Origin of the sequence: Staphylococcus sp. Marseille-Q1834 (assembly GCF_916858875.1) — a bacterium.
Lineage (GTDB): Bacteria > Bacillota > Bacilli > Staphylococcales > Staphylococcaceae > Staphylococcus > Staphylococcus pragensis.
In genome coordinates this window covers 346029-461371 of record NZ_CAKASN010000001.1, presented here as the reverse complement: position 1 = coordinate 461371, position 115343 = coordinate 346029, and the positions used below count along the sequence as shown (strand labels likewise).

The following is a 115343-nucleotide window of genomic DNA, read 5'->3' as shown; positions in this document are numbered from 1 at the left end:
TTTGTATGTAGTAGTAGCCAAAACACAAGTTTCACGCGCGAAACGTATAATTAGAGAATTAGATGAAAATGCATTCCTTGTAGTACATGATGTGCGTGATGTATATGGAAATGGTTTCCTAGTAGATGAATAAATAAAATTTCTAAAGAGAGGCTGAGACAAATTAAAATGTCTCAGCCTTTGCTAATATATTGGCAGTAGCTGACTGGTTTGAAAATGTGTTTAAAACTAATCTTTCTCAAATTGAGTCATCATTACAGAGGCGGGGAACGAAGTTATTTCAACTTCTACCCCCGCTTCTTTTTCATTTTGAAATAGTCATCATACTATGAAAATGTTATAATAATGCCATTGACTATGATAATTATTATCAATTATGAATTGACATATATGTAGAAAATAGTATTTAACAGCGTAGTAATAGATTTATTTTCAAGAAAGTAGGGGAATTATGAATCGTTTAAAAGCACAAGAAGTTGAGATTGGGTACGGAGATCATTCAATTATCAATAACTTAAATGTTGAAATTCCAGATGGTAAAGTGACTTCTATTATTGGACCAAATGGTTGTGGGAAATCAACGCTATTAAAGGCTTTATCACGTTTGCTATCTATTAAAAATGGTGAAATTAAATTAGATGGGGAGAATATTCATACACAATCAACGAAAGAAATTGCTAAAAAAATTGCTATATTACCTCAAACACCAGAAGTAGCAGATGGTTTAACAGTTGGAGAACTTGTATCTTACGGACGCTTCCCACATCAAAAGGGCTTTGGACGTTTATCTGCAGAAGATAAAAAAGAAATTGATTGGGCATTGAGCGTAACAGGTACGTCTGAATTCCGTCATCGTTCTATTAATGATTTAAGTGGTGGACAACGTCAACGCGTTTGGATTGCGATGGCATTAGCTCAAAAGACAGATATTATTTTCTTAGATGAACCAACAACTTATTTAGACATTTCACACCAATTAGAAATCTTAGAATTAGTCCAACAACTTAATAAAGAGCAAGGTTGTACGATTGTCATGGTATTGCATGATATCAACCAAGCTATCCGCTTCTCAGACCACTTAATTGCGATGAAAAATGGTGAAATCTTAGCTAGTGGTTCGACAGAAGAAGTATTAACGAAAGATGTTTTAGAACGCGTATTTAATATTGATGTAGTCCTAAGCGAAGATCCAAGAACGGGCAAACCTTTACTTGTGACTTATGATTTATTTGAACGTACTTATTCGTAATATGAATGAAAATAAAGGAAAGAGAAATAACTATGACAATGAAAGAGAATAAAGGGACGTTTGGATTTATAGGCTATATGATTCTAGTGTTTGTCCTATTAATGATTGCGTTGTTAATTTCAATTTTAATAGGGGAAGCTAAAGTTAATTTCTCAACTATTATAGATGCGATTTTTCATTATAATTCAAAGAATCAACAGCATAATATTATTAGTGAAATACGAATTCCTCGTGATTTAGGCGCTATGCTTGTAGGCATGGCACTATCAGTAGCAGGGGCAGTTATTCAAGGTGTAACAAAAAATGGCTTAGCGGATCCAAGTTTAATTGGATTAAACGCAGGTGCCTCATTTGCATTAGCACTCACATTTGCATTTTTCCCTCAAGCACCATTTCTTATGATTATGTTTGCTTGTTTCATTGGAGCAATGTTAGGTGGTTTCATTGTATTAATGATTGGTCGTTCAAGACGTGATGGTTTTAATCCTATGAGAATTATCTTAGCAGGTGCAGCGGTCAGTGCTTTACTTACTGCGCTCAGCCAAGGTATAGCCTTAGTATTTAAATTAAATCAATCACTGACATATTGGACAGCAGGTGGTGTTTCTGGTACGACTTGGCCACAGTTATTATGGAGCGGCCCAATCATTATTATCGCAATTATTATTATTGTTGCGATAAGTAAACAATTAACCATCTTAAATTTAGGTGAATCACTAGCTAAAGGGTTAGGACAAAATATTACTCTAGTACGAGGTGTTAGTTTATTACTTACAATGGTTTTAGCCGGTGTTGCTGTAGCTATGGTCGGTCAAATTGCCTTTGTAGGTTTGATGGTTCCTCATATTGTTAGATTTTTAGTCGGTACTGATTATGCAAAAGTCATCCCTTTAACAGCCCTATCAGGCGCTTTATTAATGCTAGTTGCCGACACTATAGCGCGAATGTTGGGCGATGCTCCAGTAGGTGCTATCATTTCATTCATTGGTGTGCCTTACTTCTTATACTTAGTTAAAAGAGGAGGACGCACAATATGATACATCCTAAACTAAGACGTAAACAAATCATTACGCTAATTACCTTTGCTATCCTATTGTTTGTCGCGTGCACATGGAGCATTTCTTCAGGAGAATATAAAATACCAGTTGGACGCTTCTTTAAGACATTAATGGGTCAAGGTGAATACTATGATCAGCTTATCTTAATGCAATTTAGATTCCCGCGAATGTTAATTACAATTTTGGCAGGCGCAGCGTTAAGCTTAAGTGGTGCCATCATTCAAAGTGTAACCAAGAATCCAATTGCTGAACCAGGAATTTTAGGGATTAACTCAGGCGGTGGATTTGCAATTGCATTATTCCTAACAATTGGACAAATTCATCCAGATAATTTTATATACATGTTACCTATGATTAGTGTCATCGGTGGTATTGCTACAGCAATTATCATTTTCTTGTTCAGTATTAACAAGAAAGACGGTATCACTCCTGCTAGTATGGTATTAATAGGTGTAGGAATGAATACAGCTTTATATGGCGGTTCCATTACGTTAATGTCGAAATTTGATGAGGATCAATCAGAATTTATTGCTACATGGTTTGCAGGAAATATTTGGGGCGATGATTGGACATTTGTGATTGCTACGCTTCCATGGTTAGTTATTCTTATTCCATATTTAATTTATAAATCTAATACACTTAACTTGATCAATACGCATGAACATATTGCGAAAGGTTTAGGTGTCCGATTAGAAAGAGAACGCGTTATTTTATTCTTCGTCGCCGTCATTCTATCATCAGTCGCTGTTGCCGTTGCAGGTTCAATTGCATTTATTGGATTAATGGGCCCACATATTGCTAAATCCATTGTCGGTCCACGCCATCAATTATTCTTACCAATCGCTATCTTAGTAGGCGCATTCTTACTTGTCTTCGCAGATACGCTCGGTAAAGTGATTCTTGAACCAACCGGTGTTCCAGCAGGCATCGTCGTAGCAATTATCGGTGCACCGTACTTTATTTATCTAATGTATAAATCTAAACACATTTAACTTATAGCAAGGAATATTTTCTTTTTTATAAAGATATTCCTTGCTTTTTTTATTTTTGAAAATGCAGGACCAACCACGCCAAGCATTGAATGGATACTTAGAATATTGATTAAATTTATTGCATATTTGAAAAATGATAGCGTATACAAAATAGGTGCATTATAATGTAGGCAAAAGCTATAGCAAAAGATAACTAGAGGTGGATAATAATGGCAATAATCGTCATTGTGAGTCATAGTGAAGACATCGCAAATGGGACTAAAGCCTTACTGAATAATATGGCAAAAGGTGTTAAAATAATTACATATGGTGGCGTAGACCATGGCCTAAGTACGTCGTTAGATGAAGTTCAAAAGATATTGAATGATTTAGACGATGATGCTTTATGTTTTTATGATTTAGGTTCTGCAGAAATGAATATTGATTTAGCGATTGAAACGTACAATGGTCCTTATAATATTAAAAAAATTAATGCGCCAATTGTAGAAGGTAGCTTTACAGCAGCTGTTAAATTATCAGTAGGTGGAAGTGTGAATGACGCAATTGAAGAAATTGAGAAAGCTTCATTTAAGTCAGCTTCTTTTAAATAGAACAGCGGTTGGATATTAATACTTATTAGAGTAAACAAATTGAATGTTGATTAATTTATTTATAAAATAGAAAATGAAATTAATTGTGGTAAAATAATAGTATTGTAAAAACTAATATGGGAGGGCAATACCATGCAAGAGCGCATCAAGAATTATGTACTGAATGGTGAATTTGAACAAGTTAGACAACTTATGACTCAAGCTGACTTCTTAGATTTCGAAGAGGCTTATATTTCTTGCGCCCATGAACATGAAAGTATGATGTTTTATACATGTATCTTAGATATGATTAAATTTGAAGAAAGCGCTGAATTGCATGACTTGGCATTCCTATTATTAGTTTACCCATTAAGTGAAGTAGAAGGCGCGCTTGATTCAGCGTATTATCACGCACAATCTTCTATTCAGTTAACAAATGGTCAAGAAATTAAAAGTTTACTACAAATGTTATTACTACATGCTATTCCTGAACCTGTTATTTCAGATTCTGAAGCATTTAAAGTAGCTAAACAAATTTTAAAATTAGATCCAAGTAACCATGTTGCTAGAAACGCATTAAAAGAAACAGCAAAACACATGGATAACGTCGTGGTGGACATTAATGAATTACAACAATATGGTCGTTCTAATTAAATAAATTTAACGAAACCGGTATGAAGGGTAAGTATATTCTTTATACTGGTTTTTATTTATATATTTTTAAAAAGTGTATTTTTCCTCTATTACTAGTTACTCATTTATGAAAAAAACGTCGAACATTTACATTTTTAAGAAATAATTTAATTTCTTCTAATCGTTATCAGAATAGGTATGATAGCCCAAATCGTTGTCATTTAACGAATATACACTGTTGCATATTCTTATCAATACGTTATAATTCACAACGTGTCAAATATAAGGAGGTTATTATAACGCATGGGGTTAAATAAAGAAGCTATAAAAATTGGTTTCGCTTATGTGGGTATTGTGGTCGGTGCTGGATTCTCAACTGGCCAAGAAGTTATGCAATTCTTTACACCATATGGTCTATGGTCATATATTGGTGTATTACTTTCAGGTTTAATTCTTGGTTTCATCGGTCGTCAAGTTGCGAAGATTGGTACCGCTTTTGAGGCCACAAACCATGAATCAACATTACAGTATTTATTTGGGGAAAAATTTAGTAAGATTTTCGACTATATTCTTGTTTTCTTCTTATTCGGTATCGCTGTTACGATGATAGCCGGTGCAGGGTCAACCTTCCAAGAAAGTTTCGGAATTCCGACTTGGTTAGGCGCTCTGATTATGACAGTTATCATCTATTTAACATTATTACTCGACTTCAATAAGATTGTTAGCGCACTGGGAGTAGTTACACCATTCTTAATTATTATGGTAATTCTTATTGCCGTTTATTATTTATTTGCAGGTAGCGTTTCAATCAGTGAAGTGAATCAAACAGTAGACAAAACAAGTGTCTTCTGGGGTATTGTAAGAGGATTAATGTATGGCGGTTTAGCCTTTGCAGTAGGCTTTAGTACCATCGTTGCTATCGGTGGTGACGCAACAAAACGTAAAATATCAGGTGCTGGTGCAATGTTTGGTGGCTTCATTTATACTATCCTATTAGCATTAATCAATTTCGCCTTACAAGCAGAATATCCTCATATTAAAAATGTTGAAATTCCAACATTAACATTAGCTAATGATATTAATCCTTGGATTGGACTTGTACTTACTATTATTATGTTAGCGGTAATGTACAATACTATCTTAGGTCTATGCTATTCATTTGCTGCTCGTTTTACAGAGCCTTATAGCAAAAAATATCATATCTTCATTATCGTAATGATGATTGCTGCGTTTATCCTAAGTTTCGTTGGATTCGCAGATTTAATCAATTTCTTATATAACATTATGGGTGTTGTTGGTCTATTCATCGTTGTAGCTGTATTAATTAAATACTACCTACGTAAGAAAGACGATAAAGACCATATTGCATAAACCCAGACTTTACAATTTAGATTGAATGTTTTACCCTTAAAAGCAATTCGTGAACTTGATACGGATTGCTTTTTCTTTTTTTGAAAAGGCAGAACCAAATCACCAATCATCAGTTGAAAGGACTGCAAGGGATGACGAACCAACGTAAATGGCTAACCATCACAAGTATAGTTGTGTTAATTGTGGGAGGATTGGTAGCGTGGAATTTATATTCACATTATCAACACACAAAAAAACAACAAATTGCCCGTGAAAAGGTAAAAGTCGATAATCCGAACGTTAAACTTTTTCAAAATATAACTTACAATTCACATATACCAGGCAGTCAATTAGATATCATGACGCCTACTGACGTGGATAAAGATAATAAATTGCCTGTTATTTTTTGGATGCATGGTGGTGGTTATGTAGCAGGAGATAAGCAGTATAAGAATCCATTACTTTCGCAAATCGTAGAACAGGGCTATGTAGTCGTTAATGTCAACTATGCTTTAGCGCCAAACTTTAAGTATCCTACACCTTTGATCCAAATGGACGAAGCAGTACAATTTATCAAGAATAATAAAGAACATTTTCCAATAGATTGGAATCAAGTTGTGATAGGTGGAGATTCGGCTGGTGCACAATTAACAAGTCAATTCGTCGCAATGCAAACTAATCCCCAATTAAGACAAGAAATGAATTTTAAACAACAATTTACGCTAAAACAATTGAAAGGTGCTATCTTTTTTGGTGGGTTCTATGACATGAAGACAGTTAGAGCGACGGAATTCCCTAGAATTCAAATGTTTATGCGCAGTTATACTGGTAAAAGCCATTGGGAAACAGAGTTTAAGAATATTTCTCAAATGTCTACCATTAATCAAGTCACTAAAGATTATCCAGCTACTTATTTATCAGTAGGTGATGCCGATCCATTCTATAGTCAAAACATTGAGTTTTACCATAAGTTGAAAGAAGAAAATGTACCTGTCAGTACATTATTTTATGATGGTTCACATCATTTACATCATCAGTATCAATTTCATTTGGATAAACCAGAATCTAAAGAAAATATGAAGCGGGTTCTTGAATTTTTAAGTCGTAATACGTCATCTTCAGGTGTTGAACAACAGCAACAAGCACCACTAGATGGTTCGACGAATTCAGATAGCCATTTTTCATTATCACCTTATTAAAATTAACAAAAAACGTCCTGAGAATTGAAAGCAATTCCTATCAGGACGTTTTTATTATATTAGATGAATTAAATGTATGATTAAAATGAATCATTATGACTATGATTAGCGTATAATATATACTGTAATTATTCAGATGAGTAACTTGGCCATGACATATTTATTATAGTATTTGCCATCGATGTATAATTTGTCTTTAAGTTCGCCTTCAATGTTGAAACCAGCACCTTTGAAAAGTTCAACAGCACGGTCATTTTCAGGAACAATTGAAGCTTCGAGACGTTTAATGTCGTGATTAATTGCCCAAGCCTCTACAGCATTGATGAGTGCTAATCCTACACCATGTTTTTGATATAATTGACTGACACCAACTGTAAGCACGGCTTCATGTTTTGTACGCTCTAACTCTTCAGTGGTAACTAGTGCAGATCCTACTAATTGGTCATCTTGTTCGGCAACATAAATCGTATTACGTGGAGAGGTAATGATGCGTTCTAGATAGTCACTAATACTCGAAACACTTGGTGTGAACTCGCCAGGATTATAAAGTGTATAGTCAGATTCATCATAGATTTTACTAAGAAGTTTTATAAAAGCTTCAACGTCTTTGATACTGATTTCGCGAATGATATGAGCCATTTGGCTTCCTCCCAATGTAATGCATTTAAAAGGGATAGACTTTTAAATCTTTATAATTAAATAGATTTAGGTCTTCCTCTTATCTCAAAAGTTATTATACCAATAATTTTTGTATATACATATAATAAAAAAATTTCGAAAATTAAAGGAGTAATTCTGATTATGAAACCGAATGTATTATTAGCTGGCGGTAGCGGTTATATTGGTAAATATATTAGTAATGCAATAGAAAATGATGTTAACTTATATGCATTGTCTAAATATCCAAATACTAAAAAAGAACATAATAATCGCATTCAGTGGTTGCAAAGGGATATTTATAATTATGAAGATGTTGTAGCAGCTATGGAAGGAATGGACATTGCCGTTTATTATTTAGATCCGAATAAAAACTCTGCTAAATTAACTCAAGCAACGGCACGTGATTTAAATTTAATTGCTGCAGATAATTTTGCTCGAGCTGCAGCTAAACAAGGGGTTCATAAAATAGTGTACGTGAGCGGTAGTCGTTTCGACAGTGAAACGGTACAACGTTTGGAACGTTACGGGGTGCCTGTAGAAACAACCAATACGCAAATTAAACGGCCTCATATTAATGTAGAACTACAAGTATCTAAATATGATGATGTACGTACAGCGTTAAGAATTATCTTGCCTAGAAAGTGGACATTAACGCACATCGTTGATTATTTCTTTACATGGCTTAATGAGACACGAGGAACATTTGTACATACGCATAAAAAAGATGATAATTATGTTATTTATTCACGTAACAAGGATAAGCCGTTATTAATTTTAAAGAAGATGGAAAATGATGTTGGACTAGTTACATTACATCTTGTAGGCGGTTCATTGGTTAAACCTAATTTTAAAAAACAAGGGAAGTTAGAATTTCGCCAAATTAAGGGTACACGTCTCGTTATAGTCCATTTATACGACTACATTCCTAGATTATTCTGGCCAGTGTATTATTTTGTTCAAGCGCCAATACAAGGCTTAATTATGAGAGGATTTGAAATTGATTGTCGTATTAAACATTTCAATGGACGCGTCCAATCTGGAGAAAAAATGAAATATACAAAATGATAAGGTGATAAAATCATGCAAGTATTATTAGTAGAAGATGATCAAACATTATTCCAAGAACTGAAGAAAGAATTAGAACATTGGGATTTTTTCGTAACAGGTATTAACGATTTTAGTGCGGTAATAGAGACTTTTGAAGAAGCCAAGCCAGAAATTGTTATTATGGACGTACAATTACCTAAATACGATGGATTTTACTGGTGCCGTAAAATTAGACAAGTTTCTAATGTACCTATTCTATTTTTATCTTCTCGTGATAATCCAATGGACCAAGTGATGAGTATGGAACTTGGCGCTGACGATTATATGCAAAAACCTTTCCATACCAATGTATTAATTGCGAAGTTACAAGCCATTTATCGACGTGTATATGAATTTGGTGCGGAAGAAAAGCGTACACTGAATTGGCAAGATACAATAGTCGATTTATCTAAAGATAGCATTCAAAAAGGTGATAAGGTCATTTATTTATCTAAAACAGAAATGATTATTTTAGAAATGCTTATTCAAAAACAAAATCAAATTGTTACGCGCGATACCTTAATTACGGCATTATGGGATGATGAAGCTTTTGTCAGCGATAATACTTTAACTGTAAATGTTAACCGTTTAAGAAAGAAACTAGCTGATATTGAAATGGATACGCAAATTGAAACTAAAGTAGGTAAAGGTTACATGGCACATGAGTAATATAAAGTGGTTTTGGTTGTTTCTAAAAACACGAAGTAATTGGATATTTTGGATAGTTTTTTTACATCTCATTTTACTAGGTATTGCTTATATTGATTACGATATTGCCATTCGTAGCGTGGCTTATATTGTTTCGTTAAATCTTGGTTTAACGTGTGTATTTCTTGTTTTTACTTTTCTAAAAGAAGTAAAAATATATCAACATTTGCATAACAATAAAGAAATTGAAGAAATTAAGCATAAAGAGTTAGCGGAAAATCCATTTCAACATGAAATGGTGGATTATTTGTACCGCAAATTAACAAATCAAAAAGAAAAAGTAGTAGAACAACAATTGCATATACAAAATACAGAACAGTCATTAACTGAGTTTGTGCATGATATCAAAACGCCTGTTACAGCGATGAAGCTATTAATTGATCAAGAAGAAGATGTGGAACATAAAAAAGCACTATTGTACGAATGGGCGCGTATTAATGAGTTATTAGATAAACAACTTTATTTAACTCGTTTAGAATCGAAAAATAAAGATATGTACTTTGAATTAGTTCCTTTGAAGCGGTTGGTCATTGATGAAATTCAATTAACACGCCACATTAGTCAAGCTAAAGGGATAGGTTTTGATTTGAATTTTGATATTACACCTGAAGTGTATACAGATGTGAAATGGTGTCGCATGATGATACGTCAAATCTTATCGAATTCATTGAAATATTCTCAAAATCAAGATATTGTCATTCGCACTTTTAATCGTGATGATTATGTAGCATTGGAAATTAAAGATTTCGGAAGAGGCATTAGTAACAAAGATTTACCACGTATATTTGAACGTGGATTTACTTCTACAGCAAATCGTAATGAAACCACGTCTTCTGGTATAGGTTTGTATTTAGTTGATAGTGTGAAACAACAGTTAGGAATAGATGTGAAAGTAACATCTACTGTCGGCGAGGGAACTACTTTTGTATTAACTTTTCCGAAGCAAAATGAAATCACAAAACGTATGGGTCAAGTGACAACACTGTCATACTAAATACGTGATTTGTTATTTCATCTTCATTTCTATTATCACGTTAGAGGATATAATAAAACTGACTAAATTAGTGCGAAATTCTTAGCAATATTGAATATAAAGGAGAATGAGGTGAACTATCCAGTTGACAATATTAGAGGCAAAACAAGTAACAAAGACTTATGGCACGAAACAAACCGCGCAAGAAGTATTAAAGGGAATTGATTTAGCCATTGATGAAGGTGAATTCGTGTCTATTATGGGGCCATCTGGTTCAGGAAAAACGACTCTATTAAATGTATTAAGTTCAATTGACTATTTGACGCACGGCTCAGTGATTTTAGGAGAGCAACAATTAGAAAAATTATCGAATAAGGCGTTATCTGAAATTAGAAAGAAAGAGATAGGATTTATCTTTCAAGAATACAATTTATTACATACCTTAACAGTTAAAGAAAACATTATGTTGCCTTTGTCAGTTCAGAAATTGAGTAAACAAGAAATGAATGAACGGTACGAACGTATTACAAAAAGGCTTAACATTTTTGATATTAGTAATAAATACCCTTCGGAAATATCTGGTGGTCAACGACAACGTACGTCAGCGGCGCGTGCGTTTATTACACATCCAAAGATTATCTTTGCTGATGAGCCAACTGGAGCATTAGATTCAAAGAATACGCGAGATTTATTACAACGATTTCAAATGATTAATGAATTATATAATGCAACGATTGTAATGGTGACGCACGATCCTTTAGCGGCCAGTTTCTCTAATCGTGTAGTTATGTTGAAAGATGGACAGGTGTTCACGCAATTGTATCAAGGTGAAGATGATAGTCAAACATTCCATAAAGAGATATTACGTGCTCAAAGTATTTTAGGTGGGATGGTTTATGAGTTTTAGTCATATTATTTGGAAGAATTTTAAGCAAAACGTGACGCATTATGCTATTTATCTCTTCTCACTCATTCTTAGTATCGTATTATTTTTCAGTTTTATTACTATTAAGTATGTCCATCATTTACATATACATCAATCATTATCAATGGTGCGAGAAGGCTCTCAGATTGGGGGTTATTTTCTATTTATTATTATTATCGTTTTTATTATCTATACCAACATGTTGTTTATAAAGCGACGAAGTTATGAATTTGGGCTTTTACAGACAATAGGTTTAGATAAAAAGCGTATTATTTATATGTTAATGCTAGAACAAATATTTATTTTATTACTTACTGCTATTTTAGATATTGGGATTGGTATTTTAGGATCTAAAATTTTATTAATGATTGTATTAAAAATTTTAGGAATACATACCTCAGTCTCCATTGTCTTTAGTTTTCAAGCCATTGGACAGACCTTGCTAATTTTAGTGATGGCTTATTTTTTAATTATCATACAAGCCTGGATATATTTAAGTAAGCATTCCATTCAGAATTTGATGAAAGCTCACGAAAATAAAGATGAAAACCAAGTGACGCTCACTATTGGTGAAATTATTTTAGGTGTATTTGGCATCGTTTTAATTCTTGTAGGCTATTATTTATCAACGCGTTTCTTTGATCTGATAGATAATATATTTATACCTTTTATTATTTTATTTCTTACAGTTATCGGGGCTTACTTCTTTTTCGGAAGCACTGTGTCTCTCATATTAAAGATGGTGAAGCGTTTTAAAGGTGGCAACGTAAGTGTAAATGATGTTATTTTTACCTCGTCACTTATGTTTCGTATTCGAAAGAATGCATTCTCACTAACAGTGATGGCAGTTATTTCTGCAATTACAGTTTCTGTATTATGCTTTGCAGCACTCAGCCGAAGTTCATTAAACAATGAAGTGCTTCTAGAGTCACCCCATGAAGTAACATTGAAAAATGCAAATACAGCAAATGAACTTGGAATTGAATTAGCGCATCATCACATCCATTATAATTATGACTTTAAAGAAGTAGTTTACTCTCAATTATATAAAGATCATTTGTTTGATGTGAGTCCAGGTAGGCCATATGGTGTAACGATTACAAGTGACAAATACTTTTCTAATATTTCTTTAGGAAAAGGGCAAGCCACGCTACTTATACCTAAAGGTGTAGCACACGGATTAATGCAATATAGAGAACATGGCACAGCAATCATAGGCACTAAGAAACACAACGTCAAAATTAAACTAAATAATGTAGTAAAGAAAATTTATTTTGAAGAAGATGTGGATTTAGGTGGACCTACATTAGTGCTTAATCATGAAGAATATAATTACCTTAAAGCACATTCAAAAAGTAAAAATATTGTATCGCAATATGGTTTTGATTTAAAACATAATAAAGATCTTCCTAAACTAGAACGAATAGTGAGTAATTTAAATAAAGATGTTCAAACAAGAAGTCAAGTTGTAAGTGAAATATCTAGTTTAACTGGTATTTTATTATTTGTTTCATCATTCTTAGGCGTCGCGTTCTTAATAGCCACAGGATGTATTATTTACATTAAGCAAATTGATGAAACTGAAGATGATTTAGAAAACTACTCAGTATTACGTAAATTAGGATTTACTCAAAAAGATATGGCCCAAGGCTTAAAATTAAAAGTAGCGTTTAACTTCGGTTTACCATTAATTATTGCATTGCTACATGCCTATTTTGCAGCCTTAGTATTCATGAAGTTAATTGGGTTTGGTAATCAAAGGCCTATTTTTGTAGTTATGGTCATTTATACAATAATCTATAGTATTTTTGCGATTATAGCTTACAACCATTCAAAGCGAACAATTAATCACTCAATTTAGAAAAATTGAGCTAATGTTTTCTGTTTGTAAAGAATTTGTAAATGTAATTGTGGATATGTAAATTTTGTGATATTTTCAAATAGGGACAAATTCAGTATTAGAGTCTTACATTTAAAAAAAGTAAAACATTATATTTACATAAAATTTACAAATTGTCAGAAATAGGCATTTGAAAGTTCTTATCGTAAATGTATTCTGTATATTTAATTGTCTTACAACGAATAAAAATTAACAATGTGGTTGGTAACAATCGCTAAATTGGAGGCTTTATAATGTTTACTAAGAAAAAGGATAAGTTCATGGTTCAATTAGAAGAAATGGTATTTAACTTGGATCGTGCAGCAGTTGAATTCGGGAAAATGGATTTCAATACGCATTTAGATTTAAAAGCTTATTCTGACAACATCAAAACATACGAGTCACATGGTGACGAACTTATGCATCAAGTTATTACAGATTTAAATCAAACATTCATTACACCAATCGAACGTGAAGATATTTTATCTTTATGTAACGCTATCGATGATGTACTTGATGCTATGGAAGTAACAGCTGGTATGTTTGAAATGTATTCAATTGAATACACGGATGAATATATGGCTGAATTCGTAGAAAACATCCAAAAAGCAGTAGCAGAAATGAAATTAGCTGTAGGATTATTAGTTGATAAAAAATTATCTCACATGCGTATTCATTCTATTAACATTAAAGAATTTGAAACAAACTGTGACGGTATCTTAAGACAATCAATTAAACATATTTTCAATAGTGAAACAGATCCAATCACATTAATTAAAATAAAAGATATTTATGAAAGCATGGAAAAAATAGCAGATAAATGTCAAGTTGTAGCAAATAACTTTGAAACGATTATTATGAAAAATAGCTAAGGGAGTTTTAATTTATGGATTATGTACTAATTGTCACTATAGCTATCGTTGTATTTTCTTTAATCTTTGACTTTATCAATGGTTTCCATGATACAGCCAATGCGATTGCTACAGCAGTATCTACACGTGCATTAACGCCAAGAACTGCGATTTTATTAGCAGCGATTATGAACTTCGTCGGTGCGTTAACATTTACTGGCGTAGCTGGTACTATTACTAAAGATATTGTAGATCCGTTCAAATTGCATCACGGTTTAGTGGTAGTATTAGCAGCAATTGTAGCAGCGATTATTTGGAACTTAGTGACTTGGCTTTATGGTATTCCTAGTTCTTCTTCACATGCATTAATCGGTTCAATAGCAGGGGCCGCTATTGCTGCTCAAGGATTTGGAGTACTTCATTATCAAGGTTTTACTAAAATTATTATCGTATTAATTGTTTCACCAATTATCGCGTTCTGTGTTGGTTTCATTATGTATACATTAGTTAAAATCATCTTCAAGAATGCGAACTTAACGAGAGCAAATCGTAATTTCCGTTTCTTCCAAGTATTTACTGCAGCATTACAATCATTCTCTCATGGTACAAATGATGCACAAAAATCAATGGGTATTATTACGTTAGCCTTAATCGTCGCAGGTGTTCAAGATGGTGCAAATGTTGAACCTGCACTTTGGGTTAAAATAGCCTGTGCGACTGCGATGGGTCTAGGTACTGCCATTGGTGGTTGGAAGATTATTAAAACAGTTGGTGGAAACATCATGAAAATCCGTCCAGCTAATGGTGCAGCTGCTGACTTATCATCAGCATTAACAATTTTTGTTGCTTCATCATTACACTTCCCATTATCAACAACACACGTTGTATCTTCATCAATCCTTGGTGTAGGGGCTTCTAACCGAGCAAAAGGTGTTAAATGGAGCACAGCACAACGTATGATTATCACTTGGATTATTACATTACCAATCTCTGCTCTTTTAGCAGCAGTTATCTTCTGGATAATGAGTATATTCTTATAGAAATCGATTCGAAGTAGCTACAGTAAAAAATTCCTAGTAGACTAACAACATCTGTTTAGATGATTTAGTGTACTAGGATTTTTGTTTATCTATAAATACCTGTTTACTGAGAGGGAAAATTTGAGTATGTACGAACTGATCTTGAGATTTTAATCTAAGCAAGTATGGTAACATTAATCATCTAAGCATTTCTTTAAAGCCTCCAGACTGAGTTGGACCTCTTAATTTATTGAAGTGAGAAAAAGTTATTTATATAAAGTTATCCCCTCCATAACGTTTAATTATGGAGGGGATTTCTATGGTTTTAGACTTTAATCATTATTTTAAAATAAATTAATAAATTAATGAATGTAATTATAACTTGAAACTACTGATGCAGGAATAATACGTGTGTTTGTGTTGTAAGGTCCATTTAAATAGTTCATTTCAGAGACTACAATACTTCCATCTGCATTCACGCGTTCTACGTATGCTACATGTCCATAAAAACCAGCAGTAGTTTGCATAATTGAACCCACTGTAGCTACATGGTTAACTAAATAACCATCTTGTGCAGCATTTCCTGCCCAATATTTTGCATCAGACCAATATGTACTAATTGGTAAGCCAGCTTGTGCACGACGATTGAAGACATACCAAGTACATTGTCCAGCTGTATATAAATTTTGATGACTGTATGTAGGAGAAGTATAACTATTACTTTTGTTAGTTGTATTAGCCTTAGGAGCAGTAGCTGTAGAAGTAGTGCTATTGCCACTAGGAATTTTTAATTGTTGATTTGGCGTAATTAAATATCCAGATAAATTATTGGCTTTCATGATGGCATCTACTGAAACACCATATTTATTAGCAATAAGATAAAGAGAATCGCCTGATTTCACTGTATAGACTGATGATGAAGTAGAAGCGGTATTTGTACTTGAAGTAGAAGCACTAGAATTACTTGAACCGCCAACTGTAAGTACTTGCCCAGGGAAAATAAAATTATTGGAAAGGTTATTATTCTGTTTAATACTATCTACTGATGTATTGTATTTCTGGGCGATACTCCATAAAGATTCGCCAGCTTGGACAGTGTGTTGTGTCGACGCTTCAGCGTTATGATGAGAAAATAATGCGACGGCCCCAGATGTAACTGAAACTGCGAATGCTAACTTTTTCAAACTTGATATCCTCCTCGAGTCCTAATAATTATTATAAATTAGTTTTTTTACTTAAATACTTATCATTTCATTCATATATCACGTAAATATGTTATCAAAATTTTTAACTAGTTTGGGCATTGTTATTATCTTGTAATATTATTAACATTTGACTTGTTTTTTGTAAAAGAGTTTCTCCCGTTGATACACGTGAGTTTGAAGGCTTTGTAATAATATATATTTTTTATAAAAGAAGAAAATTGTAACATTTCATATTCATGTAACTTCTAAAATTTACAATTAAAATAGGTGAAAATGATTATAGTAATGCTAAAACATTGCTAAATTAAAAAAAGAAAAGGTAAGAAAGAGATTGGAACTTTTAAAATTCAAGGATCATAAGTTACAATCAAAATGACAGAGAAAATAAAATTTATTAAAGAGAGGTTAGAAACATGGCAGATTCTTCAAATGCTTCTCAGCAGACTACTTCTAGAAATAAGCAAAAACATAAATCACACGATAGTCAAAGTGCTCATGCTTATTCTAAAGTTTGGCTCTTCTTCACATATTATTGGATAATCTTTGGAATAGGTTGCTATTTTGGCCAATATTTACCAATGGAATGGAGAAGACCGTTATCAATTGCTTTATTTGTGCTTATTTTAGCTACATTATTTATTCAACGTGCACGTAAATATGGATTAATTATTTCGCATATCTATGCTATTATCATAGGTTTATTATCATATGCCACTTTCACGACATATATTCAGAATTTAGGTGCAGAAGTATTTTATAAAAACATTTTATTAGCGATAGGTGCCTTTATTGTATTTGGTATTTTAGGCTATTTTATTATTAGCGACGCTTCAAGTTTAGGAAAGTATTTATTTGTAGCATTCATTGCACTTATTATTGGTGGTTTAATTGGAATGTTTGTACATAATCCAATTTATCATACTGCCATTACAATTATTGGTCTTATTCTATTTTTACTATATACCTTATATGATTTTAATAGAATGAAGAGAGGTAATTTTACGCCTAGAGAAATGGGGTTCAACCTCTTTATCAATTTATTAAATATTATTAAAGATGTGTTAAGATTAGCAAATCGCTTTAAAAACTAAAATTTAGAATATATAATATCTTATTATATATCAGAGATGTTGACGGATTGTTTTCAATCTTTTCAATTTTGTAGAGTAATTATTTATTATGACAAGTTACTTTATATTTGTAAGAATTGATGGCAATTAACGTGACATCTTTTTTTAGCTTTTTTGAATATTAATTTAATAAAAAAATAAACTTAATTTATATATAGGTGTATTTTTGATTTAGTTTTAATATTGTGGTAGATTTACATTTAAACACTAAATCAATATGTTTAGGAAAAAATAAATCGGTCAAAAGAGTAAAGCTAGCATGAAAAGAAAGAGGTGAATGTATGTCCAGTGCCTATTTTCATTTATTAACCAAACATGAATATAGTATGAAACGCTGTCAAGATGGAATAATACTTCTTTTTCCAATAGAAGGTCAGTTGAAAGTAAAACACTTCACAAAACTGGTTACTGTAGATGATGAGATTTATATTATTAATAATTCAGATATCTTTTCTATCAGAGAAAATACTAAGACTATTATGCTATATATATCTAGTGATTGGTTTAGAGAACAAGGTTATAAATTTTTCGATTACAAGTATTCAATGAATTTAGTCAATTCGGTGAATGCGATAAAACGATCTTTATTGCAAATAGCAGATAATTATTTAAAAAATACTGCCACAACAGAAGATGAACAACCTATTGAAGATATCGTTAATATTATCGGCAAACAAGGTAGTATTGAAAAAAATATAGCGAATAATCAGTATAATTTCTCATACTATGGTGAGCTAAGTGAAGTATTGAAATATATTAATGACAATATAACTGAAAAGTTAACTTTAAAAGATATATCCTCTAAATTATTCACATCTAAATCCAATCTGTCAGCGCAATTTAATCAATTATTAAATATAGGCTTTAAAACATATATAGATACTCTTAAAATAGCTAACTCTTTTGAATTATTATTAACCACTAATGATACTATTAGTTTAATTAGCGAAAAAGTTGGATTTAGTAATGCTTCGAGTTACTCCAAAACGTTTAAAAGTTATGTAGGGATTACTCCAAATGATTATCGTTCCTGTAATAAGTATGAAAAAACGATATTTATGGATTATGAAAGTCATATAGATGATGACTTACATAAAATTGAAAATCTCATTAACTTAAAACAACAATATTATCAACAAAAAATTGAACATAAAATTTATGTTGATTCTAAAATAGATGGTACAGTACATCCCTATTACTTAGTTGTACAAGTTAATACGGTTGAAGAAATTCGATTATTATTTTTAGAAGAATTTGCTCGTGTACTTTATCACGAAAATTCTACACTGAAATTTTATTTAAAAGTCGATATGAAAGATCTTAAAGAACAACTTACTGAGGATGAATGGCAGCAACTCTTTAAATATATTATTGAGAATAAGTTAAATGTTAGTTTTAGATTAGAAGACTTAGAATTAATAAATTTTTTAGAATTAAATTATGAAAATGTATTAGACTACTTCACTAAAAATAACATCCAAGTTCAAGAAGAACATGTATTAGGCTTAGTGTTTGATTTAGAGAAAATTAACTTAAAATCGATATATAGAGTTATTTTAAAAATTCAACATAAGACAACCCGATTTTCATTCGGTTTGGAAATAAGCAAATTGCTCAATGATCCTGTTCTATTTAAAACATTAGAATCTCAAATAAAAAGAGTGAATTTTGAATTTTTATACATCGATAATGCTAAATTGAAAATGCCATACCTTGTAGAAGAAAATAACCGTTTGTTAGTGAAAAATATTTTACGCTATCAAAATATAAGGGACATTTTAAAACAAATAGATTTAGAAGAGCAAAAGTTTATATTTTTAAACTTTGAAAATCATCATTTCTTAAATAGTGACCACAACGTTTTAACTAATAGTGCGCCTTTATTAATGGAAACATTTACTAAAACAGCATGTTATTTTAATGGAATCGGTTTTAATTTTAAGCACTATTCTAATCTGTTTAATGCGTTACACTTATTTGATGAAAATGGCTTTAAGACTATACTAGGAACAATTATTAATCAACTTATTATAATGAGCAATTATCCTAAATATATTAAAGATAATTATATCGTTATTAACAATGGGACTCACTACACAATTTTTGTATATGATTGGCGTGTATCTGAAAGTGAGTCATTAAATGCTGACTATGATCAAACGGATATTTATTTAGACTTTAAAAATGAGGAATACAAACGGAATTACTTAGTTAAAATTCAAAAAGTCGACGATTTCCATGGTAATATTGAGCATGTAATTGCAAAAGACATTATAGACAAATATGACTGGTCATACAATTTCTTAAGAAAAATGAATCATTCAATTCATCCAGCATATAAAATTATTGAACATCAATTTAAAAATGAACCGTTAAAAATACAACTAAACTACAATGGTCTCATTATTATTAAATTATATAAAGATAAAATGATATAAATAAATAGTTTTACACAACAATATTTAAGTTTGTTAGTAAATTCGACAAATATTTCTAAACAAATGCAAACGACAGGGTTCCAAATATGAAGGATAATAGATATTAAGTTGTCTGCTTATATTTGGAGGTGCAAGTAGCATTGAATGATGACAAATTGAATAAATTACTCGAATTCTACAAACAATATAAAGCATTGTCAGAATATATCGATAAACAATATAAGTTGACATTAAATGATTTAGCTTTATTAAAACTGGCTCACGAACATGCTGCGAAAGAACAAATTTTAATGCAGTCTTTTTTAAAGATAGCAATCGAAGAGCTGGATTTAAGTAGAACTAAATTATTAGTTTCAATACGCAGACTTATAGAAAAAGAAAGATTAAGTAAAGTTCGTTCAACTGAAGATGAGCGAAAAATTTTTATCTATATGGATAAAAAGAATATTGAAAAATTTGATGCTTTATTTAATGATGTGGAAAAATTTTTAAACATTTAAAAAAATTGGGAGAGTACTGACAAAGATTATGCTTTGTCAGTCTTTTTTTGTGCTTTAATAAAAAAGAAAGTAATAAATAGGTAGCCATTATGTGACACACCTACTTTAGACAACACTAGAGTAATACTATATAATAAGGATTATTGAGTATGAAAGTGAGATGACATTATGGGACGTAAATGGAACAACATTAAAGAGAAAAAAGCCCAAAAAGATAAAAATACAAGTAGAATATATGCTAAATTTGGTAAAGAAATTTATGTGGCTGCAAAATCAGGTGAGCCTAATCCAGAATCTAACCAAGCATTAAGATTAGTGCTTGAAAGAGCTAAAACTTATTCTGTACCAAATCACATTATCGATAGAGCAATCGATAAAGCAAAAGGCGCTGGAGATGAAAACTACGATCACCTACGTTATGAAGGTTTCGGTCCAAGTGGCTCAATGTTAATCGTTGATGCTTTAACGAACAACGTAAACCGTACTGCCTCAGACGTAAGAGCAGCTTTCGGTAAGAATGGCGGAAATATGGGTGTATCTGGCTCAGTAGCCTACATGTTCGACCATACTGCTACATTTGGTATTGAAGGCAAATCAGCTGACGATGTCCTTGAAGCATTAATGGAACAAGACGTAGATGTAAGAGACGTTGTAGAAGACGGCGATTTAACCATCGTTTACGCTGAACCAGATCAATTTGCACAAGTGCAAGATGCTTTACGTCAAACAGGTGTTGAAGATTTCAAGATTGCAGAATTTGAAATGTTACCACAAACAGATATCGAATTATCTGAAGAAGACCAAGCTACATTTGAAAAATTAATCGACGCACTTGAAGATTTAGAAGACGTTCAAAACGTATTCCATAACGTGGACTTAAAATAATGAATGTTAACGCAGAATATTGGATAAAGCATCTTAATCTTACGCCCCATCCAGAAGGTGGCTACTTTAAAGAAACGATGCGAGAACATATGAGTAACTCAGAAAGAGCGCCATTCAGTAGCATTTATTTCCTACTGAACACAGGCGATATCTCGCACTTCCATCGCATCGATGCCGATGAAGTATGGTACTATCATGCCGGCGCACCTTTAACAATTCATATGATTACACCAGACGGCGATTATCAAACTGCACAATTAGGTCCTTTTTTGGAAAAGGGGAATGTATTACAACACCTCGTGCCAAAAGGTACCATCTTCGCCTCAAGTCTAACTGATACAGAAGGTTATAGCTTGGTAGGGTGTATGTGCCAGCCAGCATTTGAATTTAACCATTTCGAGTTATTCACCCAAGACGAGTTACATCATATGTATCCCGAACATAAAGAAATCATCCAGCGCTACGCTTTACCACACAAGTAAGCTACACCGAGCACCCATCACTCGCCCCCAAAAGGCGAGTGGTGCGTGTCTCCGTGTAGCTTTCTTACATTAACAAGCCTATCATTCAGCACTACCTAGCAATTCATTCGCCAATTCTACAACATATGCTAACTTCGCCCATTGCTCTTCCTCAGTAAGGCGGTTACCTTCTTCAGTAGAGGCGAATCCACATTGAGGACTAATACAAATATGGTCTAAATCGACATATTGTTGTGCTTCTTTGACACGTTGCTTAATTAATTCCTTATCTTCAAGTTCCGGCGTTTTCGATGTAATTAAACCAAGCACGGCATACGCCTGTTTATTAAAATAACGTAAAGGCTCGAAATCGCCAGAACGATCATCATCGTATTCTAGGAAGAAACCATGCAAGTGTTCTTTAAACAAATACGGCGCAATGGCTTCGTAACCACCAGAAATCGCCCACGTAGATTGATAATTACCACGACAAATATGTGTCGTTAATACCAAATCATCGGGTAAACCGTCTACTGCTTCATTAATCACTTTATAAGCAAGTTCTCTAGCTTGTACTTTTTCTTCATCAGTACGTTGACGTCCACGTACTTTTTGAGTACCTTCAGTTAATCCTGCCCAATACACATCATCGATTTGGATATAACGTGCACCTAAATCATAAAATTTTTGTAAGGATTGGTGATATACTTTAGCGATATCATGCGCAAAGTCTTCAATATTAGGATAAACATCTTCATTTAATATATTAGGGTGGAATAATTGGTTAGGACTAGGAATAGACACTTTAGCTGTAGCGCGTCAATCTACTTTGTCATATAAAAATTTAAAATGCTCAAAGTGGGGGTGTTGAGGATTATAGCTGACTTTATCCACGACTTTCACATTATGTGCACGTGTTTCTACACCTTCAAATTCTAAACCGTGTTCAGGTGTATAACCTTCTACGCCATTAATATTTTCTAAGAAATCAAAGTGCCACCAACTACGACGGAATTCACCATCAGTAATACTATGTAAGCCAATCTCAATTTGTTTTTCAATAATACGTTCAATTTCTTCATTTTCAATTTGTGTTAAATCTTCTTGAGAAATTTCATTATTGCTAAATTTAGCGCGTGCCTCTTTTAAGCGTTGAGGACGTAAAAGACTTCCAACGTGATCAGCTCGAAATGGTCTAATTGACATAAGCAAAACTCCTTTACACTCTATTTAGAATTTTCTGACAATGTAAAATAAAGTTATCAAATACGAGTATTTTTGTCAATTTTCCCTAAAAGATTAATAGATGTAGTAAAATAAATATGAAAACTTTAATGACTATATGTGCGAATTACAAATATATACGACTTAAGATGACATCACTAGGTCAGTTTAATATAATAATGACAAGGAGTTGGTGGCTTTATGAAAATAAAATACATAGATAAACGTCACTGGCGTCGCCTTATTGAACGTGATTACATAGAGGTTAAGGTAAATAATAATAGATTTAAGGGTATTATTGGCTTGGTCACGATGAAGAAGGTTCGCGAACCTTTAGAGGTGACGGTAGTAGGCCAGAATATAGTTGTTGCTAAAGATAACTATCAATGGTTACAAATCTTGCCGGAAAAGAAACGTTATAGTATTACAGCAATGTTTGATGATAAAGGTCAGCCGTTGGAATACTATTTTGATATTAATATTAAAAATATTACGCAAAAAGGGAATGCGAGAACATTAGACTTATTTTTAGATGTTTTAGTCTTACCCTCCACAGGCGAATATGAACTCGTAGATGAAGATGATTTAGCTTTGGCTTTGGAAAATGGACAAATCACTAGAAAACAATATCATGAAGCCTATATGATTGCGCATCAATTAATGATTGAAATCAGTGAGAACTTTTCGGAAGTCAATCAGCGTATTATGTATTGTTACAACAAAATGGTGAGCAAATTGGATAAACCAAACAAACCCAATCATTCAAATAAACCAAGTGAAATCACTCATCATAAAACGTATAAGCATCATATGAAACAAAATAAATCACATCTTAAATAGTGCACATTGCACTTCGCACATCGCACGTATATGTATCCTATGTGCAATGAATGTGACATCTTAAGCGTTGTTTACTACATCATTAGTTTAATTATTATAAATGACCTTCACTATCATTTATCTTAACAGTCATAGCCATATTCGTGGATAAACAGAAGTAGGGGGAAGCTATGAAAATAGAGGATTACCGTTTATTAATTACATTAGATGAAACAAGAACGTTGCGCAAAGCTGCTGAAATTCTATATATTTCACAACCTGCAGTAACACAACGTTTAAAAGCCATTGAGCATTCATTTGGTGTAGACATATTTATTCGTACAAAGAAACAACTTATCACAACTACAGAAGGTGCAATGATTATTGAGCATGCACGTGATATGTTAAAACGTGAGCGATTATTTTTTGATAAAATGCAAGCCCATATTGGCGAAGTCAATGGGACAATATCGATAGGCTGTTCATCGTTAATAGGACAAACCTTGTTACCAGAAGTGCTTAGCTTATATAATTCACAATTTCCAAATGTAGAAATCCAAGTTCAAGTAGGATCAACTGAACAGATTAAAGCGAATCATAGAGATTATCACGTCATGATTACACGCGGAAATAAAGTGATGAATTTGACGAATAGTCATCTCTTTGATGATGATCATTACTTTATTTATCCGAAAGAACGTCGTGAAGAAGTATCTAAACTACCATTTATTGAATTTCAAGCTGATCCAATTTATATTAATCAGATTAAAGAGTGGTATAATGAGAATCTTGGTCAAGACTATCACGCGACGATTACGGTTGACCAAGTTGCGACATGCAAGGAGATGTTAATCAGTGGTGTTGGGGTAACGATATTACCGGAAATTATGATGAAGAATATCGATAAGAATTTATTTGAATTTGAGAAGGTTAATATCGATTCACAACCACTTATCCGTTCAACTTACATGAGTTATGACAGTAGTATGTTACAACTTCCACAAGTTGAATCATTTGTTACGCTTATGCTTAACTATATTCGATAATAGTTTCTAAATAGTGCAATTGATTCGAAGAACTGAGGTGTATTCTATGTTTACAGCATTATTGCATATTAAAAACTATAAGTTATTTGTTGTAAATATGATGTTATTAGGAATGGGGATCGCCATTACGGTGCCTTATTTTGTTTTATTTGCAACGAAGGAATTGGGGATGTCTACTAACCAATTCGGACTACTGCTAGCTTTAGCGGCAGTCAGTCAATTTACGGTGAATTCTATCGTAGCGCGCTTTTCTGATACACATCAAGTGAATCGGAAAGTATTAATTATAAGCGCATTGTTGATGGGAGCCATCAGTTTTTCAATTTATTTTTATATACATAATCAATGGTTATTTATTATTGTGTATGCTATTTTTCAAGGGTTATTTGCACCGGCTATGCCTCAACTTTATGCATCTGCAAGAGAGTCTATTAATGCGTCCTCGTCCAGAAATAATGCCAAGTTTGCTAATACCGTATTGCGTTCTATGTTCTCATTTGGATTTTTATTCGGTCCTTTAATTGGCGCATACTTAATTCAATATTCAGGCTACGCAGGCCTCTTCGGCGGTACGGTTATTATTCTTTTATTTACATTAGTACTTCAAATTTTCTTTTATAAGGACTTGAACTTAAATCCACAAGATCAAGTAGGTGGCACAGCAAATATTGAGAAAACAGCCCCGAATATGTTGAAGGATAAAACACTTTTTATTCCATTTATTGCCTTTATCTTATTACATATTGGTCAGTGGATGTATACAATGAACATGCCTTTATTTGTCACTGATTATTTAAAAGAACAAGAAGGATATGTAGGCACATTGGCAAGTTTATGCGCCGGCTTAGAAGTACCATTCATGGTGATTTTAGGTATACTATCAGCGAAATTTGCCACGCGCACGCTATTGATTATTGGCGCGATTAGCGGTGGTGCTTTTTACTTTAGTATTGGTGTATTTGAGAACATTTATATGATGATGGTTGGCCAAATTTTCTTAGCATTATTTTTAGCGATTCTATTAGGACTAGGAATTAGCTACTTCCAAGATATTTTACCTGATTTCCCAGGTTATGCATCGACGCTATTTGCGAATGCGATGGTAATTGGTCAATTGTTAGGAAATTTATTAGGTGGAGCTATGAGTCATTGGGTTGGTTTGGAGAATGTGTTCTTCGTTTCAGCGACATCTATTTTCTTAGGCATGATTTTAATCTTGTTTACTAAAGATCAAAAATTTACAGAAGCGGATGTGAGAGTGGAATAATGGATATCATACTATGGATTTTAATTATATTAGCATTTATCATTGCTTTTATTGGATTAATTAAACCAATTATTCCATCTGTACTTATATTATGGATTGGTTTTTTAATTTATCAATTCGGTTTTCACGATAAAGGATTATCATGGATATTCTATGTAGCGATGATTATATTTACCGTCTTCATTTTATTATCAGACTTCATAATGAATAAATATTTCGTAAATCGATTTGGTGGCTCTAAATTAGGTGAATACGTCGCATTAATTGGCGTTATTGTAGGATGCTTTGTTTTACCACCATTTGGTATTATTATCGTGCCATTTGTAGCAGTATTAGTCGTTGAATTAATACAAGATTTTGATTTTGGAAAAGCTCTAAAAGCAAGTTTTGGCTCAGTAATGGCCTTCTTGGCAAGTACAGTAGCACAAGCCATCATCATGGTGATCATGGTCATTTGGTTCTTCATTGATGTGTGGTTTGTAGGATAGTTAAAATTTAAAATATATAATCACACGAAAAGCCCATAAATGCTAAGACGCATTTATGGGCTCGTTTTATATCAAAAGTATATATTTTGAAAAGATAGGAAAAATGATTAATTTATAAGACAGTATTTGAATCTTGGTTGCCAAAATGATGTTCGATATAAAACGCAATCGGTGTAATTATGAGCGACATAATAATAAAAGCCCAATTACTAATACGGATATAAGGACCAAAATTTAAAAATGATTGTGGAATAAAAATAACGTAAAATAACGCAATAATTAATAAAATAATGAGTCCATAATTAAATAACCATATCCAATGAGAATTATTAAAACTTTGTAATTGAACCGTTTTAAATATGACAAGAATGAATAAAAATATAATAAAAATACTAACAATTACAGTAAGAGGAAATGAATATAAATAAACATCATTGTTATCTCCACCAATAAAGAACCCAATAAATCCTTTGAAAAAACAAAATATACCGATTAAGAACATAAAATTTCTAAAAATATATTTAAAGATATTTTGAAATGTTTCATTAGGTAATGATTTAATTTCTTTCTTCGCATGCGCCTCTGGATCATGATTGAAAAATTCTAAAGCCAATGTGCCTTCTTGTTCAGCAGCAAGTAGTTGCTTTAAGATACGATTAAGCATGAGCTCACTATCGTGTGGGTTAACACGTAAATCAGCACGAACGTACGTCATATAGTTTTCAAAAATTTCTCTATCTGTATTATTTAAGCGTAATGATTTAACATTATTTTCACGTGCTAACTTGGCAGTGGATTTCATTTATGATTTAATCTCCCTTAATGTCTAAACTTTTTTAGTTTTAAAAAAATAGATTAATATATGTTAAATATGGATAATCATATCATAGTTAAGTATAGAATATAATCTGAAAATAAAGGAAAAAGTTTATGCAAAAGTTAAAGATTGAAGATACAAAATGGATTGAAACAATTGCGAGACTCCATGAATATTATTTAGAACAGCGTGAAGTAGATTATAATGCTACGCGTATGTCGATTGCATTAAGACAAGAAATGATTGTTCGAAGACTTCAGTATAGTGAAGATGTAATATTTATAAAACTTGATAGCCAAAAAGCACAATTAATTGCTTTTGTTTGGGGACATTATGAACGAAGCTTCGATACAGTAATAACGGAAATGTTGTATACGGGTCCTCATTTTCGAGGAAAAGGTTATGCTACACAATTAAAACGAATGTTAGAACAATGGGCGGTTAATCAAGGTGCTTCAGCGATAGAAGGAACAGTAGATGCTAACAATGAGAAAATGATTCATATTAACAAAGCGAGAGGGTATGAAGTTAGTCATCTCAAGATGCGTAAAGACTTAAGGTAATCCAATGAACAGATTTTTAATTCGTGTTAAAATAAGGTGTATTGACTTGTAATTAAAGGAGAGAAACATGAAGAAATGGTTAGTACTTTTGCTATCTGCAATGCTCATGTTATCTGCATGTGGTAAGAGTGACGAAAGAGCATCATTAGAACATGATATTAAGCAATTGAAAAAAGAAAATGATGAGTTGAAAAATCAAAAGAAAGATTTGGAAAAACAAAAAGAAAAATTGAATGAGCAACGCGAAAAATTAGAAAAAGACGTTGACCATTCGGTAGCGACTGAATCAGCTAAAAAAGAAGAAGAGCGTGATAATGAGAAGGATTCTTCAGATAGTTCAAGTGAAGCGTCTAGCAATGAGTCGGAATCAAAGGCTTCTCAAGATACTCAAAGCAATGAGTCATCTGAAACATCATCAAATGAGGATGCAAGCGCTGAAAATTCTAATAATAGCGGAGAACAGTCTAATTCCAATAGTAGTAATGAGTCGAGTGATTCCACTCAAAATTCAAATGTTGATGATAATTCATCTGAAGAGAATAGTTCATCTAGTAATTAAAAAAACACTTTAGATTCCACAACTCAAGACAATCAAGCATTGTCTAATTAATATTTCCATTTTAGATTGATGGCGATATAAGCACAGTATGTAAAAAGTTTGATTATAATTGAGGTAGGGTAAACGTAAGACAAATACTTACATTATCAACAATTAGCTCATACATATTCAACAACGTAGAATAAAAGATGAGTATATGTAGTTATGAATGATTCATAATTATAAAATTTTAAGAATTAGATTAGTTACAAATTTAAATAAAAACAATATTGGAGAGATGACTTATGCATGAACAAGATTTTCACATTTTAGAAGGTCGCGACATCACATTACCGGAATTAGGTCGTGAAATTGAGAATATTACTGGACGCACAATTGTAGACTCTACTGGTGAAATTAAACGTGTAGTAGCACATTTACCAAACTTTGAATCAGACACAGATACATTTGTTGCGACATTTAAATTAAATCATCGTAATGATTTTGTAGATGCTACATTTATTGCACCGAAAGATCAACGTGACCGATTAAAAGAAATTCCAGTCCACATTAAACTTATTAGCTATATTTCAAAAGCTTAATCTAGAAAGTTTAATAGAACGAAGTATAAATAAAGTGTGCTATGGATCTTCGACCATATCGCACTTTTTTAATAATTGTATTTTCTCTGTATTGAGGTGGTCGTAATGGTAGTTTATATTGAGACAGAAAGATTAAAATTACGCGATTGGGAACAAGCAGATTTATTACCTTTTCAAAAAATGAATGCCAATCCACAAGTGAGACGTTATTTCCCAAGTTTATTGAGCTATCGTCGTTCTGAATTAGACATGAAAAAGATGGATGACATACTTAAAGAAAAGGGCATCGGTTTATTTGCAGTCGAACTTAAAGAAACGGGAGAATGGTTGGGATATATCGGCGTGAATTACTTACCTAAAGATAGCAAATATCCATTCGAAGAATTACCGCTATACGAAATTGGCTGGCGTCTTATTCCAGAAGTATGGGGCAATGGAATTGCTACAGAAGGTGCTGAAGCCGTACTTGAATTTGCAAAAGAAAAAGGCATTGAAGAGATATATAGCTTCACAGCTGAAGAGAATTTACCTTCCAGAAAAGTAATGGAAAAAATTGGTATGACCTTTTACGACAACTTTGAATTACCAGAATTAAGTAAATACCATATGTTAAAGCGACAAATACGTTATTATAAAAAATTAACTTAATGAAAAAAGCGACATTTGAACGGATATGGTATCCATTCTTAATGTCGCTTAATTATTGCCAAATTAGTCGTATGTACGAACACCTAAAGGTTTATAATTTAATAAACCCTCTATTAATTCCTCTTTTGTATCGTAAAGAGGGGCTAAATCTTTATACTTTTTATCAATAAACCCTTCTCCAATCATATGAGCGATTAACTGTTGAAGCGGTTCAAAGAAGCCATTTAGATTGAAAACGCCAATAGGTTTTTGATGAATGCCGATTTGAGCCCAACTATACATTTCAAAGAATTCTTCAAGTGATCCTGCACCACCAGGAGCCATTACAAAGGCATCTGCTAATTCCGTCATTTTTTCTTTACGTTGATGCATTGAATCCACTAGAATCAATTCGCTTACTTTTTGACTCGTAATTTCACGTTCATCTAACATTTTAGGCATCACACCAATGGCACGACCACCATGATCTAATACACCATCTTGAATGGCGCCCATAATCCCAACTGAACCAGCACCGAACACTAACTCGTAACCTTGCTCGGCCATATACTTACCAAATTTGTAAGCTTCTTCAACGTAAATTGGATCATTTCCTTTACTTGCACCGCAATATACCGCAATACGTTTCATATTGTATCCTCCTTCAATTGCTGAATAACTTGTTTAAATGCTATTCTAAATTGTTGTTTATCTTCTTTTGAAAATGGGGGAGGCCCTTTATGTCGACCACCTTGATGTCTAATAAGTGCGTTATTATAACGTTGTTGTAATAACATATCTATATTTTGATTATTAAAAATATGCCCTTTATGATGCATCACCAGTTGAACTTTAGATAACAGTAAGCTAGCTAAACCATAGTCTTGTGTAATCACAATATCATCCGAGGTTGCTAGTTGAATAATTTTATAATCTACGGCATCAGGGCCATCATCTATATACAACGTCTTCACATGTTCAGGATAAACCTTATTTGAAAAGTGACTAAAACTACGTAAAATTGTAACAAAAATGCCTGTCCCAGAAGTTAATTCAATAACTGAATCGACTACTGGACAAGCATCGCCATCAATAAATACTGTTGTCATAAAAATTATGCCTTAGTATAATCTTCTTGTTTATTTTGAGTTACTACACTATTAGCATCATAATCTTTAAACTTTTTCATTTCTTTGATGCGTGCTTTTTCTTGTTGCTTTTGAAGTTTCTTCTCTTCTTTATGACGCTTATCAATACTCTTTTGAAGTTTTTTATCTAATTTATTAACTTCTTTTTTATTTTCTTTTTCTAGCTTTTCGCCTTTTTTCTCAGTTTCATCATCAAGTTTACCAGGTGTTAAACCTACTTTTTCTTGATACTTTTGAGTTTTTTTCAATTCTTTAATACGTTGTTTTTCATTTTTCTCACGTGCTTTTTCTTCTTCTTTGTGGCGTTGTTCAATATTTTTTTGAAGCTTTTTATCCATTTTGTCAGCTTCTTTACGATTTTTCTTCGCTAATTTTTCGCCTTTTTTCTGAATGTATTTTGGATCATTTTCTTTCGCAATTTTTTTCAATTCGCGTTTATTATCAAATTCTTGTTTTTTATCACCAAAATAATCTTTAACATCTGAAGCTTTGCCAGCAATCGCATGTGACGCATTTGATGTAGCGTGTGAAGCTTTTTGAACGTCAGGATGAGACTTAATACGTTTACGTTCCACAATTAGTGGCACAAGAAAAATTGGTAATACATTAATCGTTGTTTTAATGATCGTCTTTTTGTCCATACTCGTTGCCTCCATTAATTTTACTATATCCCTTCAATACCCTATGATACATGAAAGTAAACGAGGGCACTAGCGGAAACACTTACTGTTGTGAACGCTTTTAAAATAAAAAAAGAAGGTTGAGACATAAAGAATTTGTGCTCTGGGAAACCGATTAACGGCGTCCCAAAAGCAGGATTTTCGCCAGAATCTCTCACAACTCGACAAAATTTGAGAAACAATTTTGCTCATTGTTCGGTTCTGCTCAAATCCTAAACGCTTTTGTCCCAACCTCTTGTATATTAAATATGTTGACCAATTCCGAAACCGAAATAAAGAATTGCGATAAAGATTACTAATACGATTCGATAAATAGCGAACGGAATTAATTTAACTTTATTAATTAAGTGTAGGAATGTTTTGATTGCGATTAAACCAACAATAAATGAAGCTAAGAAACCGATTAAATAAAACGGAATATGTGCAAGTTCGATATATTGTAAGTTTTTAACTAATGATAAAGCACTAGCTGCTAACATAATTGGTACAGCCATAATAAATGTGAAATCTGAAGCCGATTTATGGTCTAATTTCATAAGTACACCAGTTGAAATTGTAGAACCAGAACGACTGAAACCAGGCCACATTGCTATCGCTTGTGAAATACCAATTACAAAAGCTTGAAGATAAGTAATTTGGTCCACAGTTTGTGGGTTTTTGACTTTAGTGCTAAATCTATCTGCTATAATCATGTAAATTGCACCAAGGAATAAACCAATCATAACAGTTGGCACACTAAATAAATGTTCTTCAATAAAATCATCAAATAATACGCCTAAAATACCAGCTGGAATCATCCCAACTAATATATGTAATAAGTTTAAACGACGTGGTTTAGAACGAAATTCTTCATTTATAGAAGAGTTTCTATGTTTTCCAATATGTAACATTTCGAAATAACGTTCACGGAAGACCCAAGCTGCCGCAAAAACAGATCCTAATTGGATGACAACTTTAAAAGTAAAAGCTGAATGAGAACCTAGAAAATTCGTTGATTTTAACCACATGTCGTCAACAAGAATCATATGTCCTGTTGAGGATACTGGCGCAAACTCAGTCAAACCTTCAACGATACCTAGGATTAAAGCTTTGATAAACTCGATAATAATCATAAGTAACCTCTTTCTTTTATTAAAAAATTAAAATTTTGTAGTCTTAAAATATATTGTTGTCAAAATTCACTTTATTATAATATCATATTAAATTAAAGCTTTGCTAATGATATTAAAGTAGAACACTATAAACATCAAAAAATAGAAAGAGAAAATAAATTTTATAATGAAAGTGCTACATATAAATAGTTGTTATGTTACAAAATATTTTAAATACCCACTTAATAATTTATATTTAATGACCTATTCAATACAACGGACTAAAGTATGAAATCTGCATACACTCAAAATATAAAAGCACCTCATCTTATATTACTAGCAATCCACCTTGTCACTAATTTTTCAAATTTAATTAAATGATAAATAGGTTATAAGTTCTTATAATAGTAAATTAGGTGAAGTTAAAATGAAAAAACTAATGAATTTAGTCTTTAAATATAAAATATTCCCATTTTTTATGGGAATCATCAGTTTGTTACTCGCCATTAGCGTAGTGATACAAAATATGAGTATTGCCGAATTCTTAAATCGCATGCTTTATCACCAACATACCTCTATTTATCCATTATTATTACTGATTTTAATCGTACTTATTTTAAGAGCCACATTAAATACGATTAATTTGCGCTTAGGTGATCGATTAGCAACAAAAATAAAACATCAGCTCAGAGAACAAGTATTATTTAAACAGTCATCCGTCGCCATTGGTACACAAATTAACATTTTGACAGAAACGATTGATGGCTTAGCACCATTTTTCAAAAGCTATTTACCCCAAGTCTTTAAATCAATGATGATACCATTCATTATTATCTTAGCCATGTGTTTTATTCATTTAAATACAGCACTTATCATGATAGTCACAGCGCCCTTTATTCCGCTGTTTTACATTATATTTGGCCTGAAGACACGAGACGAATCCAAAGACCAAATGACACATCTTAACCAATTTAGCCAAAGATTTTTAAACGTAACACAGGGTCTCATCACATTAAAGCTATTTAAACGTACTGAACACACAGAATCCCAAATCTATAAAGATAGCACACAATTCAGAGATCTCACGATGCGAATTCTACGTAGCGCTTTCCTCTCAGGCCTTATGCTCGAATTTATTAGCATGCTTGGCATTGGATTAGTAGCATTAGAAGCAGCATTGAGCCTCGTCGTCTTTCATAACATTAACTTTAGAACAGCCGCAATCGCGATTATCCTAGCGCCTGAATTTTACAATGCTATCAAAGATTTAGGCCAAGCTTTCCATACCGGCAAGCAAAGTGAAGGTGCAAGCGATATCGTATTTGAATTTTTAGCTTCTGAAAATGCAGAACCAAACAGTAAACCAGAAATTGTACCTACACAAACGTCCCAAATTAAGATGGCAAATGTTCATTATCAATATCCTAACACCACTACATTTGTCATCAAAGACGTATCATTAAAGATTAATCAAGGTGAGAAAATTGCCATTGTAGGCCCAAGTGGAGCAGGTAAAACAACACTGGCGCGCTTACTTACACAGTCGCTCAAACCGACACATGGAAATGTGACATTTAGCAGTGACGTGTCTAATATAGGCATGCTTAGTCAACATCCATACCTATTTTCAGCAACAATAAAAGAAAATATTGCGATGTTTAAGGACGTCAAAGATGAAGTTGTTCTTGAAGTATTAGAAAGGGTAGGACTTCAAGATAAAGTCCAAAGCTTAGCTCAAGGCATCCATACGCCTATCGGGGAAGGTGGCGAAATGTTATCTGGAGGACAAATGCGTCGTCTTGAATTATCACGCGTGCTATTAACAAATCCAGATATCGTCATTTTTGATGAGCCGACGACAGGTTTAGATTTAGACACCGAAAGAGTGATTCAACAAGCCATTGCGCAATATTTCGAGCATACAACAATGATTATCATTGCGCATCGTACATCTACTATTCGACAAGCAACGCGTCGCTTATTTATTGAACACGGACAACTTATTAAAGATGATGATGATATTTCCGTGAGTTACACAAAAGGTGGTGAACAACGATGAAACCACGTATTCAATTTCGACCTGATAAAGATTTGATATTAGCGATATTAACAGGCATAGCAGGAGGTTTAGTGGCATTAGCTATGTTCTTTCTAAGCGGGTATATGGTTACTCAAAGTGCCCTAGGTGCCCCCTTATATGCGTTAATGGTACTCGTTGTATCTGTAAAATTATTTGGTTTCCTACGTGCTTTTGCACGCTATGGAGAACGCTTATTGTCCCATCGCACGACATTTACAATGCTTCGTGATGTAAGGGTGCAATTCTTGAAACACTTAATTCCACGTGTACCGAATATTTATCGTAAATATAAATCAAGTGACCTTATTTCTAAAATGATAAGTAAAGTAGAAGCACTTCAAAACATCTATTTACGTGTGTACTACCCACCAATCGTTATTGGCTTTACAGCAATGATTGCAGCTGTAACGTTGATTTATTTTAGCGTGGCACATGCAATTATTATTGTGATTAGTATGCTATGTTCGTTATGGATAGTACCGTGGCTTAGTGCTAAGCGTGCACGTACATTAAAACAACAAGTGGCATTACAGCAACAAGATACTTTAGCGAAATTTTATGATTATAAAGAAGGTTATGAAGAATTAAATTGTTTTAATCAAACTGAAGCATATCGTCAAGCTGTGCTCACATCAATGCATCAGTATGATACATTGCAAGCGAAAGAGACACGTTTCTTAACGTTGTATGATTATATGCTAAATATACTTGCAATGTTAGCTCTATTTGCGAGTCTTGCTCTCGGTGCAATACAAGTGGGCAATGGTCAGCTTAATGTTATCTATTTAACAAGTATTGTATTAATGATGTTGACGCTATTTGAACAAGCCGTTCCAATGAGTAACTTTGCATATTATAAAGCCGATACAGATGAAGCGTTGGAAGATTTAAATGGTGTTTTGTCGTATCCTACTACTACTTCAACCTCTGACATTACTTCTAGAGATGGAAACGTATTTGAAGTTAAAGATCTAACGTTTAATTATCTCTATCAAGAGACGCCGGTGTTAAATAAAATTAATTTAACTGTCAATAAGGGAGAGAAAGTGGCAATTATCGGTCCGTCTGGTTCTGGTAAAAGTACGTTACTTCAAATTTTAAGTGGTTTATATGAGATACCACATGGTGACGTTAGACTTTATAGTCAGACAGTGACAGATATCACAGAGGATGCACGTTATAGTGAACTTAACGTGTTATTGCAAGCGCAACAGTTATTTGACGGTACCATTCGCGAGAATTTATTTTCAGAAGAAAAGGATGAAACATTACTGCAAGTGTTAGAACAAGTTAATTTAGGACATTTAAAATTAGATCAACAGCTTACACTTGATGGGCATACGTTATCGGGAGGAGAGATTCAACGATTGGCGTTTGCGCGCTTGCTCTTGAAAAAGGCGGATGTATGGATATTAGATGAACCAACGACAGCATTGGATGAAGCGAATACTCAAAATGTGATGCGTTTGGTGGAACAATATTCGGAAACAATGGTAGTTGCTACGCATGATATAGAGTTACTATCGCGATTTGATAAAATTGTTGTGATGATTGATGGTCAAGTGATTGAACAAGGGAGTTATGAAGCTCTAGTTGAAAAGGATAGTTATTTCAGTCGTTTGATGAAAGAAAATGCTTAGATGAACATTTACTCATTTTTGTTGCGACGCTTTCTTGCGGGAAAGGCTCAAGCCTGTAGTCATGTAAAGGCGTTCTTAGATAGATATTCACTCGTTTAAGTTGTTGCGCTTTCCAGGGGTGCTGTCTCAGCCTGTAGTCTTCGACTAGCACTGCTCCCCTAGGAGTCTTCACAACTACACTTCGTTATCTATCTTAGAACTACTTACGTAAGTGTGTGAATACTTACGTTCATTAATAACTCTAACTCCCTCAGGCGTCACTCAACAACAATCGTAGTTTATTTTTAGAATTTCTTACATAAGTGCATAGCACTTACGTGTATCAATACTTTTAACTATGTACCAATATTTGCAGTTCATTTCTAAAACCATTTGTATAAATATTAATTGAAACGAAAAACCTGAGATATCTATTGCATTTAGATACCTCAGGTTTTTCGTTATTGATAAATATATAAAATTGATTCAAACCGTATAACTTTAATTAGCGTTGTATTAGCATGTCATTTTATTTGTTTTCAGTAAAGGCGTCGATGACTTTGCCTAATAGACGATTGAGTTCTTTCACTTCATCAGTACTTAATGAAGAAGCGGTAGCAACTTTTGTAGATGCATCGCTTAATTCAGGTTTGATTTTTTCACTTTTCTCAGTAAGATGAATGAATACTTCACGTTGGTCAACTTCAGAACGTTCACGTTTGATTAAATCAACATGTTCCATTCTTTTTAATAAAGGTGATACCGTACCAGTATCTAAGGCGAGTTCAGTTACTACCTTTTTAACATTTACAGGAGATTCATCCCATAAAATACTTAACACTAAAAATTGTGGGTAAGTCAGGTTGTACTTTTTAAAGACTTTATTTGAATAGTAGCGATTTACTTGTCTTTGTGCATTGTACAAACTAAAGCATAGTTGCTCTTTCAAATTATGTTGTTCAGACATTAAAGTTCTCCTCCAGACATTCTATCCGTCTCTCTATATTTCGGATTAAATTTCGTCTATGTTGTGTAAAATGTAACTTGCAACACACTTCGTTTCAATGCCATGCTAAAATTAAAGTATGCTTAAATTTTAGAAGATAATTCTATTTTAATCAAGTATAATCTAAAACATATACTTATATTATCAAATTCAAATATTTTTTGATTAGAAAAGAGTTTTAAAAATGATAAATAATAAAAATGAAAAAATATCTATTACAATTGTTAGTGGCTTCTTAGGAAGTGGCAAAACTACATTCTTAAAATATTATATAGACCAATTATTAAAAAAAGATGAGAAAGTTACTATTATTATGAATGAATTTGGACAATTTGATGTCGACAGCTTGTTAGTGGGCGAAGATGTGTCGGTTAAATCTTTAATTAATGGTTGTGTCTGTTGTGATTTAAATAATGATTTAGTCAATCAATTGAATATATTAGTTCAACAAGAAGAAACGCAACATATTGTCATTGAAGCAACAGGTATTGCTCATCCATTAGAAATTTTTACTGCATGCCAAGATCCTACTATTATTAAAGAGGTGCAAACGCCACAAATTATTGGTCTCGTAGATGCGCAACGATTTTCAAAAAAAGATGACTACACTGAGTCGACTATGCGTTTAATGGAAGAGCAAATTGCATATAGTGACGTGATTATTCTTAACAAAACTGATTTAGTAGAGGAAGAAGTATTGCGAGATATTGAAGCCGAATTAAAACGTCTTAACTCTCAAGCGACGCTAATTAGTACGACGTATAGCCAAGTGGATGATGAACAGTTAGAGGGGAGTAATCATCATCCATTAACATCACATCGTCATGCTCATCATCATGGCATTCAATCTATGCAATATACGTTTACCTCTGCCATAGATCGCCAACTCTTCTATCAATTTATTTTAAGATTGCCTGATAATGTCTTACGTTTAAAGGGTTTTGTAAAATTCAGAGATTTGCCTGAAGCGACATATGAATTCCAATATTCTATGGGCTTACCCGATTATGGAGTAATCGATAAAAATGTCCCTTTAACGATTGTAATTATTGGAGAAGGTATAGATATAAATCGTCTGCGTAACCAGTTAGAGATGATTCAATTTACTTAAAAGAGACTCATGTGAATGTTAAGACTTTGTCACATGTAATATATAGGAGAAAGTTAGGTTATATCTTATAATGTAAAAAGGAGGGTTTGTGCATGAATAATGAAGATAAACGTACAAAGCAAATCAGCTTTGAATTTAAATGGATTACAATGCCATATGTTATTTTTGCGATTATCGTTTTATTACTAAACATTTTTTATACTAATATCAAAGTAACGATGGCATTATTCGGCCTTTTCTTTGCTTATAATTTAGGTATGTTATTTATCGCATTTATTAATAAATTTAAGCGAACGCTAATTTTAACATTGATTTTAACGATTTTAAGTGCCGCAGTATTCTTTATATTACTATATGTATTTGGATTAAATCGTGAAATTTTTGGATAAACCAACTGTATTAAAAAGAACTTTGTGATGTATTAATAGCATTTCAAAGTTCTTTTATTTTTTATCTAAAAATTATTAAAAATTAAGGACATTATTTTGTGTATTATTTAAATAAAGCGCTTTCTTGATATACTAGTAGTGTATCCATCTTAAAGGAGGGTAATAAAAATGTCAGACAAAACGTTATCAAAAACGGAAAATTTAAGCGCAAATCATCAGAAAGAAAATGAAAAGAAAAGCAAAGGATATAAGCCATTTTGGATTATAGCAAGTTTTGTTGTTTTATTTATTATTTTATTATTACCTACACCAGCAGGCTTACCTATTATGGCTAAGGGCGCCTTAGCGATTTTAGCTTTTGCAGTGATTATGTGGGTAACTGAAGCGGTTACTTATCCAGTATCTTCTACAATGATTTTAGGTTTAATTATTTTAATTCTCGGTTTTAGTCCAGTTCAAAATCTTACTGAAAAGCTTGGTAATCCGAAAGCTGGCGATAAAATATTATCTGGTAATGATTTATTAGGGACAGGGAATGCACTGAGTCACGCTTTTAGTGGGTTCTCAACCTCTGCAGTTGCACTTGTAGCAGCCGCTTTATTTTTAGCTGCAGCTATGCAAGAAACAAATTTACATAAACGCTTAGCTTTACTTGTGTTATCTATAGTAGGAAATAAAACACGTAATATAGTTATTGGTGCTATTTTAGTATCTATTATTTTAGCCTTCTTTGTACCTTCAGCTACTGCTAGAGCTGGCGCAGTAGTTCCGATTTTACTTGGAATGATTGCTGCATTTAAAGTATCGAAAGATAGTAAACTGGCTTCATTATTAATTATTACAGCTGTACAAGCTGTATCCATCTGGAATATAGGTATTAAAACGGCTGCTGCTCAGAATATTGTAGCGGTAAATTTTATTAATCAAAACTTAGGGCATGATGTTTCATGGGGAGAATGGTTTTTATATGCTGCACCATGGTCTATACTAATGTCTATCGCTTTATATTTTATAATGATGAAAGTTATGCCTCCAGAACGTGAATCAATTGAAGGTGGGAAGAAGTTAATTAAAGCAGAGCTTGATAAATTAGGTCCTGTTTCTCCTCAAGAATGGCGTTTAATTGTTATTTCAATTTTATTACTTATTTTTTGGTCAACAGAAAAAATATTACATCCCATAGACTCAGCTTCTATAACGATTATTGCTTTAGCTATCATGCTTACGCCGAAAGTAGGAGTAATGTCATGGAAAGGCGTTGAAAAGAAAATCCCATGGGGCACAATTATTGTATTTGGTGTCGGTATATCTTTAGGCAATGTATTGTTAAAAACGGGTGCAGCGCAATGGCTAAGCGATAAAACATTTGGCTTAATGGGTCTTGATCATCTACCAATTATCGCTACCATCGCATTAATTACATTATTTAACATTATCATACATCTTGGTTTCGCAAGTGCTACAAGTTTAGCATCAGCACTGATTCCGGTATTTATTTCATTAACATCGACCCTACATCTTGGTGATCAATCTATAGGATTTGTATTAATACAGCAGTTTGTTATTAGTTTCGGATTTTTACTACCAGTTAGCGCCCCTCAAAACATGCTTGCGTATGGTACAAATACCTTTACGGTTAAAGACTTCTTAAAGACAGGCATTCCTTTAACAATTGTTGGCTATATACTTGTCATCATATTGAGTTTAACGTATTGGCATTGGCTTGGTTTAGTATAGTTATTTTAAATATGAGATGACATAGTTGTACTTCACGTTTTTTATTCTCTTGAAAAAGGGTAAAGAAAATGAACGCGAAGTGAGGAGTGAAATGATGAATATAGGTGTCATATTGAATAGAGTTTTTCGAACACAAAATAATCCATTATTTGAATATATAAGCCAACAACAAAATGATATTGATCAATGTTATTTAATTATTCCTCAGGAAATATTTGAGGAAGAAGGCACTGAAATGAAACGTAACTATTATTACGGTGTGTTGGACAACTTTTTAAAAGAATTAAAAAAACACGATATTGAACCATTTTTAATTGAATATAGCGAGTTAGGGGACTTTTGCAAGGACAAGCATATTGAAGAGGTGGTCGTGGCAGGCGATATTATGAGCTATCATCAAGAAAGTTATGACATTCGCCACTTGAAAAAAGCATTTAATAACTATGATATTTCGGTAGTTACGTTAAGAGCGAATCATTACTTTAAACCAAGTACCACAATGAATAAACAAGGTACGCCATATAAAGTGTTCACAAGTTTTTACAAAGCACATCGTTCTAGCTTACGACAACACTCAGCTTATGATTATAATCTCAAAGATATTGCAAAATTATGTGCTAAATCTCAACAAACATTAGATAAAGATGATTCAAATGATGGTTTATCTGAAGAACAGGCCTTAGATCAGTGGCACGACTTTTTAGAAAATGATATTCAAAATTACGATTCAAATAGAGAGTATTTACCTGAAGTATTAACAAGTCAATTAAGTATCGTATTAGCTTACGGACTTATTGATATTAAACAGATTATCACTGAGTTACTGGAAAGTTACGAAGAAGATGAAAGTAATTTTGAAAAGTTTATCCGAGAATTAATGTTCCGTGAATTTTATTATGTTTTAATGACGCAATATCCTAATACGGCACATGAAGCTTTTAATGAAAAATATCGTCATATCAAATGGTCGTATGATAAAAAAGATTTCAAATGTTGGTATGAAGGGAAAACAGGCTTCCCAATAGTAGATGCAGCTATGGCTGAATTAAATGAAACTGGCTATATGCATAATCGTATGCGCATGGTAGTATCACAATTCTTAACTAAAGATTTATTTATCGATTGGACATGGGGAGAAGATTACTTCAGAAAGAAACTTATAGATTTCGATTCAGCTTCAAATGTTCACGGTTGGCAATGGTCGGCTTCTACGGGAACAGATGCTGTACCATACTTTAGAATGTTTAGTCCAATAAGACAAAGTGAGCGTTTCGATAAAGACGCACTATATATTAAAAAATTTGTTTCGGAACTTGAGGATATGCCAGCTAAATGGCTACATGAACCGTTAAAACATCAATCACAACTTGAGAAAGAGGGGCTTAAATTAGGTAAAGACTATCCAGAACCTATCGTCGATCATAAAAGCGCTCGAGAATATGTAATGTCTACTTTTAAAAATCTTTAAATTAAAGAGTCAAGGATATAATTCCTAATAAAATAACCAGTAAATGAATGTTATAAACTCATTTACTGGCTTCTTTATTTATTCAATTTTACAGTCAGTTTCTATCATACATATATTATTTTAAAACAAATAAACATAGATAAACGCCTACATATTCTAAGAAAGTGATTAAATACATATATTTTAATCTAAGTTTTACGTGAAACGGTACTTCCCATCTAGGGTAGTGACGTTCATAATAAAAAACTTGTACAAGAAATAAACCGATACCTAGTGGTAATAGCATAAGTAATAAACTATGTTCCATGCTGAAACCAATACGATTAAAGAAATGACCTATAGCAAGTTGCAAAGCTACTATTATAATAAGGAGTAAAAAAATATTCATCATTTCGCTACACGCACTCCTTTTACAAATAAAATAATAACAGCTTGAAGTAATACCATTAATAGTACGAAAATAATAGTATGAAGATTTAACTCATTAAGTACTTGATGAATAATTGTGAATGGTCTTGTAATGAGATGTACGGTATGGAATCTTAAAAAACGTCCCATATAAATGCCTAAACCATTCAAGAACATTAATACGATAATTAATGAACGATTAAGCCATTGATTTGAAGTGATATGAGATAAATTAATGAAAATTAATACCATACAATAAATTGCTAAAAAGACACCTAAAAGTAAGTATGTGAAATAAATCCATTCCATTAAATTTAAACGTACATAAAAATCAAAAGTGAATTGGTTAAGATGTATTAAATCTGTCAGCATATAAAAAGTGTTAGGCACTAATAATATAAAAATAAGTGCAAACACAATAAATAGTGGCCATTCAAATAGTTTTCTAGGTTTAAATAGTCTTAAAAGCAAACATAGCTCAAAAGGTATGTAAGCTAAGAAAAGATTTAAACTCATAAAATTAAAAACCTGCGATTCAAATAATGACACAGTAAAAAGAATAATAAAATATAGCCTTGCAATATAACGCGCTGTCATATCATACACTACTTTCTTTGATATTAATAAAACGCTAAATTTGTTTAGTCAATTTTTAATATTAAACTTTCATAAATAGGTAATCAACTAATTTACCTGTATATTGCATATTAATTGATATAGCACTGAAATACAAAACAATTAGCTATTTATCAATTTTTAATAAATAGCCGATATACGAAGAAATTATGGACGCAATAAATTTAAACCTGTTTCACTATCGTGTGTACGGTTAATATCCATATTTGTCATTGTAATTACAATTTCAGCTGTAGCTGACACTCTAGCTTTAGTTAAATGCCCACTTAATGTTTGGAAATCGCGAGTGCCAAATGTTCCATGTAAATGTGCAAAGGGTTGTTCATCAATATGCGAAATATTGCCTAATAAACTTGTTAATTCTAAAGCTTCATTTACTTCTCTTGCTTCGTATTCTTGCGTTTCTAAATTATAAAAATTCAATGTTACATTATCGCAAGCACCAATACCACTCACTGTACCAAATTTCATCTCTTGTTCTTCAGCAAATTGCGTTACTTGTTCTACTATATCTTCACCTTTATCTAATACTAAAAGAAATGTTTGACCATCTTTTTGATATTTCATTATTTTCACCTCAAATAAATAGTAGTTAACTACATTATACGTTGAGATAGGTTATAAGTTGAATTATTTAGAATTTACATTTTCCTATTGTAATATAGAAAGAGAATAGTATACAATGTTTCAATATTATGTAATTTTTAACTAAAAATATTAATAAAATTTTGTGAAGATACATTCTTTGAAAAGAGGTGACAGCATGAAAAAACAATTATTTACATTATATTTCAATATTTTCTTAATCTTCGTAGGTATAGGATTAGTGATCCCCGTTCTACCGGTGTACTTAAAAGATTTAGGATTAAAAGGGAGTGATCTAGGTGTATTAGTTGCAGCCTTTGCGCTCTCTCAAATGATTATTTCACCTTTTGGAGGCACCTTAGCAGATAAATTAGGTAAAAAGTTAATTATTTGTATCGGTCTTATTTTATTCGCTATTTCAGAATATTTATTTGCAGTCGGTCATCATTTTTCAACATTAATCATTTCCAGAATATTAGGAGGATTTAGCGCAGGTATGGTCATGCCAGGTGTAACCGGTATGATTGCTGACATTTCACCAGCTAAAGATAAAGCTAAAAACTTTGGTTACATGTCTGCCATTATTAATTCGGGATTCATTCTTGGACCTGGAGTAGGGGGCTTTCTTGCTGAATTCTCCCATCGCGCGCCATTTTATTTTGCAGGTACGCTTGGTATTCTAGCATTTATTTTGTCTTTAATATTAATTCATAGTCCACGTCATGAATCGAATGAAACTTTCCATAACTTTGAACCAGAAACACTCACTAAAATTAACTGGAAAGTCTTTATTACTCCAATTATTTTGACACTTGTCTTAGCTTTTGGTTTATCCGCTTTTGAAACGTTATTCTCATTATATACAGCTGAGAAAGCAGATTATACACCAAGAGATATCTCAATTGCTATCGTAGGTGGAGGCATTGCAGGTGCCGTCTTCCAAGTCTTCTTTTTCGATAAATTCATGAAATATATGACGGAATTAACATTTATTGTGTGGTCGTTATTATATTCAGCTATCGTTCTTGGTTTACTTATATTATCCAATAACTACTGGACAATTATGATTATTAGCTTCATTGTCTTTATTGGCTTTGATTTAATTCGCCCGGCACTGACAAATTATTACTCAAATATTGCAGGCAATCGTCAAGGATTTGCTGGAGGTTTGAACTCTACATTTACTAGCATGGGTAACTTTATAGGCCCGCTCGTAGCAGGTGCACTATTTGATGTTAATTTAGAATTTCCATTATATATGTCTATCATCGTTATGTTACTTGGTATTCTTATTATTTTTATTGAAAAGGCATTGCGAACGAAACAACGTGGTCGCAATACATCTAAATAAACCTATATTAGACCTCTCCAGTTAGCATGTAAATATTAACTGGGGAGGTTATTGTTTTTTACATTTAAGTTGTTAATATGTAACAATATTAAGTCGTTCGGTAATATAACTGTTACAAAGATTACAGTTATTTTAAATTGCAGTCTACATAATTATTTTTGCCCATTTGTATGTTAAGATAAGAAAAAATTTAGAGAGAAATGTGGGTAAGGAGATGAACTTTAAAAACATACTATTAGGTATGGTAGCTATTATTTTATCAATTTGCTTAGCTTTTTTACTGTTTATCGTAACAAATCAAGATGCCTTAGCTAAAGTACATCACACGATTTCTTCATTTTCAAAAATGGGAAAAGTATCAGAAGCCAAAGATATATTAAATATTAGTAGCAACCATACGGCAAAAGCATCAGAAAAGAATGCAGAAGAACAAAAAGCGGAAATTCGTTATAATCAACTACAAGAAAATAAAACTGAGCCAACACATATGTATTCAGCTGAAGAATGTAAAATTATTGCTGAGAACTATTCAAAGCAACATTATGGGAAAACAACGCAACTGAATCAAACAGATGAAACGAATCAAGATGTGACGTTTGCGCTTCAATCTAATGACAGTAAGCAACCAAACGACATCGCCATTAACAAGATGGGTAAAATTGAACCAATAACAGCAACTAATCACAAATAGCGCCTTTTCTTTAAGTAGAAAAGAGCGCTTTTTTTATATTTGGCCAAAATAGTAGTAGAATAAATAACAGTATTAACGAGGTGATAAAATGAAGCATAAGAAAACAAATGCAATGCGAATGTTAGATAGAGCAAAAATTGACTATGAAGTAAGAACTTACGAAGTGGGCGATGGTCATATGGATGGCAAAGCGATTGCCCATATAGTAGGAGCGAATGTTGATGATGTATATAAGACATTAGTGTTAGAAAATGCAAACCATGATCATTTTGTCTTTGTGATACCCGTAAATGAAACATTAGATTTAAAGGAAGCTGCGCATGTAGTGAATGAGAAGAAATTGACTTTAATGCCAATGGAGAATTTAAAACAAGTGACAGGTTACATTCGTGGTGGATGTTCACCCGTCGGTATGAAACATTTGTTTAAAACTACTATTGATCAGTCGGCATTGAATAGAGAGAAAATACATGTAAGTGGTGGTCAACGTGGCATTCAAATCGTGGTAAATGTTAATGATTTAATTGACATAACCCATGCTCAAACGGCCAATATCCTTCAAAAATAACGAACTATTTCAACAGATATTGCTACAGAACAAATTAAGAAAGCAATATCTGTCATTTTTATGGCTATTTTGAATGTTTTTGAGTGCTTTTGACAACTTTTGATTGAAAAATGTAAGCGTACACATTATAATTTGGGGTGAAGAGGGGTGAGCTAATGATTTCAGAAAAACGACATGACATTATACTACAAGAACTGAAAAAAACTGATTTTTTAACCCTTCAAGAATTGATTGAACGCACGGGTTGTAGTGCTTCAACAGTAAGAAGAGATTTATCAAAGTTGCAACAATTAGGCCGTCTCCAACGTGTTCATGGTGGAGCGATGCTTAATACCAAGAGAAATAGTGAGCCAGTACTTTCTGAAAAATTATCGTTGAACTTAAAAGAAAAACGAGAAATTGGAAAAGTAGCTGCGCAATTAATTCAAGATAATGATTGTATATTTATGGATGCTGGTTCTTCTACAATTGAAATGATTCCTTTTATAAAAGCGAAAAATATTGTTGTAGTAACGAATGGTCTCACACATGTAGAGAAACTTTTGAGTCAAGGCATTAAAACATTAATGATAGGTGGAGAAGTCAAAGCCACTACACTTGCAACAGTAGGAGCAAGTGCCTTACATACTTTAGGTCGTTATTGTTTCGATAAAGCATTTTTAGGAATGAATGGCATTGATTTAAAATATGGTTTTACTACGCCAGATGAAAAAGAAGCGTTGATTAAAGAAAAAGCAATTGAACAAGCAACGCAATCGTATATTTTACTGGATCAATCAAAATTAGATGAAATATATTTCGCGCATGTTCCAATAGACAATCATCAAGTGGAATTAATTGTTTCTAAACAAGTAAAAATGCACAAGCACTACGCTAAATATAGAGATAAATATCAATTTTTAGGAGGAGAGTCATGATTTATACAGTAACGTTTAATCCATCCATCGATTACATTATGTTTACGGATGGCTTTGAACTTAAAGGTTTAAATAGAGCCAAAGCAACATATAAATTTGCTGGGGGCAAAGGCATCAATGTCTCACGTGTGTTAAAAACACTAGGTGTTCAATCGACTGCTTTAGGCTTTGCTGGAGGCTTTCCAGGAGATTTCATTGCCAATACTTTACAACAAAGTGATATTAAAACAGATTTCATAAAAGTAGATGATGATACACGTATTAACGTTAAATTGAAATCTGGCGATGAAACAGAAATCAATGCGCCAGGTCCTAATGTGACAGCTGAACAATTTCAGTCATTGTTAACTCAAATTAAGCAAACCACTTCAGAAGATACAGTTATCGTAGCTGGTAGCGTTCCGAAAAGCATTCCGAGTGATGCTTACGCACAAATCGCTAGCATTACGCAACAAACAGGCGCTAAATTAGTAGTCGATGCTGAAAAAGATTTAGTTAACACAGTATTGAAATATCAACCATTATTTATTAAACCAAATAAAGATGAGTTGGAAGAAATGTTTAATATGACAGTCACTAGTGACGAAGATGTTGTGAAATATGGCAGAGAAATTTTAAAAGAGGGTGCTCAATCTGTCATTATTTCTCTAGGTGGCGATGGTGCTATTTATATTGATGATAAACGCAGTATTAAAGCACAAAACCCTAAAGGACAAGTTGTTAACACTGTAGGTTCTGGAGATAGTACAGTTGCTGGAATGGTAGCTGGTCTAGAATCTGGTTTATCACTTGAAGATGCTTTTCAACAAGCCGTAGCCTCTGGAACAGCTACAGCGTTCACAGAAGATTTAGCTAATATTGAAGATATAGAAAATATTAAATCACAAGTTACTATTACAGTACTTGATGGGGAGTGAAATAGATGAGAATTACAGAATTACTGACAAAATCAACGATTGCAATGGATTTATCAGCTACAGATAAAAATGGTGTCATTGACGAATTAGTTAATCAATTAGATAAAGCTGGTAAATTGAGTGATATTACTCAATTTAAAGAAGCTATCCACAATCGTGAATCACAAAGTACAACTGGTATTGGTGAAGGTATTGCCATTCCACACGCTAAAGTGGCTGCCGTAAAATCTCCGGCAATCGCTTTTGGTAAATCTAAAGCTGGTGTTGATTATCAAAGTTTAGATGGACAACCTGCACACTTATTCTTTATGATTGCTGCTCCAGAAGGTGGCGCATAAACACATTTAGATGCATTAGCTAAGTTATCTGGTATTTTAATGGATGACAAAGTAAGAGAAAACTTATTACATGCTAATTCTCCTGAAGAAGTACTTCAAATTATTGACAACGCAGATGATGAAGCAACTAAAGAAGAAGAAAAAGAGGCGCAAGAACAAGAAGCTGCTACAGCTGGCGCGGCAACTGCTGGCACTGCAACTCAAAATTCAAATGAACCATATGTGCTTGCAGTTACTGCTTGCCCTACAGGTATCGCTCATACTTATATGGCGCGTGATGCTTTGAAAAAACAAGCTGATAAAATGGGCGTTAAATTTAAAGTCGAAACAAATGGATCTGGCGGTATTAAAAACCATTTAACACAACAAGATATTGAAAGAGCGACAGGTGTTATTGTTGCAGCTGACGTACATGTTGAAACAGATCGTTTCGATGGTAAAAATGTGGTTGAAGTACCAGTTGCTGATGGTATTAAACGACCAGAAGAGTTAATTAATACTGCACTTGATACAAGTCGTAAACCATTCGTAGCTCGTGGCGGTAGTTCTAAAGCTCAAAGCAGTGAAAGTAATGAAAAACAAAGTTTTGGTAAAGCATTCTACAAACACTTAATGAATGGTGTTTCAAATATGTTACCACTTGTTATCGCTGGTGGTATCTTAATGGCGATTGTATTCTTATTCGGTCCTAACTCATTTGATCCTAAGAGTGCGGAACATAATGCATTTGCTGAACAATTATGGAACATTGGTAATAAGAGTGCTTTCGCTTTAATCATTCCAATTTTAGCTGGTTTCATTGCGCGTAGTATTGCAGACAAACCAGGTTTCGCAGCTGGTTTAGTCGGTGGTATGTTAGCTATTTCAGGTGGTTCTGGATTTATTGGTGGTATTATTGCAGGTTTCTTAGCAGGTTACTTAACTCAAGGTATTAAATATATTACTCGTGGTTTACCACAAGCTGTAGAAGGTTTAAAACCAACATTAATTTATCCATTATTAAGTGTAACAATCACTGGTTTATTAATGATTTATGTATTTAATCCACCAGCAGCATGGTTAAATAACTTATTATTAAATGGTTTAAACAGTTTATCAGGTTCAAATATTATCTTACTTGGTTTAGTTATCGGTGCTATGATGGCTATCGATATGGGTGGTCCATTCAACAAAGCGGCATACGTATTCGCTACAGCTGCTTTAACTGAAGGTAACGCAGCACCAATTACAGCAGCTATGGTAGGTGGTATGATTCCACCATTAGCAATTGCAACAGCAATGCTCATTTTCAAACGTAAATTTACTAAAGAACAACGCGGTTCAATCGTACCAAACTATGTAATGGGACTTTCATTCATCACAGAAGGTGCAATTCCATTCGCAGCAGCTGACCCATTACGTGTGATTCCATCAATGATGGTAGGTTCAGGTGTTGGTGGTGCGATCGCATTAGCACTTGGCTCAAGAATTAATGCGCCACACGGTGGTATCATCGTTATCGCAGCTACAGACTTTAGCCATATTTTACAAACATTAATCGCTTTAGTCGTAGGTACTTTAGTTTCAGCATTTATGTACGGTATCTTAAAACCTAAATTAACACGTGACGAAATTAAAGCATCTGAATCTATGGATGAATAATATAATAGATTAATCAATCTCTTGCTCTTGAGAAATAGGGCAAGAGATTTTTATTTAAAATTAATGTTAAAACATGCAAAAATGGGTAGACATATGAGAGTATAGAATAGAAAGATGCTAAATGAGTAAGAGTCTGTAGACGTCCTTGACTATTATGCAATCATAGTTTTAAATGATAAGTTGTAACTTTTCATTTAAAAGCGTTACATTCAACTATTTATAATTAATATATGATAAAATAAAAGTAATACATTTTTTCGGGGGTGTCGCAATGGGAAGGTCTTAACATGTGAACATATTGTTATAAAGAAAAACGCAATAAATCCGTGTTACCCATATGGGACACATAATATTTGGAGGTGAATCCCTAGAAATAGGGAATTAATTGGATACAGTGACCATAATAAACTTAGTAATATTCTTTTTATTAATTGCTTTAACTACAGTATTCGTAGGTTCAGAATTCGCGTTAGTAAAAGTTCGTTCTACAAGAATTGAACAATTGGCTGATGAAGGAAACGGTAGTGCTAAGATTGTTAAGAAAATGATTGCAAACTTAGATTATTACTTATCAGCTTGTCAGTTAGGTATTACGGTAACTTCTTTAGGATTAGGTTGGTTAGGTGAACCAACATTTGAAAAGTTGTTACATCCTATCTTTGATTTACTTCATTTACCTGATGCCTTAACAACAACAATTTCATTCATTATTTCATTCATTGCTGTAACATATTTACATGTAGTTCTAGGTGAATTAGCACCTAAATCTATAGCAATTCAACATACAGAGAAATTAGCATTAACATATGCTAGACCACTATACTATTTCGGAAATATCATGAAACCATTAATCTGGTTAATGAATGGTTCTGCGCGTGTCATTATTAGAATGATTGGTGTAGATCCAGATGCTCAAACTGATGCGATGTCAGAAGAAGAGATTAAGATTATTATCAACAATAGTTATAATGGTGGAGAAATTAACCAAACTGAGCTTAACTATATGCAAAATATCTTTTCATTCGATGAAAGACATGCGAAAGATATCATGGTGCCACGTACTCAAATGGTTACATTAAACGAACCTTTCAATGTGGATGAATTACTCGAAACAATCAAAGAACATCAATTTACACGTTATCCAATCACTGAAGATGGTGACAAAGACCACATTAAAGGATTTATTAACGTCAAGGAATTCTTAACTGAATACGCATCAGGTAAGCCAATTAAAATTGCTAATTATATTCATGACTTACCAATGATATCTGAAACAACGCGTATCAGTGATGCTTTAGTGAGAATGCAACGTGAGCATGTTCATATTAGTTTAATTATTGATGAATATGGTGGTACTGCTGGTATTTTAACGATGGAAGATATTCTAGAAGAAATTGTTGGTGAAATCAGAGATGAGTTTGACGATGATGAAGTGAACGATATCGTTAAACTTGAAGATGATACGTATCAAATTAATGGACGTGTTCTTTTAGATGATTTAAACGAACAATTTGGTATTGAATTCGAAGATTCAGAAGATATCGATACGATTGGTGGTTGGCTACAAGCTCATAACACTAATTTACAAGTAAATGATCATATTGATACTAACTACGATCGTTGGATTATCTCTGAAATGGATAATCATCAATTAGTTTGGGTTATTTTAAAATATCAATTTCTTGAAACTAGACCAACGATTGATGATGAAGACGATGAAGATAACCAAGACCATAAACATAAGCATAAACAAGATGCTGATGAATAAAATAACTGACACTTGGGTACTGAAACCTAAGTGTCTTTATTTTTATACATATTCAACGTAAAGTTATAATAATTTTAATAATGATATAAAGGAGAGTAAATCATGGTTAACGATACTCAAATATTAGATAATGGCTATCCTATGCCCAAAGTAGGCTTAGGTGTTTATAAAGTTACAGAAGAAGAAATGGAAACAGCAATTCAAGCTGCGATAGAAGATGGTTACCGTGCATTTGATACAGCTTATTTCTATGGAAATGAACAAGCGTTAGGGAAAGCACTTAAGAATAGTGGCGTGCCACGTGAGGATTTATTTATTACATCTAAATTATGGAATGATTATCAAGGTTATGAAAGTACATTAGACTATTTTAATAAGTCATTAGAGAACTTAGGTGTTGATTATTTAGACTTGTATTTAATTCATTGGCCATGTGAAGAAGATGATTTATATATTGAATCTTACAAAGCCTTAGAAAAGTTATATGAAGAAGGCAAGGTAAAAGCAATTGGCGTTTGTAATTTTAAAGAACATCACTTGAAAAAATTAATGGCTGCGACTAGTATTGTGCCTCATATTAATCAAATCGAAGTACATCCTTATTTTAATCAACAAGACCTTCAAGATTACTGTGATAAACATGACATTGTAGTTACAGCTTGGATGCCATTAATGCGTAATCGAGGTTTGTTTGATAATCCAGTTATTACTAAGTTAGCAGAACAATATGATAAAACGCCTGCACAAATTATATTGAGATGGCATTTAGCGCATAATCGTATCGTGATTCCAAAATCTAAGACACCTTCACGCATTCGTGAAAATCATGATATCTTTGATTTTAATTTAGAATTGACTGAAATTGCAGAAATAGATAGTTTAAATAAAAATGCACGCCAAGGTAAAGACCCTGATGATGTCAATATTGGGGATTTGAAATAATATTTTCCATTCAAACCTATTAGTTAGAAATACATTTTTGTTGATTTAATACAATTTTTATTTTTTCTTTGTTAATTACATAGTTTTAGGTAGAATATTTATTAATTTTATTGATAAAATAATATTAAGAATGTAGAAAAGGATGTAATTGGATGAAAATCAGAGTCATTGTGCCTTGCTTTAATGAAGGTGAAGTTGTAGCGAAGACCTACGACAAATTGACTGAAATTTTGATGGAAGATAGTGTGGTCAAAGATTATAGCTATGACCTATTATTTATTGATGATGGAAGTAAAGATGATACCATTGATCACATCCAAAACTTAGCAGCTGTAGATAATCATGTTAAGTATATTTCTTTCAGTCGAAATTTTGGGAAAGAATCAGCAATGATTGCTGGTTTTCAGCATAGTGTAGATTTTGATGCTGTAGTAATGATAGATGGAGATTTACAACATCCTCCAGAATTTATCCCTAAAATGATTGATGGCTATTTAGAAGGATATGACCAAGTGATAGCACAACGTGACCGTACGGGTGAGAATTTTGCGAGAAAATCAATGACAAAACTATACTATAAATTGATTAATAGCTTTGTAGAGGATATTAAATTTATTGATGGTGTCGGTGACTTTAGATTATTAAGTCAACGAGCTGTAAAATCAATGGCTTCTTTAAAAGAGTATAATCGCTTTTCAAAGGGACTATTTGAATGGATAGGCTATAATACTAAAATCTTTACTTATAAAAACGTCGAACGTGAAGTAGGCCAATCGAAATGGACATTTACCAAATTATTAAATTACGGTATCGATGGCTTAATTTCTTTCAATAACAAACCTTTAAGAGCAATGATTTATCTTGGGATGTTTGTATTTGGTTTAAGTATTGTATATATTCTTTATTTATTAATAGGTATTATGGTGAATGGAATTAATAATCCAGGATACTTTACAACAATTGCTGCAGTGTTATTGCTAGGCGGTATTCAATTGATTTCAATAGGCGTCGTAGGCGAATACATTGGCCGTATTTACTATGAAGTGAAGGAACGACCTAAATATATCGTTCAAGCTTCTAATTTGAAACAAACGCTTGAAAATGATGGCGTCTCACAACAGCAAGAGCACGAAAAAGAAAATGTTTATTAATATTTAATATAAAAATGCTTGAAGAACATATTGAGTTGTCTTCAAGCATTTTTACATTTGTTTAGATATATTGTGTTGAGGTTGTATTGATTTCAACTGCCATAGAATATATATAGCAAATAACACGTAAATAATTACAAATACGTACCAAAAAGGTGTTAAAAGTGTAAGTAATACAATTGAAATAATAATAATAACGTGACCTATCATAAATGGATATTTAATTTTTCTCAGTAATTTAGTACGTTGAAGCTCACTTGCATTAAAAGTAGCAGAGAAAATGATTACAGCCCCTATAATAAAAATTGTTGGTGCAAGATAGGGAACTGACATGTATAGAGAATGATCACTTGTTCCAAATGTTATAAATAAGGAACAACTAATAATAATTGCAAATATAAGTGCAATAGTTTTATATTCTTTAATGATAAAAGTAAAGCCTTTCATTTTTAAATAGTATTGGAGTCCTATCCAACATAAGAAAAACACAATTGAACATAATGTTATAAAATTAAACTTTTCAATGACAATAATATTAATAAAAGCGTTAATAGTAATAGCAATTAAAACGGAGCTAAACTTAAGTTGTTTAAAACGATGTCGATATAAGTCGAAACCGAAAATGCCAAGCACAATGGCAATATTAATTAATACATAAATAATCATGTTGTACTCCTATCACACATAGTTCATTAGAATATTATAGCAATTTAAACAAACTTAATCATTTCAAAACACTCAATAAATAATTACTTACTATAATACTATATTAAACGCCTTTTTTATTACTCCATAGTAACGTGTGTAGTTGTGGTAAAACATATACATGGTTCATATCATTGCTTTGCATGACCGTATCAACTAATGATTCATAACGTTCTAACAATTTTTCAGTATGATTTGCGACATTATCATCTAAGTATGGGTTACCTACTTGTAAATAGAATGGAATCGTAGGGTAGCGGTGATGAATCATTTTCGCAAAGTCGTAATCTTTATCATCGAAAATGACAACTTTTAAATTTAACGATTCATGGACACATTGTTCAATCACGCTATCTAGAATATCTAGATTAGGCGTCATATTAGAACTAGGTGGCTTTGGACTGATCGTTAAATCATCAATTTGAGTCATCCATGGCTGGAACTTACTGCCTTGTGTTTCTAAAGCAGTATAAATATTTTTCTCTTCAAATAAATCAACTAAATCTTGAATACCTTTAATGAGTGCTGGGTTACCACCTGAAATAGTGACATGATCAAAGTGGTCGCCCCCAACTTCACGTAATTGATGATAAATTTCTTCAGCAGTCATCAATTGGATATCTTCTTTAGCGCTGCCATCCCATGTGAAAGCTGAATCACACCAACTACAACGATAATCACATCCTGCCGTGCGCACGAACATTGTTTTGCGTCCAATTACACGCCCCTCACCTTGAATAGTAGGACCAAAAATTTCTAATACTGGAATTTTAGCTGCCATTATTTAAACTCCTTAGGACGATAGACAACGTAACTAGATGGCGTTTCGTGTAAATATACTTGAACGCAATGTGGTTGATTATCGTAAGTTTGTAAATGTGTCTCAATAATTTCATAAATCGTTTGTGCTACGATTTCAGTTGAAGGACTTTTACCTTTAAATTGAGGTAAATCATTTAATAAATAATGATCGAATTGGTCATGAATCAGTTTTTTTAAATCACTAAAATTAATTAAAAAACCGTTATGATCTAGTGTATCGCCAGCAATTGTTAAATTAACGAAGTATGTATGGCCATGGGTTCTCATACATTTGCCAGCATCTTCGCTTGGAATGTAATGCGCAGCTGAAAAATTAAAGTCTTTGTTTAATTCAAAACTGTAAGGATGATTTACTGTTGGATAAATTTGTTGAAACATGTTAATTCACTCCTTTAGTTTCTAAATATTGTTCAAGACCACGTTGACGTAGTTTGCAAGCTGGGCATTCCCCACAACCATCGCCAACAATGCCGTTATAACAAGTTATTGTGTTATAACGAATATAATCTAGCACGCCTAATTCATCGCTAAGTTCCCACGTTTGTGCTTTATCTAACCACATTAACGGTGTATGAATGACGAAATTTTTATCCATTGAAAGACTTAACGTTACATTCATAGATTTAATGAAGCTATCACGACAGTCAGGGTAACCAGAGAAATCCGTTTCACATACGCCCGTGATAATATGTTTAGCATTTAGTTGATAGGCAAGCGCGCCAGCAAATGATAGGAATAACAAATTACGCGCAGGCACGAAAGTATTTGGAATGCCATCTTCGCCAGTTTCAATGTCCATATCATGCTGTGTTAAAGCGTTGGGAGTTAATTGAGACAATAATGACATATCAAGAATGTGATGTTTTAAGCCTTGTTCCTGTGCGATTTGTTTTGCGACTTCTATCTCCGTATCGTGACGTTGCCCGTAATTAAATGTCACTAATTCTACATCTTTAAAATGCTTTTTAGCGTAAAATAAACAAGTTGTGCTATCTTGGCCTCCGCTAAATACTACAATTGCTTTATCTTTATTTAAGGTTTGTTGCGTCATAATTATTCTCCTTTTGAAAAGATGATTAATATTGGATTGCCGATAAATAACCTAGCCATCTTTTTAAGGCAAAGAAAAAAGCCTATCTCTATAAAAAAGATAGACTTTTGAAATATTAAAAATAAGTTAGTGTATCTACTTATTATGTTTAAAAGGAAATATTTCTTTAAGTGTCTAGTTTTTTATAGAGGGTTTCAGCTAGGAACCTCTGTCGATTCATTTTTAGTACGCTAGTTAGATTAATATAATCAATCAGTAAAATCAAGTAATATTTCTAAATGTGGATAAGGTAAGCCCTTACATTTTCGTGATAAGAGAATTTATAATAAAATTGAAGAATATATTTGTTGGAAAGTTGGAGTAATCTCAATGATAGTAGTAATAGATAATAAAGATTCATTTACATATAATTTAATTGATTACATTAAAACTGAAACGACGCTGTCACTTCAAGTTTACGAAGTAGATGATGTGTCGATGGATAAGTTGTCCCAATTACATATTGATGCCATAGTAATCTCACCAGGTCCAGGTAAACCGAGTGATTATCCTATTTTAAAAGAAATCATGCAACATTATGAAGGTGAAATTCCTATTTTAGGAGTATGTTTAGGCTTTCAATTTATATTTGAATACTATGGGGGCCGTATTATTCATGGCATGAAACCAATCCATGGTCACACGACGCGTTTGGGTCATTCAGGAACTGGTATATTTAAAGACTTACCGCAACATTTTGAAGTGATGCGTTATCATTCGTTAATGGCTGATAAAGCAACATTGCCTTCTCAGTTACAGATAACGGCACATAATGAAGAAGGCATTCCGATGGCAATAGAGCATATTTCATTGCCTATTTTTGCAGTACAATATCATCCAGAATCTATTTTAAGCGAGTATGGACATGAACAATTGCGTCATTTTTTATCGAAAGTAGGGTTAGTTAATGAATATCACATTTAATTATCGTTATTATATCAATCCAGATGACTATGAAACGCATCAATTAACCTTTAAAACTTATAAGAATAAATTATTAGCTACTTCTTTAAATGAAGTAGGAGATGTAGTTCGATTCGCGGAAAAGGAACAAAAAAATGGACGCTATGTAGCTGTTTATTTAACTTATGAAGCGGCAACTTATTTTAATAGTAAAATGGTCACGTATCCTATCGAGCATAACGGTTTAAATGCGGTAGCTTATAGTTTCGATGTTAACGATGCGCAAACGTCTTCAATAGAAAGTGCGTATAACTATGTACCAAAACACAATTTTACTTTTCAAGAAAGTGATGAACAAATGCGTTCGAAAATACAACAAGTGCAAGCAGCCATTGTAGAAGGGGAGACCTATCAAGTTAATTACACGACGCGTTTAACGAGCGATATCCATTATCCAATTTCTGAATTATATACTTATTTAACTCAAACAAATAATGGGGGTTATACAGCTTTATTAGATACGGAAGATGTTCAAGTCGCTTCTATTTCTCCAGAGCTCTTTTTCCAAAAAGGAGAATTCAATAGAGAAAATGATGTTATTGTGAGTAAGCCGATGAAAGGAACAATGCCACGAAGTGTGGATGAAGAAGAGGATGCGCTAAATTATAAAACGCTACAACATTCACTTAAGGACCGTGCAGAAAACGTGATGATTGTAGATTTATTGCGCAATGATATTTCAAGAATCTCTGAAACTGGCACGATTAAAGTTTATAAGCCATTTTTCATTGAAACCTATAAAACCGTATATCAAATGACAAGTATGGTTACAGGCCATTTAGTTAATGACACATCTTTACACGATATTTTAAAGGCACTATTTCCTTGTGGTTCTATCACTGGTGCGCCGAAACTCAATACTATGTCTTATATCAATTCGTTAGAAATTGGTCCGCGCTCTATTTATTGTGGGTCAATTGGATTGATGATACCCAATGATAAAATGATATTTAACATTCCTATTCGAACATTAGAATATCGACAAGACAAAGTCATTTATGGCGTAGGCGCAGGTATTACCATCGACTCTGTTCCGGAAAATGAAGTACAAGAGTTTCGTGATAAAACGAAGATATTGGAGATGTTATAAATGAAATTATTTGAAACCATGCGCCTTGATAATGGCGAAATTCGAAGATTTCAATATCATACTGCCCGATTAAAACAAGCCTGTGCGCGTTTAGGTTTTTCATTTTCAGAGTGGGAATGGGAACAATATACGGAAAAAATAAGATTAAGAAATGCAAAAGGACTATTTCGATTAAAAATAGAAATAGATAAAGAAGGCCAGTTATCACATATTATCAAGCCATTAATGACCAAAAATAAATTTACAGCTGAATTTAAAGAAAGTAATGCTACTTGTGCCAAAGCATATGTGATCAATAAAACAACCATGCGTCAACATCTCGAACATAGTCATCGAACGGACTTAGTCTTACTATATAGTGAAACAGGTAAAATCTTAGAATTTGATATCGGGAATATTATGATTGAAGAAGATGGTCATTATTATACACCAAGCTATGAGGAAGACTTTCTCTTAGGTTGCATGCGACAAAGCTTAATTGATGAGCATAAATTGTTCATTAAAAATTATAATAAAGATGAATTAATTGAAAAACTACGGGCAAATAAGGTTCGAATCTATTTGCTAAACAGTTTGCGAGAGGTTGCCGAGGTTTCTATTTATATATAAAATGTGAATGGAAGATGGTCAAAAAGAAATCATAAAAATTCAAATAAAGTAATGGAGCGACTTATGGTAATAGTATGGCTTGTAATCATCATTGTGTTAAATAGCTTGGGAAAATGGCAAGCAAATCGTTATTTACAACGAAATGCTGTAATTAAAGCACGTCTTATAGCAACTATAGTAGTGGTATTACAGTGCCTATGTGTCTACTTTTTTATGAAATCACTTATTCCATATATCATTGAATTTTTAAATAGTTTTTATCATCAGTAAAATAGGACGGAAATAATAAAATATAGTAAGTATGAGGTGGAGTTATGAAAATTTATAGTCAAGGAGATCAAGCAATTGTTATTGCGATAGAAAAAGATGTCTCGCAAAATGTTACAAGAGATTTAATAGCTGTGCGTCATCATTTATTAGAGAAAAATCTCCCATTTATTACTGAAATTGTTCCAACTGAATCAGATATGATGATTTGCTATGATGCTAGGGATATGATTAAACATCATCATATTACTTCACCTTTTCAATATATGAAAGATCTTGTTCATTCAATTCATAAAGAAATAGAAGTACTTAATTTAAATGAAGTGGATAGTACCTCTCATAATATTCCAATTATTTACGGAGAAGAATTCGGCCCAGATTTAAAGGGATTGTTAAATTATTATAATATAACAGAAGAAGAATTTATTAAGTTACATTCTGGAAATCAGTATTTTGTATCGATGATGGGATATTTACCTGGATTTCCATATTTAACAGGGATGAATGAAGCATTATATGTCAATCACACGAGTGAAGAGAAAAAGTTAGTTAGAGCTGGATCGGTTATTTTAGAAGGTAAAAAGTGTGGCATTGTAACGACAGATACATATAATGACTGGCTAGTTATAGGCTACACACCGACACATTTATTTAATCCTAATCAAGAAGATTTCAATTTATTGAAATTGGGAGATAATGTCACTTTTCAGCCTAAAAAACGTAAAGAAATAGAATTAGGAGATTTTAAACCATGTCAATCATAATAGAAAGAGCAGGATTGTTTAGCAGCTTTCAAGATTTTGGACGTTATGGATATGAGCATGCAGGTGTCATTCCATGTGGCGCTCTAGATACGCTAGGTCATGAAATAGCGAATCGTCTTGTCGCGAATGATAAGAATGAAGCAACCCTCGAAATGACACACGTTATGGCGAGAATTCGCTTTACTGAACCTACTTTAATTGCACTAACAGGCAATAATTTTGAGGCGTACACTCAAAAGATGAAGGTTAAGCCTTATAAATTATATCTAGTTGAAAAAGATGACGTTTTATCTTTTAAAGAAACGAATAAAACGTCACGTGTTTATCTTGCGGTTGGGGGCGGCTTCAAATTAGATTCATGGTTAGGTTCAACATCTACTGATTTGAAAGTCAATATTGGCGGTTATCAAGGTCGTACGCTTGAAAATGGCGATGAAATTGAAATGAAACGTCAATATACTGAACGTCACCATAAGCTTTTTGAAAATTTAGCTGAAAAACATACGACAGATTGGGGCATCGATGGTTACGCTTTATCATTTAATTACATTTCGGATGTCTTCCATGTCGTAGCTAATAAGGGAACAGAAGATTTTGATGAGGAAACAAAATCAAATTTTATTCACGGAGATTACAAAGTGACAAACAAATCTAATCGTGTGGGAATGTTACTTGACGGTAAAAAAATTAAGGCGTATTACGACGATATGCCAGCACATCAACCTGTAAAAAAAGGCACGATACAAGTAAAGCGTGATGGCACGCCAATTATTCTATTAAATGATCATTACACAATTGGTAGTTATCCTCAAATTGGCACAATTGCTAGCTATCATTTAACTAAATTAGCTCAAAAACCACAAGGTGCGCGTTTGAAATTTCAATTTATAGATATTGAGACAGCTGAAAAGAATGTTGTGAAATTTAGTAACTGGATGAATCAATTATTCCATGGTATCGAGTTTCGTATGCAAATGGAAATGATGAAGTAATATAAATTTATAGTTTAATGAAAAAATAACGATTTTATAAGTGCAGAATTATACTTTGTAGGTCCATGGTCTGATTAAATAATTATGGCAAGAAGTTATAATATATAAATCAGTTTAGGAAAAAAAGTAAGTTAATTGTTCAAAGGGACAATGTGTTTTTTCTTGATAAATGAGTAAAAATACTATATATTTATATATTGAACTATGACGCTTTGTTACAGTAATATTACAAACTTCATCGTTCCTTAATAAATAATTAACAATTAATAGAATAGTGCCAAATATGTTTTAAAAGTAAAAATGTTTATTTACGCTTAATTAACTAAAGGAAGTATCCCTTTAATTAAAAACTAATATGACGCACATTCTTACAATAGAAATTAAAATGAATTTAAAAGCGAAACGAATTATAAGTACTTGCATTACGGACATATTTGAGTGAGTGTTTAAGTCTTTTAATAGTCTTTAACATTTCTTCAAAGTTGAATAACTACAAACGGAGGAAACATTCATGAGTTTACACAAAAAGAAAATAAGTCTTTTTGCGTTTTTCTTATTAACTGTTTTTACAGTTACTTTAAAGACGTATTTTTCATACTATGTTGATTTTTCTTTGGGTGTTAAAGGACTAGTACAAAATTTAATACTACTGATGAATCCATATAGTCTGATTGCGCTTATTTTAAGTGTGTTCTTATTCTTTAAAGGCAAAAAGGCATATTGGTTCATCTTTATTGGCGGTTTTTTATTAACGTTCTTACTTTACGCGAACGTCGTGTATTTTAGATTCTTCTCAGACTTTTTAACATTTAGTACGCTCAACCAAGCAAGTAACGTTGAATCAATGGGAGGAGCAGTAGGTGCGTCATTTAAATGGTATGACTTTGTTTACTTCTTAGACACTATTGTTTATCTTTTCATCCTTATATTTAAAGGCAGTTGGTTAGATAAACGCGTGTTTAGTAAAAAGTTTGTGCCAGTTGTAATGGCAGCTTCTGTAGCATTATTTTTCTTAAATCTTGCATTTGCTGAAACAGATCGCCCTGAATTATTAACACGTACGTTTGACCATAAATACTTAGTTAAATATTTAGGACCATATAACTTCACTGTATATGATGGCGTTAAAACAATTCAGAACAACCAACAAAAAGCGTTAGCATCTGAAGACGATTTAACTAAAGTATTAAATTATACGAAGCAAAAAAATACAGAGCCTAACCCAGAATATTTCGGTGTGGCTAAAAAGAAAAATATCATTAAAATTCACTTAGAAAGTTTCCAAACTTTCCTTATTAATAAAAAAGTAAATGGTAAAGAAGTTACACCATTCTTAAATAAATTATCATCTGGTAATGATGATTTCAGATATTATCCAAACTTCTTCCATCAAACTGGACAAGGTAAAACATCAGATGCCGAATTTACAATGGATAACAGTCTTTACGGATTACCACAAGGTTCTGCTTATTCATTAAAAGGCGATAATACGTATCAATCTTTACCAGCTATTTTAGATCAAAAAGAAGGTTATACTTCTAATGTAATGCATGGTGACTATAAAACATTCTGGAATCGTGACCAAATTTACAAACACTTTGGTATCGATAAATTTTATGATGCAACTTACTACGATATGTCAGATGAAAATATCGTTAACCTAGGTTTAAAAGATAAACCATTCTTTAAAGCATCAGCCGATTACCAAGCTAAAATGAAACAACCGTTTTATTCACACTTAATTACATTAACAAACCATTATCCATTTACATTAGAGTCTCAAGATGCAGATATTGATAAACCAAATACAGGTGACTCAACTGTTGATGGTTATATTCAAACAGCACATTATCTTGACCAAGCTTTAGAAGAGTACATCACAGACCTTAAGAAGAAAGGTCTATATGATGACTCAGTTATTATGATTTACGGTGACCACTATGGTATTTCTGAGAACCATAATAACGCAATGGAAAAATTATTAGGTGAGAAAATCACACCAGCTAAATTTACTGACTTGAACCGTACTGGTTTCTGGTTGAAAATCCCTGGCAAATCAGGTGGCGTAGATGAAACATATGCTGGTCAAATGGACGTAATGCCAACTATCTTACACTTAGTAGGTATTGATAGTAAAAACTACTTAATGTTTGGTACAGATATGTTATCTAAAGATCATAATGATGTTATCCCATTCCGTAACGGTGACTTTATTACTAAAGATTATAAGTATGTTAACGGTAAGGCTTTCTCTAATAAAGATAACGAATTATTAACGACACCACCTAAAGATTTAGAGAAGAATAAGAAACAGGTTGAAAAAGATTTAGAAATGAGTGACGACGTATTAAATGGTGACTTATTCAGATTCTATAAAAACCCTGATTTCAAAAAGGTAGATCCATCTAAATATGATTACAAAACTGGTCCAAACGGTAACCAGAAATAACATAGAAAAAGCAGATTGAACTAATTAACGTTCAATCTGCTTTTTTATATTTTATATGATAAATGATTAACCTAACGCCACATCTAATATCATCATAATTGTAAAACCAACCATTAAACTCAATGTAGCTAAATCGGTATTATCACCCGACTGAGAGTCTGGTATAAGTTCTTCTACGACTACAAATATCATGGCACCTGCAGCAAAAGCCAACGCATAAGGGAGTACTGGAGTAATAAATATAATAGTTGCTGCACCTATCGTCGCAAAGATAGGCTCCACAATAGCGGAAGCTTGTCCATAATTAAAGGCTTACCAGCGAGAAGCACCAGCTGCTCTAATAGGCATGGATAAGGCTGCACCTTCTGGAATATTTTGAATACCTATACCTATTGCTAAACCTAAAGCACCGAAAAAGGTTGCTTTGCCATTACCAGTAGCAATCCCTCCAAATGCTACCCCGATAGATAAGCCTTCAGGGATATTATGTAAGGTAATCGCTAAAACTAATAACGCATTTTTACTTAATGATGTTTTAACGCCTTCTCTATATTGACTATTGTCTCCGACTTTTTGATGAATGTGAGGAATGACATAATCTAGTCCACGTATAAATATACCGCCTAAAAGGAATCCAACGGCAGCTGGTAACCATGCAGGTAAGGAACTATCTTTACCGTATTCTATAGAGGGTTGCAATAAAGACCAAAAACTTGCTGCAATCATAATACCGGCTGCGAAACCTTGCATAGACGTTAAAACTCTATGATTTACTGATTTAAATATAAACACCATAGCTGCCCCTAAAGCAGTTAATAACCAAGTAATAATACCAGCTATTAATGCTTGTAAATAGGGCGGTAAACTTTCAAAAAAGTCTATCATATCTCTTGTCTCCTTGTATCATTTACACTTAAAAAGGTGTATAATATATAGAACTGAATTAAGCTTATCAAAATTATTTTGAAATTTCGATATTTCGATACAAAAGGAAGTAGAAGCATGGAAGCGTATAAAATAGAGCATTTAAATAAGTCATATGCAGACAAAGTGATATTTGATGACTTGAATCTATCTATTTCTGAACATGAACGAATTGGATTAGTAGGGATTAACGGTACTGGGAAAAGTACGTTACTTAAAGTAATAGGCGGTTTAGATGAAGATTTTACTGCCGATATTACACATCCTAATCAATATCGTATTCGTTATTCTTCACAGAAGCACGATTTAGATGAAGATTTAACAGTTTTTCAAGCTGTATTAAGCTCAGATACAACCACATTACGTATTATTAAAACGTATGAAGAAGCTGTAAATGCATATACGCAACAACAAGATGAGCGTCATTTTCAAAAAATGATGGAAGCACAAGAAGCAATGGATCGACATAGCGCTTGGGATTATAATGCTGAGATTAAGACGATTCTTTCTAAATTAGGAATTAACGATACATCTAAAAAAGTAAAAGAACTTTCTGGTGGGCAGCAAAAGCGTGTTGTTTTAGCTAAAACACTTATTGAACAACCAGATTTATTATTATTAGATGAACCGACGAACCATCTAGATTTTGAATCTATCAATTGGTTAATCAATTATGTGAAGCAGTATCCACATACTGTTTTGTTTGTAACGCATGATCGTTACTTTTTAAATGAAATTGCTTCAAGAATTGTGGAACTAGATAGAGGGAAATTAAAATCATATCCTGGTAATTATGAAGATTACATTGCAATGAGAGCGGAAAATGAACTTATTGAACAAAAGCAACAAGAAAAACAAAAATCATTGTATAAACAAGAATTAGCCTGGATGAGAGCAGGAGCTAAAGCAAGAACAACAAAACAACAAGCCCGCATCAATCGTTTTAATGATTTAGAGTCAGAAGTACAAGCTCATCATACTCAAGATAAAGGACAATTAAATCTTGCTTATTCGAGATTAGGTAAGCAAGTTTATGAACTTGAACATTTAACGAAGCAAATTAATGATAAAACATTATTTAAAGATATTACTGAAATCATTCAAAGTGGGCAACGAATCGGAATTGTAGGACCTAATGGTGCTGGTAAAACGACATTATTGAATATTTTAAGTGGAGAAGATGTCGACTATACAGGCACTTTGAAAATAGGTCAAACAGTTAAAGTTGCTTATTTTAAACAAACTGAAGAAACATTGGATAGAGATATCAGAATGATTGATTATTTAAGAGAAGAAAGTGAAGTTGCTAAGGAGAAGGATGGCACTTCTATTTCTGTAACGCAATTATTAGAACGATTTCTATTCCCTAGTTCAACACATGGTAAAAAGATTTATAAGCTATCTGGTGGAGAACAAAAGCGTTTATATTTATTAAGATTATTAGTACATCAACCTAACGTTTTATTACTTGATGAGCCTACGAATGATTTAGATACAGAGACTTTAACTATTCTCGAAGACTACATTAGTACCTTTGGCGGTTCAGTGATTACAGTAAGTCACGATCGTTATTTCCTTAATAAAGTGGCGCAAGAATATTGGTATATTCATGACGGGAAAATGGAACGCATTATTGGGAACTTTGAAGATTATGAAGCGTATAAAAAAGAACAAGATAAGTTACAGGCACTTGAGAAACAAGCGCAACAGCCTAAGCCTAAAACGAATGTAAGAAAGAAAACAGGATTGTCTTATAAAGAAAAACGAGAATACGAAATGTTGATGGAACGTATTGAGCAGACAGAAGTGCGCTTAGAACAAATCGACGAAGAAATGATAGAAGCAAGTGCAGATTACGCTAAAATTAAAGAATTAAATGAAGAAAAAGAACAGCTGGAACAAACTTATGATATAGACATCACGAGATGGAGTGAACTTGAAGAAATAAAAGAGCAATAAGGGGAAAATTCGTATGGAAGCAACGTTATCGCATTATTTTGGGTACGAAACATTTAGACCGGGACAAAAAGAAATCATTACTAAAATAATGGATCATCATAATGTTTTGGGCGTACTGCCTACAGGTGGCGGTAAATCTATTTGTTATCAAGTACCTGGTCTAATGCTTGGGGGAACGACTATTGTTATTAGCCCATTAATTTCTTTGATGAAAGACCAAGTAGACCAATTAAAGGCGATGGGGATTAACGCAGCCTATTTAAATAGTAGTTTAAGTAAGAAACAACAAAAAGAGATTGAAACTGAATTAATGGCAGGTGACATTCAATTTTTATATGTTGCACCTGAACGTTTCGACAATGGCTATTTTTTAAACTTACTAAGCAAACTTAATATTCAATTAATTGCTTTTGATGAAGCACACTGTATTTCTAAATGGGGGCATGATTTCCGTCCTAGTTATCAAAGTGTCATCCAGAAAGTGTTTACGCTTCCTCAAAATTTCACTATCGTGGCCTTAACAGCAACAGCTACTGCAGAAGTACAACAAGATATTATGGAGAAACTTAATATTGGTAAATATGACGAAGTGAAGACAAGCACGAAACGTCGTAATCTTATCTTCAAAGTTAATCCTACCTATCAACGCCAGAAATTTGTGATTGATTATGTACAAAAACACAAAGACCAAGCAGGTATTATTTATTGTTCAACACGTAAACAAGTGGAAGAATTACAAGAAGCTCTAGATTCTGTAAAAGTGACGTCAGCGATTTATCATGCAGGACTAACGAATAAAGAACGTGAAGAAGCACAAAATGATTTTGTGTTTGATCGTGTAAAAGTAGTTATCGCAACTAACGCATTTGGTATGGGTATTGATAAATCTAATGTCAGATATGTTATTCATTATAATATGCCTGGTGACATTGAATCTTACTATCAAGAAGCGGGTCGTGCAGGAAGAGATGGTTTAGAAAGTGAATGTATTTTATTGTTTAGTGAACGTGATAAAGGTTTACATGAGTATTTTATTACGGTTTCTCAAGCTGATGATGATTATAAAGATAAAATGGGCGAAAAACTCACTAAAATGATTCAGTACACTAAAACGAAGAAATGCTTAGAAGCTACAATCGTGCATTATTTTGAACCTAATGAGAAATTAGAAGAATGCGGTCAATGTAGTAGTTGTATTCAACAAAATAAAACTTATGATATGACGCAAGAAGCTAAAATGATTATTAGTTGTGTCGCGCGTATGCGTCAACAAGAAAGTTATAGTGTGATCATCCAAGTACTGCGTGGAGAAATTACGGACTATATCAAATATAATGACTACGATAAATTAACTACACACGGCTTAATGAAAGATTATAGAACATCTGAGTTAAGTCACTTAATTGACGAACTACGTTTTAAAGGGTTCTTAAATGAATACGATGAAATTTTAACTTGTGACGAAAGTGTTAAACAATTGCTTAACAATGATAAGAAGGTTTATACAACACCATTTAAGCAAAAATCAAAAGAAAAAGTATTTATTAATACAGTTGAAGGTGTAGACCGAGCGTTATATGGAGAATTAGTTGAAGTACGTCGTCAACTAAGCGAAAAATTAGATATTGCACCAGTAAGTATCTTTTCAGATTATACGCTAGAAGAATTTGCAAAGCGTAAGCCAGAATCTAAACAAGAAATGATTGCCATTGACGGCGTAGGTAGTTATAAATTAAAACATTATTGTCCTAAGTTTTTAGAAACAATTCAATCTTACAAAACAAGTATATAAGTATGAAATAAGGTTTGAGCATTGATAAAGTGCTAAACCTTATTTTTTTGAATATAAAATTATTGTTAAAATTAATAAATCAATTAAATATGAATTTAGCATTAAACATGTTTTAATAGGGAATAAGTAATGCAAAAAGTCTGTCTAGGCAGTATAAATGAAGGTGACGAAATGATTGAATTTAAAGACGTAACTAAACGTTACGGAAGAAATATTGCTGTAGATAATGTGAGCTTTAAAATAAATGAGGGAGAATTTTTTGTACTGATTGGGCCTTCAGGTTGTGGTAAAACAACGACATTAAAAATGATCAATCGACTCATACCATTAAGCGAAGGTTATATTTATTTTAAAGATAAACCTATTAGTGATTATCCTGTATATGAAATGCGTTGGGATATAGGGTATGTGTTACAACAAATTGCCTTATTCCCGCATATGACAATAAAAGAGAATATTGCGCAAGTACCGCAAATGAAAAAATGGAAAGAAAATGATATTAACCAACGGGTTGATGAATTATTAAACATGGTGGGGTTAGAACCAGAGAAATATCGTGACCGTAAACCAGATGAACTTTCAGGTGGTCAACGCCAAAGGGTTGGTGTCGTACGCGCATTAGCAGCAGATCCGCCTGTTATTTTAATGGATGAACCATTTAGTGCGTTAGATCCTATTAGTCGCGAGAAATTGCAAGATGACTTAATCAAATTACAAACACAAATTAAGAAAACGATTGTCTTTGTTACCCATGATATTGAAGAAGCGATGAAATTAGGCGACCGAATTTGCTTGCTAAATAATGGTCATGTTGAACAAATCGATACACCAGAAGGTTTCCGCGCACATCCTAAAAATCAATTTGTTGAAGAATTCATGGGTCATCACTTACATCAAGATAAAGAGGAATTAATATTAAAAGATTTAAATATAACTGCGCCATTAACTGAAAACGGCGTACAACACGACTATCCAATCGTTCATAGCAACGTAAAACTACGTGATATTTATTCAACGTTAGCTCAACATGAAGCGGTCATTGTTGAAGATGCCGATACCTCAACTCAGTCATTGTTAAAACGTGAAGATATCTTTAAGTATTTATCTGAAACGGACAAGGAGGTTAAAGCATGAATGAATTATTCACGACACTAAGCGATCGCAAAGGTGAGTTGCTTAGGACGATTATTGAACATATTCAAATTTCATTTATTGCGCTATTTATAGCTATCCTTATTGCTGTGCCACTTGGCATTGCTTTAACGAAGACGAAGCGATTATCAGAAATTGTCATGAATATCGCTGCAGTATTACAGACGATTCCATCATTAGCATTATTAGGTTTAATGATACCTATCTTTGGTATTGGTAGAGTACCTGCGATTATTGCATTAGTTGTCTACGCATTATTGCCTATTTTAAGAAATACATATACTGGTATTCAAGAAGTAGATCCGTCACTTATAGAAGCAGCTAAAGGGATTGGCATGAAACCAATGCGTCGTCTAACGAAAGTGGAATTACCTATCGCTATGCCAGTCATCATGGCCGGAATTCGCACAGCGATGGTACTAATTATCGGTACTGCAACACTTGCTGCGCTAATTGGTGCTGGTGGTTTAGGGGATTTAATTTTATTAGGTATCGACCGAAATAATACATCTCTTATTTTAATAGGTGCCATTCCTGCAGCTTTACTTGCGATTATCTTTGATTTAGTACTTCGCTTTATGGAGAAGTTATCATATAAGAAATTGCTTATTACGATTGGTATTATCGTATTAATTATCTTGCTAGCTATTGTCGTACCACTTTTCGGGAAAAAGGGCGATAATATTACGTTGGCGGGTAAATTAGGTTCTGAACCGTCGATTATTACAAATATGTATAAAATACTGATTGAAGATGAAACTGACGATACTGTCGATGTTAAAGATGGCATGGGTAAAACGTCGTTCCTATTCAATGCGTTGAAATCAGATGATATTGACGGTTATTTAGAATTTACTGGAACTGTATTAGGTGAATTAACTAAAGAGGACCTTAAATCGAAAAAAGAAAATGCGGTTTACAATCAAGCAAAACAAAGTCTTGAGAAAAAATATGATATGACGATGTTGAAACCAATGAAATATAACAATACGTATGCTTTAGCAGTGAAGAAAGACTTTGCTAAAGAACATCATATTAAAACAATTGGTGATTTACAGAAAGTTGAAGATCAATTGAAACCAGGCTTTACGATGGAATTTAATGATCGTCCTGATGGTTACAAAGCCGTGGCGAAAGCGTATGACTTAAACTTATCTAATATTAAGAAGATGGAGCCTAAATTGCGATACACAGCCGTTGAGAAAGGTGATATTAACTTAATTGACGCGTATTCAACAGATGCTGAGTTAAAACAATATAATATGGTTGTGTTAGAAGATGATAAACATGTCTTCCCACCATATCAAGGCGCACCATTATTTAAAGAGAAATTCTTGAAAGAACATCCAGAAATTAAAAAACCGCTAAATAAATTGGCAGGTAAAATTTCAGATGAAGAAATGCAAGAAATGAATTATAAGGTAACTGTGAAGAATGAAGACCCTTATAAAGTAGCGAAACAATACCTACAAAAAGAAGGCTTAGTGAAATAATTATTTGTTGAGGAATGAAACAACAATCGGTTTTTGACGACTGATTGCACTGTTTCATTCCTTTTTTATATTCAGTAAATGATAACTTGAATTGTAATCTTGACTTAACTTCTTTACACTAGAGTTTAATACAAAAATATATAGATGTATTTATAAGGGGTGGGGGAAATTGAATACGAAAAACTATTCAAGACAAGAAATTGTTAATAGTGTGCCTCAAAAAGGATTTTTTGGGCATCCAAAAGGACTTAGTACGCTGTTCTTTACAGAGTTTTGGGAGCGCTTTAGTTATTATGGTATGAAAGCCATTTTAGCTTATTACTTATATTATTCTGTAAGTAAAGGTGGCTTTGGCTTACCACAAGGTACAGCCTTACAAATTGTGTCTTTATACGGGGCGTTGATTTATATGTCAGGCACAATCGGTGGATGGATAGCCGATAGAATAATTGGCACAAGACATGCGCTATTTTATGGCGGTATCTTAATCATGTTTGGTCATATTTTATTAACGATACCGGGTAATCTAACGGTCGTTATGATTGCATTATTACTATTAATTATCGGTACTGGATTGCTAAAGCCAAACATTTCTACAACAGTAGGAGAGTTGTATGATCATAATGATAAACGTCTAGATGCGGCTTTCACGATATTTTATATGGGGATTAACCTAGGTAGCTTTTTATCACCATTTGCGACAGGATACTTACAAACTCGATTTGGCTTCCATTTCGGTTTTGCGATAGCCGCAATCGGAATGTTTATAGGCCTAGTTATTTATTTAATCACTAATAAAAAGAATTTAGGTCTTGCAGGGGTAAGTGTACCTAATCCATTGCGTAAAGAAGAAATCAAAAGACTATCTATGATTACAGCAATTGCAGTTGTAGTATTCGCTATAGTATTGCTTATTTTACAATTAGTAGGTCACTTAAGTTTATCAAGCTTCAGTGTAATCGTGACGCTAATCGGTGTGTTATTGCCAATTGGTATTTTTGTTTATATGTTATCAAGTAATAAAACGCGTAAGGAAGAACGTACAAGAATTTATAGTTACATACCATTATTTATTACTTCTGTCGCTTTTTGGATGATTCAAGAGCAAGGTTCAACGATTTTAGCTAACTTTGCTGACCAAAAAACAGAATTAAGTTTAAATAAATTAACGCATGGTTTAATTGATTTCCATATTCCAGCAGCATGGTTTCAGTCTATTAATCCTATTTTTATTATCTTTTTAGCACCTGTATTTGCGAATGTATGGACGAAGCTAGGTAAACGCAATCCAAGTACAGTTTATAAATTTGCAGCTGGCGCTATCTTTGCAGGTATTTCATATTTAGTAATGATTATTCCGTTAAGTAGTCATGCACATTTAATACATCCAATTTGGCTTGTGTTAAGTTTCTTCTTGATTTCGATTGGAGAGCTTTGTATTTCACCGGTAGGTTTATCTGTGACATCGAAATTAGCACCTGCGAAATTTTCAGCTCAAATGATGGCATTGTGGATGTTAAGTAATGCGACAGCCCAAAGTCTTAACAGTCAAATTGTGGTGTTATTTAAGATGATTAGTGAGAAAGAATTCTTCTTATATTCTGGATTATTTACGTTAATTATTGGCGTTGTTTTAATTGTGATTTCACCAATGGTTAAGAAAGCGATGGGCGACGTGCAATAATATAGTTTTATTACTTTATTTTTTGAAAAGGATAATAAAGTGTTGGGCCTCCATTTTCAAAAAAGAAGAATAAATAGTGTATAATTTAAATAAATGTTTATATTTAAGACAAAGGAGTGGTTGTACATGAAACAACAATTGAATCAACTATCAGCATATCAACCGGGCTTGTCACCGCAAGCGCTTAAAGAAAAACATGGGGTTGAAGGCGAACTTTATAAGTTGGCTTCTAACGAGAATTTGTATGGGCCATCGCCTAAAGTGAAAGAGGCCATTCAAGCACAGTTAGATGAATTATACTATTATCCAGAAACAGGCTCACCTGCATTACGTCAAGCGATTAGTGCGCATTTAAATGTAGATGCTTCAAGAATTCTATTTGGCGCTGGGCTAGATGAAGTGATATTAATGATTTCACGTGCAGTTCTATCACCAGGGGATAAAATCGTGACGAGTGAAGGGACGTTTGGACAATACTATCATAATGCGATTGTCGAATCGGCGGAAGTCGTGCAAGTGCCATTAAAGAATGGTGGCTTTGATTTAGAAGGGATTCTAAAAGAAGTGGATGACGATACGGCGTTAGTATGGGTATGTAACCCTAATAATCCTACGGGCACGTATTTCAGTCATGAGGAATTAGAACATTTCTTAGAACGAGTGCCTAGTCATGTACCTGTACTGATTGATGAAGCATATTTTGAATTTGTAACGGCGGAAGATTATCCTGACACATTGAAGTTACAAGAACGTTTTGATAATGCGTTTTTACTTAGAACATTTTCAAAGGCTTATGGATTAGCAGGATTACGTATTGGCTATGTCGTTGCGACCAATGAGGCCATTGAAAAGTGGAACATCATTCGTCCACCATTTAATGTGACACGACTTTCAGAATATGCGGCTATTGCAGCATTAGAGGATCAAGCGTATTTGAAAGAAGTGACAGCTAAAAATGCGGTAGAACGTCAAAAATTCTATGGCATTCCACAAAGTGAACATTTCTTACCAAGTCAAACTAACTTTGTCTTTGTTGTAACGGATAAACCTCAAGCATTGTATGAGGCATTGTTACAAGTCGGATGTATTACGCGTCCATTCCCAACTGGCGTGCGTATTACAATTGGCTTCCCTGAACAAAATGACAAAATGATTGAAGTATTGAAACACTTTGACTATTAAGAATTTGGATAATCTGTATCGAGTGCACCGTCAAGTAAGTGTTCAAATTTTGAATTCTGTTCTGACCTTAAAATTTTTGCTATACTTTAACGGTATATAGGTAATGATTAAGGGAGAGATTAGATGTCTAGAAAATCTATAGCAATTGATATGGATGAAGTATTGGCTGATACATTAGGTGCGATTATTGAAGCAGTTAATGTTAAAACAGAATTAGGCATTACTGTGGAATCATTAAATGGACAGAAATTGAAGCATGTTATTCCTGAACATGATGGTTTAGTGCGTGACATTTTACGTGCACCAGGTTTCTTTAGAAATTTACAAGTGATGCCACACGCACAAGAAGTTGTTGAGAAACTGACGGAGAAGTATGATGTCTATATCGCGACTGCTGCGATGGATGTGCCAACTTCATTTCATGACAAGTATGAGTGGTTACTTGAATTCTTCCCATTCTTAGATCCACAACAGTTTGTATTCTGTGGCCGTAAGAATGTAGTGAAAACAGATTATTTAATAGATGATAATCCTCGTCAGCTCCAAATATTCGAGGGTGAACCAATTATCTTTACTGCTTCTCATAATACTAACGAAGACCGTTTTAAACGTGTGAATGGCTGGAAAGATGTGGAAGCATTTTTCCTAGGAGAAGAATAAAAACAGCGATTAAGGTATGCAACAATGCAAGACATTGTAGGCTACCTTAATCGCTGTTTATTTTTAATCAGTTATTTGTTATTTTCATCGTCAGAGCAAGTAAGAATTTGAAGTGCTTGAGGCAATACATCGATTTCAATAGGAGTTTCTAAATTAATTTCTCCATCGATATCAACTTTCATTGTAGGTTCCGTTGATAAAGTGATATGAGAGCCTGGAATATGATCGATACCTTGCGTAATTTCATTCCAAGTCATACTATCTCTTTTCTTAAAGACATCATTTAGGATGCTAAAGCTTTGTTTATCGAATATGAAGCTATTTACTTTCCCATCTTGAGGAGAAAGGTCTGTCAGTGGAATACGTCCGCCTCCAATATTAGGTCCATTGGCAATAACAAGCATAGAAGTATTACCAGTATGTTCTTCTCCATCCACCGTTAACTTAAAGTCAAAATGTTCGGGATTCATTAGTGTTTTAACTGTTGAACCAATATAGCTTAATTTGCCAAAGATATCTTTACGGCCTTCTTGAACATTTTCGGCATTTTGCACGATTAAGCCTAATCCAACAAAGTTTAGTACGTACGTGCCATTCACTTTCATGACATCATATGTTTCAAGATGAGCATCAACTAATTGTTCACTCGCTTTTTCATAATCAGCATCTAGATTTAATGTTTTAGTGAAGTCATTAAATGTGCCTCCAGGGATGATACCCATTGGAATATTAAGGTCATTAGCCATCACACCATTGACCAGTTCATTCACCGTGCCATCTCCACCTAATATAAATACAATATCTACATCATCGCTATAAGCATGTGTTTTAATTTGTTCGCAATATTTAATAATATCGCCTTCGTTTTCACTTAATTGAATAGATAAGTGTTTACAAAGTTTAGTTAGAGATTTCGTTACTGCTCCTAAACCTTCGTATATATCTTTTAGGCCACTATGTTCATGGTAGAATAGTACGCCATGATTAAATTTTTGAGTCATATAAATGCCTACTTTCGTCTTAAAACTTCAATTATATACTAATACCCTAATTATATATATGCTAATTACATCTTTTGAAAATGAAGAAAAGTAATTCATATATAAAAGAAGGTTGAAACACATCTCTTGTTTCAACCTCACGAATAACTAATTTAATTTTACTGCAATAAATTGAATTAATGAATACCTTTCATCGCTTTAGAAATCTTAGGTGTGAAGGCTAGAATAATAATTGTAATCACAATAGCTACAGTACCTAAGAAAATAAAGTAGTTTGTTTGACCTAAAGGTTTAATTAATTTAACTAATGTACCGTTAAGTGCTTGTGCTGATGCATTTGTTAATAACCAAATACTCATCATTTGAGCGTTAAACGCTTTAGGCGCTAATTTAACGGCAGCACTATTACCAGTAGGTGATAAGCATAGTTCGCCGACTACACATACAACATATGATAGAATAACCCAGTTTACTGAGAAGTGAGTATTACCATAGCTCATACCAATAACACCCATTAAGATGTATGAAGCACCGGCTAATAATGTACCAATACCAAATTTAACTGGTAGACTAGGTTGGCGTTTACCCATTTTCAACCAAATTGTTGAAATAACTGGTGCAAATAATAAGATGAAGAGTGGGTTAATTGATTGGAACCAAGCTTCACCGAATTTTGTTTTCCAGCCAAATAAGTTCATTTGCATATCAGAACGTTCTAAACCATATATGTTTAACACGTTAGATCCTTGTTCTTGAATTGCCCAGAACAACATACCTAAGATAAATAATGGAATGAACGCTTTAACACGAGAACGTTCTACATCTGTAACGTCTTTACTGCGAATCATTGTTGTGAAGTAGATGATTGGTAATGCAATACCAAGTACAAGTACTGTATTACTGATTAAATCGAATGTTAATGTTTGAGTAAAGTATGTAACTAATAATATGATGACGATAATTGCTACAACGATACCAACGATTAAGCCGTATTTTCTTTTTTCTTCTGCTGATAGTGGGTTAGTTGGTTTCATACCCACTGTACCTAAATTTTTTCTATTGAAAAGCATGTACCATACTAAACCTAGTGCCATACCAATGGCTGCAATTAAGAATCCAGCATGGAAGTTTTTGATATCAATAAAATGTTGAAGTACGATAGGTGAAATTAATGCACCTAAGTTAACTGACATATAGAAGATAACAAAACCTGCATCCATACGTGTGTCATTTTCAGGGTATAAACGACCAACAATATTTGAAATATTAGGTTTCATTAAACCTGAACCAATAATGATAAAGAACATTGAAGAGAATAAGCCAAACATTGCGAATGGTAAGCTTAAACAAATATGTCCAATGATAATTAATACAGCACCAATCAATGTGGCACCACGTGTTCCTGTAAGTCTATCCGCAATCCATGCCCCTGGAATCGAAGACATATAAATAAGCGCGCCGTAAACAGACATAATAGACATAGCAGTCGTTTGATCTATACCTAATCCGCCATCTTTAAGTGCGAAATACATGTAGAAAATAAGCATTGCACGCATGCCATAGTAACTAAATCTTTCCCAAAATTCTACAAAGAAAAGTACGCCTAATCCTCTAGGGTGACCGAAGAATCCTTTCTGAGGTATGCTTTGAACTGCTTGTTCATGGGAAGTGTTTGTTGCCATAAGTATCCCAATCCTTTCTTTCCCTTAATGACTAAAATTTTTCTAAATAATATATATAATATCGAATAGAATTTCTTAAAAAATAAAAATTTTTAGAATTTTCAGTCAATTAATTGATACTAAATAAAATATTAAGAATAAGTTTTCTCAACGTGAATAGTCTTATTCTTATAGAATTTTAAATGATATTAATAAAATACGCTTTAATTCACTAATAGGCAATAGTAAATTTAAAGAAAATGTCTCAAAAATAAAAAAATTCCACTAAATTGTCGAACAATTTAGTGGAAGATTTACAAAATTTAACGATTATCTACTTTTTCAGGATACATATCGTGATTCATTAAACGATGTTCCGCCATTTTTTCATATTTCGAATTTGGGCGACCATAGTTTGTATATGGATCGATTGAAATACCACCACGTGGAGTGAATTTGCCCCATACTTCAATATAGTGCGGATCCATTAATTCGATTAAATCATTCATAATAATATTCATACAATCTTCGTGGAAATCTCCGTGATTTCTGAAACTAAATAAATATAATTTTAATGATTTAGACTCTACCATTTTTACATTTGGAATATATGAAATATAAATCGTAGCAAAATCTGGTTGTCCTGTGATAGGACATAATGATGTGAATTCTGGACAATTGAATTTTACGAAGTAGTCACGTCCTTGATGTTTGTTATCAAATGTTTCAAGCACTTCTGGTGTATAGTCAAATTCATATTTATTATTTTGATTACCTAATAATGTAATGTCTTGTAATTCATCTTTTTGACGTCCTTTAGTCAAATGACTCACTCCTTAGTATTAGTTTGTTGCTCAGGTAAAACCTTTTGGCGACGCGCCTTTTCAAACATATAGTAGCTAGCACCGATAATAATGACATAACCAATAACAGCGTAAAAGTCTGGTGTTTCTCCAAAAAGAATAAAACCGAATAATGCTGTAAAGATAATGGAAGCATAAGTAAAAATTGAAATATCTTTTGCAGGAGCGAAACTATACGCTAATGTTATTCCGATTTGACCAACTGCTGCAGAAAGGCCAGCGCCTAAAAGGTAAACCATTTGTATAGTCGTCATAGGCTCAAACGTTGCAATTGAAAATGGAATTAATACAACTACTGAAAATAGTGAAAAATAAAACACAATAGTATATGGTGCTTCTCTAGTACTTAATGCTCGGACACAAGTGTATGCAGATGCTGCAAAAATACCTGAAAATAGGCCAGCTAGTGACGTAATCATTGTAGATGAAAATTCAGGTTTAACTATAAACAACATACCAAAAATAGCTACAATCATTGCGACAATTTGATACTTGCGAACCTTTTCATTTAGAAAAATTAAACTTAATAATATCGTCCAAAAAGGATTCAGTTTCATTAATGTATCTGCATCACTTAGCACCATGTGATCAATGGCAAAAATATTTAATAAAACGCCAATGAGTCCTAATGTTGAACGAGAAATTAGAAGAGGTTGACTACTTAGCTTACCGAACATTGGCTGTTTATATTTAAAAATAAAAAATAATGGAATAAACATTGCTACAAAATTTCTAGCTAAAGATTTTTGAAAGACTGGTAAATCTCCTGCCAGTCTAAAAAATACTGACATGAAACTAAAACCAACTGCAGAAATTAAAATAGCAATAATTCCTTTAACTTTTGGATTCAAGGTTTATCGCCTCATTTATTTAAAAATTAACGTATATATAGTAGCATAATTCTTTTAAAATTGCATAAGCACTTGCAAACGTTATAAGAGCATAATATAATGAAAACACGAACATATGTTCTTTTTGTAGAAATAAGATATCATTCTGCTCTAAATTTATATGTTTCATTCGTGTTTTTAGTTTTAATGATTGAGAATTTGTGAAGTATTGCGCAAAATTTGTTGTATACATTAAAATTTCATTCTCAAGAACGTTGATAACTCAATGTTTAAAATTATCGATAAAAAATCAAGCGAAAACCCTCAGAAAATGAAAATAAAAATTTTTACTGAATTTAAGTTGGTGTAATGCACTTTGAAACGTTTTCCCGAACTTTTGTCACTAAATCTTGGCTTTTAATTACTAATGCGATTCGGTATAATGAAACACAGAATATAGTATTGATTTTAGAAATCAAACACAACATGTTGTGTTTGAAGAAAATAAAAGCATTATATGAATTGTTCATTTTAATAGAAATATCACACTGTTTTATGTGCTTTTTCTTGAAAAATCATACTATAAATCCGTACGAGCGAAATAAAATCATTATAAAGATGATTGAGTTTAAACACAATATGTAGTGGTTAAACAATGAAAGTCAGATTTGACTACTAAATCATTAACTTAAAAGAAAAGTGGAACTCGTAAAATATATTTAGTTGTTGTTTACGATAAGTTTCTTATACATAATAAGAAATTTTGAGTTTATCAACTTAGTAATTTAAAATGGAAAGACTGAAAAGATTTATTTGCAGTCTGAAGTTTTCTTATTTATTTAAGAGAACTTCTTTTTAATTCATTATCTAGATTGACGAAAGAGGGTGTTCCAATGAAAGTAGTTTATTTCTCATTTTCTGGAAATGTACGACGATTTATTAAACGTAGTGAACTTACAGATGTAATGGAAATAACTAAAGAGAATTGTAAGGACAATATTGAAGAGCCTTATATTTTAGTTACTGGAACAATTGGATTTGGGGAAGTACCTCAAGAAGTACAGTCATTTTTAGAAGTAAATCATCACTATTTACGTGCAGTTGCTGCCAGTGGTAATCGTAATTGGGGACAGAACTTCGCCAAAGCAGGACGCACAATTTCGGAATCTTACGATGTACCTTTGTTAATGAAATTTGAAGTACAAGGCACAAATAAAGATGTTATTGAATTTAAAGATAAGGTGGGGCATTTCAATGAAAATTATGGACGAGAAAAAGTACAATCATATTGAGCTAAATAATGAAGTGACAAAACGTAAAGATAATGGTTTCTTTGATTTAGAAAAAGATCAAGAAGCATTAAAAGTATATTTAGAAGAAATTCACGATAAAACAATATACTTTGATAGTGAAATAGAGCGTTTGCATTATTTAGTAGACAATAATTTTTATTTTAATGTCTTTGAACAATATAGCGAAGAAGATTTAGTAGAAATTACTGAATTTGCTAAGTCGATTAATTTCGAATTTGCTAGTTACATGTCAGCAAGCAAATTCTATAAAGACTATGCACTTAAAACAAATGATAAATCTCAATACTTAGAAGATTATAATCAACACGTTGCTATTGTTGCCTTATATTTAGCTGCAGGCAACAAACAACAAGCTAAACAATTTATTTTAGCGATGATTGAACAACGCTATCAACCAGCTACACCTACTTTCTTAAATGCTGGACGTGCTCGTCGTGGTGAATTGGTTTCATGTTTCTTATTAGAAGTCGATGATAGTTTAAATTCAATTAACTTTATCGATTCAACTGCTAAACAATTAAGTAAGATTGGTGGCGGTGTAGCAATCAACTTATCTAAATTACGTGCACGTGGTGAAGCCATTAAAGGTATTAAAGGCGTTGCTAAAGGTGTATTACCAGTTGCTAAAGCATTAGAAGGTGGCTTTAGCTATGCCGACCAATTAGGCCAACGTCCTGGAGCAGGTGCAGTTTACTTAAACATCTTCCATTACGATGTGGAGGAATTCTTAGATACTAAAAAAGTAAATGCAGATGAAGATTTACGTTTATCTACAATTTCAACTGGCTTAATCGTACCATCTAAATTCTTTGATCTTGCTAAAGAAGGTAAAGAGTTCTATATGTTCGCACCACATACTGTAAAACAAGAATATGGTGTGACGCTTGATGATATTGATTTAGAGAAATATTACGATGAGATGGTAGCTAATCCTAATATCGTTAAAAAGAAAAAAGATGCGCGTGAAATGTTAAATATGATTGCTCAAACACAATTACAATCTGGTTATCCATATCTAATGTTTAAAGACAATGCTAATAAAGTGCATGCTAACTCAAACATCGGTCAAATTAAAATGAGTAATCTATGTACGGAAATCTTCCAATTACAAGAAACTTCAGTTATCAATGACTATGGTATTGAAGATGAAATTAAACGTGATATTTCATGTAACTTAGGTTCATTAAATATTGTAAACGTAATGGAAACAGGTAAATTTAGAGATTCTGTACACACAGGTATGGATGCTTTAACAGTAGTTAGTGATGAAGCGAATATCCAAAATGCACCAGGTGTAAGAAAAGCTAATAGTGAATTACATTCAGTTGGTTTAGGTGTAATGAATTTACATGGTTATTTAGCTAAAAATAAAATTGGTTATGAATCTGAAGAAGCAAAAGATTTCGCCAATGTTTTCTTTATGATGATGAATTATTATTCTATTGAGCGATCAATGGAAATCGCTAAAGAACGCGGAGAATCATACCAGGATTTTGATAAATCAGATTATGCGAGTGGTAAATATTTCGATTTCTACACTAAAGAAGATATCACGCCTCAATTTGAGAAAGTACAACGCTTGTTTGAAGATTTAGATATTCCTACTGCTTCAGACTGGAAAGCATTAAAAGAACAAGTACAACAATACGGTTTATATCATGCTTATAGACTTGCTATTGCACCAACACAAAGTATTTCATATGTGCAAAATGCTACAAGCTCTGTAATGCCAATCGTTGATCAAATTGAACGACGTACTTATGGTAATGCTGAAACATTTTATCCAATGCCATTCCTATCACCAGAAACAATGTGGTACTATAAATCAGCATTCAATACTGACCAAATGAAATTAATCGATTTAATCGCTACAATTCAAACACACGTAGACCAAGGAATTTCAACTATCTTATATGTTAATTCTGAAATTTCAACACGTGAATTATCTAGATTATATGTTTATGCACATCACAAAGGTCTTAAATCTCTATACTACACTCGTAATAAATTATTAAGTGTAGAAGAATGTACAAGTTGTGCAATTTAATCAACAGTTCAATAACTAGATATTGATTATATAGATAAAGAGGAGAAGGTATAAGTATCTCATGTTCTAGAAAATTTGTACCTTTTCCTCTTAAAAATGTAATTTAGCTATGTGATATAAAAGAGGAGGATTTATTAAATGAAGGCCGTCAATTGGAATACTCAAGAAGATATGACGAACATGTTTTGGCGTCAAAATATCTCACAAATGTGGGTGGAAACTGAATTTAAGGTATCAAAAGATATTGCGAGTTGGAAGACACTAACAGAAGATGAAAAGAATACATTTAAGCGTGCATTGGCAGGATTAACAGGTTTGGATACACATCAAGCAGATGATGGTATGCCATTAATCATGTTACATACAACAGATTTGCGTAAAAAAGCGGTATATTCATTCATGGCAATGATGGAACAAATTCACGCTAAAAGTTATTCACATATCTTTACAACGTTACTTCCATCTAGTGAAACAAACTATTTATTAGATACTTGGGTAATTGAAGAGCCTCATTTAAAATATAAATCTGACAAAATTATCGAGAATTATCATAAATTATGGGGCAAAGAAGCATCTATTTATGATCAATATATCGCAAGAGTTTCAAGTGTTTTCTTAGAAACATTTTTATTCTACTCTGGCTTCTATTATCCTTTATATCTTGCGGGACAGGGTAAAATGACTACTTCTGGTGAGATTATCAGAAAGATTTTATTAGATGAATCTATTCACGGTGTTTTCACTGGTCTAGATGCTCAAAGTTTACGAAATGAACTTTCTGAGAATGAAAAACAAAGAGCCGATAAAGAAATGTATAAACTGTTAGATGACTTATATAATAATGAAGTATCTTATACACATATGTTATATGATGATATCGGTTTAAGTGAAGATGTGCTTAACTATGTGCAATATAATGGGAATAAAGCTTTATCTAATCTCGGCTTTGATCCTTATTTTGAGGAAAAAGAATTTAACCCAATTATTGAAAATGCCTTAGATACATCTACTAAAAACCATGATTTCTTCTCAGTTAAAGGTGATGGCTACACATTAGCGTTAAATGTAGAAGCATTACAAGATGAGGATTTCATTTTTGATAATTAATAAGCATAATATGAAGCGATTTCGATTTTAATATATCGAAGTCGCTTTTTTAGTATAGGAAAACGTTATTAATAAAAATATTAGCGATTAAATAGAGTATGCTATAAAAGTTTTTGCGTAACAAATTAAAAATTAAGAAAAGCTATTGAAATTAATTCTCACTATCTTTAATATTAGTATTAATGATAATCATTATCATTCACATAATAATAAATGATTTTCTATACATATTTAGTAAGGGGAATAGCTAATGAAATTTTTATTTAAGGGATATATTTTACTTATTTTATTAGTGGTTTTAACTATTGTCTCCTTATTTGTAGGAGTGAGTCAGCTCTCTCTCACAGATATTTTCCATTTAAATGATGAACAAAAGAACATCTTGGTTTCAAGTCGAATTCCTCGAACAGTTAGTATCCTTCTTTCAGGAAGCTCACTTGCTTTAGCAGGTTTAATTATGCAACAGATGATGCAAAACAAATTTGTAAGTCCTACCACGGCTGGAACGATGGAATGGGCGAAATTAGGTATTTTAATTTCACTCATCTTTTTCCCAAGTGGTCATATTTTAATTAAATTGTTATTTGCAGTTGCTTTAAGTTTAATAGGAACATTTTTATTTGTTCGATTAATTAATTTTATTCGAGTTAAAGAAGTCATTTTTGTTCCACTTTTAGGTATTATGGTTGGCGGCATTGTATCAAGTTTTACTACATTTATAGCTTTAAGAACGAATGCATTACAAAGTATAGGAAACTGGCTAACTGGTAACTTTGCGATTATAACAAGTGGCCGTTATGAGGTTCTATATCTTACAGTGCCTTTACTTATTTTAGCTTTTATTTTTGCTAATCATTTTACTATTGCAGGTATGGGAAAAGACTTTAGTCATAATTTAGGGGTAAGTTATGAAAAAATCATTAATATCGCTTTATTTATTACCGCAACCTTAACAGCTTTAGTTGTAGTAACAGTAGGGACTTTACCATTTTTAGGGTTAATTGTACCAAATATTATCTTTATTTATAGAGGTGATCATTTGAAAAACGCATTGCCACATACGCTTATGTTAGGTGCGATTTTTGTTTTAATTGCTGATATCATCGGAAGATTGATTGTTTATCCTTATGAAATTAATATCGGTTTAACGATAGGTGTATTTGGCACAATTATTTTCCTAATCTTGCTAATGAAAGGTAGGAAAAATTATGCAAATTAGTTCTAACAAAAAAATAGTCATATTAACTGTTATAGCGATTTGTATGGCAATTTTTTACTTATTGGTAGGTTTAGATTTCGAAATATTTGAATATCAATTTCAAAGTCGGTTGAAAAAATTTATTTTAATTTTATTAGTTGGTGGAGCGATAGGAACATCAGTGGTTATCTTCCAAGCCATCACTACTAATAGATTGTTAACACCTTCCATTATGGGGCTTGATTCAGTATATCTATTTGTTAAAGTATTGCCAGTCTTTTTATTAAGTGAACAAGCCACTATTGTTACTAATGTTTATTTAAATTTTTTAATTACCTTGGTTGCGATGGTTTTATTTTCATTATTGTTATTTCAAGGAATATTTAAGCTCGGTAACTTTTCAGTTTATTTCATCTTATTAGTAGGTGTGATACTGGGAACGTTTTTCCGTAGTATCACGAGTTTTCTTCAACTCATAATGAATCCAGACTCTTTCCTCGCAGTTCAAAGTGCGATGTTTGCTAGTTTTGAAGCAGCCAATTCTAATTTGGTCGTAGTATCAGGAATTTTATTAATTATTTTAATTATCATTACTATTATACTTCGCCCATATTTAGACGTGCTTTTATTAGGTAAGGCGCAAGCAATTAATTTAGGTGTTTCTTATGATAAGATGACACGTATTTTACTCATTATGGTGGCTTTACTTGTATCTATCTCGACTGCATTAATAGGACCTGTAACATTCCTTGGTTTATTAACAGTTAATTTAGCACATGAATTTATGAAAACGTATGAACATAAATATATTTTACCAGCGACGATTTTATTTAGTTGGATTAGTTTATTTATAGCGCAATGGGTAGTTGAAAATCTGTTCGAAGCTACCTCAGAATTCAGTTTAATTGTGGACTTAGTCGGTGGTAGTTACTTTATTTACTTACTGGTTAAAAGGAGAAGTGCAAATTGATTCAAATTCAAAATCTCGATAAATCAATACAAAATAAGCCTATTTTAAAAGATATTAACGTTGATATTAAAAAAGGAAGACTTACTTCTTTAATAGGGCCTAATGGTGCTGGAAAGAGTACGTTATTGTCTGCAATCAGTCGTTTATTTGAGTATGAAAAAGGGACGATTACAATAGAAGACAAGTCTGTCTTAGATTATAAAAGTGACGATTTAGCCAAGAAGTTAAGTATTTTAAAACAAACAAATCATACTGAAATGAATATTACTGTTGAACAATTAGTTAATTTCGGTCGCTTTCCATATTCTAAAGGCCGAATGAAAAAAGAAGACTATGAAAAAGTTGAATATGCTTTAGATCTTTTACAACTTAAAGAAATCAGAGATAGAAACATAAAAACTTTATCAGGGGGACAACGTCAACGTGCTTATATTGCTATGACGATTGCACAGGATACAGATTATATCCTACTTGATGAACCGTTAAATAATTTAGATATGAAGCATTCGGTACAAATCATGCAAACACTACGCGCATTATGTCGCGAACTAGATAAGACAATTATTATAGTACTACATGATATTAACTTTGCGTCTTGCTACTCAGATGATATTATCGCGCTTAAAGATGGGGAAATTATTAAAGCAGATACTAAAGATAATGTTATTCAATCAGATATTCTAAAAGAATTATACGAAATGGATGTTCATATAGAAGAGATAAGAGGACAACGTATTTGTCTATATTATGATGAAGTAACATTCGATTCAATTTAATAAGTAAAGTTTAACCTCAATATTTAAAGGGGTGAAGCGATCGAAGACGTTAAATCAGAGAGAAGTCTATAGATAACTCAGCATTAAGGTTAAATTTTATGAAGGAGTCGTATTGTATAAATGAAAAAAACAGTCTTATTTTTATTATTATCATTAGTTTTAGTTTTATCTGCTTGTAGTAATGGATCAAAAAATAATGATTCCAATTCTAAGAGTGAGAATAATGACTCAAAAGAAACAGTAACAATCAAAAATAACTTTGAAGCAAGCGGTAAAGAAGAAGACGGTAGTGATGCGAAAAAAGTATCTAATACTGTTAAAGTTCCTAAAAATCCTAAAAACGCTGTCGTATTAGATTATGGCGCACTAGATGTATTAAAAGAGATGGGTGTAGCAGATAAAGTTAAAGGCTTACCTAAAGGTGAAAACAATCAGTCTTTACCTAAATTCTTAGATGAATTTAAAGATGATAAGTACATAAATACAGGTAATTTAAAAGAGGTTAATTTTGATAAAATTGCAGAGGCGAAACCTGAAGTTATCTTTATTTCTGGAAGAACAGCTAATCAAAAAAATCTAGATGAATTCAAAAAAGCTGCACCAAACGCTAAAATTGTCTATGTTGGTACAGAAGACAAAAATTTAGTTGACGATATGAAGAAAAATACAGAGAACTTAGGAAAAATCTATGATAAAGAAGATAAAGCAAAAGAAATTAACAAAGATTTAGATGAGAAAATCTCTGAGATGAAAGACAAAACTAAAGACTTTAATAAAAAAGTAATGTATTTATTAGTAAATGAAGGTGAATTATCTACTTACGGACCAAATGGACGTTTTGGTGATTTAGTATTTAATACATTAGGATTTAAACCAGCTGATAAAAATGTAAGCGATAGTCCACACGGTCAAAATGTTAATAATGAATATATCACTAAACAAAATCCAGATGTTATTTTAGCAATGGACCGTGGTTCAGTTGTTGGTGGCAAATCAACTACTAAACAAGTCTTAAAAAATAATGTCATTAAGAATGTGAACGCTATTAAAAATAATGAAGTATATGAATTAGATCCTAAATTATGGTACTTCGCTTCAGGTTCTTCAACAACAACTGTTAAACAAATTGAAGAATTAGAAAAAGTAGTGGATAAATAATACTAGTTAGAAGAGGCTTCGTCATTAAAGACGAAGCTTTTTTGTTATAGAAAACTTCAAAATAATATATTGCTAAACACTTTATAATAAAGTAATATATTATTAATGATATTGATAATCATTATCATTAATATACATCGAAGGGGTTTTACATCTATGAAGAAGTTGATTTTATTTATATTATTAAGTTTTGTCTTAGTATTAACAGCATGTGGCAAAGATTCTGATAGTAAGAATAACGAATCTAAAAATAATGATAGTAAACAAACAGTTAAAATAGAGAATAATTACAAAACGCGTGGAGAGAAAAAAGATGGTAGTGATGCTAAGGTAGTCAAAGAAACAGTGGAAGTACCTAAAAATCCTAAGCGTGCAATAGTTTTTGATTATGGCGCTGTTGATATTTTAAAAGCATTTGGTGTCCAAGACCAAATTAAAGGTTTACCTAAAGGTGAAAAAATTTCTACACTCCCTAATTTTCTAAGTGAATTTAAAGATGACAAATATATCAATACAGGTAACATGATTCAAATTAACTTTGATAAAGTCGCTAAAGCCAAACCTGATGTCATTTATATTTCTAATAGAACAGCTACCCAAAAAAATATTGATGAATTGAAAAAAGCTGTTCCTAATGCTGCTATCCTTTACGTTGGTTCAACTGAAAAAAATTATCTTGATGATATGAGAAGAGTAACAACTAACTTAGGTAAAATATATGGTAAAGAAGATAAAGCTAAAGCATTAAATGATGAGTTAGATAAAAAAATTGCAGATACAAAAGCTAGAGCCCAAAAAGCTGATAAGTCTACCATGTATCTATTAGTAAATGAAGGTGAATTATCTACATTTGGTCCTGGGGGACGTTTCGGTGATTTAGTATTTGATACGTTAGGTTTTAAACCTGCAGATAAACATGTTAAAGCGAGTCCGCATGGTCAAAATATTAGTAATGAATATATCACTAATAAAGATCCAGATATCATCTTAGCAATGGATAGAGGACAAGTAGTAAGTGGTAAATCATCTGCGAAACAAACACTGGCCAATAATGTTATTAAAGATGTAAAAGCGATTAAAGCTAGTAATGTTTTTGAATTAGATCCTAGATTATGGTACTTCAGTGCGGGATCAACATCTACAACTATAAAACAAATTGATGAATTAAATAAAGTATTAGATAAAGTAAAATAAAAAAAATTAAAGAGGCTGAGACAAAATAAAATGTCTCAGCCTTTACTAATATATTGGCAGTAGCTGACTGGTTTGAAAATGCGCTTCAATTAAGCTTTTTTCAAATCTAGTCATCCTTGCCGGGGAGCGGGGCCCCAGCACAGAGAATTTCATTAAGAAATTCCACTAATAAAGCAAGCTAGGGTTAGACGACGAAATTTATTTAATTTCTGTCCCACTCCCTTATTTTCATAATTCAAAGTATAAATGATAGTGGAATTTGCAACGGGTATTAAAATGAGCGTTACAATTTGGACAAACCTCAGTCATCATATAATCTTGTATGGACAGTTCATGTTTACACACGCCACACATAATAGCTTTGGTTTGAAATTCTTTTTCCGGCCATCGTTTAATGGCATGAGATTCATGTTCATTATGACATTGATAGCAAGGATAATATTTATCGCAACACTTAAATTTAATCGCTACGACATCCAAGAATGTATGATAATGCACACAACGTGTTTCTTCATCTACAAGTGAACCATATACATGAGGCATTATATATCGTCTCCTTACTTTGAAAAAGAATAATTTAAATTATTCTTCTGGATGGTCGCCGATAATTCTTACTTCTCGGTGAAGTTCGACATCAAATTTTTCTTTTACAACATTTTGAACATGATGAATTAAATCTTCGTAATCTGTAGCAGTTCCATTATCTACATTAACCATAAAACCAGCATGTTTTTTTGAAACTTCTACACCACCGATACGATATCCTTGTAAATCTGAGTCTTGTATTAATTTACCAGCGAAGTGACCAGGAGGTCTCTGGAATACACTACCACAAGAAGGGTATTCAAGTGGTTGTTTAGTTTCACGACGTTCTGTTAAATCATCCATAGTAGCTTGAATTTCATCTAATTTGCCAGGAGCTAAACTAAATGCAGCTTCAAGGACTACAAGATGTTTTCTTTGAACGATACTATTACGATAATCTAATTCTAATTCTTGATTAGTAAGTTGTAATAAGTCTCCATGTTCATTCACACATAAAGCGTAGTCGATACAATCTTTCACTTCGCCACCGTATGCGCCTGCATTCATATAAACAGCGCCACCAACTGAACCTGGAATACCACAAGCAAATTCTAATCCAGTTAGTACGTGGTCTCTTGCAGCACGTGACACATCGATAATAGCCGCACCGCTACCAGCGATAATTGCATTATCAGAGACATTAATATGATCAAGTGATAATAAGCTAATGACTATTCCACGAATACCGCCCTCACGAATAATGATATTAGAACCGTTTCCTAAATACGTTACGGGGATATCTTTCTCTTGAGCATAGCGTACAATAGTTTGAACATGCTCATTTTTGGTAGGAGATAAATAGAAATCAGCGTTACCGCCAGTTTCAGTATATGTATAACGTTTTAAAGGCTCATCGACTTTAATAATATCTTCAGGTATTAAGGATTTTAAATCTTTTAAGATGTCATCTTTGTTTAACATAAGTACATCCTTTCTTTTCTTCTGTACTATAATCTTTTCCTTATTATATCAACTTTAAATCTTATTTGCTAAATGAGAGATAATTAAATAAGGACATATTATGTCACATATTCCCATTTTAAATGGCATTCGGATAATATTTTGTAATTTTTTAAATTTTATAGTTTTTTGTATAAATTTTCGAAGTATTTTTGTTTTTGATTTTCATAAGTTCTTATATGATTGACGTGTTGAATCATAGCTTTCTTTTTTTCTGAAAATTGAAGCGCCAAGTCTTGCTTTGAAGCGAGTGCCTCATCTACAGCTAAATATTGTTCAAATAAAGATGTATTCATTTGAACAATATGAAGGCGTATCGTTTGTTTTAAATCAATCATGTTATTGAAGTGAGCCATCATTACTTTTTTCTTGTATGGATGATGCAAACGATAAAATCCTACGTAATTCAATCGTTTTTCATCTAAAGAAGTAATGTCATATAAATTATTAACGCCGACTAAAATATCTAATATGGGTTCAGTAGCATAATTAAAATGCTTTGTTCCACCAATATGTTGGGTAAACTGAACTGGAGAATCTAATAAGTCAAAGAGTATTTTTTTAGTATCCTGATATAGTGCTTCATAATATTGTTTAGATGAATTGTCGACAAATGGTTGGACGGTTGAATACATGAGAATCTCCTTCAAATGAGTAATTATTTTGCAAATTCTGGAATACTATAACATAAATAATTTTCAATATAAATAGCTTTAGGTATAATACGTGGTGATAGGAGTGCAGATATGAAAAAAATAGCAATTCTTTCGATAATCATAATATTTGGAGTAGTTCTATCGTCATGTGGAACGCAACATAACGCAGATTTAAAAAACTTTACTCATCATTTAGATAAAGTTGAAGAAAAGAAAAAAGATGTTGAAACAGTCATGGATAAAATTCATTTAACAAAACTTAATGAATTAAGTAAAACAGATATTACCGATAAAAATAAACAAGAATTTAAAGTGCTACAAAAAGACATTAATAACCATTTAGTGCCTACATTTAAAAAATATGATAAAGAAGCTAAGCAATTACCAGCTAAAACTTCTGAAATAAAAGATTTAAAGCAGAAATATTTAAATAATGTTAGCCAAGAAAGAAAAGGAATTAATGATATAAAAACGTTTGTCGATTTATGTAATCAGTCAATTAATGCCAATGAGAATATATTAGATTATACGAAATCATTTGAAACAAATCGTTCTCAAGTAGAAACAGCTATTAAAAAATCTAGCAATCAAGATGACGCAAATCAATTAACTACTAAAATTGAATATAATAATAAACAATTGCAACAAACAGCACAAAAATATTTAGAAAATGACAAGTTTGATTCAAAGCAAGCCATCGAAAAACACATTAAGCCATTAATTGAAAAACAAATTACTGATCTTAATCAAACTAATATTACAGATAGTAATGTTAATGAAGCGCGCAAAAATGCCATTGAGATGTACTACAATCTGTTAAACTATTATGATACGCGTGAAAAAACAATTGAAATTGAGAAAAAACTTTCTAAAATAGATGTCGAAAAGTTGCCAAAAACGGGTAAAGAGTTAAATAAACAAGATAAGGATTTCGAAAAAGCATTCAAGCGTATAAAAGAAAACTAACATTGGAAATATGAGATTATAAACGTTATTATGTGCTTATAATCTTTAAAATCTTATATTAAAAAATTAAAATTTTTGGTTAACAATAGAGAATGAAATGTGTATAATTGTACCCATTGAGTAGTTTATAATGATTATAAATAATAGGAATATGGGCATAAATAATTTTAGAGGTGAATAGAATGGCTATAAAGCTGAGTTCGATTGACCAGTTTGAACAAGTACTAGAAGAAAATAAATATGTATTTGTATTAAAACATAGTGATACTTGTCCAATCTCAGCAGATGCATTTGATCAATTTAATAAGTTTTTATATGAAAGAGACATGGATGGCTATTATTTAGTTGTCCAAGAAGAAAGAAAGCTTTCTGATTATATTGCTGACAAAACGAATGTAAAACATGAATCTCCCCAAGCATTCTACTTTGTAGAAGGGGAAGCTACATGGAATGCAAGTCATAGTGATATCAATGTATCTTCGTTAGCTCAAGCTGAAGAGTAATATAAACTAAATACAAATTTTTTTGGGGATATCATTCCTAGGTAAATAGCCAGTAAATGATTTTTTATAATTTCATTTACTGGCTTTTTTTATTTACAATTTTTCGTGTTGTTGGCTCGCTAGTCTAGGAGAGCGAGCCATGGTCTTGTAAAGCAGTTCTTAGATAGATATTCACTCGTTTAAGTTGTTGCGCTTTCCAGGTGTGCTGTCTCTAAAGCAGTTCTTAAATGGATTATCATTTCACTTAAGTTGAGATGCTTGCCTAGGGGGCTGGGGTGAGCCTTGGTCATGTAAAGTAGTTCTTAGATAGGTATTTACTCGTTTAAGTTGTTTCGCTTTCCAGGGGTGCTGTCTCAGCCTGTAGTCTTCGACTAGCACTGCTCCTCTAGGAGTCTTCACAACTCCACTTCGTAATCTATCTTAGAACGCCTTACGTAAGTGTGTGAACACTTACTTTCAATTAAGAGTTACGTAACGTTACTCGTTATCTGCATAACTTTTTTCAAATGTATTAAAGCATTTCATTTTGTTTCATTAGTAAAATTGAAGGCAACACATGTATAATGTGAAAGTGAAGTTAAAATAATAAAGTGTATATTATTTTCAGATAATAGGAAAAGTGGCAAGAGGTGATTAAAGGATGAAAGTATTAGTAGCCATGGACGAGTTCAATGGTATTATTTCGAGTTATCAAGCGAACCGCTATGTAGAAGAAGCAGTAGCAAGTCAAATTGAAAAAGCTGATGTTGTCCAAGTGCCATTATTTAATGGACGCCACGAATTAATAGATTCTGTATTCTTGTGGCAATCTGGGACTAAATATAGAGTAAATGTGCATGACGCAGATATGAACGAAGTTGAAGCGGTGTATGGTCAGACGGAAGACGGTTTAACTGTCATTGAAGGAAATTTATTTTTAAAAGGACATCAACCTATTGAGCAACGTTCAAGCTTTGGTTTAGGAGAAATTATTATCGACGCGTTAAAAAACGGTGCTGATAATATTATTATTTCTCTTGGCGGTATTGATAGCTTTGATGGCGGTATTGGCATGCTACAAGCTTTAGGCGGTAAATTCTATGATGATGAGAATAATTTGCTAGATGCACGTGAAGGTGCTTGCATTATTAAATTTATTCGACATATTGATTTATCTGGAATAATGACTGAATTTAGTAATGCTAAAATTCAATTAATGTCAGATTTCTCAAGTAAATTATATGGCAAGAATAGCGAAATAATGAAGACATTAGATACACATCACATTAGTCTTGATAAAGCGAAAGAATTAGATAATTTAATTTGGTATTTTAGTGAAATAGTTAAAAATGAATTACACGTAGCTTTAGGTCCTATTGAGCGAGGCGGTGCCGGCGGTGGTATTGCAGCAGTGTTAAGTGGACTATATGGTGCTGAAATTTTAACTAGTCACGAATTAGTAGATCAACTTACCCATTTAGACGATTTAATTTCTCAAGCAGATTTGATTATTTTTGGGGAAGGTTTAAAAGAAGAAGATAGCCTTTTAGAAACGACAACACTAAGAATTGCAGAGTTAACGGAGAAGCATCATAAACCTGCCATTGCCATTTGTGCAACGGATGATAAATTCGATGTTTTTGATAAACATCATGTTACAGCTATGTTTAACACATTTATTGAAATGCCTAAAAGTTACACTGATTTTAAAATGGGTATCCAAATTAGACACTATACAGTTCAAGCATTACGACTATTAAAAACGAGTTTAGATAAACTATAATTTAATATATAACAAATAAGGCAAACCTAAGTTGTCTGGGTGGAGATACCCACAACGATAAGGTTTGCCTTTTAATATATTTGCAATATCTTATTTTTTATAATTTGTGACTTCTTGAGCGATACCAATAATCACTTGTACAGCTTTTTCCATTACATCAATAGATGCATACTCGAACGGACCATGGAAGTTGCCACAACCAGTGAAGATATTAGGAGTCGGAAGTCCCATAAATGAAAGTTGTGAACCATCAGTACCACCACGAATAGGTTCAGTATTAGGATCGATATTTAAATCTGCGAACACTTTTTTAGGAATATCTATAATATGAGGATGTGGTTCAATTTTTTCAGCCATATTATAATACTGATCTTCAATGTCCACTTTTACTGGGAAATCTTCATAATGTGAATTAATATCATCACGAATTTCTAGAAGTTTTTTCTTACGTAATTCAAACGCTTCTCTATCGTGATCGCGAATGATATATTGAAGCGTCGCTTTTTCAACATTACCGTCAAATTTCATTAAATGATAGAAACCCTCATAACCTTCTGTACGTTCAGGCACTTCACTAGCTGGTAATAAACTATGGAATTGATGGCCTAATGAAAGGGCATTAACCATAATATTCTTAGCAGAACCAGGATGGACATTTACACCATGTGTTGTAATTTTCGCTTCAGCGGCGTTAAAACTTTCAAATTGAAGTTCGCCAAATTCACTACCATCCATTGTATAAGCGAAATCGGCATTAAAGCGTTCCACGTCAAATTTATGAGGACCACGTCCAATTTCTTCGTCTGGTGTAAATGCAATGCGAATGCGTCCGTGTTTCACTGCTGGGTGGTTGTTCAAATATTTCACTGCTTCCATAATTTCCACGACGCCAGCTTTGTCATCGGCACCTAATAATGACGTACCATCTGTAATCATTAATGTATGACCTTTAAGCTTTTTTAATTCAGGAAAAGTTTCTTGGCTTAACACGCGACTTGTATTACCTAATTGAATAGGTTTACCATCGTAAGACTCAACGATTTGAGGGTTTACGTCAGTAGCATTAAAATCTGGTGATGTATCTACATGGGCTAAGAAACCGACTGTTGGCACGTCTTCTTCAATATTACTTTCTAACGTAGCAAATAAATAACCATTGTCATCCATATCTGTAGATAATCCAAATGCTTCAAGTTCTTGTTTTAATAAACGTAATAAATCCCACTGTTTTTCTGTTGAAGGCGTCGTTTCTGAATCTGGATTAGATTGTGTATCGATTTTTACATAACGTGATAATCTGTCTATAATTTGTTCTTTCATAGCTAGACATCCCCTTAGACTCTATTATTCATATCGTAAATTTTTTTGTATGTTTTGCCCTTGATTTTATCATAAAACTGTTTAAAGCGTGTATAAATGTAATAGAGAATCTCTGCTACTAAAATACCAAAAGCAATTGAACCTGAAATAAGTGTCACTTCTAAAAATGTATTTACAGCTTGTGTATAATCATTTGAAACTAAAAAACGTGTTGCTTCGTATGCTGTTCCTCCAGGTACTAGGGGGATAATTCCTGGCACGATAAAGATGATAACTGGACGTTTATAGCGGCGACTCATAACGTGACTTAGTAAGCCTAATATTAAACTACCAAGGAAAGAGGCGCCTACTTTTCCTAAGTCCATATCTACAGTGTATTGATAAATTGTCCAAGCTACGGCACCTACGAAACCACAGGCAAGCAGTAATCTCTTAGGCGCGTTGAAGATGATGGAAAAAAGCACTGTAGAAATGAAACTAATTGTAAAATGAAACAAATAAAATAACATTTATTAACAGCCTTTCTTATATGATTAATAAAACGATGGCTACACCGGCACCAATTGCAAATGATGTAAGGGCCGCTTCAACACCACGTGACATACCGGCAAGGAGTTCTCCTGCCATTAAATCTCGAATAGCGTTACAAATTAAAATACCCGGAACTAACGGCATCACACTTGAGATAGTGATGATATTCTGATTTGTAGCGATTCCTAATTGAGTAAACGTAGCAGCAATAGAAATAACTACAGCTGAAGCTACAAACTCTGAAAAGAACTTAATCTGTATAAAACGTTGCACCAAACTGAAAGTTAAAAAGGCAGCACCACCTGCGAGTGAAGCGATCCAACAATCTGATGCTACACCACCAAACATGAATAAGAAGAAGCCACATGCAATCGCAGCAGCAAAAAAGTTTAATAAAAATGAATATTGTAATGAAGCGTGACTTAAATGAATAAGCTCCGATTTAGCTTCATCAATGGTTAATTCATTTCTAGAGATTTTTCGTGAGAGGCTATTTGTAAGCGCAATTTTCTCTAAATCTGTCGTGCGTTCTCTAATTCGAATCAAACGTGTATTTGTTCGATCATTAAGTGAAAAAATAATAGCTGTGGAAGTTACGAAACTGTATGTATCATTTAAGCCGTAACTATGAGCGATACGATTCATTGTATCTTCTACGCGATATGTTTCAGCGCCAGCTTCTAGCAAAATCCTTCCAGCTATTAACACCACATCAATCACTTTATTTTCATCGATAATAGTGATTGAATCTGACATAAAAGGCACCCCCGTATAATTAGATAAATTAATTTTATTTATTAGGACAATTTGAAGTGTACAACTTGAAGTTATAACTTGCAATAGCTCCGAGTTTAATCACACATTTTCTTAAACGATTAGTTACAATTGACATGAAAACGTCATTCTTTCTTTTAAAAATAATAAATAAAAAACTGTCAATCACTATTTACTCTAATCGACTGAAACACAGCGATATGATAAATAGCATATTGACAGTCAATATTACCCCTATAATTTAATAATAGGATTAAACATTACTTGATTACGGCCTTCATTCTTAGCCACGTGGACCATATCATCAGCATCTTTAAATACTTTACGTTGAGATTTATGATCTTCTTTAGATAAGTAGCCTACACCAATCGACACGGAAAGTTTAATGACTTCTCTATTAGGTAAATGGAACGATGATTTTTCCACACCTGTACGAATATTTTCAGCTAATTTAACACTTTGATCTAGTGAATAATTACGAATAACTACTGAAAATTCTTCGCCACCATTTCGGAAAATTTTAAACTGTCTTGGCACATAATTTTTCAATAACTGTGACATTTGTTTTAAGACAGCGTCACCTGCTTTATGTGAATAAGTATCATTCACATCTTTAAATCCATCAATATCAATGAGAAGTAAGGCAAGACTTTCGTTATTATCTTCTGCTAATTGCGAGATTTTATTTAAATGTCTATCAAACTCTTTTACATTTCCTAAACCTGTAAGGTAATCATATTTGTCTTCATTTTCATAACGCGTAACTAATGAGAAGAAATGCCAAATATCAACAAATGTGATAGCAGAGGCGATAGTTAAGACAAATGAAATTGGAATTAATACAGCTACTTCTATCAAATCATATAAAGGACTGAAAATAGATAAAATTAATAAAATAATGACGCTAATCAAATTTAAGATTATCAGAGAAATAATATCGTTTTGCTTTAAAAATGGTCCTACCATACTTGAAATAAGTCCAATAACAATTAAAACGACACCGTATAAAATAGAATTTCCAAAGGTAAAGACATCAACTAAGGCAATGATAATTGCCGCGATGAGGGTATAACCTATATTGGTATAACGTCCAAGAAATAGTAACGGCACAAATGTTAAATGGATTAAATATTCATGGTGAAATGGAATAGGGTAGGCAGCTAGTAATAAAGCTACTAGCGTCATTAAGACAGTGACATAGCCTTTTGAGAAGACCATGATTTTATTTTCGGAGTATTGTAACCGATGAAAAAGATAAATACCCGCAACCATGACCGCAATATTATAAATGATTGCTTCAAGCATATGGAAATCGACTCCTTTAATTTAACCATTAGTTATTGTAAGTGAAAACTTACTATTTGTCATTAAGAAGTAGCTTATATTGTTAGAAAATAATTGGGTTCAATGGTCTTTCATGTTCAAACAATAAATGAAATGGTATGATAGAAAAAATAACTTATCTTTACAAAAAATTTACATTACACTTATTTAAAGTAAAATCTTTTCAAAATAAAGTATAATAATGATGATTAAATTCATGATAATACGATGATTTTATAGATAATGGAATCGTTTTAAAGAGAACAGTAACGAGAAATTTCCTACTATAGTCCAATATAAAGATAAGACATATCGTTTAAAATAATGTAAATAAGAAAAATGCAAATGTGAAAAAATTAGAGGAATAATTTAATGAAGGTGAACTGATGTATACTTTACTACTCATTGCTGTAACAATGGTCATCAGTCTGATACTCACACCTATCATAATTAGGGTCTCAACTAAGTTTGGCTTAGTTGACAAACCTAATTATAGAAAAGTACATACAAAGCCTGTTTCTGTGTTAGGCGGCACCGTAATTTTACTTTCCTTTCTTATTGGAATATGGCTAGGCAATCCAATTGAAAGAGAAGTGAAGCCTTTAGTCCTAGGTGCAATTGTGATGTACTTAGTAGGTTTAATTGATGATATTTATGATTTGAAACCGATACTCAAGTTAATTGGACAAATAATTGCTGCGTCTATTGTTGTGATTTACGGTATTACGATAGATTTTATTTCTTTTCCGATGGGACCGACGATTCATTTTGGTATTTTAAGTATCCCAATTACGATTATTTGGATTGTGGCAATTACTAATGCAATAAATTTAATAGATGGACTCGATGGATTAGCTTCTGGCGTATCAGCTATTGGCTTAATTACCATTGCGTTTATTGCCATTTTACAGGCAAATATTTTTATCATTATGATATGTAGCGTATTAATAGGTTCGTTGTTAGGATTCCTATGTTTCAATTTCCATCCTGCAAAGATCTTTTTAGGGGATAGTGGCGCTTTAATGATAGGCTTTATCATAGGCTTTTTATCATTACTCGGCTTTAAAAACATTACGTTTATTTCATTGTTCTTCCCAATCGTTATTCTTGCGGTACCATTTATTGATACACTATTCGCTATGATACGAAGAATGCGAAACGGTCAACACATTATGCAAGCAGATAAATCGCATTTACACCATAAACTCCTAGCATTAGGCTATTCTCATCGTCAAACAGTTTTACTCATTTATTCAATTGCGATCATGTTTAGCTTATCAAGTATCATTCTCTACTTATCTCAACCACTAGGTGTATTACTCATGTTCGTTCTCATTCTGATTACGATAGAACTCATAGTAGAATTTACAGGATTGATAGATGATAATTACAAGCCAATTATTAATTTGATTTCTAAGAAAAATGAGCACCACCACGCTCACGATACAACAGATAAAAAATAAAACCTTGTATGAGGCGAGTATGTTTTTAATACTCAACTTATACAAGGTTTTTAATATTATAAATGCTAAAGTCTTAATTAGTAGGGATATCAAATGGCAATTTTTTAGGTTCTTCTTCATGTAAATCATAATTACCTGCAGTGTTACGGTTTAAGAATTCTATGAATGCATCATACTCGGTTTGTACAACATCGATATGATAGCTCACTTTATCTGTGTAAGTTTGATCTCTTAATAAATAAGATGTCGCAGCGAGTTCGTATTCAAATTTACCAGTTAAATCATAACTAATCGTTACAATAGTAGGGATAGCATCTCGTAATTCAACTCGACCAATATCATAAATAACGTCTCTCACGGCACCACTATAAGCACGGATAAGTCCACCGCCACCTAGTTTAATTCCTCCAAAATAGCGTGTTACCACGACACAAACATTATGTACATCTAACTTTTTTAGAATTTCAAGCATAGGCACACCAGCAGTCCCACTAGGTTCGCCATCATCATTCGCTTTTTGAATGTTCATTTGATCACCAACTGTATAGGCAGAACAATTATGTGTCGCTTCTTTATGGGTTTGCTTTATTTCTTGGATGAAAGCTTTTGCCTCATCTTCGGTTGATACTGGTTTAATGTGAGCGATAAAGCGAGATTTATTAATAACATTTTCAATGGAGTGTTCTTGTTTAATCGTAATAATAGGGTTGCTCAAAATTTCACCTCTTCATATTATAAAATTTCATATGTCTTTTATTATACACGCTAATTTTCGAATGAATAAATATATGATTATGAATTTCTTTTTTAATTAAAATAATTTATAATAGCGATGAGTATAATTGAGGAGGACTACTATGAAAATTGCAGTTATGGCAGATTCAACTGGCTATCTACCACAAGCATTCATGGATAAATATCAAATGCCTATTGCACCGTTAAGTGTTGCATTTGATGATGGAGAAACATTTACTGAGAATGATGGTGTTCCAATTAAACACTTTTACGAAAAAATGGCTTCATCTAAAACTTTCCCGACGACGAGTCAGCCAGCTATCGGCGAATGGATTGAAAATTACGAACACTTGCGTGATAAAGGATATACGGATATTATCGTTATTACTTTATCAAGCGGTATTAGTGGTAGCTATCAATCTGCGACTCAAGCAGGCGAAATGGTTGAGGGCGTGAACGTTCACACATTTGATAGTAAATTAGCTGCAATGATTGAAGGTAGCTACACAATGTATGCGATGGACCTCGTTGAGAAAGGATTCACACCAGAAATCATCATTGAAGAATTAACAGAAGCGAGAGAACAAGCAGGCGCGTACCTTATCGTAGATGACTTGAAAAATCTTCAAAAAAGTGGTCGTATTACAGGTGCACAAGCTTGGGTAGGTACATTATTAAAAATGAAACCTGTGCTACGCTTTGAAGAAGATGGTAAAATTCATCCATTTGAAAAAGTACGTACAAAAAAACGTGCATTCAATACTTTAGAGAAGAATATTTTCGATCTTATTAAAGATATTGAAGATGTGACCGTATTTGTCATTGATGGTGATAAAACAGATGAAGGTCGCGCATTTTATCATCATTTACAAGAAACATATCCTGATATTAATATCCAATACTCTGAATTTGGACCCGTGATTGCTTCTCACTTAGGTTCAGGTGGATTAGGATTAGGATACTTCCCTAGAAAAATCGAAATTAATTAAGTAGTTAAGTCTAGAGATAAGCAATGAGAGTTGAAAAAGTGATCACTCCCACTTATCTTTAGGCTTTTTTTATTTTTGAAAAGGGCGTGATGAACTATAAAATATTATGGAAAGTTAATATTCCCACATATAGTATTAAGCGATGAACAAGTGAAATTAACTACACCAGGTGTTATTGAAACGACAGCGGGGCATCGTTGTATGCAATGTGGCAACGAAGATAAAATTTATTTCTGTCAGTATACTTCAACCATTTTTCAGAAAGAAATTATTTACTGTCGTCGTTGTATTCAATTAGGAAGAATGGACAATATCACCAATTATAGAATAACTGAGAGCGTGGGCAAGGTCTCGGAAGGTTATTATGAGTTGCCATTCCAACTATCAGAACAACAAAGCTATGCGTCAACTCAAATTATTGAAGCAATCAATCAAGGCAAAAATTTATTATTATATGCAGTCACAGGCGCTGGTAAAACTGAAATGATGTTTGAAGGAATAAGCGTGGCACGGCAATTAGGTTTAAATGTTGCGGTCATTTCACCACGTGTCGATGTGGTGATTGAGATTAGTAAACGCATTAAGGAAGCATTTATTCATGAAGACATTGATGTATTACACCAATCAAGCTACCAACAATACAATGCGCACTTTATCATTGCCACCGTGCATCAACTCTTTCGCTTTAAAAGCCATTTCGATGTCATATTTATTGATGAAGTCGATGCATTTCCTCTCTCTATGGATGTTCAATTACAAGGAGCGATAGCTCTTGCCTCTAAAACGAAGCATAGCCATATCTTTATGACAGCTACGCCTCCTAAACATTTATTACATCAAATCCAAATGGACCATATTATAAAACTGCCCGCCCGTTTTCACAGACATCCATTACCCGAACCAATATTTCGTTACTTTAAATTAAAGCCTTCTCGCGCACAATATAAACTGAAAACATTATTATTAAAACAAGTGAGCGCGCAACGTTTTACTTTAGTATTCTTCAATAATATTGAACTAATGCTTAAAGCATATGACTCTTATCATTATTTCTTTCCTGATTTAATATGTGTATCGAGTGAAGATGCTTTACGTTTTGACAAAGTCGAAGCATTGCGTCGAGGTGAACACACTATCGTATTTACTACCACCATCTTAGAAAGAGGGTTTACGATGGCGCAGCTAGACGTCATTGTGATTAACGCTGATACATTTGAAAAGGCAGCCCTAGTACAAATAGCAGGAAGAGTAGGACGGAAACAAGAGGCACCTACAGGAATAGTATTATTCCTACATGAAGGAGTAAGTCTAGCAATGATTCAGGCCAAACGCGATATCAAACAGATGAACAAACTAGGCAAAGCGAGAGGTTGGATCAATGCATAGATGTATTCAGTGTTTACAACCCATCCGGGAAACCTTGACTGTTTTTAATTTCTATCGTCCGCGTGAACCATTCTGTCATGCTTGTCAGCAACAGTGGGAAGCAGTTACTTTAGATTCAATGGCTCACCGTTGCCCTAGATGTTTAAATAGGCAAACTCCAAACAGTGACGTATGCCTTGATTGCCAATTTTTGGAAAAGACGTTTACCTTAATGTCTCAATTATATTGTGATTATCAATATACAGGCGTTATGAAAGAAGTGATTCATAATTATAAATTCATGCGAGACTACTATTTAGCGAAAGTATTAGCATCCAAACTTAAACTCCCTAAAACGCCATATGATATGATTGTTCCCATCCCATCTCCATATGAACGCGATGCCGAACGAACATTTAATCCAGTTACTACCGTGTTAGATTATATGGGTGTGCACTATACTAATCTATTAAAAACACAACTTCGGCCTAAGCAGTCTCGATTAGGAAAGATAGCACGTGCCCAAGCGTCTAACCCTTTTTATATTGATAAAGAGGTTGATTTAACAGGGAAAGACATTTTGCTTGTAGATGATATTTATACTACTGGCTTAACGGTACATCATGCAGGAGAACTATTATGTGACAAAAATGTCAGAAAATTCAAAGTGTTTGCGTTTTCAAGATGAGATAAACGTGGTATTATAATAGTAAGCATTACCAATACAAGAGGTTAAAGGAGAGATAGCTATGATTAGATTTGAAATTCATGGAGATAACCTCACTATTACAGATGCTATTCGCAACTATATTGAGGACAAAATTGGTAAACTCGAACGTTATTTTAACGATGTGCCTAATGCAGTAGCACACGTTAAAGTAAAAACGTATCAGAATTCAACAACTAAAATTGAAGTTACAATTCCATTAAAAAATGTAACATTAAGAGCGGAAGAACGTCATGATGACTTATATGCTGGTATTGATTTAGTAACTGGCAAATTAGAACGTCAAGTTCGTAAATATAAAACACGTGTTAACCGTAAACATAAAACACGTGGGGAACAAGACGCTTTTGCGACTGAACTACCTGAAACACCATCAGTTCAAGCTGAAGAAGCGGATAATAATCAAGATAACGATAATGAAATTGAAATCATCCGTTCTAAACAATTTAGCTTAAAACCAATGGATTCTGAAGAAGCGGTCTTACAAATGGACTTATTAGGTCATGACTTTTATATCTTTACAGATCGCGAAACTGAAGGCACAAGCATCGTTTATAAACGTAAAGATGGTAAATACGGATTAATTGAAACAACAGAATAAGCACTATATAATGAATGACAATTAAAAGTGAGAGCGTCCATATTGTGTGGGCGCTCTTTAATATTCAATAATAGCTTTATTCGTGGACGCTCTGAACATGCTGTGCTAATGTAATGAGTAATGAGTTATTGATATTGAAAGAAATTAAACACAAATATTAGTAGGGAAAGTTAAAGTAATTTATAATAGTTGTACACAATTAAGCCTAAGGTTTATATGAGTATATAAGTATAAATTTGAAAGTATAAATGATAAGATAAATTGTTGTAGGCCTAACAGTTTTTTAAGCTAAAGGAGCGGAAGTAATGGGATTTTTATCGAAAATTGTTGACGGCAATAAAAAAGAAACAAAACGTTTAGGTAAAATAGCTGATGAAGTACTTGCATTAGAGGAAGATATGGCTATTTTAACTGATGATGAAATCAAAGCTAAAACAAAACAATTCCAAGAAGAAGTACAAAAAATTGAAGATGTAAAAAAACAAAATGATTATTTAGATAAAATTTTACCACAAGCTTATGCACTTGTACGTGAAGGTGCGAAGCGTGTGTTCAATATGTCACCGTATAAAGTTCAAGTTATGGGTGGTATCGCTATCCATAAAGGCGATATCGCTGAAATGAGAACAGGGGAAGGTAAAACATTAACAGCGACAATGCCAACATATTTAAATGCATTAGCTGGTCGCGGTGTGCACGTTATCACAGTCAATGAATACTTATCTAGTGTTCAAAGTGAAGAAATGGCTGAACTATATGAATTCTTAGGATTAACAGTTGGTTTAAACTTAAATAGCAAATCAACAACAGAAAAACGTGAAGCATATGCACAAGATATTACGTATAGTACAAATAATGAACTAGGATTTGATTATTTAAGAGATAACATGGTGAACTATGCGGAAGAACGTGTAATGAGACCATTGCACTTTGCTATCATTGATGAGGTCGATTCTATTTTAATTGATGAAGCAAGAACGCCACTAATTATTTCAGGGGAAGCTGAAAAATCAACATCTCTTTATACTCAAGCTAACGTTTTCGCTAAAATGTTAAAAGCTGAAGATGACTATAAATATGATGAAAAAACGAAAGCAGTACACTTAACAGAACAAGGTGCTGATAAAGCAGAACGTATGTTTAAAATTGATAACTTATACGATGTGCAAAATGTAGAAATCATCAGTCATATTAATACAGCATTAAAAGCGCACGTTACTTTACAACGTGACGTAGACTACATGGTAGTCGATGGAGAAGTATTAATCGTAGACCAATTTACAGGTCGTACGATGCCTGGTCGTCGTTTCTCTGAAGGTTTACACCAAGCGATTGAAGCCAAAGAAGGCGTTAAAATTCAAAATGAATCTAAAACAATGGCCTCAATTACTTTCCAGAACTACTTCCGTATGTACAATAAATTAGCTGGAATGACAGGTACAGCGAAAACGGAAGAAGAAGAGTTCCGAAATATTTACAATATGACAGTAACGCAAATTCCTACTAATAAACCTGTACAACGTATAGATAAATCAGATTTAATCTATATTAGTCAAAAAGGTAAATTTGATGCAGTTGTAGAAGACGTTGTTGAAAAACATAAAAATGGTCAACCTGTGCTATTAGGTACAGTAGCGGTTGAAACAAGTGAATATATTTCAAACTTATTGAAAAAGCGCGGTATTCGTCATGATGTATTAAACGCTAAGAACCACGAACGTGAAGCTGAAATCGTAGCAAAAGCTGGTCAAAAAGGTGCAGTTACGATTGCGACGAATATGGCTGGTCGTGGTACCGACATCAAACTAGGTGAAGGTGTCGAAGAAATCGGAGGTCTTGCGGTTATTGGTACAGAACGACATGAATCACGTCGTATCGATGATCAGCTACGTGGTCGTTCTGGTCGTCAAGGTGATAAAGGGGACAGCCGTTTCTACTTATCACTTCAAGATGAATTGATGGTACGCTTCGGTTCAGAAAGACTTCAAAAAATGATGAACCGTCTAGGTATGGATGATTCAACGCCAATTGAATCTAAAATGGTATCACGTGCTGTCGAATCAGCACAGAAACGTGTTGAAGGTAATAACTTTGATGCGCGTAAACGTATCCTTGAATACGATGAAGTATTACGTAAGCAACGTGAAATTATCTATAATGAACGTAATAACATCATTGATTCGGAAAATAGTTCTGAATTAGTAATGGCAATGTTGCGCTCAACATTACAACGTGCTGTGAATTATCATATTAATGAAGAAGATGATAATCCAGATTACACACCATTTATTAACTACGTCAATGATGTATTCTTACAAGAAGGCGACTTGACTGAAGACGAAATCAAAGGTAAAGATTCAGAAGATATCTTTGATGTTGTATGGGCTAAAATTGAAAAAGCTTATGAAAGCCAAAAAGAAAAAATTGGCGATCAAATGCCTGAATTTGAACGTATGATTTTATTACGCTCAATTGATACACATTGGACTGATCACATCGATACGATGGATCAATTACGTCAAGGTATCCACCTACGTTCATATGCACAACAAAATCCGCTTCGTGATTATCAAAATGAAGGTCATGAATTATTCGATATGATGATGCAAAATATCGAAGAGGATACATCTAAATTTATTCTTAAATCCATCATTCAAGTTGATGATGATATTGAACGTGAAAAAACAACTGACTTTGGTAAAGCACAACATGTGTCTGCTGAAGACGGTAAAGAGAAAGCCAAAAAACAACCTGTGGTTAAAGGTGATAAGATTGGTCGTAATGACCCTTGTCCATGTGGTAGTGGCAAGAAATACAAAAACTGCCATGGCAAAGACGAATAATAATAAAGCTATTGCTGAAAATGGGAGATGTGAAGCTATTCACACTCCTGTTTTTTATTATAGTGGCAAGATACTGTAACATTTGATTTTACGTGTTCATGGTAAGGCTTCAATATCTTTTAAATGTTAAACGTGATGGCCTTTTCCAAAAGAAATGACAAGTGTGAGAAATATCATGTATGATTAAGAAATGTATAGTAATGATTAATAGGAGAGATACGAATGGAATTATCTGAAATTAAACGTAATATTGATGATTATAGTAATGATTTAGATCAAATTAGGGGGTCTCTTTGACTTAGAGAATAAGGAGACGAATATTCAAGAGTATGAGGAAATGATGACGGAGCCCAATTTCTGGGATGATCAGAATAAAGCGCAGGACATTATTGATAAAAATAATGCGTTGAAGTCTGTGGTGAATGGTTATCATGATTTGAATAATGAAGTCGAAGATATGACTGCAACTTGGGAGTTATTGCAAGAGGAATTTGATGAGGATATGAAGGATGACTTGGAGCAAGAGGTTATTGATTTTAAGTCGAAGGTCGACCAATTTGAGTTGCAATTGTTATTAGATGGTCCTCATGATGCGAATAATGCTATTCTTGAATTACATCCTGGTGCAGGCGGTACGGAGTCTCAAGACTGGGCGAGCATGTTACTACGTATGTATCAGCGTTATGGTGAGCAACAAGGTTTCAAAGTTGAAACAGTGGACTATTTACCGGGTGATGAAGCGGGCGTTAAGAGTGTCACATTATTAATTAAAGGTCATAATGCTTACGGTTATTTAAAAGCTGAAAAGGGTGTACATCGATTAGTCAGAATTTCACCATTTGATTCATCAGGTCGACGTCATACATCATTTGCTTCATGTGATGTGATTCCTGAATTTAATAATGATGAAATTGAGATTGAAATTAACCCGGATGATATTACGGTTGATACGTTTAGAGCATCTGGTGCTGGTGGTCAGCACATCAACAAAACTGAATCTGCCATTCGAATTACGCACCATCCAACAGGTATTGTTGTGAATAACCAAAATGAGCGTTCACAAATTAAAAACCGTGAAGCAGCGATGAAGATGTTGAAAGCCAAATTATATCAATTGAAATTAGAAGAGCAAGAGCGTGAAATGGCTGAAATTCGTGGTGAACAAAAAGAGATTGGTTGGGGAAGTCAAATTCGCTCATATGTTTTCCATCCATATTCAATGGTGAAAGATCATCGTACTAATGAAGAAACAGGTAAAGTGGATGCAGTGATGGATGGTGAAATTCAACCGTTTATTGAAGCTTACTTAAGACATTCAATGAATAATAATGAAGCCTAATAAGGTAAGTATATTCTTATTAAATTAATTTGAAAATGAATGTTTTATGTGTAATTAGCAAAGATATTTATTACTAAGATAGGTGTTTTTAATTAAATATGAAGTGTTATTTAACCTTTATATTACAACGATTTAACATTACACTTTTCCAAAAAAATTTGTGCTACAGTATTAATGAACAAGAATACATTACTACAAAGGAATGACAACATGAGAAAAAAATCATTGACTGTAACACTGACATCTATCGCAGCGTTTGCTGGTATTAATGGCATAGCTAGTGCACAACAAACACACGTTGTTGAAGACACAACATCAGTAGAAACATTAGCGCATCAATTTGCTACGACTGCCAGTGAAATTCAATCATTAAATCATATTCAATCAAGTGAAGTTCAACAAGGCACATCTTTAATAGTGCCAGATAAAGATGTAGTTGAAGTAAAAGCTGGAGATACATTAAATAAAATTGCTAAAGCACATCATATCTCTTTAGAAGAAGTATATGATTTAAATCCTGGTTTAACATCACTTATTCATCCAGGTGATTTAATTGCCGTTACTGAGAAAGGTGCTGCAAGTTTAGACAATCTTTCTATTGACTATGCTCAACTTTATGCAACTTCTTCTAATGAGCAAGCACAGAATACTACACAATTAGCTAGTTCATATAACCATGTTGATACAGGAAGTGGTGTCGTAACAAACCGCCAAACTAGTTACCACTATGGTTCAAGTGGATATGAAGCCCCATCAAGATATACAACTAGCCATAACTATAATGTTGGGGTAACAAGCGCACCTGTAGCTTCAAACTATAATCATAGTACTGTAAACAACCAAGGTAATCGTTATTACTATGGTAACTGTACATACTATGCATTCGGTCGTCGTCAACAATTAGGTCGTTCAGTAGGAAGCTTCTGGGGCAATGCAAGCAACTGGGCTAATTCTGCTAGAAATGCTGGTTTAGCTGTAGACAATAGACCTGAAGTTGGAGCTGTTTTCCAAACTAGTGCTGGTTACTATGGTCATGTAGGTGTAGTTGAACGTGTGAATAGTGACGGTTCTTTCTATGTATCTGAAATGAACTGGAATGGTAATTACAATAACGTAACAAACCGTACAATTAAAAATGCTTCAGGTTATAACTTTATCCACTAAGAAATGATATTAAATCAATTAATTAAAATATGAGAAAGCACTATGCTAGCAAAACACTAATTGCTAAGTATAGTGCTTTTTATTTAGGTGCTGTATTGAATTCAGAAAGCACAGTTTTGCCATATTTAATATAGATTGACACTTTTCATCAAATTATTGATTGGTATAATAAAAATAAGTATAATCTGTATTTAATAAAACATGGAGGTTTCGCGATATGGGTGTTCATCAATATTTTAAAAGACTTTCTGATTTAGAGAAATTAATTCGATTACCAGGTAAATTTAAATACTTCGAGCATAATGTAGCTGCACATTCTTTCAAAGTAACTAAAATTGCACAATACTTAGCAACAGTTGAAGAGCATCATGGTAATACAATCGACTGGAAGAGTTTATATGAGAAAGCTTTAAACCATGACTTTGCAGAAGTATTTACTGGAGATATTAAAACACCTGTCAAATATGCTAGGACTGAATTGAAAATGTTATTCTCACAGGTTGAAGAAGAAATGGTGAACACTTTTATCAATGAAGAAATCCCGGAAGCGTATCAAGATATTTATCGCAAAAGACTTCAAGAAGGAAAAGATGATTCTTTAGAAGGACAAATTTTATCAGTCGCAGATAAAATTGATTTACTATATGAAACGTTTGGTGAAATTCAAAAACGTAATCCTGAATCGTTATTCTTTGAAATTTATGAAAATAGTTTAGAAACAATTATTCAGTTCGATCATTTAAGTTCAGTACAAGACTTTATCGATAATGTCATCCCAGAAATGTTAACTGAGAACTTTATACCAAGAGCTGAATTACGTGAAACAACGATGGCCATATTAAATCGTAGAAATGGGTGAATGAAATGATTTGGTATGCTTTAGCCGCCTTTTTTCCATGTGTGTTAGTTGTATTATTTAGTGTGATTACGAGAAGTAAATGGGTGGGTGTGCTTGTAACGCTTGTCTTAATTGCTACATCGATTTATAAAGGATTTTTCCATAATGAATGGATTATCTTTATAGACGTAGTGTCATTATTAGCTGGATATGTGATTATAGACAAGTTAGAATTTCACAAACATCAAGATTAATACTTTATAAACAGATAAATTGAATTTAGTCATAAGTTGGTTTATATTAATTTTACATTTAAAAGAGTTGATAAAGGTAGATGGGACCTCTAGGTTAAAATGCTTTGACTTTAGGCTCATCTCTTTTTATATATTCGAATGATTAAGTAGAGAAGATACAAACGTAAGCGAACAAACGTTTGTATTTTTATTTATATTTTTGCTAAAATAAGTTTAAGTAAGAATACTTTTCAAAGAATAGGAAATAACAGTAGTAAGCATAAATTGAGGAGGCGCTTGTAAGAATGGTGGAACACTATCCATTTAAATTAAATTCTGAGTTTGATCCGCAAGGGGACCAACCTCAAGCGATTAAAAAGATTGTCGAAGGCGTTAAAGAAGGTAAACGTCATCAAACATTACTCGGCGCTACCGGTACAGGTAAAACGTTCACCATGAGTAATGTTATTAAAGAAGTTGGGAAACCAACTTTAATTATTGCCCACAATAAAACATTAGCTGGCCAATTATACAGTGAGTTTAAAGAGTTCTTCCCGGAAAACAGAGTGGAGTACTTTGTAAGTTACTATGATTATTATCAACCAGAAGCTTATGTGCCTTCTACGGATACTTTTATCGAGAAAGACGCATCGATTAATGATGAAATCGACCAACTACGTCACTCTGCTACAAGCGCACTATTTGAGCGTGATGATGTCATCATTATTGCTAGTGTAAGTTGTATTTATGGTTTAGGGAATCCAGAAGAATATAAGGATTTAGTAGTTAGTGTACGTGTGGGAATGGAAATGGATCGTAGCGAATTGCTACGTAAATTAGTCGATGTACAATATTCTAGAAATGACATTGATTTCCAACGTGGTACGTTTAGAGTACGTGGTGACGTCGTTGAAATTTTCCCAGCCTCACGTGAAGAAATGTGTATACGAGTAGAATTCTTTGGTGATGAAATTGATCGTATTCGCGAAGTAAATTACCTTACGGGTGAAGTTATTCGTGAAAGAGAACACTTTGCTATTTTCCCAGCTTCTCACTTCGTTACGCGTGAAGAGAAAATGAAAATAGCCATTGAACGTATTGAAAAAGAATTAGAAGAGCGCTTAAAAGAACTAAAAGATGAGAATAAGTTGTTAGAAGCGCAACGTTTAGAACAACGTACAAACTATGATTTAGAAATGATGCGTGAAATGGGCTTTTGTTCAGGTATTGAAAACTACTCTGTTCATTTAACATTAAGACCACCCGGTTCTACACCGTATACATTACTAGATTACTTTGGCGATGACTGGTTAGTGATGATCGATGAATCGCATGTGACATTGCCGCAAATTAGAGGAATGTTTAATGGTGACCAAGCACGTAAAAAAGTGTTGGTAGATCATGGTTTCCGTTTACCGAGCGCTATGGATAACCGTCCACTTAAATTTGAAGAGTTTGAACAAAAAACAAACCAATTAGTATATGTATCAGCTACACCAGGTCCATATGAAATTGAACATACGGATGAAATGGTGGAACAAATTATTCGTCCTACCGGCTTATTAGATCCTAAGATTGATGTACGTCCAACGAAGAATCAAATTGATGATTTATTAGGTGAAATTCAAGAAAGAATTGATAGAGATGAACGTGTCTTAGTAACGACATTAACTAAAAAAATGAGTGAAGATTTAACAACATATATGAAAGAAGCGGGTATTAAAGTTAACTACTTACACTCAGAAATTAAAACGCTGGAACGTATTGAAATCATTCGTGACTTACGTATGGGCACGTATGATATTGTCGTAGGTATTAACTTGCTGAGAGAAGGTATTGATATTCCTGAAGTATCACTCGTTGTTATTTTAGATGCTGACAAAGAAGGCTTCTTGCGTTCTAACCGTTCATTAATCCAAACGATTGGCCGTGCTGCGCGTAATGATAAAGGTGAAGTAATTATGTATGCCGATAAGATGACGGATTCTATGCAATATGCTATTGATGAAACACAGCGTCGTCGTGAAATTCAAATGGCTCATAATGAAAAATATGGCATCACTCCGAAGACAATCAATAAGAAAATTCATGATGTTATTAGTGCTACTGTGGAGAATGATGAAACTAATGATAAACAACAAACAGAAGTACCTAAGAAAATGACTAAGAAAGAACGTCAAAAAACGATTGAAAATATAGAAAAAGAAATGAAAAAAGCAGCTAAAGATTTAGACTTCGAAAGAGCAACAGAATTGAGAGATATGTTATTTGAATTAAAAGCAGAAGGGTGACAGATAAATGAAAGGACCAAGTATCGTAGTTAAAGGTGCGAGAGCACATAATTTAAAGAATGTTGATATTGAACTTCCTAAAAATAAATTAATTGTCATGACAGGATTATCTGGTTCAGGTAAATCATCACTTGCCTTTGATACGATTTATGCAGAAGGTCAACGTCGATATGTGGAATCTTTAAGTGCCTATGCACGCCAATTTTTAGGGCAAATGGACAAACCAGATGTAGATACAATTGAAGGGTTGTCTCCAGCCATTTCGATTGATCAAAAAACGACAAGTAAGAACCCACGTTCAACTGTGGCAACTGTAACTGAAATTTATGATTACATTCGTTTACTTTATGCGCGTGTAGGTAAAGCGTACTGTCCTTATCACAATGTTGAAATCGAATCACAAACTGTCCAACAAATGGTAGATCGCATTTTAGAGCTTGAAGAACGTACAAAAATTCAAATTTTAGCGCCAGTGATTTCTCATAGAAAAGGTAGCCATGAGAAATTAATTGAAGATATTGGTAAGAAAGGCTATGTACGTTTACGTGTTGACGGTGAAATCGTTGATGTGAATGAAGTGCCAGAGTTAGATAAGAATAAGAACCATACAATAGAAGTTGTAGTAGACCGTTTAGTTGTCAAAGCAGGTATAGAATCACGTTTAGCTGATTCTATTGAAACAGGTTTAGAACTAGCGGAAGGTAACATTACAGTAGATGTTATCGATGGAGAAGACCTTAAATTCTCTGAGAACCATGCTTGCCCAATTTGTGGTTTTTCAATAGGTGAATTAGAACCAAGAATGTTTAGTTTTAATAGCCCATTTGGCGCTTGTCCAACATGCGATGGATTAGGTCAACGTTTAACAGTCGATGTTGATTTAGTCGTTCCAGACCAAAATAAAAGTTTAAATGAAGGTGCAATTGAACCTTGGGAACCAACAAGTTCTGATTTTTACCCAACATTATTAAAGCGTGTCTGTGAAGTTTATAGAATTAATATGGATAAACCGTATAAAAAATTAACAGATAGACAAAAAGATATTTTGATGAATGGTTCTGGCGACAAACAAATAGAATTCTCATTCCATAGCCGTAATGGTGGTACACGTCACAGAAAAATGAAATTTGAAGGTGTATTACCTAACATTGATCGTCGTTATCATGAATCGCCATCAGAATACACACGTGAAGTCATGAGTAAGTACATGACAGAACTGCCATGTGAGACTTGTCATGGTAAACGTTTGAGCAAAGAAGCATTATCTGTTTATGTGGGTGGTTATAATATTGGTGAAGTTGTAGAGTATTCTATTAATAATGCTTTACAATTCTATGAAAACATCGAGTTATCAGAACAAGACAGAGCGATTGCGAACCAAATTCTAAAAGAAATTATTTCTCGCTTATCTTTCTTAAATAACGTTGGTTTAGAATACTTAACATTAAATCGTTCATCAGGTACGTTATCAGGCGGGGAAGCCCAACGTATTCGCTTAGCTACACAAATTGGTTCATGTTTAACTGGTGTACTCTATGTACTAGATGAACCGTCTATCGGATTGCACCAACGCGATAATGATAGATTAATTGGTACTTTAAAAGAAATGCGTGATTTAGGGAATACTCTGATTGTTGTTGAACATGATGATGATACTATGAGAGCAGCAGATTATCTTGTAGATGTTGGTCCAGGTGCAGGTAACCATGGTGGTGAGATTGTCTCAAGCGGCACACCAGCCAAGGTTATGAAAGATAAGAAATCATTAACTGGACAATATTTAAGTGGTAAAAAACGCATTGACGTACCTAAACATCGTCGCGAAATTACTGATAGAAAGATTAGTATTAAAGGTGCACGTAGTAATAACTTAAAAGGCGTAGATGTAGATATTCCTTTATCTGTGATGACAGTTGTGACAGGTGTATCTGGCTCAGGTAAAAGTTCATTAGTAAATGAAGTGCTCTATAAATCTTTAGCTCAAAAAATTAATAAATCTAAAGTGAAACCTGGCGAATATGATGCCATTGAAGGTGTTGATCAATTAGATAAAATTATAGATATCGACCAATCTCCAATTGGTAGAACACCTCGTTCAAATCCGGCGACATATACTGGTGTGTTTGATGATATCCGCGATGTTTTTGCGCAAACAAATGAAGCTAAAATTCGTGGTTACCAAAAAGGACGTTTCAGTTTCAATGTGAAAGGTGGACGTTGTGAAGCTTGTAAAGGTGACGGAATTATCAAAATTGAAATGCACTTCTTACCTGATGTATACGTACCTTGCGAAGTTTGTGATGGTAAACGATATAATCGTGAAACTTTAGAAGTCACATATAAAGGTAAGAATATTGCAGATGTACTAGAAATGACAGTAGAAGAAGCGACTTATTTCTTTGAAAATATTCCTAAAATACATCGTAAATTACAAACACTCGTAGATGTAGGTTTAGGCTACATCACGTTAGGTCAACAAGCTACTACGCTATCTGGTGGGGAAGCCCAACGTGTGAAATTAGCATCAGAACTGCATAAACGTTCAACTGGTCGTTCAATTTATATTTTAGATGAACCAACAACTGGCTTACATGTAGATGATATTAGTAGATTATTGAAAGTTTTAAATCGACTTGTAGAAAATGGCGATACCGTAG

105 protein-coding genes and 3 pseudogenes (2 of these 108 cut by a window edge) are annotated in these 115343 nt (G+C 33.0%); 79 read left to right on the top strand and 29 right to left on the bottom strand.

Annotated features, from left to right (window positions below; translation table 11 throughout):
- The 8 genes from LIX58_RS02380 to LIX58_RS02345 all read left to right on the top strand — a co-directional run.
- Window positions 1-133, top strand: partial view of a YitT family protein gene (locus LIX58_RS02380; protein ID WP_126565015.1) — the end only. The gene continues 701 nt to the left of window position 1, outside the view; only the last 133 of its 834 coding nucleotides appear in the window; the start codon falls outside the window, past its left edge; its stop codon occupies window positions 131-133.
- 318 nt (window positions 134-451) lie between these two features.
- Complete coding sequence (locus LIX58_RS02375) at window positions 452-1249, top strand: ABC transporter ATP-binding protein (protein WP_126565016.1); 798 nt, start codon at window positions 452-454, stop codon at window positions 1247-1249.
- 32 nt (window positions 1250-1281) lie between these two features.
- A complete protein-coding gene (locus LIX58_RS02370) occupies window positions 1282-2286 on the top strand; it encodes a FecCD family ABC transporter permease (RefSeq protein ID WP_154836469.1) in 1005 nt (334 codons plus the stop codon).
- Entirely contained in the window at window positions 2283-3299 is a 1017-nt protein-coding gene (locus LIX58_RS02365) for a FecCD family ABC transporter permease (RefSeq protein WP_126565018.1), read from the top strand. The genes LIX58_RS02370 and LIX58_RS02365 overlap by 4 nt, the downstream gene beginning before the upstream one ends.
- 209 nt (window positions 3300-3508) lie before the next feature.
- Complete coding sequence (dhaM, locus tag LIX58_RS02360) at window positions 3509-3889, top strand: dihydroxyacetone kinase phosphoryl donor subunit DhaM (protein WP_126565019.1); 381 nt, start codon at window positions 3509-3511, stop codon at window positions 3887-3889.
- Between the two features lie 132 nt (window positions 3890-4021).
- Window positions 4022-4522: a hypothetical protein gene (locus tag LIX58_RS02355; RefSeq protein WP_126565020.1), complete on the top strand. Its 501-nt coding sequence runs from the start codon at window positions 4022-4024 to the stop codon at window positions 4520-4522.
- Between the two features lie 282 nt (window positions 4523-4804).
- Window positions 4805-5872: a hypothetical protein gene (locus tag LIX58_RS02350; RefSeq protein WP_226386036.1), complete on the top strand. Its 1068-nt coding sequence runs from the start codon at window positions 4805-4807 to the stop codon at window positions 5870-5872.
- Between the two features lie 131 nt (window positions 5873-6003).
- Window positions 6004-7050 (top strand): alpha/beta hydrolase, encoded by a 1047-nt coding sequence (locus tag LIX58_RS02345; protein ID WP_126565022.1) that lies wholly within the window; start codon window positions 6004-6006, stop codon window positions 7048-7050.
- Between the two features lie 132 nt (window positions 7051-7182).
- Here LIX58_RS02345 and LIX58_RS02340 read toward each other — a convergent pair whose 3' ends face one another.
- A complete protein-coding gene (locus LIX58_RS02340) occupies window positions 7183-7689 on the bottom strand; it encodes a GNAT family N-acetyltransferase (protein WP_126565023.1) in 507 nt (168 codons plus the stop codon).
- Between the two features lie 162 nt (window positions 7690-7851).
- On the opposite strand from LIX58_RS02340, the gene LIX58_RS02335 reads away from it, so the two are divergent.
- From LIX58_RS02335 to LIX58_RS02305, 7 genes are all read left to right on the top strand, one after another.
- Window positions 7852-8775, top strand: a complete 924-nt coding sequence (locus LIX58_RS02335) for an NAD(P)H-binding protein (protein ID WP_126565024.1) — start codon at window positions 7852-7854, stop codon at window positions 8773-8775.
- 15 nt (window positions 8776-8790) lie between these two features.
- Window positions 8791-9465 (top strand): response regulator transcription factor GraR/ApsR, encoded by a 675-nt coding sequence (gene graR, locus LIX58_RS02330; protein WP_126565025.1) that lies wholly within the window; start codon window positions 8791-8793, stop codon window positions 9463-9465.
- Window positions 9458-10498 (top strand): sensor histidine kinase, encoded by a 1041-nt coding sequence (locus LIX58_RS02325; RefSeq protein WP_126565026.1) that lies wholly within the window; start codon window positions 9458-9460, stop codon window positions 10496-10498. Before graR ends, LIX58_RS02325 begins: the two co-directional genes overlap by 8 nt.
- Window positions 10499-10622: 124 nt before the next feature.
- A complete protein-coding gene (locus LIX58_RS02320) occupies window positions 10623-11384 on the top strand; it encodes an ABC transporter ATP-binding protein (protein ID WP_126565027.1) in 762 nt (253 codons plus the stop codon).
- On the top strand, window positions 11374-13263 hold the full coding sequence (locus LIX58_RS02315) for an ABC transporter permease (protein ID WP_226386035.1): 1890 nt from the start codon (window positions 11374-11376) through the stop codon (window positions 13261-13263). The genes LIX58_RS02320 and LIX58_RS02315 overlap by 11 nt, the downstream gene beginning before the upstream one ends.
- A 272-nt stretch (window positions 13264-13535) precedes the next feature.
- Window positions 13536-14153: a DUF47 domain-containing protein gene (locus LIX58_RS02310; RefSeq protein ID WP_103298500.1), complete on the top strand. Its 618-nt coding sequence runs from the start codon at window positions 13536-13538 to the stop codon at window positions 14151-14153.
- A 14-nt stretch (window positions 14154-14167) separates the two neighbouring features.
- Window positions 14168-15172 (top strand): inorganic phosphate transporter, encoded by a 1005-nt coding sequence (locus LIX58_RS02305; RefSeq protein WP_126565029.1) that lies wholly within the window; start codon window positions 14168-14170, stop codon window positions 15170-15172.
- Between the two features lie 341 nt (window positions 15173-15513).
- Here LIX58_RS02305 and LIX58_RS02300 read toward each other — a convergent pair whose 3' ends face one another.
- Window positions 15514-16335 carry a LysM peptidoglycan-binding domain-containing protein gene (locus tag LIX58_RS02300; protein WP_126565030.1) on the bottom strand — a complete coding sequence of 274 codons (822 nt, stop codon included), beginning with the start codon at window positions 16333-16335 and terminating at the stop codon, window positions 15514-15516.
- Between the two features lie 434 nt (window positions 16336-16769).
- On the opposite strand from LIX58_RS02300, the gene LIX58_RS02295 reads away from it, so the two are divergent.
- The 5 genes from LIX58_RS02295 (at window position 16770) to LIX58_RS02275 (ending at window position 21791) form a co-directional block, all read left to right on the top strand.
- Entirely contained in the window at window positions 16770-17447 is a 678-nt protein-coding gene (locus LIX58_RS02295) for a Bax inhibitor-1 family protein (RefSeq protein WP_126565031.1), read from the top strand.
- A gap of 320 nt (window positions 17448-17767) precedes the next feature.
- Window positions 17768-19924, top strand: a complete 2157-nt coding sequence (locus LIX58_RS02290; RefSeq protein WP_226386034.1) for a helix-turn-helix transcriptional regulator — start codon at window positions 17768-17770, stop codon at window positions 19922-19924.
- A 140-nt stretch (window positions 19925-20064) separates the two neighbouring features.
- A complete protein-coding gene (locus LIX58_RS02285) occupies window positions 20065-20424 on the top strand; it encodes a transcriptional regulator, SarA/Rot family (protein WP_126565033.1) in 360 nt (119 codons plus the stop codon).
- 168 nt (window positions 20425-20592) lie between these two features.
- The gene (locus tag LIX58_RS02280) at window positions 20593-21309 is read left to right on the top strand and encodes a YebC/PmpR family DNA-binding transcriptional regulator (protein ID WP_126565034.1); all 717 of its coding nucleotides are present in this window, start codon (window positions 20593-20595) and stop codon (window positions 21307-21309) included.
- The gene (locus LIX58_RS02275) at window positions 21309-21791 is read left to right on the top strand and encodes a cupin domain-containing protein (protein ID WP_126565035.1); all 483 of its coding nucleotides are present in this window, start codon (window positions 21309-21311) and stop codon (window positions 21789-21791) included. Before LIX58_RS02280 ends, LIX58_RS02275 begins: the two co-directional genes overlap by 1 nt.
- Window positions 21792-21872: 81 nt before the next feature.
- Here LIX58_RS02275 and LIX58_RS02270 read toward each other — a convergent pair.
- A pseudogene (locus LIX58_RS02270) lies at window positions 21873-22976 on the bottom strand (5-methyltetrahydropteroyltriglutamate--homocysteine S-methyltransferase).
- Window positions 22977-23195: 219 nt separating this feature from the next.
- On the opposite strand from LIX58_RS02270, the gene LIX58_RS02265 reads away from it, so the two are divergent.
- From LIX58_RS02265 to LIX58_RS02250, 4 genes are all read left to right on the top strand, one after another.
- Entirely contained in the window at window positions 23196-23834 is a 639-nt protein-coding gene (locus LIX58_RS02265; RefSeq protein WP_126565037.1) for a DUF402 domain-containing protein, read from the top strand.
- A gap of 170 nt (window positions 23835-24004) precedes the next feature.
- On the top strand, window positions 24005-24859 hold the full coding sequence (locus tag LIX58_RS02260; protein ID WP_126565038.1) for a LysR family transcriptional regulator: 855 nt from the start codon (window positions 24005-24007) through the stop codon (window positions 24857-24859).
- Window positions 24860-24905: 46 nt separating this feature from the next.
- Window positions 24906-26126 (top strand): sugar efflux transporter, encoded by a 1221-nt coding sequence (locus tag LIX58_RS02255; RefSeq protein WP_154836476.1) that lies wholly within the window; start codon window positions 24906-24908, stop codon window positions 26124-26126.
- Window positions 26126-26614, top strand: a complete 489-nt coding sequence (locus LIX58_RS02250; protein WP_126565040.1) for a DUF456 domain-containing protein — start codon at window positions 26126-26128, stop codon at window positions 26612-26614. Before LIX58_RS02255 ends, LIX58_RS02250 begins: the two co-directional genes overlap by 1 nt.
- 112 nt (window positions 26615-26726) lie before the next feature.
- Here the strand turns inward: LIX58_RS02250 and LIX58_RS02245 are convergent, their stop codons facing one another.
- Entirely contained in the window at window positions 26727-27416 is a 690-nt protein-coding gene (locus LIX58_RS02245) for a DUF1129 family protein (RefSeq protein WP_126565041.1), read from the bottom strand.
- Window positions 27417-27544: 128 nt separating this feature from the next.
- Here LIX58_RS02245 and LIX58_RS02240 point away from each other — a divergent pair, with 128 nt between their 5' ends.
- The 4 genes from LIX58_RS02240 to LIX58_RS02225 all read left to right on the top strand — a co-directional run bounded on the left by LIX58_RS02240 (window position 27545) and on the right by LIX58_RS02225 (window position 29782).
- Window positions 27545-27994, top strand: coding sequence for a GNAT family N-acetyltransferase (locus LIX58_RS02240; protein ID WP_154836477.1), 450 nt, complete (start codon window positions 27545-27547; stop codon window positions 27992-27994).
- A gap of 67 nt (window positions 27995-28061) precedes the next feature.
- Window positions 28062-28553 carry an SA0632 family lipoprotein gene (locus LIX58_RS02235; protein ID WP_126565043.1) on the top strand — a complete coding sequence of 164 codons (492 nt, stop codon included), beginning with the start codon at window positions 28062-28064 and terminating at the stop codon, window positions 28551-28553.
- 284 nt (window positions 28554-28837) lie between these two features.
- Window positions 28838-29134 (top strand): hypothetical protein, encoded by a 297-nt coding sequence (locus LIX58_RS02230; RefSeq protein WP_103298198.1) that lies wholly within the window; start codon window positions 28838-28840, stop codon window positions 29132-29134.
- Between the two features lie 105 nt (window positions 29135-29239).
- Window positions 29240-29782, top strand: a complete 543-nt coding sequence (locus LIX58_RS02225) for a GNAT family N-acetyltransferase (RefSeq protein WP_126565044.1) — start codon at window positions 29240-29242, stop codon at window positions 29780-29782.
- Window positions 29783-29845: 63 nt separating this feature from the next.
- Here LIX58_RS02225 and LIX58_RS02220 read toward each other — a convergent pair whose 3' ends face one another.
- The 4 genes from LIX58_RS02220 to LIX58_RS02205 all read right to left on the bottom strand — a co-directional run bounded on the left by LIX58_RS02220 (window position 29846) and on the right by LIX58_RS02205 (window position 32701).
- Complete coding sequence (locus tag LIX58_RS02220) at window positions 29846-30412, bottom strand: TIGR00730 family Rossman fold protein (protein WP_126565045.1); 567 nt, start codon at window positions 30410-30412, stop codon at window positions 29846-29848.
- On the bottom strand, window positions 30409-30870 hold the full coding sequence (locus LIX58_RS02215) for a YaiI/YqxD family protein (RefSeq protein WP_126565046.1): 462 nt from the start codon (window positions 30868-30870) through the stop codon (window positions 30409-30411). Before LIX58_RS02215 ends, LIX58_RS02220 begins: the two co-directional genes overlap by 4 nt.
- A 5-nt stretch (window positions 30871-30875) precedes the next feature.
- Window positions 30876-31550 carry a hypothetical protein gene (locus LIX58_RS02210; RefSeq protein ID WP_126565047.1) on the bottom strand — a complete coding sequence of 225 codons (675 nt, stop codon included), beginning with the start codon at window positions 31548-31550 and terminating at the stop codon, window positions 30876-30878.
- 281 nt (window positions 31551-31831) lie between these two features.
- Entirely contained in the window at window positions 31832-32701 is an 870-nt protein-coding gene (locus LIX58_RS02205; protein WP_126565048.1) for an undecaprenyl-diphosphate phosphatase, read from the bottom strand.
- Between the two features lie 406 nt (window positions 32702-33107).
- Here LIX58_RS02205 and LIX58_RS02200 point away from each other — a divergent pair, with 406 nt between their 5' ends.
- Both LIX58_RS02200 and cydC read left to right on the top strand, forming a co-directional pair.
- Entirely contained in the window at window positions 33108-34739 is a 1632-nt protein-coding gene (locus LIX58_RS02200) for an ABC transporter ATP-binding protein/permease (RefSeq protein ID WP_126565049.1), read from the top strand.
- Window positions 34736-36400, top strand: a complete 1665-nt coding sequence (gene cydC, locus LIX58_RS02195; protein ID WP_226386033.1) for a thiol reductant ABC exporter subunit CydC — start codon at window positions 34736-34738, stop codon at window positions 36398-36400. Before LIX58_RS02200 ends, cydC begins: the two co-directional genes overlap by 4 nt.
- Before the next feature lie 508 nt (window positions 36401-36908).
- Here the strand turns inward: cydC and LIX58_RS02190 are convergent.
- On the bottom strand, window positions 36909-37346 hold the full coding sequence (locus LIX58_RS02190; RefSeq protein WP_126565051.1) for a MarR family winged helix-turn-helix transcriptional regulator: 438 nt from the start codon (window positions 37344-37346) through the stop codon (window positions 36909-36911).
- 223 nt (window positions 37347-37569) lie between these two features.
- Between LIX58_RS02190 and LIX58_RS02185 the strand changes: the two genes are divergently transcribed.
- The 4 genes from LIX58_RS02185 to LIX58_RS02170 all read left to right on the top strand — a co-directional run bounded on the left by LIX58_RS02185 (window position 37570) and on the right by LIX58_RS02170 (window position 42090).
- Entirely contained in the window at window positions 37570-38496 is a 927-nt protein-coding gene (locus LIX58_RS02185) for a CobW family GTP-binding protein (protein WP_126565052.1), read from the top strand.
- A 92-nt stretch (window positions 38497-38588) separates the two neighbouring features.
- On the top strand, window positions 38589-38885 hold the full coding sequence (locus LIX58_RS02180; protein ID WP_154836480.1) for a hypothetical protein: 297 nt from the start codon (window positions 38589-38591) through the stop codon (window positions 38883-38885).
- A gap of 168 nt (window positions 38886-39053) precedes the next feature.
- Window positions 39054-40622, top strand: a complete 1569-nt coding sequence (locus LIX58_RS02175; protein WP_126565054.1) for an SLC13 family permease — start codon at window positions 39054-39056, stop codon at window positions 40620-40622.
- Between the two features lie 94 nt (window positions 40623-40716).
- Window positions 40717-42090, top strand: coding sequence for a cryptochrome/photolyase family protein (locus tag LIX58_RS02170; protein WP_126565055.1), 1374 nt, complete (start codon window positions 40717-40719; stop codon window positions 42088-42090).
- A gap of 115 nt (window positions 42091-42205) precedes the next feature.
- Here LIX58_RS02170 and LIX58_RS02165 read toward each other — a convergent pair whose 3' ends face one another.
- From LIX58_RS02165 to LIX58_RS02155, 3 genes are all read right to left on the bottom strand, one after another.
- Window positions 42206-42481: a hypothetical protein gene (locus tag LIX58_RS02165; protein WP_126565056.1), complete on the bottom strand. Its 276-nt coding sequence runs from the start codon at window positions 42479-42481 to the stop codon at window positions 42206-42208.
- On the bottom strand, window positions 42478-43095 hold the full coding sequence (locus tag LIX58_RS02160) for a DUF1361 domain-containing protein (RefSeq protein ID WP_226386032.1): 618 nt from the start codon (window positions 43093-43095) through the stop codon (window positions 42478-42480). The genes LIX58_RS02165 and LIX58_RS02160 overlap by 4 nt, the downstream gene beginning before the upstream one ends.
- Before the next feature lie 186 nt (window positions 43096-43281).
- Window positions 43282-43701 (bottom strand): PPC domain-containing DNA-binding protein, encoded by a 420-nt coding sequence (locus tag LIX58_RS02155; protein ID WP_154836482.1) that lies wholly within the window; start codon window positions 43699-43701, stop codon window positions 43282-43284.
- Between the two features lie 196 nt (window positions 43702-43897).
- On the opposite strand from LIX58_RS02155, the gene norA reads away from it, so the two are divergent.
- The 9 genes and pseudogenes from norA to LIX58_RS02110 all read left to right on the top strand — a co-directional run bounded on the left by norA (window position 43898) and on the right by LIX58_RS02110 (window position 54003).
- Window positions 43898-45070, top strand: a complete 1173-nt coding sequence (gene norA, locus LIX58_RS02150; protein WP_126565059.1) for a multidrug efflux MFS transporter NorA — start codon at window positions 43898-43900, stop codon at window positions 45068-45070.
- A gap of 214 nt (window positions 45071-45284) precedes the next feature.
- Window positions 45285-45761: a hypothetical protein gene (locus LIX58_RS02145; RefSeq protein ID WP_154836483.1), complete on the top strand. Its 477-nt coding sequence runs from the start codon at window positions 45285-45287 to the stop codon at window positions 45759-45761.
- An 88-nt stretch (window positions 45762-45849) separates the two neighbouring features.
- Window positions 45850-46329, top strand: coding sequence for a Cys-tRNA(Pro) deacylase (gene ybaK / locus LIX58_RS02140; RefSeq protein WP_126565061.1), 480 nt, complete (start codon window positions 45850-45852; stop codon window positions 46327-46329).
- A 155-nt stretch (window positions 46330-46484) separates the two neighbouring features.
- A complete protein-coding gene (locus LIX58_RS02135; protein WP_126565062.1) occupies window positions 46485-47246 on the top strand; it encodes a DeoR/GlpR family DNA-binding transcription regulator in 762 nt (253 codons plus the stop codon).
- Window positions 47243-48163: a 1-phosphofructokinase gene (gene pfkB, locus LIX58_RS02130; RefSeq protein WP_226386031.1), complete on the top strand. Its 921-nt coding sequence runs from the start codon at window positions 47243-47245 to the stop codon at window positions 48161-48163. Before LIX58_RS02135 ends, pfkB begins: the two co-directional genes overlap by 4 nt.
- Before the next feature lie 5 nt (window positions 48164-48168).
- A pseudogene (locus LIX58_RS02125) lies at window positions 48169-50142 on the top strand (fructose-specific PTS transporter subunit EIIC).
- A gap of 385 nt (window positions 50143-50527) precedes the next feature.
- A complete protein-coding gene (locus tag LIX58_RS02120) occupies window positions 50528-51910 on the top strand; it encodes a hemolysin family protein (RefSeq protein WP_126565064.1) in 1383 nt (460 codons plus the stop codon).
- A gap of 102 nt (window positions 51911-52012) precedes the next feature.
- Window positions 52013-52852 carry an aldo/keto reductase gene (locus LIX58_RS02115; RefSeq protein WP_226386030.1) on the top strand — a complete coding sequence of 280 codons (840 nt, stop codon included), beginning with the start codon at window positions 52013-52015 and terminating at the stop codon, window positions 52850-52852.
- Between the two features lie 152 nt (window positions 52853-53004).
- Window positions 53005-54003, top strand: coding sequence for a glycosyltransferase family 2 protein (locus LIX58_RS02110; protein ID WP_126565066.1), 999 nt, complete (start codon window positions 53005-53007; stop codon window positions 54001-54003).
- Window positions 54004-54054: 51 nt separating this feature from the next.
- Here LIX58_RS02110 and LIX58_RS02105 read toward each other — a convergent pair whose 3' ends face one another.
- The 4 genes from LIX58_RS02105 to queC all read right to left on the bottom strand — a co-directional run bounded on the left by LIX58_RS02105 (window position 54055) and on the right by queC (window position 56581).
- A complete protein-coding gene (locus tag LIX58_RS02105) occupies window positions 54055-54669 on the bottom strand; it encodes a hypothetical protein (RefSeq protein WP_126565067.1) in 615 nt (204 codons plus the stop codon).
- 103 nt (window positions 54670-54772) lie between these two features.
- Entirely contained in the window at window positions 54773-55489 is a 717-nt protein-coding gene (gene queE / locus LIX58_RS02100; RefSeq protein ID WP_126565068.1) for a 7-carboxy-7-deazaguanine synthase QueE, read from the bottom strand.
- Window positions 55489-55908 (bottom strand): 6-carboxytetrahydropterin synthase QueD, encoded by a 420-nt coding sequence (gene queD / locus LIX58_RS02095; RefSeq protein ID WP_226386029.1) that lies wholly within the window; start codon window positions 55906-55908, stop codon window positions 55489-55491. Before queD ends, queE begins: the two co-directional genes overlap by 1 nt.
- A gap of 1 nt (window position 55909) precedes the next feature.
- Window positions 55910-56581 carry a 7-cyano-7-deazaguanine synthase QueC gene (queC, locus tag LIX58_RS02090; RefSeq protein WP_154836485.1) on the bottom strand — a complete coding sequence of 224 codons (672 nt, stop codon included), beginning with the start codon at window positions 56579-56581 and terminating at the stop codon, window positions 55910-55912.
- Window positions 56582-56950: 369 nt separating this feature from the next.
- Between queC and LIX58_RS02085 the strand changes: the two genes are divergently transcribed.
- From LIX58_RS02085 to ltaS, 6 genes are all read left to right on the top strand, one after another.
- Entirely contained in the window at window positions 56951-57544 is a 594-nt protein-coding gene (locus LIX58_RS02085) for an anthranilate synthase component II (RefSeq protein WP_126565071.1), read from the top strand.
- On the top strand, window positions 57528-58673 hold the full coding sequence (locus tag LIX58_RS02080; RefSeq protein WP_126565072.1) for a chorismate-binding protein: 1146 nt from the start codon (window positions 57528-57530) through the stop codon (window positions 58671-58673). The genes LIX58_RS02085 and LIX58_RS02080 overlap by 17 nt, the downstream gene beginning before the upstream one ends.
- Window positions 58674-59282, top strand: a complete 609-nt coding sequence (locus LIX58_RS02075; protein ID WP_126565073.1) for an aminotransferase class IV — start codon at window positions 58674-58676, stop codon at window positions 59280-59282.
- Between the two features lie 314 nt (window positions 59283-59596).
- Complete coding sequence (locus LIX58_RS02070) at window positions 59597-60313, top strand: allophanate hydrolase subunit 1 (protein ID WP_126565075.1); 717 nt, start codon at window positions 59597-59599, stop codon at window positions 60311-60313.
- Entirely contained in the window at window positions 60301-61305 is a 1005-nt protein-coding gene (locus LIX58_RS02065) for a biotin-dependent carboxyltransferase family protein (RefSeq protein ID WP_126565076.1), read from the top strand. Before LIX58_RS02070 ends, LIX58_RS02065 begins: the two co-directional genes overlap by 13 nt.
- Before the next feature lie 511 nt (window positions 61306-61816).
- Window positions 61817-63754 (top strand): polyglycerol-phosphate lipoteichoic acid synthase LtaS, encoded by a 1938-nt coding sequence (ltaS, locus tag LIX58_RS02060; RefSeq protein WP_154836486.1) that lies wholly within the window; start codon window positions 61817-61819, stop codon window positions 63752-63754.
- A gap of 66 nt (window positions 63755-63820) precedes the next feature.
- On the opposite strand, the pseudogene LIX58_RS02055 reads toward ltaS, so the two are convergent.
- Window positions 63821-64639, bottom strand: a pseudogene (locus LIX58_RS02055) (ZIP family metal transporter).
- A gap of 117 nt (window positions 64640-64756) precedes the next feature.
- Here LIX58_RS02055 and LIX58_RS02050 point away from each other — a divergent pair.
- From LIX58_RS02050 to LIX58_RS02020, 7 genes are all read left to right on the top strand, one after another.
- The gene (locus tag LIX58_RS02050) at window positions 64757-66637 is read left to right on the top strand and encodes an ABC-F family ATP-binding cassette domain-containing protein (RefSeq protein ID WP_126565079.1); all 1881 of its coding nucleotides are present in this window, start codon (window positions 64757-64759) and stop codon (window positions 66635-66637) included.
- Window positions 66638-66650: 13 nt separating this feature from the next.
- Window positions 66651-68429, top strand: coding sequence for a DNA helicase RecQ (recQ, locus tag LIX58_RS02045; RefSeq protein WP_154836489.1), 1779 nt, complete (start codon window positions 66651-66653; stop codon window positions 68427-68429).
- Window positions 68430-68600: 171 nt separating this feature from the next.
- A complete protein-coding gene (locus tag LIX58_RS02040) occupies window positions 68601-69563 on the top strand; it encodes an ABC transporter ATP-binding protein (RefSeq protein ID WP_126565418.1) in 963 nt (320 codons plus the stop codon).
- The gene (locus tag LIX58_RS02035) at window positions 69560-71074 is read left to right on the top strand and encodes an ABC transporter permease/substrate-binding protein (protein ID WP_126565081.1); all 1515 of its coding nucleotides are present in this window, start codon (window positions 69560-69562) and stop codon (window positions 71072-71074) included. Before LIX58_RS02040 ends, LIX58_RS02035 begins: the two co-directional genes overlap by 4 nt.
- Before the next feature lie 169 nt (window positions 71075-71243).
- Window positions 71244-72758, top strand: a complete 1515-nt coding sequence (locus tag LIX58_RS02030; RefSeq protein WP_126565082.1) for a peptide MFS transporter — start codon at window positions 71244-71246, stop codon at window positions 72756-72758.
- 126 nt (window positions 72759-72884) lie between these two features.
- Window positions 72885-73940, top strand: coding sequence for a histidinol-phosphate transaminase (gene hisC / locus LIX58_RS02025; protein ID WP_126565083.1), 1056 nt, complete (start codon window positions 72885-72887; stop codon window positions 73938-73940).
- A 123-nt stretch (window positions 73941-74063) separates the two neighbouring features.
- Window positions 74064-74600 (top strand): 5' nucleotidase, NT5C type, encoded by a 537-nt coding sequence (locus LIX58_RS02020; RefSeq protein WP_126565084.1) that lies wholly within the window; start codon window positions 74064-74066, stop codon window positions 74598-74600.
- Window positions 74601-74671: 71 nt separating this feature from the next.
- Here LIX58_RS02020 and LIX58_RS02015 read toward each other — a convergent pair whose 3' ends face one another.
- From LIX58_RS02015 to LIX58_RS02000, 4 genes are all read right to left on the bottom strand, one after another.
- Window positions 74672-75601: a diacylglycerol/lipid kinase family protein gene (locus LIX58_RS02015; RefSeq protein WP_126565085.1), complete on the bottom strand. Its 930-nt coding sequence runs from the start codon at window positions 75599-75601 to the stop codon at window positions 74672-74674.
- 176 nt (window positions 75602-75777) lie between these two features.
- Complete coding sequence (locus LIX58_RS02010; protein WP_226386028.1) at window positions 75778-77283, bottom strand: S-Cys-Gly-3M3SH uptake peptide MFS transporter; 1506 nt, start codon at window positions 77281-77283, stop codon at window positions 75778-75780.
- 302 nt (window positions 77284-77585) lie between these two features.
- Window positions 77586-78086, bottom strand: coding sequence for a preQ(1) synthase (queF, locus tag LIX58_RS02005; protein ID WP_126565087.1), 501 nt, complete (start codon window positions 78084-78086; stop codon window positions 77586-77588).
- Window positions 78087-78091: 5 nt separating this feature from the next.
- Window positions 78092-78976, bottom strand: coding sequence for a DMT family transporter (locus LIX58_RS02000; protein WP_126565088.1), 885 nt, complete (start codon window positions 78974-78976; stop codon window positions 78092-78094).
- 872 nt (window positions 78977-79848) lie between these two features.
- Between LIX58_RS02000 and nrdI the strand changes: the two genes are divergently transcribed.
- From nrdI to LIX58_RS01960, 8 genes are all read left to right on the top strand, one after another.
- A complete protein-coding gene (gene nrdI / locus LIX58_RS01995; protein ID WP_126565089.1) occupies window positions 79849-80247 on the top strand; it encodes a class Ib ribonucleoside-diphosphate reductase assembly flavoprotein NrdI in 399 nt (132 codons plus the stop codon).
- On the top strand, window positions 80210-82315 hold the full coding sequence (gene nrdE, locus LIX58_RS01990) for a class 1b ribonucleoside-diphosphate reductase subunit alpha (protein ID WP_126565090.1): 2106 nt from the start codon (window positions 80210-80212) through the stop codon (window positions 82313-82315). Before nrdI ends, nrdE begins: the two co-directional genes overlap by 38 nt.
- 138 nt (window positions 82316-82453) lie before the next feature.
- Window positions 82454-83422, top strand: coding sequence for a class 1b ribonucleoside-diphosphate reductase subunit beta (gene nrdF, locus LIX58_RS01985; protein WP_126565091.1), 969 nt, complete (start codon window positions 82454-82456; stop codon window positions 83420-83422).
- Between the two features lie 250 nt (window positions 83423-83672).
- Window positions 83673-84641, top strand: coding sequence for an ABC transporter permease (locus LIX58_RS01980; protein ID WP_226386027.1), 969 nt, complete (start codon window positions 83673-83675; stop codon window positions 84639-84641).
- A complete protein-coding gene (locus LIX58_RS01975) occupies window positions 84631-85590 on the top strand; it encodes an iron chelate uptake ABC transporter family permease subunit (protein ID WP_126565093.1) in 960 nt (319 codons plus the stop codon). The genes LIX58_RS01980 and LIX58_RS01975 overlap by 11 nt, the downstream gene beginning before the upstream one ends.
- The gene (locus LIX58_RS01970; protein ID WP_126565094.1) at window positions 85587-86366 is read left to right on the top strand and encodes an ABC transporter ATP-binding protein; all 780 of its coding nucleotides are present in this window, start codon (window positions 85587-85589) and stop codon (window positions 86364-86366) included. Before LIX58_RS01975 ends, LIX58_RS01970 begins: the two co-directional genes overlap by 4 nt.
- 120 nt (window positions 86367-86486) lie before the next feature.
- Window positions 86487-87524, top strand: a complete 1038-nt coding sequence (locus tag LIX58_RS01965; protein ID WP_126565095.1) for a ferrated catecholamine ABC transporter substrate-binding lipoprotein SstD — start codon at window positions 86487-86489, stop codon at window positions 87522-87524.
- Window positions 87525-87680: 156 nt separating this feature from the next.
- Window positions 87681-88718 carry a ferrated catecholamine ABC transporter substrate-binding lipoprotein SstD gene (locus LIX58_RS01960; RefSeq protein WP_154836495.1) on the top strand — a complete coding sequence of 346 codons (1038 nt, stop codon included), beginning with the start codon at window positions 87681-87683 and terminating at the stop codon, window positions 88716-88718.
- A 228-nt stretch (window positions 88719-88946) separates the two neighbouring features.
- Here LIX58_RS01960 and LIX58_RS01955 read toward each other — a convergent pair whose 3' ends face one another.
- The 3 genes from LIX58_RS01955 to LIX58_RS01945 all read right to left on the bottom strand — a co-directional run bounded on the left by LIX58_RS01955 (window position 88947) and on the right by LIX58_RS01945 (window position 90898).
- Complete coding sequence (locus LIX58_RS01955) at window positions 88947-89261, bottom strand: CHY zinc finger protein (RefSeq protein ID WP_126565097.1); 315 nt, start codon at window positions 89259-89261, stop codon at window positions 88947-88949.
- A gap of 39 nt (window positions 89262-89300) precedes the next feature.
- Complete coding sequence (gene murB / locus LIX58_RS01950) at window positions 89301-90224, bottom strand: UDP-N-acetylmuramate dehydrogenase (RefSeq protein ID WP_126565098.1); 924 nt, start codon at window positions 90222-90224, stop codon at window positions 89301-89303.
- Window positions 90225-90382: 158 nt separating this feature from the next.
- Window positions 90383-90898 carry a GrpB family protein gene (locus tag LIX58_RS01945; RefSeq protein ID WP_226386026.1) on the bottom strand — a complete coding sequence of 172 codons (516 nt, stop codon included), beginning with the start codon at window positions 90896-90898 and terminating at the stop codon, window positions 90383-90385.
- A gap of 111 nt (window positions 90899-91009) precedes the next feature.
- Between LIX58_RS01945 and LIX58_RS01940 the strand changes: the two genes are divergently transcribed.
- From LIX58_RS01940 to LIX58_RS01930, 3 genes are all read left to right on the top strand, one after another.
- Window positions 91010-91885: an EMYY motif lipoprotein gene (locus tag LIX58_RS01940; RefSeq protein WP_154836497.1), complete on the top strand. Its 876-nt coding sequence runs from the start codon at window positions 91010-91012 to the stop codon at window positions 91883-91885.
- Between the two features lie 182 nt (window positions 91886-92067).
- Window positions 92068-92388: a bacillithiol system redox-active protein YtxJ gene (gene ytxJ / locus LIX58_RS01935; protein ID WP_126565101.1), complete on the top strand. Its 321-nt coding sequence runs from the start codon at window positions 92068-92070 to the stop codon at window positions 92386-92388.
- Window positions 92389-93028: 640 nt separating this feature from the next.
- Window positions 93029-94150: a glycerate kinase gene (locus LIX58_RS01930; RefSeq protein WP_154836498.1), complete on the top strand. Its 1122-nt coding sequence runs from the start codon at window positions 93029-93031 to the stop codon at window positions 94148-94150.
- Window positions 94151-94240: 90 nt separating this feature from the next.
- Here LIX58_RS01930 and pepT read toward each other — a convergent pair whose 3' ends face one another.
- The 4 genes from pepT to gdpS all read right to left on the bottom strand — a co-directional run bounded on the left by pepT (window position 94241) and on the right by gdpS (window position 98080).
- A complete protein-coding gene (gene pepT / locus LIX58_RS01925) occupies window positions 94241-95470 on the bottom strand; it encodes a peptidase T (RefSeq protein ID WP_154836499.1) in 1230 nt (409 codons plus the stop codon).
- Between the two features lie 14 nt (window positions 95471-95484).
- Window positions 95485-95979: a threonine/serine exporter family protein gene (locus tag LIX58_RS01920; RefSeq protein ID WP_126565104.1), complete on the bottom strand. Its 495-nt coding sequence runs from the start codon at window positions 95977-95979 to the stop codon at window positions 95485-95487.
- 16 nt (window positions 95980-95995) lie between these two features.
- Window positions 95996-96757, bottom strand: coding sequence for a threonine/serine exporter family protein (locus LIX58_RS01915; RefSeq protein ID WP_154836500.1), 762 nt, complete (start codon window positions 96755-96757; stop codon window positions 95996-95998).
- A 252-nt stretch (window positions 96758-97009) separates the two neighbouring features.
- Window positions 97010-98080 (bottom strand): GGDEF domain-containing protein GdpS, encoded by a 1071-nt coding sequence (gdpS, locus tag LIX58_RS01910; protein WP_126565106.1) that lies wholly within the window; start codon window positions 98078-98080, stop codon window positions 97010-97012.
- 404 nt (window positions 98081-98484) lie between these two features.
- Here gdpS and LIX58_RS01905 point away from each other — a divergent pair, with 404 nt between their 5' ends.
- Window positions 98485-99561, top strand: coding sequence for a glycosyltransferase family 4 protein (locus tag LIX58_RS01905; RefSeq protein ID WP_154836501.1), 1077 nt, complete (start codon window positions 98485-98487; stop codon window positions 99559-99561).
- 73 nt (window positions 99562-99634) lie between these two features.
- On the opposite strand, the gene LIX58_RS01900 is transcribed toward LIX58_RS01905, so the two are convergent.
- Window positions 99635-100276, bottom strand: a complete 642-nt coding sequence (locus LIX58_RS01900; protein ID WP_126565108.1) for a YigZ family protein — start codon at window positions 100274-100276, stop codon at window positions 99635-99637.
- Window positions 100277-100418: 142 nt separating this feature from the next.
- Between LIX58_RS01900 and fakB1 the strand changes: the two genes are divergently transcribed.
- The 11 genes from fakB1 to uvrA all read left to right on the top strand — a co-directional run.
- A complete protein-coding gene (fakB1, locus tag LIX58_RS01895; protein WP_126565109.1) occupies window positions 100419-101285 on the top strand; it encodes a fatty acid kinase binding subunit FakB1 in 867 nt (288 codons plus the stop codon).
- Window positions 101286-101414: 129 nt separating this feature from the next.
- Window positions 101415-102671, top strand: a complete 1257-nt coding sequence (locus LIX58_RS01890) for a DEAD/DEAH box helicase family protein (protein WP_154836502.1) — start codon at window positions 101415-101417, stop codon at window positions 102669-102671.
- Window positions 102664-103338, top strand: coding sequence for a ComF family protein (locus tag LIX58_RS01885; protein WP_154836503.1), 675 nt, complete (start codon window positions 102664-102666; stop codon window positions 103336-103338). Before LIX58_RS01890 ends, LIX58_RS01885 begins: the two co-directional genes overlap by 8 nt.
- A 61-nt stretch (window positions 103339-103399) precedes the next feature.
- Window positions 103400-103978, top strand: coding sequence for a ribosome hibernation-promoting factor, HPF/YfiA family (hpf, locus tag LIX58_RS01880; protein WP_126565111.1), 579 nt, complete (start codon window positions 103400-103402; stop codon window positions 103976-103978).
- A gap of 305 nt (window positions 103979-104283) precedes the next feature.
- Window positions 104284-106821: a preprotein translocase subunit SecA gene (gene secA, locus LIX58_RS01875; protein WP_154836504.1), complete on the top strand. Its 2538-nt coding sequence runs from the start codon at window positions 104284-104286 to the stop codon at window positions 106819-106821.
- A 222-nt stretch (window positions 106822-107043) separates the two neighbouring features.
- A protein-coding gene (gene prfB, locus LIX58_RS01870; protein ID WP_154836505.1) for a peptide chain release factor 2 occupies window positions 107044-108160 on the top strand; the annotation gives its coding sequence in 2 pieces (ribosomal slippage) (window positions 107044-107115 and window positions 107117-108160; 1116 coding nt in all).
- A gap of 210 nt (window positions 108161-108370) precedes the next feature.
- Entirely contained in the window at window positions 108371-109324 is a 954-nt protein-coding gene (locus LIX58_RS01865; RefSeq protein WP_226386025.1) for a COG3942 and LysM peptidoglycan-binding domain-containing protein, read from the top strand.
- Between the two features lie 217 nt (window positions 109325-109541).
- Window positions 109542-110183 carry a YfbR-like 5'-deoxynucleotidase gene (locus LIX58_RS01860; protein ID WP_103298326.1) on the top strand — a complete coding sequence of 214 codons (642 nt, stop codon included), beginning with the start codon at window positions 109542-109544 and terminating at the stop codon, window positions 110181-110183.
- A gap of 5 nt (window positions 110184-110188) precedes the next feature.
- On the top strand, window positions 110189-110416 hold the full coding sequence (locus tag LIX58_RS01855) for a CsbA family protein (protein WP_126565115.1): 228 nt from the start codon (window positions 110189-110191) through the stop codon (window positions 110414-110416).
- A 284-nt stretch (window positions 110417-110700) separates the two neighbouring features.
- The gene (uvrB, locus tag LIX58_RS01850; protein WP_226386024.1) at window positions 110701-112686 is read left to right on the top strand and encodes an excinuclease ABC subunit UvrB; all 1986 of its coding nucleotides are present in this window, start codon (window positions 110701-110703) and stop codon (window positions 112684-112686) included.
- A 7-nt stretch (window positions 112687-112693) separates the two neighbouring features.
- On the top strand, window positions 112694-115343 hold the 5' portion of the coding sequence (gene uvrA / locus LIX58_RS01845) for an excinuclease ABC subunit UvrA (RefSeq protein WP_226386023.1). 185 nt of this gene lie beyond the right edge of the window; the window shows 2650 of its 2835 coding nt (coding positions 1-2650); it begins with the start codon at window positions 112694-112696; its stop codon lies off the right edge, out of view.

Coding starts and splice junctions, on each gene's coding strand:
- LIX58_RS02375 (WP_126565016.1), top strand. CDS start 452: ATGAATCGTTTAAAAGCACAAGAAGTTGAGATTGGGTACGGAGATCAT.
- LIX58_RS02370 (WP_154836469.1), top strand. CDS start 1,282: ATGACAATGAAAGAGAATAAAGGGACGTTTGGATTTATAGGCTATATG.
- LIX58_RS02365 (WP_126565018.1), top strand. CDS start 2,283: ATGATACATCCTAAACTAAGACGTAAACAAATCATTACGCTAATTACC.
- dhaM (WP_126565019.1), top strand. CDS start 3,509: ATGGCAATAATCGTCATTGTGAGTCATAGTGAAGACATCGCAAATGGG.
- LIX58_RS02355 (WP_126565020.1), top strand. CDS start 4,022: ATGCAAGAGCGCATCAAGAATTATGTACTGAATGGTGAATTTGAACAA.
- LIX58_RS02350 (WP_226386036.1), top strand. CDS start 4,805: ATGGGGTTAAATAAAGAAGCTATAAAAATTGGTTTCGCTTATGTGGGT.
- LIX58_RS02345 (WP_126565022.1), top strand. CDS start 6,004: ATGACGAACCAACGTAAATGGCTAACCATCACAAGTATAGTTGTGTTA.
- LIX58_RS02340 (WP_126565023.1), bottom strand. CDS start 7,689: ATGGCTCATATCATTCGCGAAATCAGTATCAAAGACGTTGAAGCTTTT.
- LIX58_RS02335 (WP_126565024.1), top strand. CDS start 7,852: ATGAAACCGAATGTATTATTAGCTGGCGGTAGCGGTTATATTGGTAAA.
- graR (WP_126565025.1), top strand. CDS start 8,791: ATGCAAGTATTATTAGTAGAAGATGATCAAACATTATTCCAAGAACTG.
- LIX58_RS02325 (WP_126565026.1), top strand. CDS start 9,458: ATGAGTAATATAAAGTGGTTTTGGTTGTTTCTAAAAACACGAAGTAAT.
- LIX58_RS02315 (WP_226386035.1), top strand. CDS start 11,374: ATGAGTTTTAGTCATATTATTTGGAAGAATTTTAAGCAAAACGTGACG.
- LIX58_RS02310 (WP_103298500.1), top strand. CDS start 13,536: ATGTTTACTAAGAAAAAGGATAAGTTCATGGTTCAATTAGAAGAAATG.
- LIX58_RS02305 (WP_126565029.1), top strand. CDS start 14,168: ATGGATTATGTACTAATTGTCACTATAGCTATCGTTGTATTTTCTTTA.
- LIX58_RS02295 (WP_126565031.1), top strand. CDS start 16,770: ATGGCAGATTCTTCAAATGCTTCTCAGCAGACTACTTCTAGAAATAAG.
- LIX58_RS02290 (WP_226386034.1), top strand. CDS start 17,768: ATGTCCAGTGCCTATTTTCATTTATTAACCAAACATGAATATAGTATG.
- LIX58_RS02280 (WP_126565034.1), top strand. CDS start 20,593: ATGGGACGTAAATGGAACAACATTAAAGAGAAAAAAGCCCAAAAAGAT.
- LIX58_RS02275 (WP_126565035.1), top strand. CDS start 21,309: ATGAATGTTAACGCAGAATATTGGATAAAGCATCTTAATCTTACGCCC.
- LIX58_RS02265 (WP_126565037.1), top strand. CDS start 23,196: ATGAAAATAAAATACATAGATAAACGTCACTGGCGTCGCCTTATTGAA.
- LIX58_RS02260 (WP_126565038.1), top strand. CDS start 24,005: ATGAAAATAGAGGATTACCGTTTATTAATTACATTAGATGAAACAAGA.
- LIX58_RS02255 (WP_154836476.1), top strand. CDS start 24,906: ATGTTTACAGCATTATTGCATATTAAAAACTATAAGTTATTTGTTGTA.
- LIX58_RS02250 (WP_126565040.1), top strand. CDS start 26,126: ATGGATATCATACTATGGATTTTAATTATATTAGCATTTATCATTGCT.
- LIX58_RS02245 (WP_126565041.1), bottom strand. CDS start 27,416: ATGAAATCCACTGCCAAGTTAGCACGTGAAAATAATGTTAAATCATTA.
- LIX58_RS02240 (WP_154836477.1), top strand. CDS start 27,545: ATGCAAAAGTTAAAGATTGAAGATACAAAATGGATTGAAACAATTGCG.
- LIX58_RS02235 (WP_126565043.1), top strand. CDS start 28,062: ATGAAGAAATGGTTAGTACTTTTGCTATCTGCAATGCTCATGTTATCT.
- LIX58_RS02230 (WP_103298198.1), top strand. CDS start 28,838: ATGCATGAACAAGATTTTCACATTTTAGAAGGTCGCGACATCACATTA.
- LIX58_RS02225 (WP_126565044.1), top strand. CDS start 29,240: ATGGTAGTTTATATTGAGACAGAAAGATTAAAATTACGCGATTGGGAA.
- LIX58_RS02220 (WP_126565045.1), bottom strand. CDS start 30,412: ATGAAACGTATTGCGGTATATTGCGGTGCAAGTAAAGGAAATGATCCA.
- LIX58_RS02215 (WP_126565046.1), bottom strand. CDS start 30,870: ATGACAACAGTATTTATTGATGGCGATGCTTGTCCAGTAGTCGATTCA.
- LIX58_RS02210 (WP_126565047.1), bottom strand. CDS start 31,550: ATGGACAAAAAGACGATCATTAAAACAACGATTAATGTATTACCAATT.
- LIX58_RS02205 (WP_126565048.1), bottom strand. CDS start 32,701: ATGATTATTATCGAGTTTATCAAAGCTTTAATCCTAGGTATCGTTGAA.
- LIX58_RS02200 (WP_126565049.1), top strand. CDS start 33,108: ATGAAAAAACTAATGAATTTAGTCTTTAAATATAAAATATTCCCATTT.
- cydC (WP_226386033.1), top strand. CDS start 34,736: ATGAAACCACGTATTCAATTTCGACCTGATAAAGATTTGATATTAGCG.
- LIX58_RS02190 (WP_126565051.1), bottom strand. CDS start 37,346: ATGTCTGAACAACATAATTTGAAAGAGCAACTATGCTTTAGTTTGTAC.
- LIX58_RS02185 (WP_126565052.1), top strand. CDS start 37,570: ATGATAAATAATAAAAATGAAAAAATATCTATTACAATTGTTAGTGGC.
- LIX58_RS02180 (WP_154836480.1), top strand. CDS start 38,589: ATGAATAATGAAGATAAACGTACAAAGCAAATCAGCTTTGAATTTAAA.
- LIX58_RS02175 (WP_126565054.1), top strand. CDS start 39,054: ATGTCAGACAAAACGTTATCAAAAACGGAAAATTTAAGCGCAAATCAT.
- LIX58_RS02170 (WP_126565055.1), top strand. CDS start 40,717: ATGAATATAGGTGTCATATTGAATAGAGTTTTTCGAACACAAAATAAT.
- LIX58_RS02165 (WP_126565056.1), bottom strand. CDS start 42,481: ATGATGAATATTTTTTTACTCCTTATTATAATAGTAGCTTTGCAACTT.
- LIX58_RS02160 (WP_226386032.1), bottom strand. CDS start 43,095: ATGACAGCGCGTTATATTGCAAGGCTATATTTTATTATTCTTTTTACT.
- LIX58_RS02155 (WP_154836482.1), bottom strand. CDS start 43,701: ATGAAATATCAAAAAGATGGTCAAACATTTCTTTTAGTATTAGATAAA.
- norA (WP_126565059.1), top strand. CDS start 43,898: ATGAAAAAACAATTATTTACATTATATTTCAATATTTTCTTAATCTTC.
- LIX58_RS02145 (WP_154836483.1), top strand. CDS start 45,285: ATGAACTTTAAAAACATACTATTAGGTATGGTAGCTATTATTTTATCA.
- ybaK (WP_126565061.1), top strand. CDS start 45,850: ATGAAGCATAAGAAAACAAATGCAATGCGAATGTTAGATAGAGCAAAA.
- LIX58_RS02135 (WP_126565062.1), top strand. CDS start 46,485: ATGATTTCAGAAAAACGACATGACATTATACTACAAGAACTGAAAAAA.
- pfkB (WP_226386031.1), top strand. CDS start 47,243: ATGATTTATACAGTAACGTTTAATCCATCCATCGATTACATTATGTTT.
- LIX58_RS02115 (WP_226386030.1), top strand. CDS start 52,013: ATGGTTAACGATACTCAAATATTAGATAATGGCTATCCTATGCCCAAA.
- LIX58_RS02110 (WP_126565066.1), top strand. CDS start 53,005: ATGAAAATCAGAGTCATTGTGCCTTGCTTTAATGAAGGTGAAGTTGTA.
- LIX58_RS02105 (WP_126565067.1), bottom strand. CDS start 54,669: ATGATTATTTATGTATTAATTAATATTGCCATTGTGCTTGGCATTTTC.
- queE (WP_126565068.1), bottom strand. CDS start 55,489: ATGGCAGCTAAAATTCCAGTATTAGAAATTTTTGGTCCTACTATTCAA.
- queD (WP_226386029.1), bottom strand. CDS start 55,908: ATGTTTCAACAAATTTATCCAACAGTAAATCATCCTTACAGTTTTGAA.
- queC (WP_154836485.1), bottom strand. CDS start 56,581: ATGACGCAACAAACCTTAAATAAAGATAAAGCAATTGTAGTATTTAGC.
- LIX58_RS02085 (WP_126565071.1), top strand. CDS start 56,951: ATGATAGTAGTAATAGATAATAAAGATTCATTTACATATAATTTAATT.
- LIX58_RS02080 (WP_126565072.1), top strand. CDS start 57,528: ATGAATATCACATTTAATTATCGTTATTATATCAATCCAGATGACTAT.
- LIX58_RS02075 (WP_126565073.1), top strand. CDS start 58,674: ATGAAATTATTTGAAACCATGCGCCTTGATAATGGCGAAATTCGAAGA.
- LIX58_RS02070 (WP_126565075.1), top strand. CDS start 59,597: ATGAAAATTTATAGTCAAGGAGATCAAGCAATTGTTATTGCGATAGAA.
- LIX58_RS02065 (WP_126565076.1), top strand. CDS start 60,301: ATGTCAATCATAATAGAAAGAGCAGGATTGTTTAGCAGCTTTCAAGAT.
- ltaS (WP_154836486.1), top strand. CDS start 61,817: ATGAGTTTACACAAAAAGAAAATAAGTCTTTTTGCGTTTTTCTTATTA.
- LIX58_RS02050 (WP_126565079.1), top strand. CDS start 64,757: ATGGAAGCGTATAAAATAGAGCATTTAAATAAGTCATATGCAGACAAA.
- recQ (WP_154836489.1), top strand. CDS start 66,651: ATGGAAGCAACGTTATCGCATTATTTTGGGTACGAAACATTTAGACCG.
- LIX58_RS02040 (WP_126565418.1), top strand. CDS start 68,601: ATGATTGAATTTAAAGACGTAACTAAACGTTACGGAAGAAATATTGCT.
- LIX58_RS02035 (WP_126565081.1), top strand. CDS start 69,560: ATGAATGAATTATTCACGACACTAAGCGATCGCAAAGGTGAGTTGCTT.
- hisC (WP_126565083.1), top strand. CDS start 72,885: ATGAAACAACAATTGAATCAACTATCAGCATATCAACCGGGCTTGTCA.
- LIX58_RS02020 (WP_126565084.1), top strand. CDS start 74,064: ATGTCTAGAAAATCTATAGCAATTGATATGGATGAAGTATTGGCTGAT.
- LIX58_RS02015 (WP_126565085.1), bottom strand. CDS start 75,601: ATGACTCAAAAATTTAATCATGGCGTACTATTCTACCATGAACATAGT.
- LIX58_RS02010 (WP_226386028.1), bottom strand. CDS start 77,283: ATGGCAACAAACACTTCCCATGAACAAGCAGTTCAAAGCATACCTCAG.
- nrdI (WP_126565089.1), top strand. CDS start 79,849: ATGAAAGTAGTTTATTTCTCATTTTCTGGAAATGTACGACGATTTATT.
- nrdE (WP_126565090.1), top strand. CDS start 80,210: ATGAAAATTATGGACGAGAAAAAGTACAATCATATTGAGCTAAATAAT.
- nrdF (WP_126565091.1), top strand. CDS start 82,454: ATGAAGGCCGTCAATTGGAATACTCAAGAAGATATGACGAACATGTTT.
- LIX58_RS01980 (WP_226386027.1), top strand. CDS start 83,673: ATGAAATTTTTATTTAAGGGATATATTTTACTTATTTTATTAGTGGTT.
- LIX58_RS01975 (WP_126565093.1), top strand. CDS start 84,631: ATGCAAATTAGTTCTAACAAAAAAATAGTCATATTAACTGTTATAGCG.
- LIX58_RS01965 (WP_126565095.1), top strand. CDS start 86,487: ATGAAAAAAACAGTCTTATTTTTATTATTATCATTAGTTTTAGTTTTA.
- LIX58_RS01960 (WP_154836495.1), top strand. CDS start 87,681: ATGAAGAAGTTGATTTTATTTATATTATTAAGTTTTGTCTTAGTATTA.
- LIX58_RS01955 (WP_126565097.1), bottom strand. CDS start 89,261: ATGCCTCATGTATATGGTTCACTTGTAGATGAAGAAACACGTTGTGTG.
- murB (WP_126565098.1), bottom strand. CDS start 90,224: ATGTTAAACAAAGATGACATCTTAAAAGATTTAAAATCCTTAATACCT.
- LIX58_RS01945 (WP_226386026.1), bottom strand. CDS start 90,898: ATGTATTCAACCGTCCAACCATTTGTCGACAATTCATCTAAACAATAT.
- LIX58_RS01940 (WP_154836497.1), top strand. CDS start 91,010: ATGAAAAAAATAGCAATTCTTTCGATAATCATAATATTTGGAGTAGTT.
- ytxJ (WP_126565101.1), top strand. CDS start 92,068: ATGGCTATAAAGCTGAGTTCGATTGACCAGTTTGAACAAGTACTAGAA.
- LIX58_RS01930 (WP_154836498.1), top strand. CDS start 93,029: ATGAAAGTATTAGTAGCCATGGACGAGTTCAATGGTATTATTTCGAGT.
- pepT (WP_154836499.1), bottom strand. CDS start 95,470: ATGAAAGAACAAATTATAGACAGATTATCACGTTATGTAAAAATCGAT.
- LIX58_RS01920 (WP_126565104.1), bottom strand. CDS start 95,979: ATGTTATTTTATTTGTTTCATTTTACAATTAGTTTCATTTCTACAGTG.
- LIX58_RS01915 (WP_154836500.1), bottom strand. CDS start 96,757: ATGTCAGATTCAATCACTATTATCGATGAAAATAAAGTGATTGATGTG.
- gdpS (WP_126565106.1), bottom strand. CDS start 98,080: ATGCTTGAAGCAATCATTTATAATATTGCGGTCATGGTTGCGGGTATT.
- LIX58_RS01905 (WP_154836501.1), top strand. CDS start 98,485: ATGTATACTTTACTACTCATTGCTGTAACAATGGTCATCAGTCTGATA.
- fakB1 (WP_126565109.1), top strand. CDS start 100,419: ATGAAAATTGCAGTTATGGCAGATTCAACTGGCTATCTACCACAAGCA.
- LIX58_RS01885 (WP_154836503.1), top strand. CDS start 102,664: ATGCATAGATGTATTCAGTGTTTACAACCCATCCGGGAAACCTTGACT.
- hpf (WP_126565111.1), top strand. CDS start 103,400: ATGATTAGATTTGAAATTCATGGAGATAACCTCACTATTACAGATGCT.
- secA (WP_154836504.1), top strand. CDS start 104,284: ATGGGATTTTTATCGAAAATTGTTGACGGCAATAAAAAAGAAACAAAA.
- LIX58_RS01865 (WP_226386025.1), top strand. CDS start 108,371: ATGAGAAAAAAATCATTGACTGTAACACTGACATCTATCGCAGCGTTT.
- LIX58_RS01860 (WP_103298326.1), top strand. CDS start 109,542: ATGGGTGTTCATCAATATTTTAAAAGACTTTCTGATTTAGAGAAATTA.
- LIX58_RS01855 (WP_126565115.1), top strand. CDS start 110,189: ATGATTTGGTATGCTTTAGCCGCCTTTTTTCCATGTGTGTTAGTTGTA.
- uvrB (WP_226386024.1), top strand. CDS start 110,701: ATGGTGGAACACTATCCATTTAAATTAAATTCTGAGTTTGATCCGCAA.